Source organism: Pseudonocardia sp. TRM90224, from assembly GCF_021245725.1.
In the GTDB taxonomy this organism is placed as follows: domain Bacteria; phylum Actinomycetota; class Actinomycetes; order Mycobacteriales; family Pseudonocardiaceae; genus Pseudonocardia.
This window is the reverse complement of record NZ_JAJGSX010000004.1, coordinates 55705-169585: the sequence shown is the minus strand read 5'-3', so window position 1 is coordinate 169585 and position 113881 is coordinate 55705. Positions and strand designations below refer to the sequence as shown.

General features: G+C 71.9%; 111 protein-coding genes, 1 other RNA gene and 1 pseudogene (2 of these 113 running past the window's edge). 71 read left to right on the top strand and 42 right to left on the bottom strand.

The features are described 5' to 3' along the window. A protein-coding gene (locus LL648_RS09265; RefSeq protein ID WP_232662045.1) for an ABC transporter substrate-binding protein crosses the window boundary here: on the bottom strand, positions 1–1388 show its 5' portion. Its footprint begins 136 nt before the window's first position; only the first 1388 of its 1524 coding nucleotides appear in the window; it begins with the start codon at positions 1386–1388; its stop codon lies beyond the left edge, outside the window. 92 nt (positions 1389–1480) lie between these two features. Here LL648_RS09265 and LL648_RS09260 point away from each other — a divergent pair, with 92 nt between their 5' ends. Continuing rightward, positions 1481–2239 carry a FadR/GntR family transcriptional regulator gene (locus LL648_RS09260; RefSeq protein WP_232662044.1) on the top strand — a complete coding sequence of 253 codons (759 nt, stop codon included), beginning with the start codon at positions 1481–1483 and terminating at the stop codon, positions 2237–2239. A 7-nt stretch (positions 2240–2246) separates the two neighbouring features. Here the strand turns inward: LL648_RS09260 and LL648_RS09255 are convergent, their stop codons facing one another. Next, a complete protein-coding gene (locus LL648_RS09255; protein ID WP_232662043.1) occupies positions 2247–2492 on the bottom strand; it encodes a hypothetical protein in 246 nt (81 codons plus the stop codon). A gap of 435 nt (positions 2493–2927) precedes the next feature. On the opposite strand from LL648_RS09255, the gene LL648_RS09250 reads away from it, so the two are divergent. The 11 genes from LL648_RS09250 to LL648_RS09200 all read left to right on the top strand — a co-directional run bounded on the left by LL648_RS09250 (position 2928) and on the right by LL648_RS09200 (position 15533). Then, positions 2928–4241, top strand: a complete 1314-nt coding sequence (locus tag LL648_RS09250; RefSeq protein WP_232662042.1) for a MarR family transcriptional regulator — start codon at positions 2928–2930, stop codon at positions 4239–4241. Next, positions 4238–5557, top strand: a complete 1320-nt coding sequence (locus LL648_RS09245; protein WP_232662041.1) for an ABC transporter substrate-binding protein — start codon at positions 4238–4240, stop codon at positions 5555–5557. The genes LL648_RS09250 and LL648_RS09245 overlap by 4 nt, the downstream gene beginning before the upstream one ends. Positions 5558–5559: 2 nt before the next feature. Next, positions 5560–6474, top strand: a complete 915-nt coding sequence (locus LL648_RS09240; protein ID WP_232662040.1) for a carbohydrate ABC transporter permease — start codon at positions 5560–5562, stop codon at positions 6472–6474. Then, positions 6471–7358, top strand: a complete 888-nt coding sequence (locus LL648_RS09235) for a carbohydrate ABC transporter permease (protein WP_232662039.1) — start codon at positions 6471–6473, stop codon at positions 7356–7358. Before LL648_RS09240 ends, LL648_RS09235 begins: the two co-directional genes overlap by 4 nt. 4 nt (positions 7359–7362) lie before the next feature. Continuing rightward, positions 7363–8505 carry an ABC transporter ATP-binding protein gene (locus LL648_RS09230; protein ID WP_232662038.1) on the top strand — a complete coding sequence of 381 codons (1143 nt, stop codon included), beginning with the start codon at positions 7363–7365 and terminating at the stop codon, positions 8503–8505. Then, positions 8502–9431: an acetylxylan esterase gene (locus LL648_RS09225; protein WP_232662037.1), complete on the top strand. Its 930-nt coding sequence runs from the start codon at positions 8502–8504 to the stop codon at positions 9429–9431. The genes LL648_RS09230 and LL648_RS09225 overlap by 4 nt, the downstream gene beginning before the upstream one ends. Next, positions 9428–10189 carry an acetylxylan esterase gene (locus tag LL648_RS09220; protein ID WP_232662036.1) on the top strand — a complete coding sequence of 254 codons (762 nt, stop codon included), beginning with the start codon at positions 9428–9430 and terminating at the stop codon, positions 10187–10189. Before LL648_RS09225 ends, LL648_RS09220 begins: the two co-directional genes overlap by 4 nt. After that, positions 10189–11253, top strand: a complete 1065-nt coding sequence (locus LL648_RS09215) for a hypothetical protein (RefSeq protein WP_232662035.1) — start codon at positions 10189–10191, stop codon at positions 11251–11253. Before LL648_RS09220 ends, LL648_RS09215 begins: the two co-directional genes overlap by 1 nt. Positions 11254–11388: 135 nt before the next feature. Further along, positions 11389–12831: a serine/threonine-protein kinase gene (locus LL648_RS09210; RefSeq protein ID WP_232662034.1), complete on the top strand. Its 1443-nt coding sequence runs from the start codon at positions 11389–11391 to the stop codon at positions 12829–12831. Positions 12832–12852: 21 nt separating this feature from the next. Then, entirely contained in the window at positions 12853–13995 is a 1143-nt protein-coding gene (locus LL648_RS09205) for an NAD(P)/FAD-dependent oxidoreductase (RefSeq protein ID WP_232662033.1), read from the top strand. A gap of 239 nt (positions 13996–14234) precedes the next feature. Next, positions 14235–15533 (top strand): DUF732 domain-containing protein, encoded by a 1299-nt coding sequence (locus tag LL648_RS09200; protein ID WP_232662032.1) that lies wholly within the window; start codon positions 14235–14237, stop codon positions 15531–15533. A 144-nt stretch (positions 15534–15677) separates the two neighbouring features. Here LL648_RS09200 and LL648_RS09195 read toward each other — a convergent pair whose 3' ends face one another. The 9 genes from LL648_RS09195 to LL648_RS09155 all read right to left on the bottom strand — a co-directional run bounded on the left by LL648_RS09195 (position 15678) and on the right by LL648_RS09155 (position 21105). Continuing rightward, positions 15678–17258 carry an alpha/beta hydrolase gene (locus LL648_RS09195; protein ID WP_232662031.1) on the bottom strand — a complete coding sequence of 527 codons (1581 nt, stop codon included), beginning with the start codon at positions 17256–17258 and terminating at the stop codon, positions 15678–15680. Between the two features lie 152 nt (positions 17259–17410). Continuing rightward, positions 17411–18070 carry an alkaline shock response membrane anchor protein AmaP gene (locus LL648_RS09190; RefSeq protein WP_232662030.1) on the bottom strand — a complete coding sequence of 220 codons (660 nt, stop codon included), beginning with the start codon at positions 18068–18070 and terminating at the stop codon, positions 17411–17413. Then, positions 18067–18606, bottom strand: a complete 540-nt coding sequence (locus LL648_RS09185; RefSeq protein ID WP_232662029.1) for a DUF6286 domain-containing protein — start codon at positions 18604–18606, stop codon at positions 18067–18069. The genes LL648_RS09190 and LL648_RS09185 overlap by 4 nt, the downstream gene beginning before the upstream one ends. A 37-nt stretch (positions 18607–18643) precedes the next feature. Next, positions 18644–19036, bottom strand: coding sequence for an Asp23/Gls24 family envelope stress response protein (locus LL648_RS09180; protein WP_232662028.1), 393 nt, complete (start codon positions 19034–19036; stop codon positions 18644–18646). After that, positions 19033–19212 carry a hypothetical protein gene (locus LL648_RS09175; protein WP_232662027.1) on the bottom strand — a complete coding sequence of 60 codons (180 nt, stop codon included), beginning with the start codon at positions 19210–19212 and terminating at the stop codon, positions 19033–19035. Before LL648_RS09175 ends, LL648_RS09180 begins: the two co-directional genes overlap by 4 nt. Before the next feature lie 14 nt (positions 19213–19226). Continuing rightward, positions 19227–19475 carry a hypothetical protein gene (locus LL648_RS09170; protein WP_232662026.1) on the bottom strand — a complete coding sequence of 83 codons (249 nt, stop codon included), beginning with the start codon at positions 19473–19475 and terminating at the stop codon, positions 19227–19229. Then, positions 19472–19789 carry a hypothetical protein gene (locus tag LL648_RS09165; protein WP_232662025.1) on the bottom strand — a complete coding sequence of 106 codons (318 nt, stop codon included), beginning with the start codon at positions 19787–19789 and terminating at the stop codon, positions 19472–19474. Before LL648_RS09165 ends, LL648_RS09170 begins: the two co-directional genes overlap by 4 nt. Continuing rightward, a complete protein-coding gene (locus LL648_RS09160; RefSeq protein ID WP_232662024.1) occupies positions 19786–20292 on the bottom strand; it encodes an Asp23/Gls24 family envelope stress response protein in 507 nt (168 codons plus the stop codon). The genes LL648_RS09165 and LL648_RS09160 overlap by 4 nt, the downstream gene beginning before the upstream one ends. An 81-nt stretch (positions 20293–20373) precedes the next feature. After that, entirely contained in the window at positions 20374–21105 is a 732-nt protein-coding gene (locus LL648_RS09155; protein WP_232662023.1) for a pyrimidine reductase family protein, read from the bottom strand. A 443-nt stretch (positions 21106–21548) separates the two neighbouring features. On the opposite strand from LL648_RS09155, the gene LL648_RS09150 reads away from it, so the two are divergent. The 5 genes from LL648_RS09150 (at position 21549) to LL648_RS09130 (ending at position 26401) form a co-directional block, all read left to right on the top strand. Continuing rightward, positions 21549–22607, top strand: coding sequence for a FecCD family ABC transporter permease (locus LL648_RS09150; RefSeq protein ID WP_374112012.1), 1059 nt, complete (start codon positions 21549–21551; stop codon positions 22605–22607). Beyond that, positions 22607–23710, top strand: a complete 1104-nt coding sequence (locus tag LL648_RS09145) for a FecCD family ABC transporter permease (protein ID WP_232662022.1) — start codon at positions 22607–22609, stop codon at positions 23708–23710. The genes LL648_RS09150 and LL648_RS09145 overlap by 1 nt, the downstream gene beginning before the upstream one ends. Then, the gene (locus tag LL648_RS09140) at positions 23707–24549 is read left to right on the top strand and encodes an ABC transporter ATP-binding protein (RefSeq protein ID WP_232662021.1); all 843 of its coding nucleotides are present in this window, start codon (positions 23707–23709) and stop codon (positions 24547–24549) included. The genes LL648_RS09145 and LL648_RS09140 overlap by 4 nt, the downstream gene beginning before the upstream one ends. An 88-nt stretch (positions 24550–24637) precedes the next feature. Next, positions 24638–25363, top strand: coding sequence for a Uma2 family endonuclease (locus LL648_RS09135; protein ID WP_232662020.1), 726 nt, complete (start codon positions 24638–24640; stop codon positions 25361–25363). A 192-nt stretch (positions 25364–25555) separates the two neighbouring features. After that, a complete protein-coding gene (locus tag LL648_RS09130; protein WP_374112011.1) occupies positions 25556–26401 on the top strand; it encodes a PPK2 family polyphosphate kinase in 846 nt (281 codons plus the stop codon). A gap of 150 nt (positions 26402–26551) precedes the next feature. Here the strand turns inward: LL648_RS09130 and LL648_RS09125 are convergent, their stop codons facing one another. Then, entirely contained in the window at positions 26552–27694 is a 1143-nt protein-coding gene (locus LL648_RS09125; RefSeq protein WP_255684947.1) for an acyl-CoA dehydrogenase family protein, read from the bottom strand. Between the two features lie 116 nt (positions 27695–27810). Here LL648_RS09125 and LL648_RS09120 point away from each other — a divergent pair, with 116 nt between their 5' ends. The 7 genes from LL648_RS09120 (at position 27811) to LL648_RS09090 (ending at position 34987) form a co-directional block, all read left to right on the top strand. Then, a complete protein-coding gene (locus tag LL648_RS09120; RefSeq protein ID WP_232662018.1) occupies positions 27811–28023 on the top strand; it encodes a hypothetical protein in 213 nt (70 codons plus the stop codon). A 21-nt stretch (positions 28024–28044) separates the two neighbouring features. Beyond that, entirely contained in the window at positions 28045–28536 is a 492-nt protein-coding gene (locus LL648_RS09115; RefSeq protein ID WP_232662017.1) for a MarR family winged helix-turn-helix transcriptional regulator, read from the top strand. Positions 28537–28652: 116 nt separating this feature from the next. Then, positions 28653–29705, top strand: a complete 1053-nt coding sequence (locus tag LL648_RS09110; protein WP_232662016.1) for an alpha/beta hydrolase — start codon at positions 28653–28655, stop codon at positions 29703–29705. Between the two features lie 51 nt (positions 29706–29756). Beyond that, positions 29757–30737: an aldo/keto reductase gene (locus LL648_RS09105; protein ID WP_232662015.1), complete on the top strand. Its 981-nt coding sequence runs from the start codon at positions 29757–29759 to the stop codon at positions 30735–30737. 95 nt (positions 30738–30832) lie between these two features. Next, entirely contained in the window at positions 30833–32218 is a 1386-nt protein-coding gene (locus LL648_RS09100) for an FAD-binding oxidoreductase (protein ID WP_232662014.1), read from the top strand. Beyond that, positions 32218–33450, top strand: coding sequence for an SAM-dependent methyltransferase (locus LL648_RS09095; protein ID WP_232662051.1), 1233 nt, complete (start codon positions 32218–32220; stop codon positions 33448–33450). The genes LL648_RS09100 and LL648_RS09095 overlap by 1 nt, the downstream gene beginning before the upstream one ends. A gap of 148 nt (positions 33451–33598) precedes the next feature. Continuing rightward, entirely contained in the window at positions 33599–34987 is a 1389-nt protein-coding gene (locus LL648_RS09090; RefSeq protein ID WP_232662013.1) for a WS/DGAT/MGAT family O-acyltransferase, read from the top strand. Between the two features lie 342 nt (positions 34988–35329). Here LL648_RS09090 and LL648_RS09085 read toward each other — a convergent pair whose 3' ends face one another. Then, positions 35330–35809, bottom strand: a complete 480-nt coding sequence (locus tag LL648_RS09085; RefSeq protein WP_232662012.1) for a low molecular weight protein-tyrosine-phosphatase — start codon at positions 35807–35809, stop codon at positions 35330–35332. 24 nt (positions 35810–35833) lie between these two features. Between LL648_RS09085 and cobC the strand changes: the two genes are divergently transcribed. Continuing rightward, complete coding sequence (gene cobC / locus LL648_RS09080) at positions 35834–36886, top strand: Rv2231c family pyridoxal phosphate-dependent protein CobC (protein WP_232662011.1); 1053 nt, start codon at positions 35834–35836, stop codon at positions 36884–36886. Next, on the top strand, positions 36883–38013 hold the full coding sequence (locus LL648_RS09075; protein WP_232662010.1) for a Nif3-like dinuclear metal center hexameric protein: 1131 nt from the start codon (positions 36883–36885) through the stop codon (positions 38011–38013). The genes cobC and LL648_RS09075 overlap by 4 nt, the downstream gene beginning before the upstream one ends. Before the next feature lie 9 nt (positions 38014–38022). Here the strand turns inward: LL648_RS09075 and LL648_RS09070 are convergent, their stop codons facing one another. After that, entirely contained in the window at positions 38023–38511 is a 489-nt protein-coding gene (locus tag LL648_RS09070; RefSeq protein ID WP_232662009.1) for a MarR family winged helix-turn-helix transcriptional regulator, read from the bottom strand. A 78-nt stretch (positions 38512–38589) separates the two neighbouring features. Here LL648_RS09070 and LL648_RS09065 point away from each other — a divergent pair, with 78 nt between their 5' ends. From LL648_RS09065 to LL648_RS09055, 3 genes are all read left to right on the top strand, one after another. Beyond that, complete coding sequence (locus LL648_RS09065) at positions 38590–39786, top strand: MFS transporter (protein WP_232662008.1); 1197 nt, start codon at positions 38590–38592, stop codon at positions 39784–39786. Positions 39787–39893: 107 nt separating this feature from the next. After that, positions 39894–40631, top strand: coding sequence for a zinc ribbon domain-containing protein (locus LL648_RS09060; RefSeq protein ID WP_232662007.1), 738 nt, complete (start codon positions 39894–39896; stop codon positions 40629–40631). Then, positions 40589–41695 (top strand): bifunctional RNase H/acid phosphatase, encoded by a 1107-nt coding sequence (locus LL648_RS09055; protein ID WP_232662006.1) that lies wholly within the window; start codon positions 40589–40591, stop codon positions 41693–41695. The genes LL648_RS09060 and LL648_RS09055 overlap by 43 nt, the downstream gene beginning before the upstream one ends. On the opposite strand, the gene LL648_RS09050 is transcribed toward LL648_RS09055, so the two are convergent. Then, positions 41688–42449: a sulfite exporter TauE/SafE family protein gene (locus LL648_RS09050; RefSeq protein WP_232662005.1), complete on the bottom strand. Its 762-nt coding sequence runs from the start codon at positions 42447–42449 to the stop codon at positions 41688–41690. The genes LL648_RS09055 and LL648_RS09050 overlap by 8 nt on opposite strands. 29 nt (positions 42450–42478) lie before the next feature. Between LL648_RS09050 and LL648_RS09045 the strand changes: the two genes are divergently transcribed. Together LL648_RS09045 and rnpB are read left to right on the top strand one after the other, a co-directional pair. Continuing rightward, positions 42479–42652: a hypothetical protein gene (locus tag LL648_RS09045; RefSeq protein WP_232662004.1), complete on the top strand. Its 174-nt coding sequence runs from the start codon at positions 42479–42481 to the stop codon at positions 42650–42652. 132 nt (positions 42653–42784) lie between these two features. Beyond that, positions 42785–43187: RNase P RNA component class A (gene rnpB, locus LL648_RS09040), an RNA gene on the top strand. Positions 43188–43217: 30 nt separating this feature from the next. Here the strand turns inward: rnpB and LL648_RS09035 are convergent. Next, positions 43218–43709 (bottom strand): SRPBCC family protein, encoded by a 492-nt coding sequence (locus LL648_RS09035; RefSeq protein WP_232662003.1) that lies wholly within the window; start codon positions 43707–43709, stop codon positions 43218–43220. Between the two features lie 132 nt (positions 43710–43841). On the opposite strand from LL648_RS09035, the gene LL648_RS09030 reads away from it, so the two are divergent. Continuing rightward, positions 43842–44237 carry a PPOX class F420-dependent oxidoreductase gene (locus tag LL648_RS09030; RefSeq protein ID WP_232662002.1) on the top strand — a complete coding sequence of 132 codons (396 nt, stop codon included), beginning with the start codon at positions 43842–43844 and terminating at the stop codon, positions 44235–44237. 129 nt (positions 44238–44366) lie between these two features. Then, entirely contained in the window at positions 44367–45050 is a 684-nt protein-coding gene (locus tag LL648_RS09025) for a hypothetical protein (RefSeq protein WP_232662001.1), read from the top strand. 30 nt (positions 45051–45080) lie between these two features. Here the strand turns inward: LL648_RS09025 and fxlM are convergent, their stop codons facing one another. Both fxlM and LL648_RS09015 read right to left on the bottom strand, forming a co-directional pair. Further along, entirely contained in the window at positions 45081–46226 is a 1146-nt protein-coding gene (gene fxlM / locus LL648_RS09020) for a methyltransferase, FxLD system (protein ID WP_232662000.1), read from the bottom strand. Next, positions 46223–46660: a PaaI family thioesterase gene (locus tag LL648_RS09015; RefSeq protein ID WP_232661999.1), complete on the bottom strand. Its 438-nt coding sequence runs from the start codon at positions 46658–46660 to the stop codon at positions 46223–46225. The genes fxlM and LL648_RS09015 overlap by 4 nt, the downstream gene beginning before the upstream one ends. A gap of 130 nt (positions 46661–46790) precedes the next feature. Here LL648_RS09015 and LL648_RS09010 point away from each other — a divergent pair, with 130 nt between their 5' ends. Beyond that, complete coding sequence (locus LL648_RS09010; RefSeq protein ID WP_232661998.1) at positions 46791–47735, top strand: patatin-like phospholipase family protein; 945 nt, start codon at positions 46791–46793, stop codon at positions 47733–47735. Here the strand turns inward: LL648_RS09010 and LL648_RS09005 are convergent. After that, the gene (locus LL648_RS09005) at positions 47732–50845 is read right to left on the bottom strand and encodes a BTAD domain-containing putative transcriptional regulator (RefSeq protein WP_232661997.1); all 3114 of its coding nucleotides are present in this window, start codon (positions 50843–50845) and stop codon (positions 47732–47734) included. The two genes, LL648_RS09010 and LL648_RS09005, sit on opposite strands and share 4 nt — an antisense overlap. An 83-nt stretch (positions 50846–50928) precedes the next feature. On the opposite strand from LL648_RS09005, the gene LL648_RS09000 reads away from it, so the two are divergent. The 9 genes from LL648_RS09000 to LL648_RS08960 all read left to right on the top strand — a co-directional run bounded on the left by LL648_RS09000 (position 50929) and on the right by LL648_RS08960 (position 62742). Continuing rightward, positions 50929–51288, top strand: a complete 360-nt coding sequence (locus tag LL648_RS09000) for a cupin domain-containing protein (protein ID WP_232661996.1) — start codon at positions 50929–50931, stop codon at positions 51286–51288. Beyond that, on the top strand, positions 51285–51884 hold the full coding sequence (locus tag LL648_RS08995) for a TIGR03086 family metal-binding protein (RefSeq protein WP_232661995.1): 600 nt from the start codon (positions 51285–51287) through the stop codon (positions 51882–51884). Before LL648_RS09000 ends, LL648_RS08995 begins: the two co-directional genes overlap by 4 nt. Then, positions 51881–52231: a nuclear transport factor 2 family protein gene (locus LL648_RS08990; RefSeq protein ID WP_232661994.1), complete on the top strand. Its 351-nt coding sequence runs from the start codon at positions 51881–51883 to the stop codon at positions 52229–52231. Before LL648_RS08995 ends, LL648_RS08990 begins: the two co-directional genes overlap by 4 nt. A gap of 429 nt (positions 52232–52660) precedes the next feature. Further along, positions 52661–53647, top strand: coding sequence for a 2,3-diaminopropionate biosynthesis protein SbnA (sbnA, locus tag LL648_RS08985; RefSeq protein WP_232661993.1), 987 nt, complete (start codon positions 52661–52663; stop codon positions 53645–53647). A 5-nt stretch (positions 53648–53652) separates the two neighbouring features. Continuing rightward, positions 53653–57342, top strand: a complete 3690-nt coding sequence (locus LL648_RS08980) for a Pls/PosA family non-ribosomal peptide synthetase (RefSeq protein WP_232661992.1) — start codon at positions 53653–53655, stop codon at positions 57340–57342. Beyond that, positions 57339–59816 carry a non-ribosomal peptide synthetase gene (locus LL648_RS08975; protein WP_232661991.1) on the top strand — a complete coding sequence of 826 codons (2478 nt, stop codon included), beginning with the start codon at positions 57339–57341 and terminating at the stop codon, positions 59814–59816. The genes LL648_RS08980 and LL648_RS08975 overlap by 4 nt, the downstream gene beginning before the upstream one ends. A gap of 32 nt (positions 59817–59848) precedes the next feature. Continuing rightward, on the top strand, positions 59849–60865 hold the full coding sequence (locus tag LL648_RS08970) for a TauD/TfdA family dioxygenase (protein ID WP_232661990.1): 1017 nt from the start codon (positions 59849–59851) through the stop codon (positions 60863–60865). Beyond that, on the top strand, positions 60862–61917 hold the full coding sequence (gene sbnB / locus LL648_RS08965) for a 2,3-diaminopropionate biosynthesis protein SbnB (protein WP_232661989.1): 1056 nt from the start codon (positions 60862–60864) through the stop codon (positions 61915–61917). The genes LL648_RS08970 and sbnB overlap by 4 nt, the downstream gene beginning before the upstream one ends. A 108-nt stretch (positions 61918–62025) precedes the next feature. Beyond that, on the top strand, positions 62026–62742 hold the full coding sequence (locus LL648_RS08960) for an alpha/beta fold hydrolase (protein WP_232661988.1): 717 nt from the start codon (positions 62026–62028) through the stop codon (positions 62740–62742). 7 nt (positions 62743–62749) lie between these two features. Here the strand turns inward: LL648_RS08960 and LL648_RS08955 are convergent, their stop codons facing one another. Next, on the bottom strand, positions 62750–63607 hold the full coding sequence (locus LL648_RS08955) for a TIGR04222 domain-containing membrane protein (RefSeq protein ID WP_232661987.1): 858 nt from the start codon (positions 63605–63607) through the stop codon (positions 62750–62752). Positions 63608–63690: 83 nt separating this feature from the next. On the opposite strand from LL648_RS08955, the gene LL648_RS43875 reads away from it, so the two are divergent. Further along, positions 63691–64320: a TetR/AcrR family transcriptional regulator gene (locus LL648_RS43875; RefSeq protein ID WP_308190272.1), complete on the top strand. Its 630-nt coding sequence runs from the start codon at positions 63691–63693 to the stop codon at positions 64318–64320. Positions 64321–64478: 158 nt separating this feature from the next. On the opposite strand, the gene LL648_RS08945 is transcribed toward LL648_RS43875, so the two are convergent. Beyond that, the gene (locus LL648_RS08945) at positions 64479–65498 is read right to left on the bottom strand and encodes an NAD-dependent epimerase/dehydratase family protein (protein ID WP_232661986.1); all 1020 of its coding nucleotides are present in this window, start codon (positions 65496–65498) and stop codon (positions 64479–64481) included. Between the two features lie 129 nt (positions 65499–65627). Here LL648_RS08945 and LL648_RS08940 point away from each other — a divergent pair, with 129 nt between their 5' ends. After that, positions 65628–66101, top strand: coding sequence for a GNAT family N-acetyltransferase (locus LL648_RS08940; protein WP_232661985.1), 474 nt, complete (start codon positions 65628–65630; stop codon positions 66099–66101). A gap of 17 nt (positions 66102–66118) precedes the next feature. Here LL648_RS08940 and LL648_RS08935 read toward each other — a convergent pair whose 3' ends face one another. From LL648_RS08935 to LL648_RS08925, 3 genes are all read right to left on the bottom strand, one after another. After that, on the bottom strand, positions 66119–66565 hold the full coding sequence (locus LL648_RS08935; protein WP_232661984.1) for a hypothetical protein: 447 nt from the start codon (positions 66563–66565) through the stop codon (positions 66119–66121). A gap of 82 nt (positions 66566–66647) precedes the next feature. Further along, positions 66648–66893, bottom strand: coding sequence for a hypothetical protein (locus LL648_RS08930; protein WP_232661983.1), 246 nt, complete (start codon positions 66891–66893; stop codon positions 66648–66650). A gap of 13 nt (positions 66894–66906) precedes the next feature. Continuing rightward, complete coding sequence (locus tag LL648_RS08925) at positions 66907–68037, bottom strand: inorganic phosphate transporter (protein WP_232661982.1); 1131 nt, start codon at positions 68035–68037, stop codon at positions 66907–66909. Positions 68038–68305: 268 nt separating this feature from the next. On the opposite strand from LL648_RS08925, the gene LL648_RS08920 reads away from it, so the two are divergent. From LL648_RS08920 to LL648_RS08905, 4 genes are all read left to right on the top strand, one after another. After that, positions 68306–69478, top strand: coding sequence for a cytochrome P450 (locus LL648_RS08920; RefSeq protein WP_232661981.1), 1173 nt, complete (start codon positions 68306–68308; stop codon positions 69476–69478). 246 nt (positions 69479–69724) lie between these two features. After that, complete coding sequence (locus LL648_RS45115; RefSeq protein ID WP_232661980.1) at positions 69725–70828, top strand: sensor histidine kinase; 1104 nt, start codon at positions 69725–69727, stop codon at positions 70826–70828. A 12-nt stretch (positions 70829–70840) separates the two neighbouring features. Further along, a complete protein-coding gene (locus tag LL648_RS08910; protein ID WP_232661979.1) occupies positions 70841–71503 on the top strand; it encodes a response regulator in 663 nt (220 codons plus the stop codon). A gap of 53 nt (positions 71504–71556) precedes the next feature. Next, positions 71557–73170: a carboxylesterase/lipase family protein gene (locus tag LL648_RS08905; protein WP_232661978.1), complete on the top strand. Its 1614-nt coding sequence runs from the start codon at positions 71557–71559 to the stop codon at positions 73168–73170. Positions 73171–73597: 427 nt separating this feature from the next. Here LL648_RS08905 and LL648_RS08900 read toward each other — a convergent pair whose 3' ends face one another. Continuing rightward, positions 73598–74026, bottom strand: a complete 429-nt coding sequence (locus LL648_RS08900) for a S26 family signal peptidase (protein ID WP_255684977.1) — start codon at positions 74024–74026, stop codon at positions 73598–73600. Between the two features lie 150 nt (positions 74027–74176). Between LL648_RS08900 and LL648_RS08895 the strand changes: the two genes are divergently transcribed. From LL648_RS08895 to LL648_RS08865, 7 genes are all read left to right on the top strand, one after another. Further along, complete coding sequence (locus LL648_RS08895; protein ID WP_232661977.1) at positions 74177–74413, top strand: hypothetical protein; 237 nt, start codon at positions 74177–74179, stop codon at positions 74411–74413. A gap of 739 nt (positions 74414–75152) precedes the next feature. Next, positions 75153–75758, top strand: coding sequence for a TetR/AcrR family transcriptional regulator (locus LL648_RS08890; RefSeq protein ID WP_232661976.1), 606 nt, complete (start codon positions 75153–75155; stop codon positions 75756–75758). A gap of 374 nt (positions 75759–76132) precedes the next feature. Then, on the top strand, positions 76133–77257 hold the full coding sequence (locus LL648_RS08885; protein WP_232661975.1) for a DUF5938 domain-containing protein: 1125 nt from the start codon (positions 76133–76135) through the stop codon (positions 77255–77257). Between the two features lie 31 nt (positions 77258–77288). Further along, entirely contained in the window at positions 77289–79307 is a 2019-nt protein-coding gene (locus LL648_RS08880) for an acetoacetate--CoA ligase (RefSeq protein ID WP_232661974.1), read from the top strand. A 1-nt stretch (position 79308) separates the two neighbouring features. After that, positions 79309–81027: an alpha/beta fold hydrolase gene (locus tag LL648_RS08875; protein WP_232661973.1), complete on the top strand. Its 1719-nt coding sequence runs from the start codon at positions 79309–79311 to the stop codon at positions 81025–81027. Continuing rightward, on the top strand, positions 81024–81875 hold the full coding sequence (gene phaZ / locus LL648_RS08870) for a poly(3-hydroxyalkanoate) depolymerase (RefSeq protein ID WP_232661972.1): 852 nt from the start codon (positions 81024–81026) through the stop codon (positions 81873–81875). The genes LL648_RS08875 and phaZ overlap by 4 nt, the downstream gene beginning before the upstream one ends. 21 nt (positions 81876–81896) lie before the next feature. Continuing rightward, positions 81897–82721: an SDR family NAD(P)-dependent oxidoreductase gene (locus LL648_RS08865; RefSeq protein WP_232661971.1), complete on the top strand. Its 825-nt coding sequence runs from the start codon at positions 81897–81899 to the stop codon at positions 82719–82721. Between the two features lie 76 nt (positions 82722–82797). On the opposite strand, the gene LL648_RS08860 is transcribed toward LL648_RS08865, so the two are convergent. Both LL648_RS08860 and LL648_RS08855 read right to left on the bottom strand, forming a co-directional pair. Beyond that, positions 82798–84210, bottom strand: coding sequence for a xylulokinase (locus tag LL648_RS08860; protein ID WP_232661970.1), 1413 nt, complete (start codon positions 84208–84210; stop codon positions 82798–82800). 22 nt (positions 84211–84232) lie between these two features. After that, entirely contained in the window at positions 84233–85078 is an 846-nt protein-coding gene (locus LL648_RS08855) for an NAD(P)H-binding protein (RefSeq protein WP_232661969.1), read from the bottom strand. A gap of 91 nt (positions 85079–85169) precedes the next feature. Between LL648_RS08855 and LL648_RS08850 the strand changes: the two genes are divergently transcribed. After that, the gene (locus LL648_RS08850) at positions 85170–85559 is read left to right on the top strand and encodes a winged helix-turn-helix transcriptional regulator (RefSeq protein ID WP_232662049.1); all 390 of its coding nucleotides are present in this window, start codon (positions 85170–85172) and stop codon (positions 85557–85559) included. Positions 85560–85640: 81 nt separating this feature from the next. Here LL648_RS08850 and LL648_RS08845 read toward each other — a convergent pair whose 3' ends face one another. Next, complete coding sequence (locus LL648_RS08845; protein ID WP_232661968.1) at positions 85641–86354, bottom strand: IclR family transcriptional regulator; 714 nt, start codon at positions 86352–86354, stop codon at positions 85641–85643. Positions 86355–86426: 72 nt separating this feature from the next. Between LL648_RS08845 and LL648_RS08840 the strand changes: the two genes are divergently transcribed. From LL648_RS08840 to LL648_RS08820, 5 genes are all read left to right on the top strand, one after another. Beyond that, positions 86427–87533, top strand: coding sequence for a cupin domain-containing protein (locus LL648_RS08840; protein ID WP_232661967.1), 1107 nt, complete (start codon positions 86427–86429; stop codon positions 87531–87533). Continuing rightward, entirely contained in the window at positions 87530–88735 is a 1206-nt protein-coding gene (locus LL648_RS08835) for an FAD-dependent monooxygenase (protein WP_232661966.1), read from the top strand. Before LL648_RS08840 ends, LL648_RS08835 begins: the two co-directional genes overlap by 4 nt. 142 nt (positions 88736–88877) lie before the next feature. Beyond that, on the top strand, positions 88878–89573 hold the full coding sequence (locus tag LL648_RS08830) for a pentapeptide repeat-containing protein (protein WP_232661965.1): 696 nt from the start codon (positions 88878–88880) through the stop codon (positions 89571–89573). A 64-nt stretch (positions 89574–89637) separates the two neighbouring features. Then, a complete protein-coding gene (locus LL648_RS08825) occupies positions 89638–89817 on the top strand; it encodes a hypothetical protein (protein WP_232661964.1) in 180 nt (59 codons plus the stop codon). Positions 89818–89927: 110 nt separating this feature from the next. Next, complete coding sequence (locus LL648_RS08820; protein ID WP_232661963.1) at positions 89928–90866, top strand: ribose-phosphate diphosphokinase; 939 nt, start codon at positions 89928–89930, stop codon at positions 90864–90866. 130 nt (positions 90867–90996) lie between these two features. On the opposite strand, the gene LL648_RS08815 is transcribed toward LL648_RS08820, so the two are convergent. Genes LL648_RS08815 through LL648_RS08780 form a run of 8 tightly spaced genes read right to left on the bottom strand, consistent with a single transcriptional unit; the run spans position 90997 to position 98097 of the window. Further along, positions 90997–91464, bottom strand: coding sequence for a group II truncated hemoglobin (locus tag LL648_RS08815; protein WP_232661962.1), 468 nt, complete (start codon positions 91462–91464; stop codon positions 90997–90999). Between the two features lie 10 nt (positions 91465–91474). Then, positions 91475–92200 carry an HpcH/HpaI aldolase family protein gene (locus LL648_RS08810; RefSeq protein WP_232661961.1) on the bottom strand — a complete coding sequence of 242 codons (726 nt, stop codon included), beginning with the start codon at positions 92198–92200 and terminating at the stop codon, positions 91475–91477. A 17-nt stretch (positions 92201–92217) separates the two neighbouring features. Beyond that, the gene (locus tag LL648_RS08805; RefSeq protein WP_232661960.1) at positions 92218–93195 is read right to left on the bottom strand and encodes an ABC transporter substrate-binding protein; all 978 of its coding nucleotides are present in this window, start codon (positions 93193–93195) and stop codon (positions 92218–92220) included. A gap of 47 nt (positions 93196–93242) precedes the next feature. Next, positions 93243–94574, bottom strand: coding sequence for an ABC transporter substrate-binding protein (locus tag LL648_RS08800; RefSeq protein WP_232661959.1), 1332 nt, complete (start codon positions 94572–94574; stop codon positions 93243–93245). Then, entirely contained in the window at positions 94571–95680 is a 1110-nt protein-coding gene (locus LL648_RS08795) for a branched-chain amino acid ABC transporter permease (RefSeq protein WP_374112010.1), read from the bottom strand. Before LL648_RS08795 ends, LL648_RS08800 begins: the two co-directional genes overlap by 4 nt. Continuing rightward, the gene (locus tag LL648_RS08790) at positions 95680–96558 is read right to left on the bottom strand and encodes a branched-chain amino acid ABC transporter permease (RefSeq protein WP_232661958.1); all 879 of its coding nucleotides are present in this window, start codon (positions 96556–96558) and stop codon (positions 95680–95682) included. The genes LL648_RS08795 and LL648_RS08790 overlap by 1 nt, the downstream gene beginning before the upstream one ends. Before the next feature lie 43 nt (positions 96559–96601). Further along, entirely contained in the window at positions 96602–97315 is a 714-nt protein-coding gene (locus LL648_RS08785) for an ABC transporter ATP-binding protein (protein ID WP_232661957.1), read from the bottom strand. Continuing rightward, positions 97312–98097 carry an ABC transporter ATP-binding protein gene (locus tag LL648_RS08780; RefSeq protein ID WP_232661956.1) on the bottom strand — a complete coding sequence of 262 codons (786 nt, stop codon included), beginning with the start codon at positions 98095–98097 and terminating at the stop codon, positions 97312–97314. Before LL648_RS08780 ends, LL648_RS08785 begins: the two co-directional genes overlap by 4 nt. 159 nt (positions 98098–98256) lie before the next feature. Between LL648_RS08780 and LL648_RS08775 the strand changes: the two genes are divergently transcribed. From LL648_RS08775 to LL648_RS08755, 5 genes and pseudogenes are all read left to right on the top strand, one after another. Beyond that, positions 98257–99498, top strand: coding sequence for a PucR family transcriptional regulator (locus LL648_RS08775; protein ID WP_232661955.1), 1242 nt, complete (start codon positions 98257–98259; stop codon positions 99496–99498). 187 nt (positions 99499–99685) lie between these two features. Continuing rightward, positions 99686–100990 (top strand): sensor histidine kinase, encoded by a 1305-nt coding sequence (locus LL648_RS08770; protein ID WP_232661954.1) that lies wholly within the window; start codon positions 99686–99688, stop codon positions 100988–100990. A 54-nt stretch (positions 100991–101044) separates the two neighbouring features. Beyond that, on the top strand, positions 101045–101686 hold the full coding sequence (locus tag LL648_RS08765) for a response regulator transcription factor (RefSeq protein ID WP_232661953.1): 642 nt from the start codon (positions 101045–101047) through the stop codon (positions 101684–101686). Positions 101687–102082: 396 nt separating this feature from the next. Next, a pseudogene (locus LL648_RS46000) lies at positions 102083–102460 on the top strand (C40 family peptidase); the annotation flags it as partial. A gap of 330 nt (positions 102461–102790) precedes the next feature. After that, the gene (locus LL648_RS08755) at positions 102791–103339 is read left to right on the top strand and encodes a DUF1707 SHOCT-like domain-containing protein (RefSeq protein ID WP_232661952.1); all 549 of its coding nucleotides are present in this window, start codon (positions 102791–102793) and stop codon (positions 103337–103339) included. A 91-nt stretch (positions 103340–103430) separates the two neighbouring features. Here the strand turns inward: LL648_RS08755 and LL648_RS08750 are convergent, their stop codons facing one another. The 5 genes from LL648_RS08750 to LL648_RS08730 form a co-directional block, all read right to left on the bottom strand. Next, positions 103431–105239 carry an NHL domain-containing thioredoxin family protein gene (locus LL648_RS08750; protein WP_232661951.1) on the bottom strand — a complete coding sequence of 603 codons (1809 nt, stop codon included), beginning with the start codon at positions 105237–105239 and terminating at the stop codon, positions 103431–103433. Between the two features lie 121 nt (positions 105240–105360). Continuing rightward, positions 105361–106134 carry a phosphatase PAP2 family protein gene (locus tag LL648_RS08745; protein ID WP_232661950.1) on the bottom strand — a complete coding sequence of 258 codons (774 nt, stop codon included), beginning with the start codon at positions 106132–106134 and terminating at the stop codon, positions 105361–105363. A 24-nt stretch (positions 106135–106158) separates the two neighbouring features. Continuing rightward, positions 106159–107829 (bottom strand): glucose-6-phosphate isomerase, encoded by a 1671-nt coding sequence (pgi, locus tag LL648_RS08740; RefSeq protein WP_232661949.1) that lies wholly within the window; start codon positions 107827–107829, stop codon positions 106159–106161. 17 nt (positions 107830–107846) lie between these two features. Further along, entirely contained in the window at positions 107847–108623 is a 777-nt protein-coding gene (locus LL648_RS08735) for an ROK family protein (protein WP_232661948.1), read from the bottom strand. 94 nt (positions 108624–108717) lie between these two features. Beyond that, on the bottom strand, positions 108718–109938 hold the full coding sequence (locus LL648_RS08730; RefSeq protein ID WP_232661947.1) for a threonine synthase: 1221 nt from the start codon (positions 109936–109938) through the stop codon (positions 108718–108720). Positions 109939–110231: 293 nt separating this feature from the next. Here LL648_RS08730 and LL648_RS08725 point away from each other — a divergent pair, with 293 nt between their 5' ends. The 4 genes from LL648_RS08725 to LL648_RS08710 all read left to right on the top strand — a co-directional run bounded on the left by LL648_RS08725 (position 110232) and on the right by LL648_RS08710 (position 113295). Then, on the top strand, positions 110232–110762 hold the full coding sequence (locus LL648_RS08725) for a DoxX family protein (RefSeq protein WP_232661946.1): 531 nt from the start codon (positions 110232–110234) through the stop codon (positions 110760–110762). A gap of 159 nt (positions 110763–110921) precedes the next feature. Beyond that, the gene (locus LL648_RS08720; protein WP_232661945.1) at positions 110922–111779 is read left to right on the top strand and encodes a HipA family kinase; all 858 of its coding nucleotides are present in this window, start codon (positions 110922–110924) and stop codon (positions 111777–111779) included. Then, positions 111776–112177, top strand: coding sequence for a DUF3037 domain-containing protein (locus tag LL648_RS08715; RefSeq protein ID WP_232661944.1), 402 nt, complete (start codon positions 111776–111778; stop codon positions 112175–112177). Before LL648_RS08720 ends, LL648_RS08715 begins: the two co-directional genes overlap by 4 nt. Positions 112178–112242: 65 nt before the next feature. Beyond that, positions 112243–113295 (top strand): phosphotransferase family protein, encoded by a 1053-nt coding sequence (locus LL648_RS08710; protein ID WP_232661943.1) that lies wholly within the window; start codon positions 112243–112245, stop codon positions 113293–113295. 216 nt (positions 113296–113511) lie between these two features. On the opposite strand, the gene LL648_RS08705 is transcribed toward LL648_RS08710, so the two are convergent. Continuing rightward, positions 113512–113881, bottom strand: partial view of a hypothetical protein gene (locus LL648_RS08705; RefSeq protein WP_232661942.1) — the 3' portion only. Its footprint extends 11 nt past the window's final position; the window shows 370 of its 381 coding nt (coding positions 12–381); its start codon lies off the right edge, out of view; it ends in the stop codon at positions 113512–113514.

The following is a 113881-nucleotide window of genomic DNA, read 5'->3' as shown; positions in this document are numbered from 1 at the left end:
CGCCCGACCTGCTTCATCGTGGCGTCCTGCTCGGCGGCCGGACCGCTGTCGGCCTTCGTCAGCAGTTCCTGGACCTGCTTGTTGTCGTAGCGCCAGTAGTACGTGGGCGTGCCGAACGTCCTGATGTCACGCGGCTCGACGTGCGCCACGATCGACAGGTCGTAGTCGGCGCCCTTGAACACCTGCTCCAGCCAGCGTGCCGGGAACTCCATCGGCTCGATCTGGGCGTCGATCCCGACCGCCTTGAGCTGCGACTGGACGACCTGCGCCGCGGCGACGGCGTAGGGCAGGTTCGCGATGCGGAAGCGCAGCTTCGGAGCGGGCTGGCCGGCCTCGGCGAGCAGCGCCTTCGCCGCCTCCGGGTTGTACGGGGTGACGTCCGGGAGCGGCTCGAACCACGGGTCGGTCGGCGGCACCATCGTGTCGATCAACGCGCCGCGGCCGGCCCACGCCGTGTCGAGCACGGCCTTGTGGTCGATGGCCATCGCGATCGCCCTGCGCACCCGCACGTCGCTCGTCGGGCCCGCCGCGTTGTTCATGGCGAGCGTGACCTCGCCGTTCGTGGTGCCCTCGATGACCTGGAAGCGCGGGTCGTTGGTGAACTGCGCGAGCGACTCGGGCGACTGCACCGTGCCGATGACGTCGATGCCGCCGGTGAGCAGCGCGTTCGTCGTCGCGGTCGCGTCCTTGAAGTAGCGCAGCGTGGCCTTGCTGATCGCGGGCTTCTGGCCCCAGTAGTTCTGGCGCGCGGTCAGGTCGATGCCGTCGCCCCTGCGGAACGCCGTCACCTCGTAAGGACCGGTGCCCACGGGCTTGTTCGCGAGGTCGGCGACGCCCGACGGGTCGAACATCGCGCCGATGCGCGTGGTCATCCGGAAGAGCCAGTTGTTGCTCGGCTGCGAGAGCACGACCCTGGCTTGCGTCGGCGAGACGACCTCGACCGAGCTGACGACCGACATGCCCTCCTTGAGCGAGATCGTCCAGTCGGCCGACTTCACCCGCTCGATGCTGAACTTGACGTCGTCGGCGGTGAACGGCTCGCCGTTGGAGAACGTCACACCCTGGCGAAGGGTGAAGTCGTAGGTCAGGCCGTCCGGGCTGACCGTCCACTTCTCGGCGAGCGCCGGGACGACCTCGCCGGTGGCCTGGTCGATCTTGACGAGACCCTCGTAGACGTTGACCAGCAACGCCTCGGGGATCGCGGCGCCGTCGGTGCGCGTGAAGTCGAGGTTGGCCGGCTCGGCGGTGAGGCCGATGGTCAGCGTCGCCGCGCCGGGCGCTGCCGGGGCCGCGCCGCCGGGGGCGGTCGACCCGGCCGAGCAGGCGGCGGTGGCGGCGAGGAGCGCGCCGGTGAGCACGGCCCTCAGGGGCCGGAGTCGAAATCGCATCGCCGGACGTCCTCTCGCAGACTGGTCTGACCAGTATCCTCACTGCGGCGTCACACTGACACGGGCCCCTCCACGGGTCAAGAAGGAGCCGCATGGGCGTCCCGCCGCGTTTCGAACCGGTCCGGCCCGTACGGGCGTACGAGCGGATCGTCGAGCAGATCGAGGACCGCGTGTACCGCGGGCTGCTGGCGCCGGGGGAGCGGCTGCCGAGCGAGCGGGAGATGATGGCGCAGTTCGCGGTGAGCCGCTCGACGGTCCGCGAGGCGCTGCGGGTGCTCGAGAGCGGCGGGCTCGTCCAGTCGCGGCCCGGTGACCCGCGCGGCCCCGAGATCATGCCCTTCTCACCCGCGGCGCTGCGCAAGTCGGTGACGCGCATGGTGCAGGTCGACGAGGTGGGGCTCGGCGAGCTCGTGCAGTTCCGGATGCTGCTGGAGAGCTCCGCGAACCTGCTTGCGGCGCGCATGGCCAGCGCCGAGGAGCTCGACGCGATGGACGAGGCGCTGGCGGCGATGACGGCGGCGATCGACCGCGGCTACGAGGAGTTCAGCCGCGCCGACGTCGCCTTCCACGACACCGTCGCGCGCGCCAGCCGCAACACGTTGATCGAGGTCTGCAGCGACGTCGTGCGCGGCGTGGTGCTCGGCCTGATCTCCCACAAGATCGCCCACTCGCCCGACCAGCGCGAGCTGATGGAGCAGTCGATGCGCCACCACGCCGAGGTGCTCGACGCCGTCCGCAGCCGGGACGGCGCACGCGCCTCCCGCCTGGCCCGGGAGACGCTCTACGCCTACTACGCCGGGTACGTGTCGGAGGCGGAACGCCCGATGCTGCGGGCGCTGCTGGAGGAGTAGGCGCGGTTCACAGGAGCACGCCGCGCCGACGCTCGCGCAGCGCGATCACGAACGCCAGCGTGAACACCGGGAGCGTCAGCGCGTCGGCATTCCGGGCGCCCCTGCGTGCCCTCGCCGGGTCGTCGGTGACGAAGTACGGGCGCGCCGGTACGTATCCGGGCGGGGTCGACGGCTGCTCCACGCGGATCGACGACCGCTCGTCGTTGAAGTGACCCGCCCCTGCGCAGAGGAAGCCGGCCACCGCGCTCGCCACGACCAGCAGCTTCGCCGGTTGGGGTGCTGGGGGTGCCGGGGTGATTCGTTGACAACGACGTTTTGGCTGTTTGTTAGCGCTCACATCGACCAAAACGTCGTTGTCGACGAGTTCGCCCGCTCCTCCGACCTCGGGCCCGCCCGTACGCCCGCCTCGGCGACCGCGGGGATGCGCGAACGGCACTTTCGTGCCAACCCATCGGTCGGGGTGCCTGGAAAGCCACTTTCCCGGCCTGTGGTGCTGGGAAAGTGGCTTTCCCGGCAACGTATGCGTCCCGCACGCCTGCTGCCCTCGCGTGCGCAACGCGCTCGCCAGGGCGGCGTGATCCGGCCGGCCGGAAAGAAGCCCTTCCTTTGCCGTTCATGCGCCGTTAGAGTGCGCTCCAATCAGAAACGCACCATTTACGCACCTCGTTCCTAATTCGGGTGGTTGCGCGTGACGTTCGTGATCGGCGTGGTGTCCCACACCCGCAGCCTGCCCATGTTCCGGGAGGCCGCGCGGACGCTGACGGGCGTCGAGCTGGAGTGGGTCAGCTACGAGTACGAGGACGGCATCCGGCCGGCGGTGCAGCAGCTGCTCGCCGGCCGCCAAGTCGACGGGCTGCTGCTCGGCCCGCTCCCGTACACGGTGTGTCGCGACCTGCTCCCGCCGCAGGTGCAGGTGACGATCACCCGTCCGACCCCGACCGACCTCGCGCTGATGTTCTGCCAGGCCTACGCGCGGGGGTGGGCGGCGACGCCGGTCAGCATCGACACGTTCGAGCAGCACTTCATCGACGAGGTCGCGAGCCGGCTCGGGCTGGACCCGGCCGCCATCCGGTGCCTCCCGTACGCCGCCGAGCAGACGGCGACGGAGCTTGTCGACTTCCACCGCGCGTTCCTCGCCGACCACCCCGACGGGCTCGTGATCACCATGCGCACGGCCGTCCGGCAGGCGCTGAGCGGCTCGGTGCGGCTGCTCAACATCGAGAAGGTCACCTCTACGGTGCGCGCCGAGCTGCACGAGCTCGCGCTGCGCATCGAGACCGAACGGGCCAGCGCGCAGCGTTTCGCGGCAGGGGTCTTCTTCGTCTCCAAGCAGGACGGCGGGATCGACCTCGACCGCGCGCGGGTCCGGCTGATGAACCTGCTGGTGGAGACGCCCGAGTTCGCCGACGCCTGGATCGAGAACCGCGGCCGCCGCGGCGTGGTCGTGTTCGCGCACAAGGCGCTCTTCGAGCGGATCACGAACAGCTGGGTCTCGGTGCCGGCGCTGGGGCACGCCGCCACGGCCATCGGCTCGCGGGTCGTCGCCGGGTTCGGCGTCGGGGCGTCAGCGCGCAACTGCGTGCTGCTCGCCGAGCGCGCCGCGGCCCGCGCCGACCAGGAGCACGGCCCGTGCGGCTACCTCGTCGAGGACAGCGGGCTGATCATCGGGCCGATGGGCCCCTCGCACCAGGCGCTGACGTTCGCCTACCGCGAGCACGCCGCCGAGCTCGAGCAGCTCGCCTCGCACGTCGGGCTCTCCGCCAGCACGCTTTCCCGCCTCGCGGCGGTCGAGGAGCGGCTGGTCGGACGCCCGATCGCGCCGAGCGAGCTCGCCGACTCGCTCGGCATCACCGACGCCAGCGGCCGGCGGCTCATCCGCAGCCTGGTCGCAGGGGGCCTCGTCACGCCGGAAGGCACGGCACAGGCCCATCGGAAAGGACGTCCGACCCGCCTTTACCGCCTAGGCATCACCGCCGCGCTCGAACGGAAGGGATCCCCATGACCCCCACCCGCACCCAGATCAGCCGTCGAACACTCCTCGGGGCCGCCGCGGCCCTCCCGCTGCTCGCCGCCTGCGGCAACCGGGGCGGCTCCGGCGGCACCGGCACCGTCCGCTTCGAGGGCTGGGACTACGAACCGCCGCTCGTCGAGGAGAACATCGGCAATTTCTCCAAGCTGCACCCGGAGATCAAGGTGCAGTACACGCCGATCACCAGCGCCCAGTACCGGCAGAAGGTGGTCGCGGAGTTCACCGGCAAGAACGGCCCGGACGCGCTCTACGTCTACGACGACTCGCTCGGCACGTGGGTGCAGTCGGGCTACCTGCAGCCGATCGACGGCCTGCCCGGCGTCGACGAGGTCTACAACGGTATCTACGACGCCAACGCGAAGGCGATGACGTTCCAGGGCAAGCGGTACGGCCTGCCCTACTACACCGACTGCATGGGCCTGATCTACAACGCGGAGATCCTCGAGAAGGCAGGCATCTCGGCGCCGCCGAAGAGCCTCGACGAGCTCGAACAGCAGTCGCTGAAGGTCAAGGACGCCGGCCTGATGCCCTACCCGCTGGCGTTCGCCGCGCAGCTGCAGGACACCTGGCAGAGCTGGATCTGGGCGCTCGTCTACTCCAGCGGCGGGCAGCTGTTCTCCGACGACATGAAACCGGTGATGAACGGCGCCGACCCGGTCGCCGGGCAGGCATTCGAGTGGCTGCACCGCGCCTCCAACCAGTCCAAGATCGTCGACCCGGCGTCGCTGCAGCTCACGCCCGTCCCGCTGGACAACGCCATGAAGGCCGGCCAGTACGCCTTCAACTTCGGCGCCCGCTACGCGCTGCGCGACTACAACGACCCCGCGCGGTCGCAGCAGGCCGGCAAGCTCAAGCTCGCCCCGATCCCGAGCCTCGACGGCACGCTCAAGGGCACGGTCGGCACCACGCGCATGTACTGCCTCGCGGCCGACACGGACGTCAAGGACCAGGCCATGACGCTGCTGAACTACCTCGGCGGCTACACCGACGGCCAGCCGGCCACCGCCCGGTACTGGTTCCTCAAGCGCGGCCTCGGCTTCACCTTCAAGGACCTCGCGCAGGACAAGGAGATCACTGAGGCGCTGGCGAAGTTCGTCGACCCGACGATCTACGCGCAGCTCGCCGAGGTGGCGAAGGCCCGCAACGTCGTGCACGCGCCCTGGTACGCCGAGTTCGAGGCGTCGCTGCAGAAGACCACGCAGCAGGTGCTGACCAACCAGTCGACGGCACCCGCCGCGATGACGGCGTTGGCGGATTCGGCGAACGCGCTCGCTAAGAAGTACTCCTGACCGTGCTGCGCAAAGAGGCCGCCGCACGGCGGCAACCGTGGAGCGACACCGCCCGCGGGTACGCGCTCAACGTGCCGGCGTTGCTCGCGATCCTGCTGCTGGTGGCGTATCCGATCGGATACTCGTTCTGGGTCAGCCTGCACCGCGACAACCTCGCCCAGCCCGCGCTGCGCCGGTTCATCTGGTTCGACAACTACCTCGGCCTGTTCAGCGACCAGGCGTTCCTGCGCTCGCTCTGGGTGTCCGCGCTCTTCGTCGTGCTCGTCGTCACCGTGACGGTGCTGCTAGGGCTGTCGATGGCGCTCGTGCTCAACGAGACGTTCATGGGCCGCGGCGTGCTGCGCAGCCTCGTGCTGCTGCCGTGGGCGATGCCCGGTGTCGTCAACGGGCTGATGTGGCGCACGGTCTTCGACGCGAAGACCGGCGCCCTCAACGGCCTGCTGCTGCAGCTGGGGCTGATCGACAGCTACCAGGCGTGGCTCACGTCCACCACGGGGGCGTTCGTCTTCACCGCGATGGCGCAGGTGTGGAACACGCTGCCGTTCGTCGTGATCGTGCTGCTCGCGGGCCTGTCGACGATCCCCGGCGAGCTGTACGCCGCCGCGACCGTCGACCGTGCCGGGGTGTTCCAGCGCTTCCGCGAGGTCACGTTGCCGTGGTTGATGCACCCGCTGCTGATCGTGCTGATCCTGGAGACGATGAACGCGTTCCGCGCGTTCGACACGATCTACGTGCTCACCGGCGGCGGACCCGGCGACACGACGACCACCGTCGCGCTGCTCACGGTGCAGCGGGTGCTGACCTTCACCGACGTCGGGCTCGGCAGCGCGTACGCCTGGGTGATCACGCTCATCACGCTCGTGATCTCCGTCGGGTACGTCTCGCTGCTCTACCGCAGAGGGAGCTTCGAGGTATGACGACGACGATTCCCCTGAAGTACCGGATCCCCTGGAAGAAGATCGTCGTCTACATCGCGGCGGTGCTGTTCGCGCTGTACCTGGTGCTGCCGTTCTACTGGATCGTCGCGATGAGCTTCATGCACGAAGTGGATGCGATATCGCTGCCACCGCAGTGGATCCCGCAGGACCCGACGGTGGAGAACTACGCCAGCTTCGTCAACCCGGAGGGGCTGCAGGCGCTCGTCGGCTCCCGCGCGGTGGAGGAGACGCCGTACGCGCTGGGCAACAGCATGATCGTCGCGACGCTGACGGCGCTGCTGAACCTGGTGCTCGGGGTGTTCGCCGCCTACTCGTTCTCGCGGATCCGCTTCCGCGGCAGCCAGGCGCTGATGATGCTCTACCTGCTCACGCGGATGGTCCCGGGCATCGCGATCATCATCCCGTTCTACCTGGTCATGCGCGAGCTGGACCTGCTCGACACCTACCTCGCGCTGATCCTGTCCTACACCACGTTCGCGCTCCCCGTGACGATCTGGGTGCTCAAGGACTTCTTCAGGGCGGTGCCGCGGGAGCTGGAGGACGCCGCACGCGTCGACCGGTGCGGCTGGTTCCGCACGATGTGGACGGTCGTGCTGCCGATCTCCGCGCCGGGGCTGGTCGCGGCCGCAGTGTTCTCGTTCATGACGGCGTGGAACGAGTTCATGTTCGCGCTGTTCCTGACGAGCACGACGGCGTCGAAGACGATGCCGGTGATCGCGGCGAACTTCGCGACCGACCTCAATACGCAGTTCACCGTGATGGCGGCCTCCGGCGTGCTCGCCGTGCTCCCGCCGCTCGTACTGGTGCTGATCTTCCAGCGGCTGATCGTGCAGGGCATGGCGGCCGGTTCGGTGAAGGGATAACGCGATGGCTGAAGTTCGGTTGGAGGCCGTCCGCAAGGAGTTCGGCAAGGCGGTGGCCGTCGAGGACCTCTCGCTCACCATCCGCGACCGTGAGTTCCTCACGCTCGTCGGGCCGTCGGGCTGCGGGAAGTCGACGACGCTGCGCATGATCTGCGGGCTGGAGCGGGCGTCAGCGGGCGAGATCTTCTTCGACGACAAGGAGGTCGGCTACCTGCCCGCGAACAAGCGGGACGTCTCGATGGTGTTCCAGAGCTACGCGCTCTACCCGCACCGGACGGTCGGGGAGAACATCGGGTTCGCGCTGCGCATGATGCGCGTGCCGAAGGCGACGATCCAGGAGAAGGTGCTCACCGCGGCGACGACGCTCGGTATCGAGGACCTGCTCGACCGCAAGCCGCGCGAGCTGTCGGGCGGGCAGCGCCAGCGGGTGGCGCTCGGGCGCGCGATCGTGCGCGACGCCGGCGCGTACCTGCTGGACGAGCCGCTCTCCAACCTCGACGCGCAGCTGCGGGTGACCATGCGTGCGGAGATCAAGCGGTTGCACGCCGACCTGCGGCGCACGTTCATCTACGTCACGCACGACCAGGTCGAGGCCATGACGATGTCCGACCGGATCGCCGTGCTCAAGGACGGGCGGCTGCAGCAGTGCGCGGCCCCCGAGGAGATCTACGACCGGCCGGCTACGAGGTTCGTCGCGAAGTTCATGGGCAGCCCGCCGATGAACTTCCTCTCGGGCGAGCTGCGCGACGAGGACGGGGTGCGCCGCTTCCGCTCCGGCGACCTCGCCGTCGACCTGCCGGGCCTGCCCGACCTCGACGAGTCGCAGGTCGAGCTGGGCATCCGACCGGAGCACGTGCGGGTCTCGGCGACGCCGCAGGAGGGCCACCTGCCCGGCAAGGTGTTCGTCACCGAGCTGCTGGGCGCCGACGTGCTGGTCACCGTGAAGGTGGGGGAGGCGCTGGTCAAGGCGCGCGTGCCCACCCCGTTCGAGATCGGGCTCGACTCCGCGGCGTACGTCGGGATCGACCCGCGCAAGGTCCACCTCTTCGCGGTGTCCGACGGACGGGCGCTGCACAACGCCTCTTCTGCGCAAGGTGCTGCCCAGAAGAAGGCCCAGAAGAAGGCCCAGGAGACGGGAGTCGCGTGAGAGACCCGGAATCAGCCACCATCACCGTGCCGCGGCCGGACGACTTCGACGCGTTCTGGTCCGCGACACTCGCCGATCTGCCCCCGACCGACGTCGAGCTCACCCCGGTGCCGCGGCTCTCGACGGAGCTGGTCGAGGTGTTCGACCTGCGCTACACGAGCTACCAGGGCGTCCGCGTCGCCGCGTGGTACTCGGTGCCGCGCAACCGGCCTGCCGGGCCGTTGCCGGGGATCGTGAACATCCCCGGCTACATCTCCGAGCCGCTCCCGCCGAGGGCGTGGTCGGAGCGCGGGTACGCCGCGCTCGCGGTGGCGCCGCGCGGCAAGCTGCGGTCGAACGCGGTGTTCAACCCCGGCTACCCGGGGCTGCTCACGCACAACATCGTCGACCGCTTCACCTACGGCTACCGCGGCTTCTACGTCGACGTCGTGCGGGCCGTCGACGTGCTTGGGCAGCTGCCCGGTGTCGACCCCACGCGGATCGGGCTGCAGGGCTCCAGCCAGGGCGGTGGGCTCGGGATCATCACCGCGGCGCTGCGCCCCGACGCCGTCCGGTGCGTGGCCGCGGGCGCGCCCTACCTGTGCGGGATCCGTGAGTCGGCGCGGCTGACCAGGTCGTACCCGTACGAGGAGATCAACGAGTACCTGCGGGTGCACCCCGAGGACGAGGAGCGCGTCGCCGAGACCGTCGCCTACTACGACGGGCTCAACTTCGCGGCCGACGTGCGCGCGCCGACGTTCGTCTACCTCGGGATGGAGGACGACGTCTGCCCGCCGGAGACGGGTTTCGCGGTGTACCGCGCTATCACCGCGGAGAAGGAGCTGCACACCTACCCGCGCTGCGGGCACTCCGCGGGCCTGCACTGGGTGTTCCCGAAGGTCGAGGCGTTCCTCGACACCCACCTCACCCCGGAGGGAGTGCGATGAGCGGGTTCGAGGAGTACTGGACAGCGGTCGACGCCGAGCTGGCCGCGGCACCGGCACGGCCCGTGCTGACGCCCGTGCCGGCCCGCAGCACGGATGCGTTCACCGCGTACGACGTGCACCTGTCGAGCGTCGGCGGGTACCGGATCTTCGGGTTCCTCTCCGTGCCGCGCGGCGACGGGCCTTTCCCGGGCCTGCTGGACACGCCTCGGTACGGCAGCGTGAACCTCGCGCCGCACTACCGCGACCGGCTGCGGTACGTCGTGTTCGCCGTGATGCACCGCGGGCAGCGGCTGGCCGACTCGCCGTTCCAGGCGGCCTACCCTGGCCTGTTCACGATGGGCATCGACGACCCGGCGACCTACGTCTACCGCGCGATCGTCGCCGACTGCCTGAGGGGCGCCGAGTTCCTGCTCGACCACCCGGCCGTCGACCCGGCTCGCGTCGGCGTGCGTGGCGACGACCTCGCGCTGGTCACGGCCTCGCGACGGCCGCGGTTCAGCGCGGTGTACGTCAACGCGCCGTTCGACGCGCCCGGGGAGCTGGACGACCTGCTGCGCGCCGAGCCGGCGGCCGAGCCGGCCGCCCGCGCGACGCTCTCGCTGTTCGACCCGGGCCTGCACGCCGTCGATGTGCCCGTGCTGCGGGCCGGGCACGGGTTCGAGCTGACCCACGAGGACGCCGCCGACGACACCGCGGCGGACGCGTGGCTCGCGGGCAAACTCGGGGTGGCGCCGATCGCGAAGTTCGCGGTGACCTGATGACGGGACACACGACGGGATACGCGGAGCTGGGCGTCCGACCGGTGATCAACGCGGCGGCGACGCTGACGGCGCTGGGCGGCTCGCTGCTGGCCCCTCCGGTGCTGCCCGCGATGACGGCGGCGGCGGAGAGCTTCGTCGACCTCGTCGAGCTGCAGGTCGCGGTCGGGGCCCGGCTCGCGGAGCTGACCGGCAACGAGGCCGGCCACGTCACGGCGGGGGCGTGGGCGGGCGTGACGCAGTGCGTCGCGGCGTGTCTGGTCGGCGTCGACCCGGTCGGGACGGCCGCGCTGCCGTCGGTCGACGGGCTGGCGCGCACCGAGGTGGTCGTGTACCCCGGCCAGCGGCTCGGCTACGAGGACGCCGTGCGCGTGACCGGGGCGACGATCACCGACACCGTGGGGCCGCGCACGGCGTGCGTGCTGTGGTTCGCGGGGGAGCGGTTCGCCGCGGGCGGCCCGCCCTTGGCGGAGGTCGTCGCCACGGCGGGCGTGCCGGTGATCGTCGACGCCGCCGCGCAGATCCCGCCCGTCTCGTCGCTGTGGCGGTTCACCCGCGAGCTGGGCGCCGACGCGGTTGTCGTCAGCGGCGGGAAGGGGATGCGCGGGCCGCAGTCGACGGGGCTGGTGCTCGGGCGGGCCGCGATCGTCGAGGGCTGCCGGGCCAACGGCGGGCCGCGGCACACCGTCGGGCGCGGGATGAAGGTCGGGAAGGAGGAGCTGCTCGGGCTGCTCGCGGCCGTCGAGTGGACGCTCGCGCAGGACGAGCAGGCCGTCATCGCCGGGTACGAGACGGTGGTGCAGGGCTGGATCGCGGCGCTGCGCGACGTGCCCGGGGTACGGGTGGAGCGCGGGTTCCCCAGCGAGGCCGGGCAGCCGCACGCACGCGCGATCGTCCACGTCGGGGAGCGGCGCGACGCCGTCGTCGCGGCGCTCTGGGCCGGTGACCCGCGGATCGCGGTCGGCACCCAGACCGACGGTGCGATCGCCCTCAACCCGCAGACCCTGCGCCCCGGCGAGGACGTCGTAGTGCGCGACGCGCTGCTCGCCGCGCTGGCCGGCTGAGAGTTCCCCACCGTTTTGCCAACTTGCACACCCTCGGAGGTCTGCAGGTTGGCAAAACGGTGGGGAAGTTCGTCTGATAATCCTCCGGACCGGGCAATCCGCGTTCGGCCGGGACGTCGTAATGTCCCTCTCACCATGGACCGGCTCGAACACAACGACCCCCGGACCCTCGGGCCCTACCGCGTGCTGGGCAGGCTGAGCGAGGGCGGCATGGGCCAGGTGTACGTCGGCATCGACCCCGCAGGGCGGCGCGCAGCGCTCAAGGTCGTGCACAGCGAGCTGGCCGCCGACCCGGGCTTCCGCGAACGGTTCCGGCGCGAGGTCCGGATGGCCGCGACAGCGCCGCCGTGGTTCACCGCACCCGTGCTCGCCGCCGATCCCGACGCCGAGCGCCCGTGGCTCGCGACGGCGTTCGTCGACGGCCCGTCGCTGCAGGCCAGGGTGCAGGACCACGGCCCGCTCCCGCCTCCCCAGCTGGCCGCCGTCGCCGGGCGGCTCGCCGACGGGCTGGCGGCGCTGCACGGCATCGGGCTGGTGCACCGCGACCTGAAGCCGTCGAACATCATGCTCGCCCCCGAGGGCGCCCGGCTGATCGACTTCGGCATCGCGCGAGCGGCCGACTCGACGTCGCTCACCCGCACCGGGCACCTGCTCGGCACCCCGTCGTTCATGTCGCCGGAGCAGGCGACGGGCTCGCGCACGATCGGCCCGCCGAGCGACGTGTTCTCCCTCGGCGTGGTGATGTTCTACGCGGCGACGGGCGAGTCGCCGTTCACCGCGGAGACGCCGGCCGGCACGCTCTACAAGATCGCCAACCACGAGCCGGACCGCTCGGCGGTGCCGCCGCCGCTGCGCGACGTCGTCGGGGCGTGCCTCACGAAGGACGCGTCGACGCGGCCCACCGCCGCGGAGGTCGCCGGCGCGTTGCGGAACGGCACCCGGCTGCGCGCCGCGCCGACCGTCTACGCCCCGCCCACTGCGACCAAGGTCGGGATGCCGCTCCCGCTGCCCCAGAACCAGGGACCGGCCCCGACCCGAACGGAGAACCCGGCCGCACCTGCTGGGGCGCCTCGGCGGCGCGGCCGGTGGATCGCGGCTGCTGCCGCCGTGCTCGTCGTCGCGCTCGGCGCGGTGCTCCTGCTGCGGCCGGAGCTGCTCTCCGGTTCCAGCGCGGGCCCGGCCGACATCGGGTCGGACTCCGCGCCCGTCGACGCGGCCGCCGACCCGCGCTTCGGCAGCCCTGCCCGGTTCAAGACGCCCTCGGGCAACATCGCCTGCCAGATGAGCACGACGGAGGTGCGCTGCGACGTCCTGACGCAGAGCTGGGACGTCCCACCCACCCCGGCGAGCTGCCGCGGCACCTGGGCACAGGGCACCGTCCTCGCCGCCGGCCGGCCGGGCGAGCTGTCGTGCGTCGCCGACTCCCTCGCCGCCCCGGAGCTCGGCGTGCTCGAGTACGGCGAGGCGGTGCAGCTGGCCGGTGTGGTGTGCGTCAGCAGGCAGACCGGCGTCCGCTGCGAGAGCCGGACCACCCTGCACGGGTTCTCGATCTCCAAAGCCGCGTTCGAGCTGTTCTGAGCGGTTCACTAGCGTGTTGTTGTGACGTCCTGCGGGGGAAGTGGTGTGGTCGACGTCGCCGTGGTGGGCGCCGGGCCCGCCGGTGCGGCAGCTGCGTTGCGGGTGCTGCAGCTGCGCCCCGACGCGCAGGTGCTGCTGCTCGACGCGGCCGCGTTCCCGCGCGACAAGACGTGCGGCGACGGCATCTCGGCGCACGTGCTGGAGCTGCTGGCGGCGCTCGGCGTCACCGGCGTGGCCGAACTGGGGCCCGAGGTGGCCGGGATGCGGATGCGCAGCCCGGGCGGCCGGGTCGTGAGCCGCGTGTGCGCGCGTCCCAACCGGGTGATCCCGCGGCAGGTCTTCGACGCGCACCTCGTGGCGGCCGCCGTCGCACGCGGGGCGCAGCTGGTGCGCAAGCGGGTGCGCGCGCTGGACGTCCGCGCCGGCCACGTCGTGCTCGACGGTGAGATCGCGGCGCGGGTCGTGATCGGTGCCGACGGCGCCAACTCGACGGTCAGGCGCCTGCTGGGCGCGCCGCGGACGCCGCCCTCGGCCACCGCGGTGGCGATCCGCGGATACGCCCCGACCACGCTCGCGCCCGACGACCTCGTGATCGAGTTCGCGAAGGGCCGCTTCCCGGCCTACGCGTGGTCGTTCCCGCTGCCGGCCGGCTCGAACGTCGGGTTCGGCGTGTTCGACCGCCGCGGCGGCGCCAACCGCGCCGAGCTGCTCGACCGCCTCGCGGAGCTGCTGCCCGGCCACGATCCCGATCCCGCCACGGTCCGCGGCCACCACCTGCCGCTTTCCACGGGCCCACGGCACCACCCCGACGGCAGGGTGCTGCTGGCCGGCGACGCCGCGGCTCTCGTCAACCCGCTGACCGGCGAAGGCATCTTCGACGCCGTCGCGTCGGGGGTGCTGGCCGGGCGGGCCGCGCTGGAGGGCGACGCCGCCGGGGCGGCGCATCGCGCGGCGATGCACCGCAGCTTCGGCGTGCACCACCAGCACGGCGCGATCCTCGCCCGACTCGTCCCGCATGCCCGGTTCCTCGACGCCGCGGTCGCGGCCGCGGCACGCAGCCAGAAGGTGTTCGACGCCGCCGTGGATCTCGGGTTGGGTCGAGGTACCGCTACTGTGCATGCGCTTGCAAGTGTGGTGGGGCGATATGTGACGCTCAGTGGGTGAACGCCGGCCACCCGTTCCACGTCAGAGTGACGTGCTCGGCGACCCGGCGGTGAAGGACCAGTGACCGACACCACACTTCTGGTGCGTGCGACGAGGGTTACCGCGCCTTCGTCGCAGGTCGGTCGTTGGACGAATGACGGAAAGGCCGAACGACGGCCGACACGACGGGGGAGCCTGCGATGGTCGGTGGAGCCACCAACGGTCGGCGCGCCGGCGACGACTCGGTTCCGGAGAGATTGATGACCGAGGATCGGCCGTTCGAGCCGTACGACGACGCCCACCCGGCGCCGCCGGTGCCACGCGGCATGGGTGTGCCCTTCGACACAGCGATCGAGGAGCTGCGCCGCCGGCGCCTCGAGATGGAGAGAGTGGCGGTGGCCGCCGAGGAGGCGGCTGCCGACGCGGCGAGCATGGCGGCCGCGGCGATCGGCGCTGCCTCGCGGGCCGCCGAGGCCGCGGAAGCGGCGGCCGACCGGGCGGCGCGCGCCGCCGAGGCGGCCGAGGAAGCCGCCGCCGCGGAGCAGGAAGCGATCGCGCAGGCACAGGCGCAGGCCGGTGCGCGCCACGCGCACGGCGCACCACCGCGGCCGCGCCCGTCGAGCGACCGGGGCGGGGATCGTGCTGGTGAGCGCGGCGGAGATCGCGCCGGCGAGCGTCCCCGCGAGCGGCGTGAGCCGCGCCGGGAGACCGCGACCGACGTCCAGACCGACGCCATCGCCGCCGTGCGGCCCGACGCCGCGCCACGCACCGGTGACCGGGAACGCGGTGACCGGGAGCGCGGGGACCGGGAGCGCGGGGAGCTCCAGGGCGAGCACCCGGCCGCCGAGCCGGTACCGTCGCCCCGGCCCGACCCCACGGCCGACGGCCCGGCCACGATCCGGATGCCGATCGCCGCAGCGGCCCCCGGCAGCGCGGCGAGCAGCAGGGCGGCCCGCAGGCGGGCCCAGGAGGCGGCCGCGGCGTCGGCCCGTGAGGCCAACCGCGACCCGGTGACCGAGCGCCTCGCCATCCAGAAGGCCGAGCCGACCGAGCTCATCAAGACGGCCGAGCCGGAGCCCGAGGAGGAGCTGGTCGAGCCGGAGCTCGTCGAGCAGGACGACGACGATGACGACGAGCCGATCAAGCGTCGGATCCCGGTAGCCCTGGTGGCGGCCGGTGTCGTCGCGATGATCACGGTGGCGGCGGTGGCCGCGATCCTCATGGGCCGCGGCGGGAACGAGCAGCCGGTGGAGCCGGAGGCCGGCCCGACGCCGCAGAGCCAGTCGGCGCCCGACGTCGCACCGACCGGCGCCGAGAAGCCCAAGGTCGACCCGAGCAGCCGCAAGGCCGTCGCGTTCCTCGACGCGCTGCGCCAGTCCAGCGTCCCCGTCAGCCGTTCCGGGCTGGTGGAGACCGAGGCGGCAGCCACGATCTGCGACCAGCTCGACCAGGGCACCGCCGAGGCCGACGTCGCCAAGACGCTGCCCGCTGTCCTGCCCTCGGTGAACAAGAAGCAGTCGCCCCAGGTCGTGACGGCGGCCAAGCGCTTCTACTGCTGACCGCGCGCGTCCCCGCCCCTGCAGGGACCTTCCGCGCCGGCCCCCACCGGGCGGGGAGGGCAGGAAAGCCACTTTCAGGCCCTGTGAGGGCAGGAAAGTGGCTTTCCTGCCCTCGCCCGGAGGGCGAGGTCGCCCCGGGCACCCTTACGGCGGGCAGAGGGTCGCGGTCGTCGGCAGCACGCCGTTGACGAGCATCGCGTCGACGACGCGCTGCACGCACGGGGTGCGCGGGTAGGCGCCCGTCCCCGCCCCCTGCCAGGTCAGCAGCTGCGTGGAGGCGAGGCTCTCGGCGGTGCGCCGCGCTCCCTCGGCGGGTCCGCGCGGATCGGCGGCGGTGCCCAGCACGAGGATCGGCGGCGCTCCCGCCGCCGAGTTGCGCACCGGCGCGGGGCCCCCGGTCGGCCAGGGCGCGCACGCGAGCATGTGCATCGCCATCGTCTCGCCGAACAGCGGGTACGTGCCCTTCCACTGCTGGGCGAGCCCGCCGATCTCACCGGGTGCGAGCCGCTTGCGGGTGTCGTTGCAGGACGTCGCGAGCGTCATGTCGAACGTGCCGCGCGGGCCGAGCGCGAGCACCAGCATGCCCAGCAGCGGCTCGGGATCGCCCTCGACGGCCGCGGCCAGCGCGCCGGCGGTCACCGGCCACTGGTCGGGGTCGCGCAGGCCGGTGAGCAGCGCGGCGATCGTGGCCCCGGCGGTGAGGCGGGTGCCGTCGGCCGCGAGGATCGGCCGGGTGCGCAGGCCGTCGAGCAGGGATGTGACGGCCGCCCGCGGCTCGGGCAGCAGCGGGCAGTCGGGACGGGCCTTGCAGGCGACGGCGAACGCGTCGAACGCGGCCTCCGCCGACTTCGCCCGGCCCTCCGAGAGCTCGGGTTCGTCGGCGTCGGGCGCCGGCGGGCTGTCCAGCACGAGCCGGCCGACGTGCATCGGCTGGGCGCGGGCCCAGCCGGTGAGCGCAGCGGCGCCGTCGCCGACCCCGACCGCTGCGAGCCGGTCGACCCCCAGCTCCTGCCGTAGCAGCTCGATGTCGGACGACGTGGTGGCCGTGCGGTAGGCGCCGATCCCGGCGTCGAGGTTGAGCTGGCAGTCCTGCACGACGAGCCGGGCCTGCTCCAGCAGCGCTGTGAGCGCGGCCTCGCCGCTGTTCGTGGCGTCGACGAGCGCGGAGCGGGTCGACGGGCGCGCGCAGTCGAGGAAGTCCTCGCCCGCGCCGCGGCGGTCGATCCCGATGAGGCTGTAGCGGCCCAGCAGCTCCGGCGACACCTTGCCGGCCATGGTGATCGCGGCGCGCGCGGTCGGCTCGCCCGCGGAGTCGCCGACCACGAGCAGCGGGGGCAGGTTCGGCGTGGCGTCGGCGGACCCGACCCGCAGCACCTCGAGCAGCACCGAGCCGGCTTGCGGCGCGTCGGGATCGGCCGGCACGCTCAGGTCGCCGCACTCGATGCGCAGGCCGGGCGCGGGCGGCGGGATGATGACCGGGGTGAGGTCCTCCGTGCAGTCGTAGAACGGGATCGTCGTGGCAAGCTCTTCCGGCTCGGGGAGCTCGTCGATCGAGGGCGGCAGCTGCGGCACGGCGGTCGGCGGGGCGGGCATGTTCTCGCCGCGCACGGCGACGGGGGGCCGGTCCGAGGGCCCCACGGTGCAGCCCGCGAGCAGCACGGCGATGGACAGCAGCACGATGGCGGCAGCACGCCGGGACACCGCTCCACGCGGTGCAGCTCTCACGTGCCCTCCCCAACCGGTCGTGCTGGTCGGGGTCGAGGTTGCCGCATCACCGGTGTGACCCCCGTGAGCGGGGTCCCCACCCGAACTTCCTCACCGTTTTGTGCACTTGCGCGCCGTACGGGCGCGCATCCACCCAAAACGGTGGGGAAGTTTCAGGTGACGCGGGGCGCGCGGGTCGGGGCGTCGAGGTCGAGCAGCACGCCGACGGGCAGCGTCGTGATGCCGAGCGACTCGCGTGCCGTCCCCAGCACCTCGTCGTCGAAGCGGCGCAGCACCTGGGCGACGTCGGCGTCGTCGGCGAGCCACAGCGTCACCCGCAGCGCGGGTGCCGTCGCGGGCCCGACGAGCCGCGCCCGCGCCTTGGCCACCCCCGGCAGCCGGCGGGCTTCGGTCGCGACGGCGTCGGCCGCGGCTCCGGAGCTGACCACGATCGACGTCTCGGCGCCCGCTTCCAGCACCAGGTCGGGCCGCCGTTCGGGTCGCACCGAACCAGCCGCCCACAGCAGGCCGAGCAGCGCGAGCAGGGCGCCGACGACGATGGCGGTGATCCGCGCGGCGAGCGGCTGAGCGCGGAGGGCGTCGACGATCATGGGGTCGAGCAGCGGGCGGCTCGCCCGCGGCACCCCGAACACCCCGTACGAGAGCAGCGCGACGAGCACCCCCGCGGCGAGCAGCACCAGCCCGATCAGCACGACGAGCGATCGGTCGCGAGCGGCGGAGCGGGCCAGCGCCGACCGGGACCTGCGGCGCACCGCAGGGTCGGCCGGGGCACCGGCTTCCTTGGTCAGCACGACGGTGTCCTGCTCGGTCATCGCACACCCTCCCGGTCGCGCACGGTCACGCTCACCCGCGGCCGGCGGTGCAGCGGGAGCTCGTCGAGCAGCGCCTCGACGGTGTCGTGGATGCTGCTGCGCAGGCCGTCGGCCCCGCCGTTCCAGGACTGCGCGGCGACGGAGACCTTGCGCGCCGAGGCCGTGACGGTCGCGGCGGCGACGTCCTCACCCGCTCGCACCCGCGTGCCGACGAGCCGGGCCAGCACCCGCGGCGACGTCCTGACGGCGAGCTCCGGGTTGGGCGCGTCGAGCTGGATGTTGGAGCGCCGCGCCAGCAGCCCGACCAGCACGAGCAGCAGGCCGAGCACGGCGACGGCGATCGCGATGCCGGGCACCGGGTTCTCGTCCCAGCTGAGCTGCTCCAACGTCGTGCGCCACTGCGGCCACGGCACTACGAGGCCGGCCGTCGCCACCGGGCGCACCCACGCCGCGACGACCTCGATCACGAACAGCACGCCCGCCGCGGCGAGCGCGAGCCCGAGCAACGGGGCGAGCACCCTGAGCAGAACACGCATGTCCGTCCCTTCCTCCTGCTCGAACTACTTGCTCGAACTACTGGGGTGTGCGCGTGAGGCGCGCGACCGTCGGCGCTCCGCGCAGCCCCGTGACGGTCACCTGCATCGCGCGCACCCGATGCCCGGCGATGCGGTCCAGCTCGTCGCCGACCTTCGCCCGCACCGCCTCGATCACTTCCCGGACCGGCGCCGGGTACTGCAGGATCAGCTCCAACCGCACGTCGACGGCGTACGGGTCGCCGGAGCCGGTCGTGATCCTGGCGCTCGCCCCGGCCTCCCCGACGTCGATGCCGGCGAGCCTGCGTTCGAGCCGAAGCGTGCCCGGCACCTGGTCGGCGGCGAACTCCACGATCTTGCGGAGCACCGCGGGGTGGATGTCGAGGTTGCCCCGGTCCTCGGCCTCGCGCGGCGCCGGGGCGGTGGCGGTCACCGGTCCTTGCCCCGGCCGAGCACGCCGCTGATGTCCAGCTCCCCGTCGAGCACCCTGCCGATGATCAGCCCGATCAACCCGACGAGCAGCGCGATGAGGAAGGCGGAGAAGCCGCCGATCGCGCCCGCTGCGCCGAGTACTAGACCCGCCAGCAAGCCGGTCTGTGTCGCGTTCATTTCTTCTCTTCTCCTTAGTCGACCCGACGGCTGCGGTGCCAGCGCACGGTCCGGATGAGCGCCACCGCCACCCGGACCGGAACGGGCAGCGGTTTCACGATCTCGATGGGTGCGTCGTAGCGGGCGTCGTCCGGATCGGGCTGGGACGACGGCGAGCGGGTGAACCTGGCCATGCCTTCGACGAACACCTCGGGGTCGCCACCGCGGTCGGGGTGGTTCGCCCTGATGAAGGCGCGGTAGGCGGCCCGCTCGGACTCGTTCACGACATGTCCACCGCGTCAGCCAGCACGATGTCCGCCACCACGATGTCGACGACCGATCCCGGGCACAGCGCGCTCACGTCGCGCCGCACGGACCGGACCACCTGCGGGATCGGGTGGCCGGCATGCACGACGAGCCCCACCTCGACCGGTTCGTCCCCATCGCCGATGCGCACACCGACGAGCTTGCGCCCTGGCAGGTAGGTCGCAACAGCCCCGAACTCACCACCGTGCAACGCGGCGACGGCCGGGTGCGCGGTGACGACCGCCGCGACCCGTTCGGCGAGATCGGCGTAGGGGTCGGCCGGGTGGCTCACTCGACGCGGGCGGACTGCACGACCGGGAGCTCGCCCGTCTCCTCGATCTCGGGGAGGTGGATGTCGTTGACGGCGATGTTGACCTCGATCACCTCGAGGCCCGTCATCCGCTCGACGGCCGTGATCACGTTGCGGCGCACGGCACGGGCGAGCTCGACGATCGAGGCGCCGTACTCGACGACGATGTCGAGGTCGATCGCTGCCTGCTTCTCGCCGACCTCGACCTGCACACCCGCGATGTTGGACGCGCCCGCGCCGCCGCCGGGGATCCGCTCGCGGATCGCGCCGAACGCGCGCGAGACACCGCCGCCCATGGCGTAGACGCCGGAGATCTCGCGTGCCGCGATCCCGGCGATCTTCTGGACGACGGACGCCGCGATCGTGGTCTTGCCCTGTGCGGTGTCGTCGGCGAGCCGGGCAGGGGTGCCGGCTGTCGTTGCGCCGACGGTCGTCGGCGCGGTGGTGGGGGTCGGGGTGGAGACGCTGGGCTTGGCCTCGGTCATGTCTGCTCCCTCTTGCTCATGCTCAGTCTTCGCTGGTGTCGCAGAGTTGGACGCAAGCAGCAGCCCCTTCCTCATGCCAAGTCACCCGATCGGAGTATCTCGCTGGTACCGCAGCAGCAGCGTCCCGTCCTCGTGCAGTGCGCTGACCAGTCGCATCGACCGGGGCAGCGCGCCGTCGGGTCCGGCGGAGATGCGCGGTGCGGTGCCGCCGGTCAGCAGCGGGGCCACGGACAGGCACAGCTCGTCCACCGCGTCGGCGGCGATGAACTGCCCGTGCACGGCGGGCCCGCCCTCGCAGAGCACGCGGTGCAGGCCGCGGGCGGCGAGCTCGGCGAGCAGCGCGTCGGGGGTGAGCCGCTCCAGCACGACGACGTCGGCGCCCGCGGCGGTCAGCCGTGCGAGCCGCTCGGCCGGCGCGGTCGGCAGCGTCAGGATGATGGGCGCGACCTTCGTATCGGTGAACAGCCGCGACCCGGGGTCGAGTTCGGCCGAGCCGGTGATCACCGCGATCGGCGGCGGCGTCGACCCGCCGATCGTCGGGCGGCGTGCGCCGCGGTAGTCCTGGGCCCGGACGGTCCCGGCGCCGACCAGCACCACGTCGGCCAGCCTGCGCAGCAGCACGAACACGCGGTGGTCGGCGGCGTTGCTGAGCCCTTCGGAGCGACCGGCGGCCGCGGCCGCGCCGTCGGCGCTGGCGACGAAACCGACCCGGACCCACGGTGCGGCCAGGTCGTCGGGGTAGGCGTAGACGGCGGCGAGGGCCTCGTCGTCCAGCTCGGCGAGGTCAGCGTGCGCCGGCAGGAGCGAGATCACCGCGACATCTCAGCACGGATCCCCGGCCGCGGGCCGGCGGCCCGCCGAGGGGTGCCCCGATCCGGGCCCTCACCCACCAGCCGTGACTCTCCGCGGTCGGGGGGAGTTCAGGAAAGCCACTTTCCTGTCCCCACAGTTCAGGAAAGTGGCTTTCCTGAACTCCCACGCACGGACGGGTGCTCACGCGTGGTGACTGCCGGCGGACGTGGCCGGCGGGTTCATGGGGGCGCCGGGAAAGTGGCTTTCCCGGCGCCCGGCGCCCGGTGCCGGCAACGTGGCTTTCCCGACAATGTGTGCGCGCACCCCGGGCGGACGGGTGTTGGCGCATGGTGACGGGTGTGGTGGCCGTGAGCGCTTGGTCACCGCGCCCGGCTCTGGGATCGAAGGGCAGCCTCACCTATTGTGAGCACGGCACTCGTCCGGAACCTGGGAGGTCCTCGATCGTGGTGGTGACCACCCACGCCTCGCCGGTGTCGAAACCCGACGGCAAGCAGGCCGTGCGCAAGCTCCGCGCCAAGCGGCTGGGCGGGCTGGCGTTCCTGGTCGCCGTGCTGGTCGCGTGCTGTTTGGCGAGCATCGCGGTGGGCGCGAAGCCGATCCCGATCGGCAACGTCTGGGATGCGCTCTTCTTCCCCACCGGGACCGAGGACGACATCGTGGTGCGCTCGCTGCGCATCCCGCGCACGTGGCTCGGCGTGATGGCGGGTGCCGCGCTGGGTCTTGCGGGCGCGCTGATCCAGGGGCACACGCGCAACCCGCTCGCCGACCCCGGCCTGCTGGGCGTCAACGCCGGCGCCGCGTTCCTGGTCGTCATCGGCATCTACGTCTTCAACGTGACCAGCCTCTTCGGGTACGTCTGGTTCGCGTTCGTCGGCGCGCTCGCTGCCGCCGTCGCGGTGTTCGTGCTCGGCTCGACGGGCCGCGGCGGGCCGAGCCCCGTGACGCTTGCGCTCGCCGGCGCCGCGGTCACGGCGTTGCTGCAGGCGTTCACGTCCGCGGTGATCCTCATCGACGTCCAGACCCTCGACGCCTACCGCTTCTGGGCCGTCGGATCGCTCGCCGGTCGTGATCTCGCCATCGCCGAGCAGGTGATGTGGTTCCTCTACGTCGGTGCGGGGATCGGGCTGGCCAGCGCGCCCGCGCTGAACGCGCTCGCGCTCGGCGACGACGTCGCGAAGTCGCTCGGCCACTCGGTGAAGCGCACGCGGATCATCGGGATCATCGCGATCACGCTGCTCGCCGGCGGCGCCACCGCGGCGTGCGGCCCGATCGCGTTCGTCGGGCTGGTCGTCCCGCACGTCGTGCGGGTGTTCACCGGGCCCGACTTCCGCTGGCTGCTCCCGACGTCCGCGCTGGCGGGCTCGGTGCTGCTGCTCGTCGCCGACATCATCGGGCGGGTCGTCGTGCGGCCGGGAGAGCTGCAGGTCGGCGTGGTGCTCGCGCTCGTCGGCGGTCCGTTCTTCGTGTGGCTGGTCCGGCGGCGGAAGATGGTGCAGGTCTGATGGCCACCCTCGATCTCGGACGGGCGCGCGTCACGAAGGGCCGCGTGCCCGGCCGGCCCGCGATCCGCTCCGGCCCGCTCTCGGTGGTGTGGCGCCCGCGGACGGTGACGGTCCTGATCGCGGCCGCGGCGCTGCTCCTGCTGGGCATGGCGCTCAACATCGGCCGCGGCGAGTTCCCCATCAGCATCGGCGACGTGCTCGCCGTGCTGTTCGGCGGCGGCGAGCGCGGCCAGCGGTTCATCATCCTCGACCTGCGGCTGCCCCGGTCGCTCACCGGCGCGCTCGTCGGCGGCGCCCTGGCCGTCTCGGGCGCCATCACCCAGGCGATCGCCCGCAACCCGCTGGCCAGCCCCGACGTCATCGGCTTCACCGCAGGCGCCAGCGCTGCCGCGGTCTTCGTGATCGTGCTCGGCGGCGGGTTCGGGGCCGTCGGCGGGCTCGCGGCCTCGGCCGGCATCCCGATGGCCGCGCTGGTCGGCGGGCTCATCTCGGCGACCGCGATCTACGGGCTGGCCTGGCGCAAGGGTGTGCAGGGCTTCCGGCTCGTGCTGATCGGCATCGGCATCAACGCGATGCTGCTCGCGATCGTCGAGTGGTTGCTGGTCGTCGCGGAGGTCTTCGAAGCCGCCCGCGCCTACACCTGGCTCAACGGCAGCCTCAACGCCCGCGGCTGGGAGCACGTCGTGCCGGTGGGGCTGGCGCTCGCGCTGCTCGTGCCGGCCGCGCTGATCCTCGCGCACGTGCTCGGCGGGCTGCAGTTCAACGACGACACCGCGCGCGGGCTGGGCATCTCCGTCAACCGGTCGCGCTCCGCGCTGCTGCTGGTCGCGGTGGGGCTCGCCTCGGTCGCGACGGCGTCGGCCGGGCCGATCGTCTTCGTGGCGCTCGTCGCGCCGCAGATCGCCCAACGCCTGGTGGGCGCGGCCCGGCCACCGATCACGGCGTCGCTGCTGATCGGCGCGGCGCTGACGGTGATCGCCGACCTGATCGCGCGCACCGCGTTCGGCGGCACCGAGCTGCCCGTCGGCATCATCACCGCTGTGCTCGGCGCCCCGTACCTGCTGTTCCTGATCGCCCGTCACGGCCGGGAGGCCCGCGCATGACCCAGACCGGCCCCGCAGTCGATTTCGCCAAACGGGTCGCCCCGCCGCAGACCCGGCTGAAGGCCGAGCAGGTGCGGCTCGGCTACGGCGAGCGGGTTGTCGTCGACGCGCTCGACATCGACGTCGTCTCCGGCACGGTCACCGCGGTCATCGGCCCGAACGGCTGCGGCAAGTCGACGCTGCTGCGCGCGCTCGGCCGGTTGCTCAAGCCGAGCGCGGGGCAGGTGCTGCTCGACGGCAAGCGCATCGACAAGCTGCCGACCCGTGAGGTCGCGAAGGTGCTCGGGATCCTCCCGCAGTCACCGTCAGCTCCGGAGGGGCTCACCGTCGCCGACCTCGTCGCCCGCGGCCGGCACCCGCACCAGGCGTGGTACCGGCAGTGGTCGGCCGACGACGAGGAGGCGGTGGCGCAGGCGCTGGAGTGGACGGGCATCGCCGACCTCGCCGAGCGGCCCGTCGACGAGCTCTCCGGCGGCCAGCGTCAGCGCGCGTGGATCTCCATGGCGCTCGCGCAGGGCACCGACCTGCTGCTGCTCGACGAGCCGACGACGTTCCTCGACCTCGCGCACCAGGTGGACGTGCTCGAACTGGTCAGGCGGCTGCACACCGAGGCCGGGCGAACGGTCGTGATGGTGCTGCACGACCTCAACCTCGCCGCCCGCTACGCCGACCGGCTCGTCGCGATGTGCGACGGGCGGATCGTCGCGGCCGGCGATCCGCACGACGTGATCACCGAGGAGATGCTCTTCGAGGTGTTCGGGCTTTCCGCCAAGGTCATCGAGGATCCGGTGGCCGGCACTCCGCTGGTCGTCCCGATCGGGGCCCGACCGGTCGCCTGACCGGCCCATTCGTAACGCTGTGTTGCTCCTGCCGTCACGCTCGTCATCGTGTGTCACCATGGCGCCCTACGACCGAGAGGTGCGCACTGTGGACCACCCCGTGTTCAGCCACATCGGGCCTTGGACCGAGGACGACTTCCTGGGCCTCGGCGAGAAGGACGTGCCGGCGGACGGTCGGGTCGAGCTGATCGAGGGCGCGCTGCTCATCGGCCCGGCCACGGCCGAACACCGCGGTGGTGTGGTGCGGAAGGTCCGTGACGTGCTCGAACGTGCCCTGCCTTCCGGTCTGCGGGTGCTCGGGCCGGTGCCGCTGCGGGTCGGCACCGACTGCGTGCTCGTCCCCGACCTGGTGGTCACCCGCGCTGCGGCCGAGGGCGACGGCACGGAGGCGGCCGACGACACGACGTCGGCGGTGATCGACGCGGCCGACACGCTCATGGTCGTCGAGATCATCGGCCGGGAGCACGGCGCCGCCGACCGGACGTTCAAGCCGCAGCTCTACGCGCGCAGCCGCATCCCGTACTCGGTGCTGATCGACCACGACGGGCCGTTCGGCGTCGCCAACATGATCATCGGTGGCCGGTACCACGAGTACGCCCGCGCCGCGGCGGGGGAGACGCTGCTGCTCGAGGAGCCGTTCCGGCTGGAGGTCGACCTCGACGCCGTCTCCGTGCGTGCCGAGCCCGAGGACGACCCGGGGGAGCCGGTGTACGAGCCCGACCCGGCCGCGACGACCGGGCCCGACATCGGGTCGGAGACCGCCGCCGTGCCCATCGTGCTGCCCGACGACCTGAAGTTCGACGACCTGCGCTGACCCGCTGCCCCGGGTGCCCCAGGCGTCCCGGGGAGGGCAGGAAAGCCACTTTCCTGCCCTGTGAGGGCCGGAAAGTGGCTTTCCTGCCCTCGCGTGCGGAACGCACACATCCCACCCGGACCTGGGCACGCCCGCGGCGCCCACCAGCCGCGTCGGGCTGCGGGCCGTGCCGGAGGCACTACGCTGCGGCGGGTGTCGAAGTCCGTGCGTGGGACGTTCCGTGTGACGAAGGATCTCGACCTGTCGATGGTCGACCCCCGAGGCCGCCCGACCGGGCCGAAGGACAAGGCGAGCGCCGCCGAGGACATGGCGGAGGTCGCGGCGCGGCTCGACACGCTGCAGGAAGCCCTCTACGCGGAGGCGAGCGGCGGCGGCACCCGCGCGGTGCTGCTCGTGCTGCAGGGCATGGACACCTCGGGCAAGGGCGGCGTGATCCGGCACGTCGCCGGCCTGGTCAACCCGCAGGGCCTGCACATCGCGTCGTTCAAGAAGCCGACCGACGAGGAGCGCCAGCACGACTTCCTCTGGCGGATCCGCCGGCAGGTGCCCGAACCCGGGCGGATCGGTGTCTTCGACCGCTCGCACTACGAGGACGTCCTGATCGCCAGGGTCGACTCGCTGGTCCCCGAGGTCGAGTGGCGCGCCCGCTACGCGCAGATCAACGCGTTCGAGGCGGAGATCGCCGCGACCGGCGTGACGATCGTCAAGTGCATGCTGCACATCTCGCCCGACGAGCAGGCCGAGCGGCTGCTCGCGCGGCTCGACGACCCCGCGAAGCGGTGGAAGTACAACCCCGCCGACCTCGACGCCCGCTCGAAGTGGCCGGCCTACCAGGAGGCCTACCGCGACGCGCTGCGCGAGTGCTCCACCGACGCCGCGCCGTGGTACGTCGTCCCGTCCGACCGCAAGTGGTACCGCAACTGGGTGATCGCCTCGCTCCTCGCGGAGACCCTCGCCGAGCTCGACCCGCAGTTCCCCGAGGCGACGATCGACGTCGACGCGGAGCGCGCCCGCGTGAAGGCCAGCCTGGGAGCCTGAGGCCGCTCAGCCGACGAGGGATCGGGCTCGAGGGTGGGCAGGAAAGCCACTTTCCGGCCCTCACAGGGCAGGAAAGTGGCTTTCCTGCCCACGCGTGCGGAACGCACGCATCGCGCCCCAGGCCGCCACGGCCTGGCCGCAGGGCCCCGCTCAGCCGACGAGGGACCGGCCGATGATCTCCTTCATGATCTCGTTGGTCCCTCCGAAGATCGACTGCACGCGGGCGTCGATGAACGCCTTCGCGATCGGGTACTCGAGCATGTAGCCGTACCCGCCGTGCAGCTGCACGCAGCGGTCGACCACACGCTTGAGCACGTCGCTCGCCCACCACTTCGCCTTCGCGGCGTCGGCGACGGAGAGCCGTCCCGCCACGTGCTCGCTGATGCACTTGTCGACGAAGACCTGCGTGATGGTCACCTCGGTGTCCATCTCGGCCAGTTCGAAGCGGGTGTTCTGGAAGTTCGCGACAGGCCGGCCGAACGCCTTGCGCTCCTTCGTGTACTGCAGCGTGAGCGCCAGCGCCGCCGCGGCGCCCCCGATCGACCCGACGGCGATGGAGAGCCGCTCCTGCGCGAGGTTCTGCATCAGGTAGATCAGGCCGCTGCCGACGTCACCCAGCACGTTCGCCGCGGGCACGCGCACGTCCGTGAACGACAGCTCGGCGGTGTCCTGCGCCTTCAGCCCGACCTTCTCGAGGCGGCGGCCGCGCTCGAACCCCGGCATCCCGCGCTCGACGACCAGCAGGCTGAACCCGTGGCTGCCGGCCTCCGGGTCGGTCTTCGCGACGACGATCACGAGGTCGGCCATGATGCCGTTGGTGATGAACGTCTTGGAGCCGTTGAGGATCCAGTCGTCGCCGTCGCGGCGCGCGGAGGTCTGGATGCCCTGCAGGTCGCTGCCGGTGCCCGGTTCGGTCATCGCGATCGCGGTGATGATCTCGCCGGAGCAGAAGCCCGGCAGCCAGCGCCGCTTCTGCTCGTCGTTCGCGAGCCGGAGCAGGTAGGGCGCGACGACGTCGTTCTGCAGCGGGAACCCGAGCCCGCTCGCGCCGGCCGCGGCCAGCTCCTCGGTGAGGATGGCGTTGTACCGGAAGTCGGCGACGCCACCGCCGCCGAACTCCTCCGGCACGTCGGTCCCCAGCAGTCCTGCCTTGCCGGCCGCCAGCCACACCTCCCGGCTGACCTGGCCGTCGCGCTCCCACTGGTCGTGGAAGGGCGCGATCTCCTTGGCGATGAACGTGCGCGCGAGGTCGCGGAAGGCGTCGTGCTCGGCGTCGAAGATGTCCCGCTGCATGGACCCGAGTCTCACATACTGACGGGTAACCCGGGATAGTGCGCTCACTCGGATCGTGGGGGAGCTGCCGATGTCGGAGCTGAAGCCGAACAACGTCGTACGGCCTGGTGGTCGGAGTGGCCGGACTGATCATGGCGGGGGCAGGGCTGCGAGCGGTGACCCTCGTCGCCGGGTTCGTCGCGCTGGGCTGCGGCATCGCGGGTGACGTGCTGACGCGTCGCGGCTATTCCGGTGGGCGGCTGGGGGTCGCCACGATCCTGCTGGGCATGATCTGCATCGCCGCCGCATTGATGGAGCCACTGTCGGCAGCCGGGTCTACCGCTCGGTAACTGGCGCTAGGCTCTCTCACCGTGAGCGACGACTCCGTCGACCGCATGGTGCAGGAGTGGGCCGCGCGCGACGACCAGCTGGACGCGAGCCCGCTGCACGTCGTGGGGCGGCTCTTCCGAGGCGCCGACTACGGGCGCCGGGCCGTCGTCGACGCACTGCGCCCGTTCGGGCTGACCTACGGCGACTTCGACGTGCTCAACACGCTGCGCCGCAGGGGCGACGTCGACGGCACCAACCCCGGCGACCTCGCGCAGGCCGCGCTGATCACGTCCGGCGCGATGACGACCCGGCTCGACCGGTTGGAGCAGGCCGGGTACGTGCACCGCGCCGTCGACCCGGCCGATCGCCGCGGCGTCCGCGTCCGGCTCACCCGGCAGGGCGAGGAGCTGGCGACGGCCGCGCTCGACGCCGTGCTCGTCGCCGACGAGCAGTTCCTGGCGCCGCTCTCGCCCGCTGAGCGCGACCAGATCGCCGGGCTGCTGAAGCGCCTGATGCTCCCGCACGAGCAGTAGCAGCGACCTCCCGCCCGAAGTTCCCCACCGTTTTGTGCACTTGCGCGCCTTTTCGGCGCGCAGGTGCACAAAACGGTGGGGAAGTTGCGGGGCTCCCGGGCGGCTACCGTCTCCGTATGGATCTTCTGGCGGCCGCGGCGAACCTGGTCGGCAAGGCCACCGGCGGGGTCGCCGACCTGCGCCGGATGCCGCGCGAACGGGTTGCGGTGCGGGCGGACGGTTCCGCGGTGCTGCACCGCTACGAGGGGACGGCCACCGCGGGCGAGCCGGTGCTGCTCGTCCCGCCGCTCGGCGCGCCGGACTTCGCCTACGACCTGCGCCGCGGCTGCTCGCTCGTCGAGCACCTCGTGGGCACGGGCCGTCCGGTGTACCTCGTCGACTACGGCCCGATGTCGTTCACCGACCGGCGCCGCGGCATGGAGCACTGGGTGGACGGCATCGTGCCGTGGGCGGTCGAGCAGGTCGCCGCTGACGCGTCGGCGCAGGTCAACGTGCTCGGCTGGTCGCTCGGCGGGATCTTCTGCATGCTCGCCGTCGCCGGCGCGGCCGATGCCGGCAAGCCGTTGCCGGTGCGCACGCTGACGGTGGTCGCGAGCCCCGTCGACATCGCCGCCGTCCCGCTGGTGGCGCCGCTGCGCCCGCTCGCGGCCGTCACCGGCGGCCGCGGCCTCTCCGCGGTCTACCAGCTCATCGGCAGCTTCCCGGCGCCGATCGTGAGCGTGGCGTTCCAGCTGACCGCCGTCGACCGGCTGGTGACGAAGCCGCTCACCGTGCTCTCCCGGCTCGACGACCGCGACTGCCTCGCCCAGATCGAGGCCGTCGACCACTTGATGCGCAACATGCATGCCTACCCCGGCCGCGTCTTCGGGCAGATCTACCACCTGCTGCTGCGCAACAACGACCTTGCCGACGGCACGCTCGCGCTGCGCGGCCGGGAGATCCCGCTCAGCGCCGTCGACGTGCCGGTGCTCGTCGTGGCCGGCCGGCGGGACGTGATCGCGCCGCTGGCCTCCGTCGAGAAGGCCGTGACGCTGCTCACGGGCGCACCGGAGGTGCGGTTCGAGACCGCCCCCGGCGGCCACCTCGGCGTCCTGACCGGGCGCGACGCCCGCACGACGACCTGGCCGGCCCTCGACGCCTTCCTGAAGCACCACACCCCGGCCGCCTGATCCGCTGCCCGATCCGGCCCTGCCGGCCGCGGGAAGCGGGAGGATGGACGCATGCGCTACCTCGACCTTCCGACGTCCAAGCGGTACTCCGTGATCGGGCTGGGCACCTGGCAGTTCGGGTCCCGCGAGTGGGGTTATGACGCCGCTTACAACGAGACCGAGGCGGCCCGGATCGTCGCGCGCGCCCGTGAGCTGGGCGTCACGGTGTTCGACACCGCAGAGCTGTACGGCTTCGGGCGCAGCGAGCGGATCCTCGGCGCGGCGCTGCGCGACTCCGGCGGGTTCGACGACGTCGTGGTCGCCACCAAGATCTTCCCGGTGTGGCCGACGGCGGCGGTCGTGCAGCAGCGCGGAGTCGCCAGCGCGCACCGGCTCGGCGTCCGCAAGATCGACCTCTACCAGGTGCACGTGCCGCACCCGATCGTCGGCGACGCCACCACCATGCGCGGGATGAAGGCGCTGCACCAGGTCGGGCTCGTCGACGCCGTCGGCGTCTCCAACTACTCGCTGCGCCGCTGGCAGCGCGCCGAGGCGGCGCTGGGCGCGCCGGTGTTGTCGAACCAGGTGGAGTTCAGCCTCGTCGCCCGCGCGCCGCTCTCGGAGATGCTGCCGTGGGCGCAGCGCACCGGGCACGTCGTGATCGCGTGGAGCCCGCTCGGGAAGGGTCTGCTCTCGGGGCGCTACACGTCGGACAACCCGCCGTCCGGGAACGTCCGCACGAGCAACGCGATGTTCCTGCCGGAGAACCTCGACGCCGCGACCCCGCTGCTCAACACGCTGCGCGACATCGCCTCGGCACACGGCGCGTCGCCCGCGCAGATCGCGCTGGCGTGGCTGGTGCACCTGCCCAACGTCGTGGCGATCCCGGGTGCGTCGAGCGTCGCGCAGCTGGAGAGCAACGTCGCGGCGGCCGACATCCGGCTCAAGGACGACGAGCACGCCTCGCTGACCGCGGTGGCGGAGGCCTTCCAGCCCGTGACGGGCGCACCGGCGATCCCGGGACTGGTCCGTGCGCGGGCCCGCCGTTGGTAGTTCGCCCGATTCCGTTGCGCGATTCGGGGGTGTGATTAATCGCCCCTGATCGAGAGGCTGGGCAGCTGGGGCATCCGCGGACTAGCGTCGTGGTCATGAGCGTGATCGGAACGTCGAGGAGCGCATTCTCGCTGGTCTCCCCGGCCGCACACGCGGCAGCCGTCGCCGATCTTGTGCGGCGCTACCGCGAGCTACCGCCGGGTACGAGGGTGCGGCTCGGCAAGAAGACCTCCAACCTCTTCCGGTTCGGCGCGGCGCCGGCGCAGCGGCTCGACACGTCCGCGCTCACCGGCGTGATCAGGGTCGACCCGGTCGCGCGCACCGCCGAGGTGCAGGGCATGACGACCTACGAGGACCTCGTCGAGGTCACGCTCGCGCACGGCGTGATGCCGCTGGTCGTCCCGCAGCTCAAGACGATCACGCTGGGCGGCGCGGTGACCGGGCTCGGGATCGAGTCGACGTCCTTCCGCCACGGGCTGCCGCACGAGTCGGTGCTGGAGATGGACATCCTCACCCCCGACGGCGACGTGATCACCGTGACACCCGATGGGGAGCACGCCGAGCTCTTCCGCGGCTTCCCCAACTCCTACGGCACGCTCGGGTACGCCGTGCGGATCCTCATCGAGGTCCAGCCGGTCACCCCGTACGTCCGGCTGGAGCACCGCAAGGTCGGCACGGCGGACCTGCAGTCCACGATCGTCGACGTCTGCGGGCCCGACGGGCCGCAGTTCGTCGACGGCACCGTCTTCGGCCCCGACGACCAGTACCTGACGCTGGGCACGTTCACCGACGACCCCGGGCCGGGGATCAGCGACTACACCGGCCAGAAGATCTTCTACAAGTCGATCGAGCAGCGCGCGGTCGACCACCTGACCACCCGCGACTACATCTGGCGGTGGGACACCGACTGGTTCTGGTGCTCCCGCGCGCTCGGCGCGCAGAACCCGGTGGTCCGCAGGCTGTGGCCGAGCCGGCTGCGCCGCTCCGACGTGTACCGCAGGCTCGTCGCGCTCGACCGGCGCACCGGCTTCTCCGGGCGGGTCAACTCGGTGCTCGGGAAACCGCAGCAGGAGCCGGTGATACAAGACGTCGAGATCCCCGTGGAACGGCTCACGGAGTTCCTGGACGCGTTCCACAAGGACATCGGGATCACCCCGGTGTGGCTGTGCCCGCTGCGCCTGCGCGACGAGCGGACATGGCCGCTGTACCCGATGAAGGCGCACGAGCTGTACGTCAACGTCGGCTTCTGGTCGGCCGTCGACGAGGTCCCCGGCAAGCCCGACGCGCACAACCGTCGGATCGAGGAGCTCGTCGCCGAGCTGGGTGGGCACAAATCGCTGTACTCGACGGTGCATTACGACGAGCGTGAGTTCTGGGAGCACTACAACGGGGTGGCCTACCAGGCGTTGAAGGAACGGTACGACCCGCATGGGCGGCTGCCGGATCTCTTCTCGAAGGTGACCGGGTCAGGGAGGGCATGATGCAGGTCGCGGAGATCATCTCCAGCGTTGTCGGAGCCGACGTGCCGATCCGAGTGATCGCGTACGACGGCAGCAAGGCGGGGCCGGACAGCTCCGAGGTAGCGATGCGGATCACGTCGCCACGCGCGCTCGCGCGGCTGGCGACTGCGCCGGGCACGCTCGGGTTGGCGAGAGCGTACGTCGCGGGCGAGATCGAGGTGGACGGCGACATCCACGACGTCCTCGACGCGATGGCGGACCTCACGCTGAACGACATCACCCGCGCCGACCAGGTGAAACTGGCGCGCAAGTTGTTCCCCATCTGGTTGCGGCATCGGCAGCCACCACCGCCGCTCGAGTACCGCCCGCCGGGGCGGCTGCACTCGAAGGCGCGCGACAAGCAGGCGATCTCGCACCACTACGACGTCTCCAACCGCTTCTACGAGTGGGTGCTGGGGCCGTCGATGGCGTACACGTGCGCGGTGTACCCGAACGACGCGGCGACGCTCGAAGAGGCGCAGGCCACGAAGTTCGAGCTGGTGGCGCAGAAGCTCGCGCTGGAGCCGGGTCAGCGGCTGCTGGACGTCGGCTGCGGCTGGGGCGGCATGGTCATGCACGCCGCGGCGGAGCACGGCGTGAAGGCGCTGGGCGTCACGCTCTCGCGCCTGCAGGCCGAGTGGGCGCAGGCGGAGATCGAGCGCCGCGGCCTCGGTGACCTCGCCGAGGTGCGTCACCTCGACTACCGCGACGCGCCGGAGAGCCAGTTCGACGCGATCAGCTCGATCGGGCTCACCGAGCACATCGGCAAGGCGCAGCTGCCGGGGTACTTCCGCTCGCTGCACGCGCGGCTGAAGGAGGGCGGGCGGCTGCTCAACCACTGCATCACCCAGCCGCGCGACCCCGGCAAGAAGCGGCTCGACCCGTTCATCGCCCGCTACGTCTTCCCCGACGGGCAGCTGGAGCCGATCGGCCTGCTGGTCACGGAGATGAACGAGGCCGGGTTCGAGATCCGCCACGAGGAGAACCTGCGCGAGCACTACGCGCGCACGCTCGCCGCGTGGGGCGCGAACCTGGAGGAGAACTGGGAGGAGGCCGTTGCCGAGGTCGGCATCGGTCGGGCCCGGGTGTGGCGGCTGTACATGGCGGCGTCGCGGCTCGGGTTCGAGCGCGACAACATCCAGCTCCACCAGGTGCTGGGCGTGAAGCTGGACGGTCGCGGCCAGTCGGGCTTCCCGCTGCGGGGCTGGCGGTAGGCCCTCGGGCCGCCGCCGGGCGCGGTGCGGCGAGGGTCAGGAAAGCCACTTTCCTGCAACGTGGTTGCAGGAAAGTGGCTTTCCTGACGTCCCGCGCCTCCGTGCGGCGGCTGCTCACCCGCGCGTGGCGGCACTAGGGTCGAGTGTCGTGCCGGACCGATTGTCGTCGCTCGACGCCTCGTTCCTCTTCGCCGAGCACCGCACCGCGGCGATGCACGTAGGTGGCGTGATGACGTTCGCCCCTCCGGAGGGCGGGCCGTTCGACGTCGACGGGTTCACCGAGCTCATCGGCAGCAGGCTCGGGCTCGTCCCGCGCTACCGGCAGAAGCTGCGTGAGGTGCCGGGGCGGCTGGGGCTGCCGGTCTGGGTGGACGACCCCCAGTTCGACCTCGCGTTCCACGTCCGGCACGCCGCGCTGCCCGCGCCGGGGACCGAAGCGGTGCTGCGGGAGCTGGTGGGGCGGATCCTCGGGCGGCAACTGGACCGTTCACGCCCGCTGTGGGAGGTCTACCTCGTCGAGGGGCTCGGCGACGGCCGCCTCGCGGTGATCACGAAGACCCACCACGCCATGGTCGACGGGCTGGCGTCGATGGACATCGGCACCGTCCTGCTCGACCTCACCCCGGAGCCCCGCGAGACCCCGCCCGACGACTGGCGCCCCGGTCGCGAGCCGAGCGGCCTGCGGCTGCTGCTCGGCGCGGCCGACGTGGCGTTGCGCCGGCCGCGCACGGTGGTGGAGACGGCCGCCCGCGCCGTCACCGACGTCCGCGAGACGGTGTCGTCGGTCGGGCGGACGCTCGGCGGTGTGATCGACGCGGGCCGGCGCGCCGTCGAAGCGAAGCCGGTGCCAGCGCTCAACGCCGCGACGGGCGCGCAGCGGCGCTACGGCATGGCGCGCACGACCCTCGCCGACCACCGGAAGGTGCGCAAGGCGCACGGGGGCACCGTCAACGACGTCGTGCTGACCGTCGTCGCGGGTGGGCTCCGGCGATGGTTGATCACGCGGGGCGAGCCGTTGACGGCCAGCACCGTCGTGCGGGCGATGGTGCCGGTGAGCGTCCGCGCCAGGGCCGGCACGAACGCGGGCAACAACATCTCGGCCTACCTCGTCGACCTCCCCGTCGCCGTCGACGACCCGACGGAGCGGCTCGCGATCGTCCGCGAGGCGATGGCGGAGCACAAGCGCGGCGGGCAGGCGGTCGGCGCGTCGGCGCTGATCGGGCTCGTCGGGCTCGCGCCGCCGATCCTGCACAGCCTCGGCGCCCGGATGGCCAGCCAGTACTCGAGCATGCTCTACAACGTGCTGGTCACGAACGTGCCCGGGCCGCCCCGCCCGCTCTACGCGATGGGCGCGCGAATGCTCGACATGTTCCCGATGGTCCCGCTCGGCGGCGGCCAGTCCGTCGCGATCGGCATCACCTCGTACGACGGCGGGGTGCACTACGGCCTCACCGCCGACCGCGACGCCATGCCCGACGTCGACGTCCTCGCCGATGCCCTCACCGACTCGCTGGCGGAACTCGTCGCCACCCGGTGACCACGAGCCCGAACCTCCCCACCGTTTTGTGCACCTGCGCGCCCTGGGAGCGCGCATCCACCCAAAACGATGGGGAGATCGGGGCCGGCCCGGCAAACTTCCCCACCGTTTTGCCTACTTGCACGGCCTTGGAGGTCTGCAGGTTGGCAAAACGGTGGGGAAGTTCCGGCGCGAGTCGCGTGGCGCCCCCGACTTCCCCACCGTTTTGGGTACTTGCGCGCTCCGCGGGCGCGCATCCACCCAAACGGTGGGGAGATCGGGGCCGGCCCGGCAAACTTCCCCACCGTTTTGCCTACTTGCACGGCCTCGGGGGTCTGCAGGTTGGCAAAACGGTGGGGAGGTTCAGCGGTTCGCCTTCACCCACTCGATGAGGCCGGGGGTCGCGGCCCGCACCATCGCGAGCACCTCGCCGAAGCCCTCGTCCGGCCCGTAGTACGGGTCGGGCACCTCGGCCCCCGGCGGCGCGGACGGGTCGAACGAGCGCAGCAGCCGCACCCTCTCCGGCTCGGGCACCATCGACTGGACGGTGCGGCGGTGGGAGTTGTCCAGCGCGACGATGAGGTCGGCGGCCAGCTGCTCGGCGTCGATCTGGCGTGCGCTGTGCTCGTCGGCGTACCCCTCGGCGCGCAGCAGCCGCACGGCGCGGTCGTCGGCGGGCGAGCCGATGTGCCACCCGCCGGTGCCGGCGCTCGTGACCTGCACGTCGTCGTCGAGACCGGCGTCTTCCAGCTCCTGGGCGAACACCTTCTCGGCGATGGGGGAGCGGCAGATGTTCCCCGTGCAGACGAAGACGACGTGAAGCCTCTTGTGCGTAGCGCTCACCAGCAGAACCGTAGTGTGCACCGCATGGATCACGCCGACCCGGACCTCCGCCACCACGGAGACGTCGACGCCGAGCCGGGGCTGCTGGACTTCGCGGTGAACGTGCAGGGTGACGGGCCGCCGCGCTGGCTGCGCGACCGCCTCGCGGAGACGCTCGACGGCCTGGGGCGCTACCCCGCGGCCGCGCACGCCAGGTCGGCCAGGGAGGCCGTCGCTGGCCGCCACGGCCGCCACCCGGACGACGTTCTGGTGCTCGCGGGGAGCGCGGAGGGGTTCGCGCTGCTCCCGGCCCTGCACCCGCGCCTGGCCGTGGTCGTGCACCCGGGCTTCACCGAGCCGGAGGCGGTGCTGCGTGCCGCCGGTGTGCCGCTCGTCCGCGTCCTCACCAGCGCCGCGGACGGCCACGCGCTGCACCCCGAGGCGGTGCCGGCCGAGGCGGATCTTGTGGTCGTCGGCAACCCGACCAACCCGACCGGGGTGCTGCACCCGGCCGAGACGGTCCGCGCGCTCGCCGCGCCCGGGCGGACGCTGCTGGTCGACGAGGCGTTCGTCGACGCGATCCCTGGCGAGCGCGAGTCGCTGGCCGGGGAGGCGCTGCCGGACGTGATCGTCTTCCGCAGCCTCACCAAGACGTGGGCGCTCGCCGGCCTGCGCGCCGGCTACGCGCTCGGCCCACCCGACCTGCTCGCGCGGCTGGCCGCGCCGCGCCCGCCGTGGCCGGTGTCGACGCTCGCGCTGGAGGCCGTGATCGCGTGCAGCGAGCCGGCTGCCGTCGCGGAGGCGGGCCGCGCCGCCGAGCGCCTCGTGGCGCAACGCGCCGAGCAGGCGGCCGCGCTCGCGGCCGTCCCCGGCGTCGACGTCCTGCCCGGCGAGGCGCCGTACCTGCTCCTCCGCCTCCCCGACGGTCACGGCGAGCGGGTGCGGGCCCGGCTGCGCACCGCGGGTGTCGCCGTCCGGCGCGGCGACACGTTCCCCGGCCTCGGCCCCGATCACATCCGCGTTGCCGTCCGACCGGCGGCGCAGGCGTCCGTGCTCGTCACGGCGCTCGCGGACGCGTTGACGGCGGTGGCGGCATGAAGCCGACCGTCTGCGAGGTGATCGCGGCGCTGGAGGCGGCCTACCCGCCGGCGCTCGCCGCCGACTGGGACGCCATCGGGCTGGTCTGCGGCGACCCCGCGGAGCCGGTCGGCTCGGTGCTGATCGCCGTCGACCCGGTCCCCGCGACCGTCGACGAGGCCATCGGCTCGGCCCAGCTTCTGGTCACTCATCACCCGCTGCTCCTGCGCGGCGTCCACGGCGTCGGTGCCGACACCCCGAAGGGCGCGCTCGTGCACCGGCTGATCCGCGCCGGCACCGCCCTCTACACCGCGCACACGAACGCCGACTCCGCCGATCCCGGGGTGTCCGACGCGCTCGCGGAGGCGATCGGGCTGACCGTCGAGGGCCCGCTGGTGACGACACCGGAACCGGCGCTCGACAAGATCGTCACCTTCATCCCGGTCGGGCCGGCCATCACCGCCGTGCACGACGCGCTCTCGGCCGCCGGCGCCGGCCAGATCGGCGACTACAGCCACTGCTCGTTCGCCACCGCGGGCACCGGTCAGTTCAAGCCGCTGCAGGGGGCGAACCCGACGATCGGCGAGGTCGGTCGGCTGGAACGGGTCGCCGAGACCAAGATCGAGATGGTCATGCCGCGCGGCAAGCGCGCCGCGGTCGTCGCGGCCCTGCGCGCCTCGCACCCCTACGAGGAGCCCGCGTTCGACGTGCTGGAGCTCGCCGACATCCCGTCCGACCGCGGTCTCGGCCGGATCGGCGTCCTCGCCGAGCCGGAGCCGCTCTCCGCGTTCGCCGACCGGGTCGCGGCCGCGCTGCCCGCCACCGCATGGGGTGTGCGGGCCGCTGGCGACCCGGACCGGATGATCCAACGGGTGGCGGTGTGCGGGGGAGCGGGCGACTCCGCACTCGGTGCCGCGATCGCCGCGGGCGTCGACGCCTACGTCACCGCCGACCTGCGCCACCACCCCGCCGCCGAGCACCTGCTCACCGGCCCGACCGCACCCGCGCTCGTCGACGTCGCGCACTGGGCGTCGGAGTGGCCCTGGTGCGAGCAGGCGGCCGGCGTGATCCGCGCGGCGGTGGGCGGCAGCGTCGACGTCCGCGTCTCGCGGCACCGGACCGACCCTTGGACCATCGGGCGACCCTGAGCGGCGCGGCTACCCGCGCTCGACCGCGGTGAGCAGCCGCGCGAGCAACGTGTCGAGCACGACCCGCTCGGCGGCGTCGAGCGGCTCGACGATGCGCCGCTCCGCGTCGTCCCTGATCTGCATGGCCTGCAGCCAGCGCTCGTGCCCGCTCGGGGTCAGCTCCACGTCGACACGGCGACGGTCGTCGTCGCTGCGGACGCGGGTGACGAGGCCGGCGGCGGCAAGGGTGTCGAGCCGTCCCGTCATGCCGGCCGGTGACAGCATCAGCTCGGCGGCCAGCTCGCTCGGCGTCGCGCGCCACGGCTCGCCACGCGCTGCGAGCCGGTGCAGCGTCTCGAACTCGAAGTCCTGCATCCCGACCTGCGCGAGCGCGGCTTCCTTCGTCGCGCGCAGGTGCTTCACGAGGAACTGCATTCGCGACACGATCGCCTCGACCTGCTCGTCGTAGGGGGCCTTGCCCTTCCAGAGGGCGAGGTGGCGGTCGACGGAGTCGGGCATCCGCCGATCCTATCGAAAGATGATTCGCCAGCGAAGTATTCGCTAGCGAAATATTTGCCACCAAACTACGGTCGATGCGTGTCCCCGGTCTACCGCATGCTCCTCGGGCGAACCCTCTCGGCGCTGGGTACGGCTCTCGTTCCGGTCATGCTCACGCTCGCCGTGCTGCGGATCTCCGGCTCCGCGGGCGACGTCGGGCTGGTCCTGGCCTGCGAACTGCTGCCGATGCTGGTGCTGCTGCCGGTCGGGGGCGTTGTGGCCGACCGCGTCCACCCGGCGAAGGTGCTGCTCGGGGCCGATCTGGTCCGGTTCGCGGCGCAGCTCGCGATCGGCATCCAGCTCGTGCTCGGCGGTGCCGGTATCGCATGGCTCGCCGGGCTGTCCGCGCTGACCGGGGTGGCGATCGCGTTCGGCTCGCCGGCCGTTCCGACGCTGGTCGCGGCCGCCGTGGCGGCCCCGGACCGGTTGCGCGTCAACACCCGCATCGGCATGGCGACCGGCCTGTCGGCAGTGGTGGCGCCCGCACTCTGCGGTGCCGTTGTGCTGGTGGCCGGCCCGGGTGCGGTCGCGTTGCTGGCGGCGGCGCTCTTCGCGGCGTCGGCACTCACGCTCGGCGGCGTGCGGACCCCCGCTGCCGCGCGGCCCTCGACCGGTGCGCACCTCGGGTTCCGCACGCAGCTGCAGGAGGGGTGGACGGAGGTCCGCTCCCGGCGGTGGTTCCTGCTCAGCGTGCTCGGACACGCCGTGTGGCATTTCGCCGCGGGGTTCTTCCTCGCGATCGGGCCGGTGATCGCGGTGCGGGAGCTCGGCGGCGAGCCTGCGTGGGTGCTCATCGTGCAAAGCGGCACGGCGGGGATGCTGATCGGCGTGTTCGCCGCGCCGCGGTTGCGGATCACCAGGCCGCTCGCGGTCTGCACGATCGGCGTCGCGCTGCTCGGGCTGCCGCTCACCGCGCTCGCCGTGGGGGCCTCGGTCGTCGTCGTGGCCTGCGCCTACCTGGTGGCGATGCTCGGGCTCGGCCTGCTGATCCCGCTGTGGGAGACGGTGGTCGCCGACCGCGTGCCACAGCACGCGCTGGGGAGGGTCCGCTCGTTCGACTCGCTCCTGTCCTTCGCGGCACGACCGCTCGGGCTCGCGGTGGCCGGGCCGATCGCCGCCGTTGCCGGTCCCGCCGTCCCGCTGTTGGTGTGTGCGGCGCTGGTCACGGTCGTCGGGGTCGGGACGCTCGGGGTGCGTGCCGTGCGCGAACGGCAGCAACCGGCGGTGTCCCGGTGATCGGCTCGTCGTGGGCCGGCGGCGGCGCGGTAGCGTCGATGTCCACGTCTCACGGAGTCGGCTCGACCCGTGGACCATTCAGACCCTGATTCGATAAGGATGGCTGCATGAAGGCCGACCCCGCCGTCCAACGAAGGTTGCTCGACCTCGCCGAGGTCGATGCGGAGCTGTCGCGCCTCGCGCATCGCAGGCGGACGTTGCCCGAGCACGAGGAGCTCACCGCTGCCGAGGCGGCCGTGCGCACCGCCAAGGACAAGCTCATCGAGATCGAGACCGCGGCCGGTGACCTCGACCGCGACATCCGCCGGATCGAGCGCGACGTCGAGGGCGTGCGCAGCCGGACGGAGCGCGACAACCAGCTGCTCGCGGGCGCCGGCATCGGCGCGAAGCAGGCCAACGACCTGCAGCACGAGCTGGAGACGCTCAAGCGCCGCCAGACCGTCCTCGAGGACGAGCAGCTCGAAGTGATGGAGCAGCGCGAGGCCGTCGGGGTGGACCTCGAGCACTCGCGCGGCGTGCTCGCCGCTGCCGAGGAGTCCGTCACCGTGATCGTCGCGCGGCGCGACACCGCGATCGCCGACATCGACGCGTCCGAGGCCGGCCGCACGCGGGCGCGCAAGGAGGTCGTCGTCTCGATCCCCGACGACCTGCTCGGGCTCTACGAGAAGCGCCGCGAGCAGCGGGGGGTGGGCGCCGCGCTGCTCCTGCAGCGCCGCTGCCAGGCGTGCCGCCTCGAGCTGGACCGCACCACGATCTCCGAGCTGCGGACGGCGCCCGCCGACGACATCGTCCGCTGCGAAGAATGCGGCGTGATCCTCGTGCGCACGCCGGAATCGGGTCTGTGAAGCTCGTCGTCGAGGCCGACGGAGGGTCGCGGGGCAACCCGGGGCCAGCCGGCTACGGCGCGGTCGTGCTCGACCCCACCGCCGACGTCGTGCTGGCCGAGCGCGCCGAGAGCATCGGTGTGGCCAGCAACAACGTCGCCGAGTACCGGGGCCTCATCGCCGGGTTGCAGGCTGCGAAGGAGCTCGGCGCGACCGACGTGCACGTGCGGATGGACTCGAAGCTCGTCGTGGAGCAGATGTCGGGCCGCTGGAAGATCAAGCACCCGGCGATGAAGCCGCTCGCGCAGGAAGCGGCCGAGCTCGTACGCGAGATCGGTTCGGTGACGTTCGAGTGGATCCCGCGAGCCCGCAACGCGCGCGCCGACGCGCTCGCCAACAAGGCGATGGACGGGGAGCAGGTCGACGCGGCCGCGCCGGCGTCCGTCGCCTGGACCGGCCAGGTCGGCACCCCCACGAGGCTGTTGTTGCTGCGCCACGGGCAGACCGAGCTGTCGGTGCAGCGGCGCTACTCCGGGCGCGGCAACCCGGAGCTGACCCCGCTCGGGTTGCGGCAGGCCGCCGGCGCGGCCGCCCGGCTGGGCGCGATCGACGGGATCGCCGCCGTGTTGACGTCGCCGTTGCGGAGGGCCGTGCAGACCGCGGAGGCGGTGGCCGCCGCGACCGGCGCGCCGCTCGTCGTCCGGGACGGGTTGATCGAGACCGACTTCGGCGCGTGGGAGGGCCTGACGTTCGCCGAGGCCCGTGAGCGCGACCCCGAGCTGCACGCGGCGTGGCTGGGCTCCGAGGAGGCGGCGCCGCCCGACGGGGAGAGCTTCGCGGCGGTCGGCAGGCGGGTGGACGTCGAGCGGGCTGCCGTCGTCGAGGAGTACCCGGCCGCGACGGTGGTGCTGGTCAGCCACGTCACGCCGATCAAGATGCTGCTGCGGGCCGCGCTGCTCGGCGGGCCGAGCATCCTCTACCGGCTGCACCTCGACCTGGCGTCGCTGTCGATCGTCGACTTCTACGAGGACGGCGGTGCCAGCGTGCGGCTGGTGAACGACACCGGCCACCACCCGGTCACGTGAGGGCCAGGTAGATCCCGACGGCCGTGCCCAGCACGACCACCGACCAGCGCAAGGCGGGCTCCGGGAGCCGGCGCGCCAGCCGGGCCCCGACGAAGCCGCCCAGCAGCGTCGTCGGGGCCAGCAGCGCGACCGCGAACCAGTCGACCGGTGCGCCGCCCGCGAAGATCAGCACGGTGATGACGGCGACAGCGAGCGACAGCGCGCCCTTGAGGGCGTTGAGGCGCACCAGCGAGTCGTGCGTGCACAGCGAGAGCGTCGCCATCAGGATCACGCCCAGCGCACCGCCGAAGTAGCCGCCGTACACGCCCGCGAGGAAGATCGCCGGCAGCAGGGCGACCAGCCGGTCGGGCATGTCGGGCCGCGACGGCCCTGCCCACTTCCGGGCCGCCGGCTGCAGCGCCAGCATCGCGCTGGCCAGCAGGACCAGAGCGGGCACAACGGCGTCGAACACGGCGCCGGGCAGCATCAGGAGCAGCACGCAGCCCACCACGGCGCCCATGATCGCCACGAGCGCCGTCAGCAGGAGTCGCTCACCCTGCCCGCGCAGGTCCTCACGCGTGCCGGCGACGATCCCGACGTACCCGGGTGCCTGCGCCACCGAGTTGGTGACGTTCGCTTCGAGCGGCGGGAACCCGATGGCCAGCAGTGCGGGGAACACCATCAGCGAACCCCCGCCCGCAACGGCGTTCACACCGCCCGCCAGCAGGCCCGTGACAACGAGGAACGCCAGCGAACCGGGGGTGTACTCGACCACCGGCGCACGTTATCCCGCAGGATGGAGGGGTGTCCGACGAACCCGAGGGCGGCGACGCGGTCTGCTGGCTCGACCGCCTGTGCCCCGAATGCGGCGCGATGCCCACCGCGGAGTCGCCCGACCGCTGCTGGCGGTGCGGGGCGGCGCGCGACGGGGGCGACGGGGAACGGCCGCGGCGGCCGTCGGGTGGCCAGGAGGATTGAGAATCCGTGCCGCCCGGCTGGGGCGGGACGTGTGCGTTCCTGCCCTCCCCGGGGCACGCGCCGCAGTCCTGGCGGCCGTGTCCTGCCCGCTCCGGGCGGCCGGCCGGTGACGGCGTAGAGTGATCACGCGGACGAGCTGGCTGGGCGACCGCGTCGGCAGTGCTCCGGTGCTGCCGCCGAGGAAAGTCCGGACTCCGTAGGGCAGGGTGGTTGTCAACGGCAACCCGGGGCGACCCGCGGGACAGTGCCACAGAGAACAGACCGCCCCGCACTTGTGCGGGGTAAGGGTGAAACGGTGGTGTAAGAGACCACCAGCACCCCGGGTGACCGGGGTGGCTCGGTAAACCCCACCCGGAGCAAGACCAAGAGGCGCCGACCCCGGTCGGCGCTGCGCAGGCGTTCGAGGGCGGCCCGCCCGAGCCTGCGGGTAGGTCGCTCGAGCCTGCTGGTGACGGCAGGCCTAGATGGATGGTCGCCGAACGGTGCACCGCGAGGTGCCCGGGAACAGGATCCGGCTTACAGGCCAGCTCGTCCGCACCACACCCCGGGAGCGGCCCCGCGTGGGTCAGCCCTTCGCTTCGCGGACGTCCGCGCCCTGCTCGGCGAACGCCTTGAAGTCCTGCATGTGCTGCAGCGACTGATTGCGGAAGACACTGCGCATGAAGGGCCCCGCCAGTCGCATCGGCAAGCTGCTGAACCGGTATTCGTTCTCGCTCACCCAGAGCGTCGTCTCCGGACCGGCCTCGGTGAACCGTTCGCGGGCGGCGTTCCACATGCCTTCGGCGACGATCTCGCGCTCGTAGTGGACGACGCTGTCCCTCGGGATCCCGTGCAGGCTCGCCGGCTCCCGGCGCGTGATGGTCTCGGTGGCCTCGATCTCCTGCTGTCCCGCCAGGAGCACGACCCGCGACTCGGTGCCGACCTGCCCGTGCTCTCCGCTCAGCGGCTCGTGCAGCACCAACCCGCGCAGCCACTTCGGCAGGTGTGTGGAGTCGGCGAGCAGCTGGACCGTCCGCTCCCGGGGCAGGGCGATCTCGATGGAGACGGTGTACTTCATGGGGGAGCGCTCCAGGTTCGCTGGTGAACGGAGGCCTACTAGCAGGCTCGGCTTATATTAGCACGGTCTTATGCATGTTCGGACTCCGCCGGTGCGGGAATAGCGCCCGCGCCGGCACGGGTTCGCTGTGACATGACGATCGCCCTCTCGCCCGACGTGCGAGCCCTGATCGACGGCCGGAACTTCGCCACCGTGGCGACCCTCGACCGGGATGGTGGGCCGCAGACGTCGATCGTCTGGGTCGGTCTCGACGACGGCGCACTCGTGTTCAGTGCCACCGAGGACCGCCTGAAGGTGCGCAATCTGCGTCGCGATCCGCGAATGAGCGTGTCGGTGGCCGATGCGGCGAACCCGTACCGCCACACCCAGCTGCGCGGCACGGCGACGATCATCCCGGATCCGGACAAGACGCTCTCGAAGCTGCTGAGCCACAAGTACCTCGGCCAGGACCCGCCGCCGGAGGGTTCGGAGGTCGAGCGGGTGATCGTCCGGCTCGACGTTCACAAGGTGGCGGGCAACGTCCGCTGACGGAGCGGCTGCCGGCAGGCGTTGAACGAACGGCATCATGGCGATGTACGAGCAGTACGCGCCACGTCGGTCACGCCGATCTGCTGCGGAAGCGGTGGACGGCCTGACCGGCGAGCAGGGAGTGATCACGTGCATGACGGGCCCCCGCCCTTCACCGTGCCCGAGCTCGGCATGTTGCGCGAGCACGGGATCGCCTTCTTCGCCGGCCGCGTCGTCCACGATGCGCAGCCGCCGATCACCGCGGAGTCGCTGGAGTTCGTCCAAGACTCCATCGCGGGACCGATCCCTCCCGGCCTGCTCGATTTGTGGCGGACGACAGCGGGTGGGCAGCTTGCGTACGACCTGGAGGTCACGATCGGCGGGCAGCCGCGGGCCTTCGGCTGGTCGGAACTGTTCTTCCAGGGCAGCGACGGCTACTACGACCTGCACGGATGGATCGAGCAGGAGCTGGAGGGGAACGCGGCCGGCCGGCTCGACCTGCTGCCCATCGGGGGGTTCGAGTACCTCGACCGCGTCTACGTCGTCGTCGACCCCGAATCCAGTGGCTATGGGCAGGTCGTGGCGTTCATGGGGGCGACCCCGGCGTGGACCGGCGGCCCCACCGAGGACTCGGCCGCGCTGCTCGCCACCGACCTGTCGAGCGCATTCGCGGCGCTGCGGCTGGACGCGCACCCGCTCCCCGACGGCGAGGCCGACGTCGACGCGACCGGCATCGAGCTCGTCGAGTACCTGGACGTGCGCTGCTCCGACGACGGCCTACCGGAGTCGCTGGCACAACGTGTGATCGACTTCTACGCCCTCGCGGCGAGATGAGCGGCAGCGCTGTTCAAACAGTGATGGGGTTCATCTCGGGCGGGGCCAGCGTGTGACGGCTGCGTACGACGTGCCCGCGGCGGTCGGCCGCAGCTCGAACGTCGCCTCCTGTCCGCGCCGCTCGCTGTCCCACTCGCGGACGGCGTCGGCCATCCGGGCGGCGAGGGTGGCGCCGCCCTTCCCGTGTCCGATGACGCCGATCTCGAAGAGGTTCGCGCCGTCGGTTCGTTTGGTGAGGTAGGCCAGCGCTGCGCCGTCGACGGTTGCCATCGAGCCCCACCGGTACAGCCGCTCCACTGCGGCGCCGCCGATGGCGGGCATCCGGCTCAGTCCGTTCGCGAGTGTGGTCGTGAGCCACAGCTCCAGCCATACCAGCAACTCGGCCGATCGGACGATGGTCCCGGTCCACACGACGTGGCGTGGTTCGTCGAGGACGCCGTCGACTCCGGAGGGGTCGACGTCCTGGTCGCTGTGTACGAACAGGGCGACGCCCTCGGCCAGGTGCACGACGCGGCGGGTGTCGTGGGCGATGCCCCGCAGCGGCATGAATCCGGCGAGGACGCTGCTCACGCTCACCCACGTGCCGTGGTGCTGCTCGAAGGCGATGGAGCGGGATTGGCTCCCGCGGATGCGGAGCGGGACGACGAGCCGGCCGCCGGGCCGGAGCTGGTCGAGCCAGGTGCGTGGGACGTGGTGCGTGCCAACCGTGGCGATGACGCGGTCGTAGGGCGCGGCGGGCGGGTGCCCTTCGGCGCCGTCGCCGAGCACGACCTGCGCGGCGCAGCCGGCTGCGGCGAGGTTGGCGCGGGCTGTCGTGACGAGCTCGTCGTCGACGTCGATGGTGGTGACGTGTCCGGTCGGTCCGGCGAGGTGGGCGAGCAGCGCGGCGTTGTAGCCGGTGCCGGCGCCGATCTCCAGCACGCGGTGCCCCGGTTCGCAGCCGAGCTGTTCGAGCATCGCGGCGACGATCGACGGTTGCGACGCGGCGCTGATCGAGCCCCCGTCCTTGTCTGTTTTGGTGGAAACGGGCTGGTCGGCGTAGGCGTGGCCGGGTTCGACGCCGGGCAGGAAGAGGTGGCGCGGCACCGCTCGCATTGCGGCCTCGACCTCCCTGGTGATGATCGTCCCGGCCGACCCGAGCCGGTCGACCATCTCGCTGCGCAGCCGATCGTTCACCTGTCCGCAGGCCGTACGGGCGGCACGCTGAAGACCCCGCTGCAGGACGCGACGGGCCGGGTGTCGTTGGTGATCTCGCACCCGGCGAACGCCAGCCGCGACCCCATGCGTTTGAGGGTCGTCCGGGCCTCGATCCAGTCGCCGACGGCCGCGGATCCGGTGTAGTCGACGGTCAGGCTCGCCGTGAGGAGGCTCAGCGCCTTCCCGTGCGCCGCCAGGGCGCCGTACCCGAGCGCGACGTCGGCGAGGGTGGTGAGCACTCCGCCGTGGACGCCGCCGCGGCTGTTCGTGTGCTTCTCCCCGATCCGCAGGCCGTAGACCGGCGAGCGCGGATCGGCGTCGTCGACGTACAGGGGCCCGATCAGGTCCAGGAAGCCGCTGCGACGTTCCACCGGACGGAAGCCGGCCGGCGGGGGTGTCGCGTGATCGTCCACCGGTCCGAGAGTGCCAGGAAAGCCACTTTCCTGGCACCACAGGACAGGAAAGTGGCTTTCCTGGCACCCCAAAGCTACTGGCGAGTAGCCTCGTGCGGGACAGCATCGTGGACGGAATGGAGATCACCCGGTGACCGACGCAGTCATCCAGCTGTTGCGGGACCGCGCGCAGCAGGGCAGCACACAGGGCAACCGCAGCGACGACGCCCGGCTGGTGCTGCTGATCGAGGGCGGCAGCTCGCGGGGCGCTTACTCGAGCGGCATGACGGTCACCATCGAGCAGCTCGGCCTGCTGCCGGCGTTCGACGCCGTCTACGGCAGCTCCGCGGGAGCGCTGAACGCGGCGTGGCTGCTGTGCGGGCGGGCCGAGAGCAGCATGCACGTGTGGTGGGACCCGGTCGTCATGGGCACGACCATCGACCCGCGGCGCGCGCTGCGCCGGCTGCCGGTCGTGGACACCCGCTACCTCGTCCACACCGTGTACACCGAGATCATGCCGATGGGATTCCAGGAGATCCTCGACAACCCCGTCGAGTTCCACCCGATCGCCACCGACGCCCTCACCGGTCAGGCCGTCGACCTGCACGAACAGGTCCACGACCAGGCCGGCGTGCAGGCTGCGCTCCGCGCGTCGACCGCGCTGCCGCTGCTCGCGGGCGAGCCGGTCGAGATCGGCGGGCGGACGTACGTCGACGCGGGGGTGAGCGAGTCGGTCCCGGTGCGGACGGCGCTCGCCCAGCAAGCCACCCACGTCGTCGCCTTGCGCACCCGGCGGACCGACGAGATCGCGACGGCGCCGTCCCGCGGCGAGCGGTTGGTGATGTCGCGCTGGTTCGCCCGCCGCGCCCCCGGCGCGCTCGCGGCGTGGATGGGCCGCGAGGCCGCGCGGGCCGAGGAGGAGCGCCTGCTGGCGTCGCACCCTGCGACGTTGCAGATCCGCCCGCCGCTCGGGAGCGCCCGGATCGGCCGCACCGAGCGCCGCCCCGGCCCGCTCCGAGCGGCCGTCGACACCGGGCGGCGAGCGGCGATGGACGCGCTGCAGGCCTGCGTCGAGGCTGAGCGGCTGACAAGCTAGAAATCGGCAATGACAGCGAGCCGGTCGGTGCCGGCCACGTAGCCCGCCGCCCGCGCGTGCGCCACCGCGTCGGCGGCGACCCGCGCGGCCGCCGGGTCGCCCCTGGCGACCAGCAGCTCGACCTCGGCGAGGCGGGCCTCGTGATGCCCGAGCGGTGGACCGGTGGCCAAGGCCCGGCGGACCAGCGGCTCGACACCGCCGGTGCGGCCGGCGGCCAGCCGCACCAGCGCCGAGCGGGCGGCAGCCCATGATCCGAAGAGGCCCAGCGACTCGCCGGCGAGGCGGGCGGAGTCGTCGAACGCGGCTGCTGCGCCGTCGAGGTCGCCGCGCCCGGCCAGCGCGATGCCCAACGCCCGGTGCGCCGTCGCGGTCCAGCCGCGGTGGCCCGCCGCCGACGCGAGCGCGAGCGCCTCTCGGGCGTCGGCCTCGGCCTCGTCGACGCGCCCGAGCGCGGCGAGCGCTTCCGACCGGTGCCACAGCGCGTAGGCCTGGCCCTCGGTCGCGTCGAGGTCGCAGGCCAGGCGCAGCGCTGCCGTCGTCTCGTCGAGACCCTCGGCCGGGCGCCCGGCGAAGACGAGACCGTGCCCCATCGTCGAACGCGGCGTGACGACCCGCAGGAGCTCCCCGGAGGCGTCGAACAGGCGCGCGACCCGGCCGAACTCGGCGATCCCCTCGGTGATCCGGCCCTCGAGGAACACGGCCATGGCGCGGCCGTCGAGGATGCGCGCCACCCCGGCAGCGTCGCCGAGGCGCCGGTAGGCGCTCAGCGCGGCCTCGGCGCGTTCGCCGGCGCGCTCGGCGCGGTCGACGTTCATGTCGATCACCGCGGCCGTCTCCAGTGCGAACGCCGTGGCCTGCTCGTCGCCGCCCGCCTCGACGAGCGCCAGCTCGGCCAGCTCCGCCGCCTGCCTCGTGTCGCGGGCGCCGAAGGTCAGCATGGCCAGCCGGGACAGCCGCCGGGCCCGGTCGGCGCCCGGATCGGTGATCCGCAGCGCGGCCGTCAGGTCGGCCGCGGCGTCGGCCTCGCCGTGCGCCGCCCTGGCCTGCGCGCGGATCTCCAGCAGCTCGGCGCGCACCGGCACGGCCGGCTGCAGGTCGAGCCCTGCCGACGCGAGCGCGACGGCTTCGGTTGTGGCGTGGGTCGTGAGCGCGCGGGCGGCCGCGGTGGCGTAGGCGAGGGCGGCGGCGCCCGGATCACCCGCTCCGCGGTGGTGCCGCGCGATCTCCGACGGGTCGGCGTCCTCGGCCGCGAGCGCCCGCGCGAGCATGCCGTGGATCCGGGCCCGGCCGGCCGCGTCCATGCCCTCCGTGACGACCTCGGTGAGCAGGTCGTGCGCCGTCGCCCAGCCCTGCTCGCCGAGCCGGGCGAGCCCGGACGCAGCCAGTCCGGCCAGCGCCTGCAGCGCCACGTCGGCGGCACAACCTGCGGCGACGGCCAGCGTGCCCGCCGAGATCTCGCGGGCGACCAGCGCGAGCAGCTCCAGCATCTGCGCGCGCAGCCCCGTCTCCCGGCGGGCCCTGCGCAGCGCGGTGCGGCGCTGCCCCGCCCGGCCCAGATCCGCGACGAGCGGTAGGTAGGCCCCGCTGCCGGGTCCGGCAACGGCGACGCCGCGCGCGGCGAGCTCCCGCAGCACCTCCGCGACGGCGAACGGCGTGCCGTCGGTCGCGTCGATGATCGCCGCGGCCGTCGCCGGGTTCCCGGTCAGCGCCGCCACCCCGTCGAGCGGCAGGGCCCCGAGGGTGATCTCCACGTCCGGCTCCAGGCCGTCCAGGGCACCTTCGGGGAGCTCGGCCGGCCGGTGGGCGAGCACCGCCGACAGGTTCGGCAGCCGCGCCAGCGCCGAGCAGACCAGCGCGATGCTGCTGGCGTCGGCCCATTGCAGGTCGTCGACGACGAGCAGCGCGCCGTCGCCCACTGCGCCGTTGCCCGCAGCGCCGTCGAGCAGCCGGACTCCGCCGGCGAGCACGAGCGCGCGGAACGTCTCGCCGCCCTGGGCCGGGCCGCCGCCGAGCTCCGGCAGCAGTACCGCGAGCGCGTCGCGGCTGCGCGGCGGGAGCCCGTCGGCGAGTGCGGCGTCGACGGCCAGCGCCTCGCGCAGCAGCGACCGGGCCAGGCTCCACGCCTCCGCCCGCTCCGGCAGGAACGCGCGGGCCGCGACCACCGGCCGGTCCGCCGCGCCGGCCAGCTCGGCGAGCAGCCGCGACTTCCCCGAGCCCGGCGCCCCGGCGACAACGGCCAGCCCACCTGCGGCGACGGCCTCGCGGAGCCGGGCGAGCTGGGCGTCGCGCCTGACGAAGGCCAGCGGGCCGAAGGCGCGCGGCCGGGTCGGTGCGGGCACTCCGACCCGGCGCTGCCCTCCGCCGGCAGCGCGCGGTCCGGCCTCGCCGCGCAGCAGCTCGATCTGCAGCCGTTCGACCTCGGGGGAGGGGTCGATGCCGAGCTCGTCGGCCAGCCGCGCCCGCAGCTCGTGCAGTCGCGTCAGCGCACCGGCGGGATCACCTGCCGCGGTGAGCGACTCGGCCAGCACGATCACGGCGGACTCGTCGGTCGGCTCGTCGTCGACGGCATCGCAGGCGTAGGCGACCGCGGTGCGCGGATCGCCGAGACCCAGCGCGGCCTTCGCGGCCCGCACGCACAGCTCGAGCCGAGCGCGCCGCAGCCGCTCCCGCGGCGCGCCGGCCCAGGCGGAGTAGATGTCCTCCGGCAGCGGCTCACCCCAGATCGCGAGCCCGGCCCGGCAGGCCGTCGCCGCGGCGGCGTGATCGTCGCCCGCCGAACGGGCGGCGTCGAGCGCGGCCAGCAGCTCGGCGAGGTCGGTTGCGCAGTCGCCCAACGCGTATCCCCTGGTACCGGTCACGACGAGGCTGGGATCACCGAGCGCCCGGCGGGCCCGGTTGACCAGCACGCCGAGGTTGGTGGCCGGATCGGCGGGCAGCCGGTCGGGCCACAGTGCTTCGGCGAGCACGTCGTGCGCAACAAGATCCGGACGGCGCACCGCCAGCACCCGCAGCATGGCCCGCACCTTCCGGCCGCCGAACGCGGCCGGCGGGATCTCCGCACCGTCGCGGCGCACCTGGAAGCGCCCCAACAGCTGCAGGTGCACGCCCATCGGGACATCGTCCTCAGTTGCTAACTGCTCGCAAGGTCCCGTTCGTAGCGTTCTGCGCATCCATTCGAACCACGGAGGTTCCGATGTACGAGCAGCTGGACTTCGCCAACCCGACCGAGACGCGCACGTTCCCGCACGGCCGCGTCGACCTGCTGCACATCGGCGGTGCCGACATCGGGCGGCTCACCCTCGAGCCGGGCTGGCGCTGGTCGACCGACGTCCGCCCGCTGGCCGGCACGCAGCTGTGCGAGGCGCCGCACTTCCAGTACCACGTCGCCGGGACGCTGCGCGTGCGCACGGCCGACGGCGAGGAGTTCGACGCGACGTCTGGCCAGGTCACGGCGTTGCCTGCGGGTCACGACGCCTGGGTCGTCGGCGATGAGCCGGTGGTGGTCGTCGACTGGTGGGGCGCCTCGAACTACGCGCGCGACACGTCGTCGTGAGCACGCCCGGTACGGCCACCGCGGTCGACCACGTCATGCTCTACGAGCGGTGCAGCGCGGGTTTCGCCGCACGGGTCGCGGAGATCGGCGACCGCTGGACGGCTCCCACGCCGCTGCCCGGCTGGGACGTCCGGGCGCTCGTGAACCACGTCGTCGCCGAGGAGCTGTGGACGCCCCCGCTGATCGGCGGCTCGACGATCGCCCAGGTCGGGGACGCGTTCGACGGCGACGTGCTCGGGGGCGATGTGTTCGGGGGCGACCCGGCGGCAGCCGCGCGGGCGGCCGAGGCCGGTGCGCTGGCGGCGATCACCGCCGCCGGGGCCTTGGAGGTGACCGTGCACCTGTCCTTCGGCGACGTCCCCGCCGTCGAGTACGTCATGCAGGTCGCCGCCGACCACCTCGTCCACAGCTGGGACCTTGCGCGTGGGCTGGGCTGCGACGAGCAGCTCGACCCGGCGGCGGTGGCCGCGGTGCTCGGCTGGTTCGTCGGCGTCGAGGACGCCTATCGCGCCGCCGGCCTCGTCGGACCCCGCGTCGAGATCACCACCGGCACGCCCCAGGACCATCTGCTCGCACGTTTCGGGAGGGTCACATGAAGGTCACGATCGATGCGGCCGAGGCGGTGGTGCGGTTCCAGGAGGCGTTCGCCGCCCATGACGTCGACGCCGTGATGGCGGCGATGGCCACGGACTGCGCATTCGAGGACACGGCACCGCCCGACGGCTGCCGCCACATCGGACAAACGGCCGTCCGCGCGGCGTGGACAGCGCTATTCGAAGCGTCGCCCGAGGGTGCCTTCGAGACCGAGGAGTGCTTCACCGCCGGTAATCGAGTAGTGGTGAGGTGGCGCTATGTTTTCGCAGGTGGACATGTGCGTGGGGTCGATCTGTTCACTGTCCGCGACGGTTTGGTCACCGAGAAGCTGGCCTATGTGAAGGGCTGACCACAGCCGGCTACGGCCCGCGGCGGGCGTGACCCGATGGGCGGCTCCCCTCTCCCGGGAGTCGCCCATCGGCGTGTCTACCAGCGTAAACGTCTCCTCTGACGGGTGAAATGACTATGTGACACGGGTGAAAGTTTGCAACCGTATTGTCGGTGGTGGAGCGCGGGGGGCGCTGCCGTCTTGTTCGTCTGCCCCTCCGCGAACCGTGTCTCGGATCGGAGGGTTGCCGGGGGGTGACAAAACCCTTCCTTGACGCCACATGGATCTTGCGCGGGAGAGATTTCGATCTTCCAGGGACCCAAGCAAGCTGTACGAGCAAGAGAACGACAGCCAGGGGGGAGCACGACTAATGGCTGCGCACGACGCCGAGTGCAACATCCGGACCGGTTTGCACGACAAGTACTCAGACTCTCAGGAAGGGGGGCGGTGATGGCCGTCATCAAGAGTCCGCTCGAGTTCAACGAAGAGCAGCTGTTCGTCGACCTCGCATCGATGTTCGGCCGCCAGGTCTTCCTGAAGGTCGAGGGGTTCAACTTCGCCGGCTCCGTGAAGCTGAAGGCAGCGCTGGCGATGGTCGGAGCCGCTGAGCGTTCGGGGCAGCTGCGGCCCGGCTCGGTGATCGTCGAGTCGTCCTCCGGCAACCTCGGTGTGGCGCTGAGCATCATCGCCGCGAACCGCGGCTACGAGTTCGTCTGCGTCACCGACCTGCGTTGCAACATGGCGACCCGCCGGATGATGGAGTCGCTGGGCGCCCGCGTGCACACCATCCTCGAGCCCGACCCGGTCGGCGGGTTCCTCGGCGCACGCATCGACTACGTGCAGTCGCTGGTCGCTTCCGACGAGCGGTACGTCTGGCTGAACCAGTACGCGAACCCGAACAACTGGAAGGCGCACTTCGCGACGACCGGTCCCGCGATCGCCCACGAGTTCCCGGAGCTGGACGTCCTGTTCGTCGGCGCGGGCACGACCGGCACGCTGATGGGCTGCGCGCGCTACTTCCGCCAGTGGCACCGGCGCGTGCACGTCGTCGCCATCGACGCCGTCGGCTCGGTGACGTTCGGCGGGCCGTCGGCCCCGCGGCACGTCCCGGGGCTGGGCACGAGCGTCCGCCCGGCGCAGCTCGACGAGACGTACGTCGACGAGGTCGTCTACGTCGAGGAAGCCGACACGGTTCGCGCCTGCCGCCGGATGGCGCGCAACGGGTTCATGTTCGGCGGATCGACCGGCACGGTCGTCAGCGGGGCGATGAGCTGGCTGGAGATGCACGGAACGCGCGGCCTCACCGCCGTCGCGCTCGCTCCCGACATGGGGGAGCGCTACCTCGACACGATCTACCACGACGGATGGGTCGAGGACCTGTACGGCGCCGAAGTACTGGCGGAAACAATCGCAACGACCCGTCGACGGGTGGCCTGATCATCATGAGCTCGGTTCCACGTCCGAAGCGGGACACGGATACGACACGTCCGCGTCCCCTTCGGCTCGCCGACAGCGACACGACCGCGCTGGTGCGGCTGCACAGCACCGACGGCATCGGCGCTGAGAGCAACAACTCCACCGACTACGACGTCACGGACGTCCACGCGAAGCGCGACCCGGACGATGACTCGGACGACAGGGACACGAACGCCGGCGAGGCCACCACGCTGGTGCGCCTGCGCAGCACCGACGGCGAGCGCCGCCGGGACGTCGCCTCGCACGAGCCGACGATCGCCGAGGTGCGCCTCGACGACGTCAAGTCCGGCGTGGAGGAGGAGCTGCGCGCAGCACGCAACGAGCTGAAGCAGCTGCGCTCCGAGGTTGCCGAGCTGGTGGAGCAGCTGCGGGAGGTCAAGCAGGACCCGAACCTGCGCGACCGGCAGGACCCGAACACGACGGTCACCATCCGTCCGGGGCGCTCGGCCGGCTCGGGGCCGACCGCTCCGATTTCGCCGTCGTCCTTGCCCGCCCCGGCCCCGCGGCGGCCGTCGCCGTCGCCGGTGCCTGCCCAGTCCCGCCCGCAGGGTCCCGGCCAGCGTCCTGGTCCTGGCTCTGGTTCTGCACCGTCCCCGACGGCGCGGCACGCAGCGCCGCCGGCTCCGGTGCAGCGCCCGCCGGCCCCGCGGTCCCCGGGCCAGCCGCCGGCCCAGCGCGGGCCGGTCCAGCAGCCGCCGGCGCAGCGCGCACCGGTGCAGCGGCCGCCGGCCCCGCGGCCGCCGGTTCAGCCGCCCGGCCAGTCGCCGGTTCAGTTGCCAGTTCAGTCGCCGGGTCAGCCGCCGGCACAGCGCGGGCCCGTCCAGCAGCCGCCGGCGCAGCAGCGGCCACCGGCTCCCGCTCGCCGGTTCCCGAGCCCGCAGCCCGTCCCGCCGCCGGATCTGCGGCGGCCCGGCCAGACACCGCGGCCGACCCCTGCTCAGCAGCCCGCCACCCCGCGCCCCACGCCCCGGCCGGCAGCGGCGGCGGCGAAGGGTGCGCCTGCCGCGCCCGCGGCACCGGCCAAGCCGGCATCGGTTCCCGCCGGCGCGCCGAACGACCTCGAGGCCGGGTACTCGGCCGTCCTGGCCGAGGTGCTCGGGGTCGCCGAGGTCTCGCCGACCGGCAACTTCTTCGACGACCTGGGCGCCGACTCGCTGCTCATGGCCCGGTTCTGCGCGCGCGTGCGCACCCGGCCGGAGCTGCCCAACGTCGGCATCAAGGACATTTACCGGACCCCGACGATCGCGGAGCTGGCCGCGGCCGGCGCCAAGTCGGCGGGCAACGGCGCGCCCGTGCAGGGCACGACCGGTGTCATCTCACGCACCGCGGTGATGCCGCGCGTGTACTCGCAGCCGTTCCGGCCGAACGCGCAGCCGTTCCGTCCGCGCAACCCGCTGCCGGGCCCGAGCGTGGAGCTGGAAGGCGCCGACGCCCAGACCGTGATGTTGGCGGTGCCCACCCGCGACCAGTTGCCCGCACCGGTGGGGACGTTCAAGTACGTCCTGGTCGCTGTGATGCAGCTGCTCTTCCTGATCGGCTACCCGGCGCTGATCGCGTTCGCCTTCGCCATCGGTGGTGAGTGGGTCTTCGCGGCCGTCACGCCGCTGGAGATCTACGTGCGGTCGGTCGAGGTCGCCGGGGCGATCTTCCTCGGCACCAGCCTCCTGCCGATCCTGGCCAAGTGGGTGCTCATCGGCCGCTGGAAGCCGACCCAGTTCGCCGTCTGGAGCCTGCGCTACTACCGGTTCTGGCTGGTCAAGACGCTGATCCGGACCAGCCCGCTGGTCCGGTTCGTCGGCTCGCCGCTGTACGTGTTCTACCTGCGGATGCTCGGCGCGAAGATCGGCAAGGGCGTCACGATCCTGTCGCCGACCGTTCCGGTCTGCACCGACCTGCTCACCATCGGCTCGGGCACGATCATCCGCAAGTCGTCGTCGTTCGCCTGCTACCGCGCCCACGCGGGCGTGATCCAGGCGGGCCCGGTGACGATCGGCTCGAACGTGCTCGTCGGCGAGGCGACCGTGCTCGACATCGGCAGCTCGCTCGGCGACCAGTCGCAGCTGGGCCACACGTCGTCGCTGCACGCCGGGCAGTCCGTCCCCGCGGGGGAGCGCTGGCACGGCTCCCCGGCGGAGCCGACCACGGTGAACTACCGGGCCGTCCCCACCGTCGCCGGTGGCACGCTCCGGAAGCTGTTCTACTCGCTCAACCAGCTCGTGATCCTCTTCGGCCTGGGCCTGCCGCTCGGCATCAGCGGGCTGGTCCTGCTGGTCCGCGAGTTCCCGGTGGTGCAGGTGCTGGTGATGGACATCGAGACGGCCGCTTCGCACGTGCCGTTCTGGATCGACGTGGTGATCCTCTCGTCCGCGCTGTTCTTCGGCGGACTGCTGCTCGCCCTGATCGTCATGATGACCGTCCCGCGGGTGCTGCGCATCATGGTGCGGCCCGGCAAGACCTACCGCCTGTACGGCAGTGCCTACTGGGCCCTGCGGGCGATCTCCAGGCTGACCAACAGCAAGTTCTTCACGCGGGTCTTCGGCGACAGCTCCTACATCGTCGGTTTCCTGCGCGCGCTCGGCTACCGGTTCATCAAGGTCGAGCAGACCGGCTCCAACTTCGGCACCGCGGTGGCGCACGACACACCGTTCCTCACCGAGATCGGCAGCGGGACCGTCGTCGCCGACGGCTTGACGATCGTGAACACCGACTACTCGAGCACCTCGTTCGAGACGCAGTGGGTCAAGATCGGCGCGCGCAGCTTCCTCGGCAACGGGATCATGGTCCCGGCGCGGTCGCGGGTCGGCGACAACTGCCTGCTCGCGACGAAGGTCATGGTCCCGATCGAGGGCGAGGTCCGGCACAATGTCGGGCTGCTCGGCTCGCCGAGCTTCGAGATCCCTCGCTCGGTCGACCGGGACGCCAGGCTCGCGCTGGGTCCGGAGCAGCGGCGCCGCGCCCTCAAGGCCAAGGACCGGCACAACCTGTCCACGATCTTCCTGCTGCTCCTCAGCCGGTGGGTGCACTTCACGCTGGTCGTCGCGCTCGCCCGGTACTCCTTCGACCTCTACATGCTCCTGGGACCGGCCGGCATCGCGATCTTCGGCGCGGCGAACTTCGTGCTCACCTACGTCTACTTCATCTCGCTCGACCGGACGGTGCGGTGGCTGACCGCGTTGCGGCCGCAGGGCGTGTCGATCTACGACAAGGCGTTCTGGCGGCACGAGCGGTACTGGAAGGTCGGCGCCGACACCTACATCCAGCGGCTCAACGGCACGCCGTTCAAGAACTCGCTGTGGCGGGCGCTGGGCGTGAAGGTCGGGCGCAGGGTCTTCGACGACGGTGCAGCGATGACCGAACGTGTGCTCGTCAGCATCGGCGACCGCTGCACCCTCAACGAGCGCAGCACCATCCAGTGCCACTCGCAGGAGAACGACGCGTTCAAGTCCGACCGGGTCGTGGTCGGCAACGGCGTGACGATCGGGGTCGGCGGGTTCGTCCACTACGGAACGCGCCTCGGCGACGGCTCCGTGCTGGAGGCCGACTCCTTCCTGCTGAAGGGCGAGGAGATCTCGCCCGACACCCGCTGGGGTGGCAACCCGGCAGTCGAGCTTGATTCCACATTCGCGAGCACCGCTTCCAACTGGAGGAAGTCATGAACGTCGCCACCGATGCAGACGCACGTCGGTTCTGGCTCGGTGTGCTGACCGGAGGCGGTCTCACGACCGTTCCGCGGTGGTCCCGTACCCCCAGCCAGGGCATCGCGGAGCACGTCGAGCCCGTCCCGGCCGAGATCGCGGAGGCGCTGACCCGGCAGTTCGGGTCGCTGGGCGGGGCGCCGCTCGTCGCCGCACACGCGGTTGTGCTGGCAGCGCTCTCGGGCGAGCGCGGGGTGACGACCGGGTTCGTCGCGAGCGGCACCGACGGCTCGCCGCTGCCGCTGCGCCTCGACACCGAGCCGCTGACTTGGCGTGCGGTCGTCGAGCACGCCGCCCGTGCGCAGGAGCAGCTGCTGGCGCACCGGGACTTCCCGGTGGCCGCGCTCGCCGCCGAGCTGGGCAGCACCGGGCCGCTGTTCGAGGTCGAGCTCGACCCGGAGGGCATCGGTGCCGGCCCTGCCGCGCACAGCGTCCTGCAGGTGTCGCTGTGCGACGGGGAGGGCCGGACGGAGCTGCGTCTGCGCTACCGCGCCGACGTGCTCGACGCCGACGCCGCCGCCCGCATCGCCGGCTACCACGTCACCGCGCTCACCTTCATGGCCGCCGGGCCCGACGCCGAGCACGCCAGCCCGAGCCTGCTCTCGGCCCAGGAGTACGCCTACCAGATCGACGGGCTCGCCGGGCCCAGCCGCGAGCTGCCCGAGGAGCGCTTCCACGAGCTGTTCGAGCGGCGGGTCGCCGCCCAGCCGGACGCCATCGCGGCCGAGCACGAGGGCCGGCAGTGGACCTACCGCGAGCTGAACTCCCGCGCCAACCAGCTGGCCCGCGCGCTGGTGTCCCGCGGGCTGCGCCGCGAGGGCGTCGTCGCGGTCGTGACCGAGCGCAACCTCGACTGGTTCGCCGCCGTCCTCGCGATCTTCAAGGCGGGCGGTGTCTACCTGCCGATCGAGCCGCACTTCCCCGCCGACCGGATCGCGAAGACCCTCTCGAGGGCCGAGTGCGTGATGGCGCTGACCGAGCCGGGCAGCGACGAGACGCTGCTGCAGGCGCTCGCCGCCGCGCCGGGCCCCGAGATCGTGCGGTTCGGGGACGTGTACGCCGAGGGGTACGGCGACACGAACCTCGGGCTGCCGGTCGCGCCCGACCAGCTCGCGTACATCTACTTCACCTCCGGCTCCACCGGTGAGCCCAAGGGTGCGATGTGCGAGCACGCCGGCATGACCAACCACCTCTACGCCAAGGTCGAGGACCTCGAGATGGCCGAGGGCGCGGTGGTCGCCCAGACCGCCCCGCAGTGCTTCGACATCTCGCTCTGGCAGCTGGTCAGCGCGCTGCTCGTCGGCGGGCGGACGGTCCTCGTGCCGCAGGAGGTGATCCTCGACGTCGAGCGCTTCGTCGAGCTGATCACCGCCAGCCGGGTCGCCGTGATGCAGGTCGTGCCCTCCTACCTGGAGGTCATCGCGACCTACATGGAGCTCAACCGGCGTGAGCTGCCCGACCTGCGGGTCGTCTCGGCCACCGGGGAGGCGCTGAAGTTCGAGCTGATCCAGCGCTGGTTCGCCGTCGCGCCGCGGATCCCGCTGGTCAACGCCTACGGGCTGACCGAGACCTCGGACGACACCAACCACGAGGTCATGTGGAGCCCGCCGGAGTCGCGCACCGTCGCGCTCGGCCGCGCGGTGCGCAACGTGCGGGTCTACGTGGTCGACGAGAACCTCGAGCCGGTCCCGCTCGGCGCCCCCGGGCTGATCTGCTTCTCCGGGGTCTGCGTGGGCCGCGGCTACATCAACGACCCGGAGCGCACCCGGCAGGCCTACATGACCGACCCGCACCGGCGCGACCAGCGCCTGTACAAGGGCGGCGACTACGGCCGCTGGAACTCGGAGGGCAAGCTGGAGTTCCTCGGCCGCCGCGACAACCAGGTCAAGATCCGCGGGTTCCGGATCGAGATCGGAGAGATCGACAACGCGCTGCTGGGCGTGCCGGGCGTCCGCGACGGCGCGGTGGTCGTAACGGACGGGGACCAGGGCAAGCACCTCGTCGCCTTCTACGCCGCCGACCGCACGATCGACCCGGCCGTGCTCGCCTCCCACCTGGGCGAGAAGCTGCCCGAGTACATGGTCCCCTCGGCGTTCCACCATCGGGAGAGCCTGCCGCTCACCGCGAACGGCAAGATCGACACGAAGGGGTTGCGGGTGATCGCCACCGAGCTCGCTGCAGCGACCACCGGGGAGGTCGAGCCGCCCGTCACCGCCACGGAGACGATGCTCGCTGCCGCGTTCGCCAAGGCGCTCGACGTGCCGGTGGAGAAGATCGGACGGCACGACGACTTCTTCGACCGCGGCGGCACCTCGCTCACCGCCGTCAAGCTGGCGATCGCCAGCGGCCGCGCGGTGTCGCTCAAGGACATCGCCGGTCAGCCGGTCCTCTCGGCGCTGGCGGCCCTCATCGACCAGCGATCAGTCGTCGCCTGAAATCGCACAATAAGGAATGTAAGGAAGATCGGATGAGCACGAACAACCCCGGGTTCCCACCAGCTCCGTCCCGCCCGGCTCCGCCGTTCGCAGTGCAGACCGCGCCCGGCCGGCCGCCGCTGGTGCTGGCACCGAACGGGCCCGACCCGGAGGGCTGGGTCGGCTACAACCGCGGTGCGCTGCGCGGCGCGCTCGCCCAGTACGGCGCGCTGCTGGTGCGCGGCCTCGGGCTGCACGACCCGGCGCAGGTCGGCTCGGTGTTCCGCCTGCTCGGCGGCGAGCTGATGGCCGAGCGGGAGGCGTTCGCCCAGCGTGAGAGCTTCCCCGGCGGGGTCTACTCCTCGACGAAGTGGCCGTCGAACCAGCCGATGTGCATGCACCACGAGCTGAGCTACACCGCCGAGGCGCCCGGCCTGATGATGTTCGCCTGCCTGACCGCGCCCACCTCGGGCGGGGCGACCTGCGTCGCCGACTCCGCTGCCGTGCTCAACGCGTTGCCGCGGGGCCTGGTCGAGCGGTTCGAGCACGAGGGCTGGGTGCTCGCCCGCAACTACAACGACGAGATCGGGGCCTCGGTCGTCGAGACGTTCGGCACCGACGACCCCGCCACCGTCGAGGCCTACTGCCGGGCCAACGCGATCGAGTTCCAGTGGCAGCCCGACGGCGGGCTGCGCACCTGGCAGCGCCGCAGCGCGGTTCGCCGCCACCCGGCGACCGGGCAGCTCTGCTGGTTCAACCAGATCGCGTTCCTCAACGAGTGGACCATGGACCAGGACGTCCGGGCGTTCCTCGTCGAGATGTACGGGCCGCAGGGCCTGCCCTTCACCACCCTGTTCGGCAACGGCGAGCCCGTCGGCCCGCAGGTCGTCGAACTGATCAACCAGGCCTACGACGCGCACACGATGCGCGAGGCATGGCGCCCGGGCGACCTGCTGCTGGTCGACAACCTGCGCAGCGCACACAGCCGGGAGGCCTTCGAGGGCGAGCGCCAGATCCTCGTCGGGATGGCCGAGCCGATGCGCCTGACCCCGCACGGGGGAGCGGCATGACCAACGAGGAGTCGAAGACCATGATGCCCCCGCCGTTCTCGGTGATCTCCGGTGCCCAGGTGCAGCGCGCGCTCGAAGGGCGCGAGCGGGAGATCGTCGACCTGATCGAGGCCACCTACCGCTGGCACGGAGCCGGCGACTCGGTGAACCCGCCGTCGTACTTCCTGCGGTTCCCGGACCGGCCGACCTCCCGGATCATCGCGCTGCCCGCCTCGATCGGCGGCGACGTTCGCGTGGACGGCCTGAAGTGGATCTCCAGCTTCCCGGAGAACGTCGCCGCCGGCATCCCGCGCGCGTCGGCGGTGCTGATCCTGAACGACCACGACACCGGCTACCCGTTCGCGTGCCTGGAGAGCTCGATCATCAGCGCCTGCCGGACCGCCGGCTCGGCGGCGCTGGCGGCCGACCGGCTCAGCGCCGGCCGCCCGCGCCCGCGGCGGGTCGGGTTCATCGGGACCGGCCTGATCGCGCGCTACATCCACCGGTTCCTCGCCGGCACCGGCTGGACGTTCGACGAGATCGGCGTGCACGACACCCACGCCGAGAGCGCCGCCGGGTTCAGCGGCTACCTGGGCCAGGTCGAGCAGGAGGGCGGCCCCGCCAAGATCACCGTGCACGACAGCGCCGAGCAGCTCATCCGCTCGAGCGACCTGGTGGTCTTCGCGACCGTCGCGGCCCGCCCGCACATCGAGGAGCCGGCGTGGTTCGACCACCACCCGCTGGTGCTGCACGTGTCGCTGCGGGACCTGTCGCCGCAGATCCTGCTCGACTCGGTCAACATCGTCGACGACGTCGAGCACTGCCTCAAGGCAGACACCTCCCCGCACCTGACCGAGCAGCTCACCGGCAACCGCGACTTCCTCGACGGCACGCTCGACGATGTCCTTTCCGGACGCGTGGAGGTGCCGAAGGACCGGACGATCGTGTTCTCGCCCTTCGGGCTCGGGGTGCTCGACCTCGCGGTCGGCAAGGACGTGCACGACCAGGTCCAGCGGTCGGGCGACCTCCAGGTGATCCCGGACTTCTTCCACGACCTCAAGCGGCACGGCTAGGCCCATCCGGCGCGTGTGACCTCGCTGAAAGCGCTGTGAAACGCGCGGAACGGACAGTTGGCTTCGTCCAGGACGGGGGAGCCGGATGGTGATCGAAAAGTTCGTGAGGTGTTGACGTTCGAGACCGCGGGGTGCGGTTCGCCGATCGTCTTCCTGTACGGGTGTGACGTCGACAGCGACAGCGGGACGTGGCGCCCGATCGTCGAGCGGCTGCCGGACGGTGTGTCCGGCGTTGCGGTCCAGATCGGATCAGGGCAGATCGGGGACGGGGCTGGGCCGGCTGTGTTCGGGACCATCGCTGACGCATTGCGGGTGGATCTCGACGTGCTCCAGGTCGATCGTCCGGTGGTCGTCGGTCGCTCGACGGCCGCCGGCCTCGCCATGAACTACGCCGCTCGCCACCCGGTGAGCGGCGTGGTGATCGTCGACCGGTCGCCGTGGCTGCGGCCGGTCGCCGAGTTCCTGCAGGGCCTCGCGCCCGATGAGCGGCGGGAGCGCCTGCGGCAGGTGTTCCGGCGGGTCTTCGCGCCGACGTCGGGCTCGGGTGTGCTGGAGCGGGACGCGACCCTCGCGCTGTGGGAGGACGCCGTGCGGGCCGCCCCGGACGAGCTCCAGGACAGGGTCAACTCGACGCTCGCCGCCGTCAGCGCTCCCGTGCTCGCGCTGTTCGGCCGCGAGCTCGTGGCCGAGGAGCGCGCCTGTCTCGCCCACCTCCCGGACGTCTCCGTCGAGGAGTGGCCGGGGCGGGGCGACGTCGTCCATCTCGCGGAGCCCGACCGGTTCACCGAGCGGCTGCTGGCATTCGTCGGCAGCTGTGCAGCGTGATCCGGGGTCAACTGCCGCAACCACCGCCACCGCCGCACCCGCCACCCCCACCCCCGCTGCATCCCGACCCGCCGCCGTCGGACCCGCTGCCGTTGGACGGTCGGCTCGCCCCGATCGCCGCGGCGAACTCCGGTGCGGACGCCCACAGCGCCGGCCCGCCGAAGAGCCCGACGGCGAGTGCGGCGTGGTGCGGACCGCAGAGCCGCCAGTCCGGCGCCGAGCTCGGCGACAGCGTGTGGTGCTCGGACTGCAACGTCGAGAGAGCGCGGCTGCCACCCCTGGTGCGCTGGGGGATCATGCACAGCGCCAGGGCGGTGAAGAACGACACGGTGTAGCCGACGGCCCACAGCGTCCGGGCCGGGCCCGGCTCGATGCCGACGAGGTAGCGGAGCACGCCGATGGCGCTCACCCCGAACATCGTCGCGGCGAGCAGGCGCATCCGCCGCCGCGGATCCGGCGCGACCAGCAGGCCGGCGGCGACGAGCCGGGCGCGGGTCGGTGCGATCGCTCCGGTGATCTCGCGATCGAACAGGAGGAGGGCGGCGAACCCGACCCCGGTGGACACCTTCCGGTGGATCGCCCATGGCAGCGGCTCGGCACCGGGCCGGATCCCGCGGGTGGCGACGAGCTGCCCGGTGGGCGTCACGGCGATGCTCCCGCTCACGTACATGGCCGTGAGAGCGGTGTGGATCGCCAGCTTCTTCCCCTCGTTCAGGTAGGCGACGTCGATCGGGTGCGCGCCGAGACCGGCCGCGGAGGCGGTGGTGCGGCGGAGGCGTTGACCGATCGCCAGCAGTGCGACGACGGCGTAGATTGCGGCGTAGGCGGCGGCGAGAACCAGGTCGACGAACATCCCCGGCAGCATCTCTGGAGGGTGTTTCAGCGCGCTTTCACCAGGGTCACAGCGGAAACGGAGATGTCGCCTCCGATATCGGGTAGGGTTGCGCCGTGAGCACGCGCAAGGATTACGTGCGCAACCGCGGCCGGCTGATCGCCGCCGCCCGCGAGGTCTTCGCGGAGCGCGGTCTCGACGCCACGCTCGACGACATCGCCCGGCACGCGGGCGTCGGCACCGGGACGGCCTACCGGCACTTCCCGAACAAGCAGGCCGTCGCGGCGGTGGTCCTGGCCGATGCCACGGCGCAGATCGCGGCCGATGCCCGTACCGCGCTCGACATCGCCGACCCGTGGGCGGCGCTGGTGACGTTCTTCGAGCTCACCGCCGCCCGGCAGGCGGCCGACCGCGGGCTCTACGAGACCCTCACCGGCCACGGCGACGCCGCGGAACAGGCCCGGATCTGGCCGGAGATCATCACCGCGGTGACGGCGCTGTTCGACCGGGCCCGCCGGGCGGGCGTGATCCGCGCCGACGCCGAGCCGCAGGACATCGCGGCGGTGTTCGCGCTGCTCGCGCCCGCGTTCGAGATGAGCCGCCGCATCGCGCCGGACCTGTGGCGGCGCTACCTCGCGCTCGTCCTCGACGGCCTGCGCGCCACCGACCGCCCTCCGCTGCCCGTGCCGCCGCCCCCGCTCGCCGACCTCGACCTCGTCCTGAAGGCGGGGAAGGGGCGGGGCTGACCGTCCGCACCTGTCCGGCGGCCACCACCCCCGCCTGACCCCCAACTTCCCCACCGTTTTGGGTGGATGCGCGCTCCACGAGCGCGCATGTGCCCAAAACGGTGGGGAACTTCAGCTCACCGGGGGGTTGGGGAGGCCACGCGGTTGCTGCGGTGGGCTCACCCCACCACCCGGGGGGCGAGCAGGCTGCGGGCGCAGTCGATCACGGTCTCGGCGGCCGGGCGGGCCTTCCACCCCAACACCTGCTCGGCCTTCGCGGACGTGTGCAGGTGCTTGTGGCCCAGGTACGGCGCGAGGGCGCGGACGCCGGGGTCGAGCCGGGCCGTGAGGCGGACCGTCCAGTCGGGCAGGGTGCGGGTGGGGACCTTGCGGGCCGCCGCGCCGAGCCCGGCCCGCAGCTCGCGGGCGATGTCGGACATCCACAGGAACTCGCCGGCGGCGATGAAGCGTTGCCCGGCGGCTTCCGGGGCCACCATCGCGCGGATGTGGACGTCGGCGAGGTCACGCACGTCCACCACCTCGAACCCGATCCGCGGGGTGCCGGGCATGCCGCCGAGCAGGCGTTCGATCACCTGGACCGAGCCGCGGTTGCCGGGGTTGAGCACCGGCCCGAACACGGCGCCGGGCAGCACGGTGGTGAGCGTCGTCGGGCCCTCGTAGCCGGCCATGAAGTCCCAGACGGCCTGTTCCGAGACCGCCTTGGACTTCCGGTACGCCGTCAGCGAGGGGTCGGTCAGGTCGGTCCAGCGGGTCTCGTCGCTGGTGCTGTCGGGGCCGGCGAGCGGGGGCGACGCGGCGGCGCAGGCCGACGTCATCACGACCCGTCCCACGCCTGCCTCGGTGGCGGCACGCAGCACGCGCAACGCGCCGTCACGGGCGGGCGCGATGAGGGCGTCCGGGTCCTTCGGGGCGTCGGCGCCCAGCGGGGAGGCGACGTGCAGGACGTGGTCGCAGCCGGCAACCGCGTCGGACCAGCCCTCGTCGGAGGTCAGATCGGCCACGGCGAAGCTCAGCCGGTCGCCGGGGTCGACCGTGGTCGACACGGAGGTGCGCACCGCCTCCGCCCGCGCGGCGCTGCGCACCGTCGTGCGCACGGCGTAGCCGCGCTCCAACAGCGCAACGATGCAATGACCGGCGACGAAGCCCGTGCCGCCGGTCACCAGGACGGTCTCGTTCATGGCGCCACTCCTGCGAGCTGATTCGGAGTCTCAATCTCCGTTTCGATGGAGGCTACCACGAATCGGAGCTGTCATCTCCGTTTTGATGGTGCGCAAGGCAGCGACGGTGGTGTCAGGAAGGATGACGGGATGGCGACCGGCGACGAGTTCGAGATCCGCGACGCGCAGCCGCACGACGGGCCGGAGCTGACCGCGCTCGTGCGCGAGTCGGCGGCGTACACCGGCGAGTACCAGGCCATGGTCGCCAGGCAGGTCGTGGACGAGGCGTACATGGCCGCCAACCCGACCAGGGTCTGCGTCGACGGGGAGACCATCGTCGGGTTCGCCAGCCTGCTGGTCCCGGGGCGCGGGGTGGCGGGCGAGGCCGAGCTCGACTTCATGTTCGTCGCCAACGACCAGCAGCGGCGCGGGATCGGCCGGATCCTGATGGACGACGTCGTCGCGCTCGCCCGCAGGACGGGCATCCGGCGGATCCACATCGTGTCGCACCCACCGTCGGAGTCGTTCTACCGGGCGGTCGGCGCCGTCCCGGCGGGGGAGATCCCACCCTCGGGTGGGACGACGTGGGCCCGCCCGCTGCTGCTGCTCGACTTCGAGCCGTAGAGCCGTAGAGCCGGCCGTCAGACCGGGTCGAGCAACGCCGAGACCTTGGTGGCGCGGCCGTCAGCGGCGAACTCGAAGTGCAAGTAGTGACCGTTCACTTCGTACCGGTCGAACCCCGACCCGGCCCGCTCCGGATGTCCCAGCATCGCCGCGACCTCGGCGCGGGTCGCGGTCGGTGAGAGGCCTTCGACGAGTTCCGTCGGCCGCGGATACAGCCCGTAGCCCTCGTCGCCGGGGGCCGTTCGGGTCCGCACGATCGCCGCTACGAGCAGGTCGTTCTCGAACAGCAGATCGGTCCCGGCCGGGCGGAAGCAGTAGTACGTCGACCGCTCGCCATCGAAGTCCAACTCCTCGACCTCCATCTTGGGGCCGACGAGTGCGACGGCATCGAGGATGCGGTCGTCCCCCTTACGCAGCCCGAGCACGCCCAGCAGCACGGCGATCTCGCCCGCGACGGTCGTCATGTTCCGGCTCCGATCCGACCAGGTGCGTCGGGTGCGAGAGGGTCAGCACCCTGCGGCACCGTACCGCCGCGGTGAACGTCCCTCAGGCGACGATGACGTACAACCCGTAAGCGACGATCGCCGCCACCGCCACCAGGCAGATCACGGCGATCGCGGTGCCGGCCGCCGGGCTCATGGCAGGCGGTGCGCCGTCGTTCGGGCCGCCCGCCGGTTCGGCCACCCGTGCGGAGAGCCCGACCAGCGCGAACGCCACGAGTGCCACGACCGCGACGCCGACCGCGAGCGCCACCGCGCACACCACGAGCAGTGATCCCCAGGCAATGCTCATCACGAGTCCCCTTTCACGCTGCGCTGGTGACGGGTGCCGCCGGTGCGGGCACCTCGTTGACGTTCCCTGCCGTCACGGGGCGCCGCCGCGACGCGGCGTAGATGCCTGCCCCCATCGCGATCGCGACCAGAGCGACGACGATCGTCCCGATGGTGCCGGTGGAGGCGAGCAGCGCGGAGGCGGCGCCCACCGCGGCCGCCGCCGGGAGCGTGAGGATCCATGCGATTGCCATCCGACCGGCGACGCCCCACTGCACCGACGCGAGCCTGCGGCCGGCACCGGCGCCGAAGATCGCTCCGGTGGCCACCTGGGTCGTCGAGAGGGCGAAGCCGAGGTGCGACGACGCGAGGATGACCGCGGTCGCACTCGTTTCTGCCGCGAAGCCCTGCGGGGTCTGGATCTCGCTGACCCGCTTGCCGAGCGTCCGGATGATCCGCCACCCGCCGATGTACGTGCCGAGCGCGATCGCCAGCCCCGCGGAGAGGATCACCCAGAACGGCGGCGCCGACCCGCGGGGCAGCGCCCCGGCCGTGATCAAGGTCAGGGTGATGACGCCCATCGTCTTCTGCGCGTCGTTCGTGCCGTGCGCGAGCGCGACCATCGAGGCCGAGACGATCTGGCCGAGCTTGAACCCGCGGCTCACGGTGCCCTTGTCGGCGCGCGCCGTGATCCGGTAGGCGAGGAAGGTCGCGACGAGTGCGACGACGCCGGCGAGGACGGGCGAGATCACAGCGGGGATGACGACGGCCGTCAGCACCTTGCCGAAGTTGACCGCGCCGGCGCCCGCCGCGACCGACGTCGCACCGATGAGCCCGCCGAACAGGGCGTGCGACGAGCTGGACGGGAGCCCCAGCAGCCAGGTCAGCAGGTTCCACAGGATGGCGCCGACCAGCCCGGCGAAGATGACGATCGGGTTGATCTGCGCCTCGTCGACCAGCCCGCTGGAGATCGTCAACGCGACCTGGACGGACAGGAACGCGCCGACGAGATTGAGGATCCCCGCGATCGTCACCGCCGTCCTCGGCGAGAGCGCACCGGTCGCGATCGACGTCGCCATCGCGTTCGCGGTGTCGTGGAAGCCGTTGGTGAAATCGAAGATGAGTGCCGTCGCCACAACCACGACGACGATCAATGTGACATCCATGCGCTCTCGTTCCCCTGTAGTCGGAGCAGAGGGGCTACAGGGTCGCTCGCGCCGTCGACAGGCTCATGAACGGAAACCGAACGGGCGGCCAAACCAGCGGTGGGAAAGCAGCTGCTCGGGCTCGGAATTCGGGCATCGGGGCGGAGAACGCCCGTATCAGCTCGCGACCGGGGATACCAGAAACGTGGGATGGCCGGCCGTCGCGCCCGCTCTTAGCGTCGTGGTACCGGATCACGGCAGTCGAGAGGGCGGTACGGAAATGCAGGCGGTGGCTGAGCTCGATGTGTTGGATCACGAGTTCGATCCGGAGTCGGACGCGGTCGCCGAGGCGCGGGCGGCGGGGTGGTACGCGCGGACGCCCCTCGGGATCGCGGTGCTGCGCCACGGGGAGGCGTTCGAGCTGCTCGCGGACCGGAGGGTGCGCTGGGGCGGGGTCGAGTCGCTCGCCGCGCAAGGGGTGACGTCCGGGCCGATGGTCGACTGGATGGGCGCCATCCTCCCCAGCCTCGAAGGCACCGACCATTCCCGGTTGCGCCGGCTGGTGAGCAAGGCGTTCACCCGGGCCGCGGTGGACCGGTTGCGCCCGATCATGCGGACGGTCGCGGCCGAGCTGGTCGCGCCGATCGCGGAAGCGGGCGAATGCGAGTTCATGGCCGATTTCGCCGACCGCTATCCGGCGCGGATCCTTTGCGAGCTGCTCGGCGTTCCGCGCGAGCAGCACGAGAACTTCCGGCGATGGCCGAACGAGATCGGGCTCATATTCAGCGTTTCGGTGGTCGAGCACCGGCAACGGATAGAGGACGCGCTCGCCGATCTGCACTCCGCCGTCGACGATCTGATCGCGCAGCGGCGGGTGGACCAGGGCACCGACCTGCTCTCGGAGCTCATCGCCGCCGAGGAGGAGGGCGACCGGCTGACCGACGCCGAGCTGCGGACGATGGTGAGCGCGCTGCTGTTCGCGGGCAACGACACCACCCGCCAGCAGCTCGGGCAGGCGATGCGCCTGTTCGTCGCCCATCCCGCGCAGTGGCGCGCGCTCGCCGACGATCCCGCGCTCGCCCCGCGGGCGGTCGAGGAGATCATGCGTGTCGCGCCGGCCGTCAACACCATCTGGCGCACCACCGACGCCGAGATCGTCTTCCGCGACCTGACGATCCCCGCCGGCACGTTCGTCAACGTGCTCATCAACGCGGCGCACACCGATCCGGACGCGTTCGGCGAGGCCCGGTTCGACATCACCGCCACCCGTACGGCGGGCCAGCTGACGTTCGGCGGCGGGATCCACTACTGCCTCGGCGCCCAGCTCGCCCGCGCGGAGATCGCCGAAGCGCTGCCCGTGCTCGCCGGCAGCCTGCGCAACCCGACGCTCGCCGGGCCCGTCACACCCGGGCTGCGCCTCGGACTCACCGGCCCGGCCGCGCTGCCGCTCCGGTTGGCCTAGTGCCCCGTCACGAAAGGTTCACCACGGAACTCGGGCGCCCAGTCGCCCGCTGGCGGCGTTGCCGCCCTTGCAAAGACGCCCGGTCTGAGCTGCGGGCGGCGCCTTGCCAGCGGACGACTGGATCACCCGATTCCCGTGCCAACCTTCCGTGACGGGGCACTAGGACGAGCTCGCGCTCGCTCGTACGAGGGAGGTCGACCCGGCGCCGGACGCCGCATACTGACCTCCCTGCGAACGGGGGAGCACGTGATCCGGTCCATCCGACCTGCGGCGATCGGCCCTGCGGTGGTCGATACGGCGGTCGTGGTCGCCGCGTTCGCCGGCGCGGCGTGGCCGGCGTCGGGCTCGCCGACCTGGTGGTCGATCGGCCTCGCGCTGCCGGCGTCCGTCCCGCTGCTGTGGCGGACCCGCCGCATGATGACTGTCCTCGCGGTCGTCGGCGCTGCGACGATCGCGCTCGCGCTGGCCGGCCTCCCACCGATCGTGCCGTTCGGCGGGCTGGTCGGGGTCTACACGGTGGCGGCGATCGGGACGTCGTGGCAGCGGTGGGCGGCCGGCGCGGCCACCGCCGCCGGGATCGTCGTCTCCGTGGCCGTCCCGCACGAGGACCTGGTGGTCGCCCGCTACCTGGGCATCGCCTACGTCGCCGCGTACGCGCTGGGCACCAGCGTGCGCGCCCGCGACGCCCAGCTCGCCGCCATGCGGGAACGCGCCCGCCGGCTCGACGAGGAGCGTGCGGCGGCCACGATGCGGGAACGCAGCCGGATCGCGCGCGACCTGCACGACATCGTCACCCACTCGGTCGGAATCATGATCGTGCAGGCCGAGGCCGGTCCGGTCACCCTGCCGGCGCACCCCGAGAAGGCGACGGCGACCTTCGACGCCATCGCCAAGACCGGTCGTTCGGCGCTCGTCCAGCTGCGGCGCGCGCTCGGCGCCCTCCGTGCCGACGCGCCGGCCGACCGGCACCCGCAACCGGGCACCGACGCGATCCCGCGGCTGGTCGAGCAGACCCGCGCGGCCGGCGCCACCGTCGAGCTGATCGAGGACGGTCCGCGGCGGCCAGTGCCGGCCGACGTCGACGTCGCCGCGTACCGGATCGTCCAGGAGTCGCTCACCAACGCCGTTCGGCACGGCGGGCCCGGGCCGATACGCGTGCGACTCGGCTGGACGGCCGGCGGTCTCGCGATCGAGGTGACCAGCGAGGGCGGGGACACCGGCTCGCACGACAGCGCCGGCTACGGTCTGGTCGGGATGCGCGAGCGGGCCCGGTCCTGCGGCGGCACGCTGCACGCCGGTGCCCGCGCCGGCGGCGGGTTCGCCGTCGAAGCGGCCCTGCCGGTCGAGTAGAAGGGAACCCTGTTGCTGCGTGTGCTCGTCGTCGACGACCAGGACCTCTTCCGCGCCGGCTTCAGCATGATCCTCGATGCGCAGCCCGACATGACCGTCGTCGGTGAGGCCGCGGACGGCGCGGAGGCCGTCCGCGCAGCGACCCGGCTCCAGCCGGACGTGGTGCTGATGGACGTCCGGATGCCGAACGTCGACGGCGTGGAGGCGACGAGCGCGATCTGCGCGGCGACCGGCGCGAAGGTGCTGGTGCTGACCATGTTCGACCTCGACGAGTACGTCTTCGCCGCGCTGCGGGCCGGGGCGAGCGGGTTCCTCCTCAAGGACATGCGCCGCGACGAGCTGGTCGAGGCCGTGCGGATCGTCGCGGGAGGGGATGCGCTGCTCGCGCCGTCCGTCACCCGCAGGCTCGTCGCGAGCGTGGTGAGCGGCGGCCACCCGGTGCCCCGGCTCGCCGCGCAGCTCGCCGCGCTCACCGAGCGCGAGTCCGAGACGCTGCGGCGGGTGGCCCGCGGCCTCTCGAACGCCGAGATCGCCGCCGACATGATCCTCAGCGAGCACACCGTGAAGACGCACGTCAGCAACGTCCTGAGCAAGCTCGGTCTGCGCGATCGTGTGCAGGCGGTGGCGTTCGCCTACGAGTCCGGCCTCGTGGTCGCCGGCACGACGGACCACTGATTCGCTCCTGCCGGCGATCCGCCGAGCCGGTCGCTTCACCACGATCGGATCCCATGTCGATCGGACCGATGGGACAGAAATCAGGGCTGGCCGTCGTGGTCGCGCTGCTCTTGGGGCTTGCAGGAGCGTGCGCATCGGAGCCGGAGCAGGGGGCGTCCGGCTGCACCGCGGCGACGTCGATCGGGCAGATCGCCGGCCGCCCGGCCGGTGACCTCTGTGCCTACAAGGGCATCCCGTACGCCGCTCCGCCGGTCGGCGACCTGCGCTTCAAGCCGCCACAGCCGGCCGCGCCGTGGCAGGACACGCTGCAGGCGACCGACGGCGACCGGGTCTGCCCGCAACCGGCCATCGACGAGGAGGACTACCCGAACGACCAGAAGGCGTTCCTCGACGAGGACTGCCTCCACCTCAACGTCTGGGCCCCGCAGGGCGGCAGCGCGAACCGACCGGTGATCGTCTTCGTGCACGGCGGCGCGGCGCTCTACGGGACGGCAAACGGTGCGCGCTACGACGGCAGCACGCTCGCCGCGGCCGGCGGGGCCGTCGTCGTCACGCTGAACTACCGGCTCGGCGCACTCGGCTGGGCCGAGCTCGGCAACCTCGACCCCACTCTGCGCGGCTCGGGGAACAACGGCTTGCGCGACCAGATCGCGGCCCTGACCTGGGTGCACGACCACATCGCCGATTTCGGCGGCGACCCCGGGAACGTCACGGCGGTGGGCCAGTCCGAGGGTGCGTTCTCGTTGAGCGCGATCCTCGCGACCGACAACCCGCAGCGGCTGTTCCGGCGGGTGGTCCTGGAGAGCGGCTCCGGCTACATGGTCCGCTCGGCGCAGCTGGAGGCCCGAAACTCCGCAACGTTCCTCGCCGCTACCGGCGCGAAGGACATCGCAGCGGTGCGGGCGATGAGCACCGAGGCGCTCCTCGACGCGACCGGGAAGGCGGTCGAGGCGAGCGGCTCGGCCGTCGGCAGCGCAACGTTCTTCGGGCCGTACGTCGACGGGACGCTCGTCAAGGCGCCGACGCTCCAGCGGCTCGCGGAGGGCAACGCCCGCGGCATCGACATGGTCATCGGCACGAACCGCGACGAGGTGCTGTTCTTCGCCCAGTTCGACCCGCGGATCCGGCAGCTCACCGAGCAGGCCTACAGCGCGATCTTCCCGGCGGCCCTCGACCCGCGGCGGGCGGAGGTGGAAGCGGCCTACCACGCCGACCGCCCGGGCGAGAGCGAGAACGACGTCGTGCTGGCGATGGTGAACGACCAGCTGATGCGCGTGCCGGCGACCCGGATGGCCGAAGCGCAGGCCGCCTGGGGGCGCACGTTCATGTACCGGTTCGACTGGGCCCCGCAGAACGGGTTGGGCGCCGTGCATACCGCGGAGCTGCCGTTCGTGTTCGGGACGTTGCGCTTCACCGGCATCCCCGGCGGCGCCGAGGCCATGGAGACCGACCGCGACCGGCTCTCCGCGCTGTCGGAGCGGATGGTCGCGGCCTGGACGACGTTCGCCCGCACCGGCGACCCGAGCACCCCCGACCTCGCCTGGCCCTCGTACGCCCCACCGAAACGCGCAACGATGATCTGGGACCTCGCGCAGACGGTGGAGAACGCACCCCGGGAGACGGAACGGGCGGCGTGGGACGGCTACGCCTTCCCCGCCCTGCCGTAGCCGTCGACAACGACGTTCTGGCTGTTGTGAGCGTTAACAAACAGCCAGAACGTCGTTGTCGACGGTACTGCGGTCGCGCAGACGTTTCCGGTATTCGGTTGCCGGGCGTCGAGTCGCCGGCAATTTCAGGGATTCGCTTGTTCGTTCGCGGCCGCGCTCGCTACTTTCGGGCCAACCCGAAAATTGTTGCTCGGGTAGGCCTGCGGATCGAGGGGAAACAATGCGAAAGCTCGTCGAGCGAATTGCCGATGCCGCGCTGCAGCGGATGGTGCCCAAGATGGATGCCGGTGCGTGCGTCTACGCCGGGGACGAATGCTGCGGCATCCGAGGGCCTGGGGACAGGTGGCTGTGGAGGGACTGCTACATGTGCGGCGGCATGCGCCGGTGCGACTCGTGCTTCAAGGCCAGGTTCGACTGCTGACGCGCGTCAGCCCAAGCGCCTGAGCACGCCGCCCAGCACCCGCTCCGCGGGGAAGTACCCCGCGATCCGGGAGTCGTAGCTGGTGCTCGCGTTGTCGCCGAGCAGTATCAGCTGGCCAGGGGGTACGACCTCGTCCGGTACCGGGATGTCGCCCGGTACCGGATCCCCGGGGATCGCGCCGACCCGCTTGATCATCCAACTGCGTCCACCGGGCCGTCCGGTGACCGGCTGGGACCATCGCCGTCGCGGGTCGAACGGTGAGGGGTCGGGCTGCTCGACCACGACGACATCGCCGACGCGCGCGGTCACCGGGCGTCGGATCACCACCCGGTCGCCTTCGCGATACGTCGGTTGCATGCTTTCGCCTTGCACGGTGACAACGGCGTATCGTCGGCGCACTGCGAGCACTGCCGCGCCCATCGCCGTTGTGCACATCAACCCGATCGCCACCATCTTCAGCACGCGCTCAGGCTACCGTTGGGGGAGTCGTTTCCACGAATTCCGAAAACCATTGAGTCGGCCCGCAGTCACGAGCACCGTCGACCCCGTTCGGATCCACGAATCGATTGGGGTCACGTGGCGCGGATGAGAAGTCTGCTGATCGCCGGTGCGCTGGTCACGGGTGCGCTCGTGCTGCCGGCGGTGCCGGCCGCCGCGGCGGAAGCCGTGCACGCCGGCACCGACGGCACGAAGGTGAACGGGCCGTACCCGCTGGGCATCTGCCAGCGCAACGTCGCCGACGCGCGTCGGCAGGGGGTCGGGACGGTGACCGACTGCTACGCCGGCTACGGCGGCTGGTACTTCACGTGGTTCATCCCCTGATCCCGATCTGCCCACCGTTTTGCCAAGGTGCACGCCGGTTCGGGTGTGCAGGTTGGCAAAACGGTGGGCGCATTGCTGGACGGGGTGCTCCAACTCTCCTGTCCTGTGGAGCCAGGAAAGTGGCTGTCAGGTGAATCGCCGCAGCCACCGCGGTGGACCGGCACCCCGGGATCCAGGCACGGTCTGATCGGGAGTGTGCTGAGAGCTGTCGCGGCAGCCCTGGGCACACTCAACTCACGATCCCGCCCGCTCGGCGACCGCCGGGATGTGCGCGAACGGCACTTTCAGGCCAACCTATCGTTCGAAAGTGCCGTTCGCGCAGCTCACCGCCCTCGCGTGCGCAACGCACACATCCCGGCCGGCCACCACAGCCCCGCCCCTGGCCGCGCCCTGCGCGCCCTGTTCGGGCACCCACCCCGGTCTGCGGTCGCGTACCCGGAGCCGCACCCCGGCACGAATTCATCCCTCGTGGCGACCCGGAGGGCCATGGCGGACTTTCCTGGCAACGTGTGCGTTGCGCACGCATTCTGTTCGGACACCACGCGCGGTGACCGATCATGTACAGCCAGGTTGTCTCAGAGCGTGAGAATCTGAAAGACCCGCTGACGATGCTCGGGTGGCCTCTGCGGGGGTGTCGGACCGGCTAATCTGGCATCTTCGACGCCGACCGAACAGAGAGTTGCCCGTGACATCGTCTGCAAGAAGTCGTGCCGGTTCGGCCCGTGCCTCGGTCCGGGGAGTGACCGAGAAGCGCGCCGAGCTCGCGATCGCGGCATTGCAGACGCTGGCCGAGCTCGGGTTCGCCCGCGCGACACTGCGCGAGATCGCGCAGAATTCGCCATATTCGCACGGCCTCGTGCACTACTACTTCGCCGACAAGGCGGATCTGATCACCGAGTGCGTCAAGCAGTACAAGGCCATCTGCGTCCGGCGCTACGACGGTCTCGTGACCGACGCCGGCACACCCGCTGAGCTGCGCACCAGCTTCGCGCGCGGCCTCGCGGCCAGCCTCGTCGATGACAGCTCGATGCACCGGCTCTGGTACGACCTGCGGTCGCAGTGCATGTTCGAGCAAGGCTTCCGCGACGAGGTCGCGGCGATCGACAAGAGCCTCGAAAAGATGATCTGGCGGATTGTGCGCCGTTATGCGGAGCTGTGCGGCCAGTCGCCGGCCGTCGGTTCCGCGTTCGCCTACAGCCTGTTCGACGGGCTGTTCCAGCACGCGTTGATCCGCCACCTCGACGGGCAGTCGAACGCCGCCAGCACGCTGCGTCGCCAGACCCGTACCGCACTCGACCAGTTGGTGCCCGTCGCTGCGTCGAACAGCTCAGCCGTCGCCAGCTGATCTTGCGTTTTCGTTCCCGGCATCCGGGACGCATTCAGGTTCACCGCCCGCGCTGACGCACTGATACGTCGGTCCCGGCGTGCTTCCTTCCGTGCTGCCTCCAGTGGCTCCTCCTGCGCGTGCTCGGGTGCTGAAGCCATAGCCGGTCTCTTTGACACTTGTCCAGATTTTCCTTGACGAGTGTCCAAAAGGGTGGCTAGCGTTGCCGAACGAACGCGGACCGTGGCGTGCACCAGCCGATGTCCGCATCGCTTCCCGAGGAGCTCACCGATGAGCGCTGTCGACCCGTCAGGGCGCGGCACTCGCCGCCGAGCGCCTGCGGGGTCCGCGCAGCCGAGCGCTGCGCCCCGTCGACTCGATCGAGAGGCACGCACATGACCGACAAGCCCGTTGTCGTCTACGGCGCCACCGGCTACACCGGCCGGCTGATCTGCGAGTACCTGCGCGAGCTGAACGTGCCGTTCGTGGCGGCCGGGCGGTCGAAGCAGCGGCTCGACGACGTGATGTCGGCCAACGTGCCCGGCATCGAGACGGCCGACTACGAGGTGATCGAGGTCGAGCACACCGTCGAGGCGCTCACCGAGCTGTTCACGGGCGCCAAGGTCGTCTGCAACACCGTCGGACCCTTCATCTCCTTCGGCGGCGAGGTCGTCGAGGCCTGCCTGGCGGCCGGCACGCATTACCAGGACACCACCGGTGAGCAGGACTGGCTGCTGCACGCCGAGGCGACCTGGGGTGAGCAGTTCGCGGAGAAGGGCCTCCTGCTCTCGCCGGGGATCGCGCAGATGTACACCACCGGCGAGATCGCGGCGAACATCGCCCTGGAGGCGAAGCCGGGCCTCGACAGCCTCGACATCCTGGTGCTCTGGAAGGGTTTCCCGACCTACGCCTCCACGCAGACGATCTTCACGATCCTGCGCGCCGACTGGTTCCACCTCGTCGAGAACCAGTACGTGAAGTGGGACCCGACCAGCGCGTACGAGGCCGTCGTGCCCGGCCAGCACGACCTGGCGATCGCGGTGCCGTGGGGTGGGCAGAGCACGCCGGTGTGGTTCAAGAACGACCCGCGGGTCGCGACCTGCCGCGCCATCGGCGGCGTGCTGAACCGGCCGGTCATGGAGGGTGTCGTCGCGACCATCAAGATGGTCGAGGAGCAGATCAAGACGCTTCCGGAGGAGGAGCAGGGGCCTGCGCTGGGTAACATCGCGGCCAGCATGCAGGCCGGGATGCCCCCGCGGGAGAACCCGCGGCTCAACACGTCGGTCGACTCGGTGTGGGCGTCCGGCCCGCTCGGCAGGGCGCACTGCGTGATCTACGGCAACTCGAACTACAAGCAGACCGGCCTGCTGCAGGCGTGGGCGGCGTTGTCGCTGCTCCAGCAGCCGCCGCGGCGCGTCGGGTTCGCGTCGGCGTGCCAGGCGTTCGGCCACACCCAGCTGCTCGGCGTGCTGCGCAACTTCGGTCTGGTCCTCGACCCGGTCGTCGAGGTCTACAGCTGACAGGCGCGATCGAGCGGAAGGGAAGGGCCCAGTGACCGAAGAAGGCGAACTCCTGTGGACGCCGAGCGCCGATTTCGTGCAGCGTTCCAACGTCGCCGCGTTCATCTCGTGGCTCACCGAGAACGACCGCGCCGCGGTGCGGGACTACGACGAGCTCTGGCGCTGGTCGGTCGCCGACACCGAGGGCTTCTGGAGTTCGGTGTGGGACTACTTCCGGGTCCGCTCGACCACCCCGTACGACCGGGTGCTCGACGATCCCGCGATGCCGGGGACAGCGTGGTTCCCCGGCTCGCGGGTGAACTACGCGGAGCACCTGCTCCGCTACGCGCGCCTCGCCGATGAGGACGAGACCGTCTTCCACCACTCGTCGGAGACGCGCCCGCAGGCCCGCATGAGCTGGCGCGAGCTGGAGCGCCAGGTCCGGATCGTGGCGACGAAGCTGCGGGCGCTCGGGGTGCGACCGGGCGACCGGGTCGTCGCCTACATGCCCAACGTCCCGGAGACGGCCGTCGCGATGATGGCGACCGTCGCCATCGGTGGCGTGTGGTCGTCGGCGGCGCCCGAGTTCGGCGTCACGACCGTGACCGACCGGTTCAGCCAGATCGGACCGCGTGTCCTGCTGGTCGCCGACGGCTACCGGTTCGGAGGCAAGGACTTCAGCCGCAGCGAGGAGGCGAGCGCCATCGCGGCGGCGCTGCCGAGCCTGCAGCACGTCGTCTGGCTGCCCTACCTCGATGCGGCTGCGCCGGTGCCCGAGGGCCTCCCCGGCCCGCTGACCTGGGACGAGCTGGCCGGCGGCCCTGTCGTCGCCGACGACGAGTTCACGTACGAGCACGTGGCGCACGACCACCCGATCTGGGTGGTGTTCTCCTCCGGCACCACTGGTCTGCCGAAGGCGATCGTGCACAGCCACGTCGGCGTGCTGCTGGAGCACCTCAAGGTGATGCACTTCCACCTCGACCTGCGGCCCGGCTCGACGATGCTCTTCTACACGACCACCGGCTGGATGATGTGGAACCTGCTGCTCTCCGCGCTGCTCACCGGATCCTCTGTGGTGCTCTACGACGGCAGCCCCGGCCACCCGGAGATCGACAAGCTGTGGGAGCTGGCCGCGCAGACCGGTGCGACGTTCTTCGGCGCCAGCCCCACCTACATCCAGATGATGGAGAAGGCCGGCCTGCGGCCAGGTGCGAAGTACGGGCTGTCACGGTTGGAGGCCATGCTGGTCGCCGGGGCGCCGTCGACGCCGGAGACGTTCGCGTGGTGCTACGAGAACGTCAAGCGCGACCTCTGGGTCACCTCGCAGTCGGGTGGCACCGAGCTGTGCAGCGGGTTCGTCGGGGCGTCCCCGACGCTGCCGGTGTACGCGGGTGAGATCCAGACCCGGATGCTCGGGATGGACGTCCACGCGTGGGACGACAACGGCGAGGAGCTCGTCGACGAGGTCGGGGAGCTGGTGGTCACCAGCCCGTTCCCCTCGATGCCGATCCGGTTCTGGAACGACGTCGACGGCAAGCGCTATCACGAGTCGTACTTCGACACCTTCCCCGGCGTGTGGCGCCACGGCGACTTCCTGAAGATCAACAATCGGGGTGGCTGCTACATCTACGGCCGCTCCGATTCCACGCTCAACCGGTACGGCGTGCGGATCGGCACTGCGGAGATCTACCGCGCGGTGGAACGCGAGCCGGAGGTGGCTGACAGCCTGATCGTCTGCTGCGAGCTGGCCGGCGGCACGTTCTTCATGCCGCTGTTCGTCAGCCTCAAACCGGGCAGCGAGATGACCGACGAGCTGCGCCTGCGGCTGGCCAGGCGGCTGCGCGCCGACTGCAGCCCGCGGCACGTCCCCGACAAGATCTACGAGGTCGGCGCGATCCCGTTCACGCTCACCGGGAAGAAGATGGAGGTGCCGGTCCGCAAGATCCTGATGGGCTGGCCCGCTGAGAAGGCGGCCAGCCGCGACGCGATGAGCAACCCCGAGTCGATCGACTACTTCGTCGCGTTCGCCGCCACTTCCACCGACTACACCCGGCCGGGGCACGTGGGCTGAGATGGCCGCCGACACCGCAGAATCCACCGACCGCGCAGAATCCACCGACCGCACCGTCGACAACGTGCTCGGCCAGCAGGTGATGGGCGACTTCCGGCCGAGCGACCTGATCGGCACGGCCCGGTCGCTCGCCGGCGACGCGTTGCGGCGCCCGACCGTGGTCGCGCGCTCGGTGCTCGGGTTCGTCAGCGAGATCGGCCTCGTCGCGGCGGGGGAACGCCATCGGGAACCGGTGCGCGGCGACCGCCGGTTCACCGATGCGCAATGGCGCGAGAACCCGCTCTACGCGGGGTTGCTGCAGGGGTACCTCGCGCTGCGCGAGTCGATGGACCGCTATGCCGAGCGGGCCGGTGGCACCGACCGGCAGTCGGAGCGGATCAGGTTCCTGATGGCGCAGGTCGGCGACGCGTTGGCGCCCACCAACTTCCTGCTCGGGAACCCGGCGGCGCTGCGCAGGGCCCGCGAGACGCGGGGGATGAGCCTGCTGCGCGGTGCCCGCAACGCCCTGGGCGACGTGCGGAGCGGTCGCCCGATCCCGGCGCAGGTCGACGGCACCGCGTTCGAGGTCGGCCGCAACCTCGCGTGCACGCCGGGCTCGGTCGTGCTGCGCACCGAGATGTTCGAGCTGATCCAGTACGCGCCGCAGAGCACGGAGGTGCACGAGCAGCCGATCCTGATCGTGCCCTCGATCGTCAACAAGTTCTACGTGTTCGACCTCGCCCCGGGGCGCAGCGTGATCGAGCATTACGTGCGGAGCGGCTTCACCGTCTACTGCATCGTCTGGCGCAATCCGCAGGCCCGTCACGACCTGTGGGGCATGCAGGAGTACCGCGACGCGATCGACACCGCGCTCGACGCCGCCTCGCAGATCAGCGCGTCCGAGACCGTCAACATGTGGGCCGTGTGCGGCGCGGGTCCGGTAGCCGTCTCGCTCGCGGCGCACCACGCCGCGACCGGCGCAAAGAAGATCAACTCGTTGCTCCTGGTCGTCTCCCCGCTCGATACGGAGGCGATGGCGGAGGCGCCCAGCATCGGGGCGTTCATGGACAAGGACGACCCGGCGGCGCCGGAGCGGGTGGCCGACGCGTTGCGCAACAAGCGGATGAGCGCCAAGGAGTTCACGCTGCTCTTCGCGATGCTGCGGGCCAACGACCTCATCTGGAACTACTGGGTGAGCAACTACCTGATGGGCGACCGGCCGCCCGCGTTCGACGTCCTCTACTGGAACGAGGACGCCACCGGGATGACGGCCCAGTTCAACAGCGACTTCAGCGAGTTCGTCCACGCCAACCCGTTCGTCACGCCCGGCGCGATGCAGGTGCGTGGCACACCGATCGCGGACGTCGCCGAGCTGGGCTTCGACAGCTACGTGCTCGGCGCGAAGAACGACCACCTCTGCGTCTGGCAGAGCGTCTACCGCAGCGCGCAGGTGCTCGGCCCGCGCAGCACGTTCGTGCTCGGCAACAGCGGGCACATCCAGACGATCGTCTGCCCGCCGGAGAACCCGAAGGCGAGCTTCAGCACCGGCGCCGACCTCACGGGTACCGCGCAGGAGTGGCTCGAACGCTCCGAGCGGCACCAGGGCAGCTGGTGGGACCACGGCGTCGCGTGGACGCGCGAGCGCTCCGGCCGGACCGTCGCGGCCCCGGACGTCGCCGGCAGCAGCGAGTACCCGGTGCTGGGACCGGCACCCGGCCGCTACGTGATGGAGCGGGCGTGACCGTCGTGCCGATCGACGACGACGTGGCGCCGTCCGGCCCGATCTCGCGCCGCGAGGTGCGGATCCGGGAGGTCGAGGTGTGCGGCACGGCCGTCCGCACGGCCGTCTGGCCCGGCTCCGCCGCGCACACCCCGTTGTTGCTGTTCAACGGCATCGGGGCGAGCTTCGAGCTGCTCGCGCCGTTCGCCGACGCCGTCGGCGACATCGAGGTGATCGCGTTCGACGTGCCCGGCGCGGGCGGGTCGCAGCTCCCCAAGCTGCCCTACCGGCTATCGACGCTGGCTGTCCTGGTGTCGAAGATGCTCGACGAGCTCGGGTTCGGCCAGGTCGACGTCCTCGGTGTCTCGTGGGGCGGCGCGGCCGCGCAGCAGTTCGCGCTGCAGAACCCGCGCCGCTGCCGGCGGCTGGTGCTCGCCGCGACCTCCCCCGGAGTACTGATGGTGCCGCCGAAGCCGGCGGTGCTGGCGGCGCTGATGACCCCTCGGCGCTTCAACGATCCCGAGTACCGGCGCCGCATCGCCGGCACGATCTACGGCGGGCGGGCGGCGGAGGGGAGTGCGGCCGTCGACCGGTTCCGCCGCACGAGCCACCGCGGCTACCTCCTGCAGCAGTTCGCGCTGGCCGGTTGGTCCAGCCTGCCGTGGCTCGCGCTGCTGCGGCAGCCGACGTTGATCATCGCCGGCTCCGACGACCCGATCATCCCGCTGGTCAACGCCCGCATCCTGGCGCGGCTCATCCGGCGCAGCCGGCTGCTCGTCGTCGACGACGGGCACCTCTTCCTGATCTCCGCGGCGGCCTGGACGGGCCGCGTCGTGCGCGAGTTCCTCGTCGGCGCGCAGCCGCGCTGACCTCCCCGAGAAAGGCTTGTGGTGGGCACACTCGACGGCAAGGTCGCGCTCGTATCCGGCTCCGGCAGGGGGATCGGGCGGGAGATCGCGCTCAAGCTGGCAGGTGAGGGCGCGCGGCTCGTCGTCAACGACCTCGACGCCGCGGTCGCCGACGACACCGCCGCCGCGGTGCGCGAGCTCGGGTCCGGCGCGGTGGCCTGCGCAGGCAACGTCACCGAGCCCGACTTCGGCGAGCGGTTCGTCCGTGCTGCCCTCGACGAGTTCGGCCGCATCGACATCATCGTCAACAACGCCGGCTACACGTGGGACAGCGTCGTGCAGAAGCTGACCGACGAGCAGTGGTACGCGATGATCGACGTGCACATGACCGCTCCCGTGCGGATCCTGCGCGCAGCGGCGCCGTACATCCGGCAGGCCGCGGCCGAGGAGGCAGCGGAGGGCCGGGAGGTGTTCCGCAAGGTCGTCAACATCTCCTCGCTGGCCGGGGTGGGCGGCAATGCGGGCCAGGTCGCCTACGGGGCGGCGAAGGCGGGCGTCAACGGCATCACCCGCGTGATGGCGAAGGAGTGGGGCCGGTTCAAGGTGAACGTCAACTCGGTGGCGTTCGGGCTGATCCGCACGCGCCTCACCGAGGCCCCGGCGGGCACCGGCTCGATCGAGGTCGAGGGCCGCGCCATCGCCGTCGGGGTGAACCCTGACGTCATGCGCACCCTCGAAGCGAGCATCCCGTTGGGGCGCGGCGGCACCCCGCAGGAGGCCGCGGGCGCGGTCTACCTGATGTGCGTCCCGGAATCGGACTACATCAGCGGGCAGACGATCGTCTGCAGCGGCGGCTTCATGTTCTGAATCTCCCCACCGTTTTGGGTGGATGCGCGCTCTGCAGGCGCGCATCCACCCAAAACGATGGGGAAGTTCGTGCGGGTTAGCGGTGGCGGCCGAAGGCGACCGTCTCGCGGAACCGCACGAGCTTCTCCCGGTAGCGCGCGGTCAGCGCCGGGTCGGGGACGTGCCGCGACTCGATCTTCGCCGCGAACCCGCGCACCTCGCCGGCGCCGTAGTGGCCGAGAGCGACCCCCGCCAGGTAGGACGCGCCCTGCGCGGCGCCGTGCCCCGCGGCGGGGCGCAGCACCGGGAGCCCGGTCGCGTCGGCCTTGATCTGCAGCCAGGCCGGCGAGCGCGCGCCGCCGCCGGTGCAGCGCAGCGACGCCAGCTCGAAGCCGTGGCGGCGCACCTGCTCCAGGTCGTCGGCGAGCGCCAGCGCCGAGCCTTCGAGCGTGGCGAGCATCAGCTCGACGGCGTCGGTGTCGAGGTCGATGCCGTCGACGGTGCCGCGGGCGTGCGGGTCCCAGCCCGGCGTCCGCTCGCCGGCGAGGCTGGGCACGACGGTCAGCCGCGACGGCCGGTCGCGCTCCAGCAGCGGGCCGGATTCGCGCAGGTCGGAGCCGTCGACCAGGCCGTTGAGCCAGTCGACGGCCGCGCCGGACGTCACCTGCGCCGTGATCAGGAGATCAACCGACGGCAGCGCCGAGCGGCAGTGGATGAAGCCGGGGACGTGCGTGCCGGGCGCAACCGGCAGCATCGTGACCGTCGAGAAGCCGGTCATCTCGACGACGGGGTCGCCGACGGCGAGCGAGCCGGCCTCCAGGCAGGCGCCGACGGCGTCGCTGCCGCCAGCAACGACCGGCGTGCCCTCCGGGATGCCCGTCGCGGCCGCGGCGGCCGACGTCACCCCGCCGACCACGGTGGTCGGGGCGACCACCTCGGGGAGCAGCTCGACGCCGTGCCCGGCGAGCCGCTCGTCGAACCGGCCGGCGGCCTCGTCGAAGCCCTGCATGAGCGAGGCCGTCGTGTCGTCGAGGCTGAACCCGCCGGTCAGGCGCAAGACGATGTAGCCGTTGGCGGCGACGACCCGGTGCGTGCGCCCGGCGATGTCCGGACGCTCCCGGCGCAGCCAGGGCAGCTTGCCGGTGCCGAAGTAGGGGTCGGGCCCGTTGCGGCTGGGCGCGATGTCGGCGAGCCGGCGCGCGTCGTCGACGGCGCGGCGGTCCAGCCAGGTCAGCGCCGGACCCGTCGCCGCCGTGTCGGCACCGACCGGGACGAGCGTCGGAGCCTGGCTGGTCACTGCCACCCCGAGCACATCGTGCCCGGCAACGACCTGGGGTGCGAGAGCGGTGACCGTCCGCCACCAGTCGTCCGGGTCCTGCTCGGCACCGCCGCCCGCGGTGGAGAGCGCGTGCGGAGCGGTCGCCTCGGCTATGAGCGCGCCGTCGGTGCCGGTCGCCACGATCTTCACGGAGCTGGTGCCGACGTCGACACCGAGCAGGACGGACGCCATCCGATGATCGTAGGTGCCGGTCTCACCGGAAGGCGGCGATGTGGCGCTGGACCCAGTCGGCGAAGGTGCGGGGCGCGCGGCCGAGGACCCGCGCGACATCAGGGCTGATCCGCTGCTCGGCGGCGTTGGGCTCGCCGATGGCATCAAGGGTGGTCTCCACCACGGGCTCGGGCATGAACCGCGCCATCTGCGCGTGCGCTTCCTCGCGGGTCTGCTCGACGAACCGGATGGGCTCACCGAGCGCGTCGGCGATCACGTCGGCCCGTTGCCGGGGTGTGCTGAGGGCAGGCCCGGTCAACTCGTAGAACTGCCCGCCGTGACCGTCCTCGCGCAAGGCTGCCGCGGCGACCTCGGCGATGTCGGCAGGGTCGACGATCGGCAGGCCGACGTCACCGAACGGTGCGGCGACCGTCCGTCGGGCCCGGACCGACTCGGCCCATGCATACGCGTTGGAGCTGAAGCCACCCGGTCGCAGGATCGTCCAGTCAGTGCCCGACTGCCGAACGGCGTCCTCGAACTCCCGCATCATGCCTCCATGCGACGCCGACTGCGCTCGGGTGACGACTCCTATGGAAGACAGCAACACGATGCGTCCGACTCCGCCGGCTTTCGCGACGTCGAGGATGTCCCGCGGGTTCAACAGATGGGCACTGGCCCCGCCGTCGTGCAGGAACAGCGCGTCGGCGCCGTTGAAGATGGGCCGCAGGCTTTCAGGGGTGGTCAGGTCTGCCTGCCGGCGCCGGACGCCCTCCGGCACGGTCGTGTCCGAGACCCCACGGGACACTGCCGTCACCTGCTCACCGACGGCGGCGAGTGCCTGCACGAGCGGGCGGCCGACGTTGCCGGTCGCTCCCGACACCACGATCATTTTCGAACCCCCGGTTCCCGGATTTCTCTGTGGACCCGGCGAAGCTACTGTCGAGGAGCTAGTAGGTACCTAGAGGAAAGTGACGGTCGAGGTGACTGAGACCACAACCGCGGTCCCTCCGGAGCTGGCGTGCCCGATCGCTCCCGTGGTCGACATCGTTTTCAGCCGGTGGACCACGCCGATCCTGTGGGCGCTCAACGAGTACGGACGGCACCGGTTCGTGGAACTGGAACGCCGCATCACCACGATCACACCCAAGGTGCTGACCCAGCGGCTGCGGCAGCTGGAACGCGACGGGCTCGTAGTGCGCACCTACCACCCCGAGGTGCCACCCCGTGTGGAGTACGAAATCACCGACCTGGGACGTAGCCTGGGACCTCTTTTCGCGACACTCGCGGAATGGTCCGGCAACTTGGACAAGGTCGAACAGGCACGCGTGGACTACGACGCGAAATCACGGCCTCGCAGCCGCCGTCCCTGATCTCCGGCCGGACACTTCCACGGAATCCGGTGCATTCCAGTACCCGGACGAAAGGGCCGCTCGTTTGCTCAGCCGGCCTGCTCAGAGCGTCCCGGCGATGCGCTCCGCCGTCTCCCGCAGCAGCGCCACCCACTCCGGCACCCGGTCGCGCGAGTAGCGGGCCGTCGGCATCGCGAGCGAGACCGCCGCGGTATCGGTGATCGCGCACCCGATCGCGGTGACGCCGGCCTCGGTGGCCTGGTTGTTCACCCCGAACTCCTGCTTGCGGACCTGGCGCAGCGCCCGTTGCAACGCCGGCACGTCGACGGCCGTCCCGGCGTACGCGGCGGCGATCTCGGCGGGCGGGCGCCGGGCGAGCAGCACCTTGCCACCTGACGTGAGGTGCGCCGGCAGCGTGCGACCCTCGCGGTCGCCCACCCGCAGCACGTGCGTGCACTCGACGGTGGCGATGAAGAGGACCTGGTCGCCGAGCAGCACCGTCAGGTTGGCGGTCTCGCCGCTGCGCTCGACGAGCGTCCGCAGGTGGGGCAGCGCGGCCGCACGCAGGTGCTCGTGGCCGGCGTCCGCCGGCAGGGTCCCGCGCAGCGCCGGCCCGGCGATGTAGCGCCGGTCGGAGTCTTGCTCGGCGAAGTCGTGGTAGACGAGCATGGCCAGCAGCCGGTGCGCCGTCGAGCGGGCGACCCCGAGCCGCTCCGCGACGTCGGTGACCCGCTGCGGGCCCTCCCGCTGCAGCAGCACCGCCAGCCGGAGCGCGTGGTCGACCGACTCGATGCCGTACGCCGGCTTGTTCCGCACCCCAGAATTCTCCCTTCGGCACACCAGAACGCGACTATCTTTCCCCAGGATGGTCGAAAGGAGTGTCCCCCCGTGACCCTCTCGCCCGTGAGCCTCAAGGCGCTCGACGCACCGGGACAGCCGACCCCGTCCCCGGAGCTGGACGAGCTGTACCGCGGATTCGAGCGTGAGCTGCTGGTGCCGCTCTGGACCGAGATCGGCGACCTCATGCCGACGAGCCCGCGTCCTGCCGCCGTCGCGCACCGGTGGCGGTGGTCGGAGCTGGTCGAGCTGGCCGAGCGCGCGGGCGAGCTGGTGCCGGTCGGGCGCGGCGGCGAGCGGCGGGCGATCGCCCTCGCCAACCCCGGTCTCGGCGGCGCCCCGTTCGCGACGCCGACGCTGTGGGCCGCGATCCAGTACCTGAACCCGCGCGAGGACGCGCCGGTGCACCGCCACACCCAGCACGCCTTCCGGTTCGTCGTGGAGGGCGAAGGCGTCTGGACGGTCGTCGACGGCGACCCGGTCGCGATGCGCCGCGGCGACTTCCTGCTCACCCCGGGATGGCGGTTCCACGGCCACCACAATCAGAGCGACACACCGATGGCATGGCTGGACGGGCTGGACATCCCGTTCGTCCACGCCACCGGCTCGGCGTTCTTCGAGCTGGGGCCGGACGCCGTCGAGGACCGCTCGACGCCTGTGCGCTCGCGCGCCGAGCGGCTGTGGGCGCATCCGGGCCTGCGGCCGGTCTCGCAGCCTTCGCCGGCGCCGAGCTCGCCCATCGCGGCCTACCGGTGGGAGCACACCGACGCCGCGCTCGCCGACCAGCTGGCGCTGGAGGACGAGGGGCATCCAGGGGTGATCGAGCCGGGGCACGCGGCCGTCCGGTTCACCAACCCGACAACGGGCGGCGACGTGATGCCGACGATCCGCGCGGAGATGCACCGGCTGCGGGCGGGCGTCCGAACGGCGTCGCGGCGCGAGGTCGGTTCGGCGGTCTGGCAGGTCTTCGACGGCGAGGGCGTCGCGCGGGTGGCGGAGCGGGAGTGGCCGGTCGGGCGCGGTGACCTCGTCGTCGTGCCGTCGTGGGTGCCGCTGACGTTCACCGCGGGCGCCGGGCTCGACCTCTTCCGGTTCAGCGACACCCCGATCTTCGAGCGGCTGCACGCCGACCGGGTGGAGGTCGAGCAGGGGCCGTGAGCACGGACGTCGTTGTTGTCGGCGGCGGCATCGGTGGGCTCGCCGCTGCGCTCGCCGTGAGCCGGACGGGCTGCGCGGTGCGGGTGCTGGAGCAGGCGTCGCGGTTCGGCGAGGTGGGCGCCGGCCTGCAGATCGCGCCGAACGCCACGCGGATCCTGCGCGAGTGGGGGCTGCTCGACGAGGTCGTGGCCGCCGGAGTGCTGCCGCGCAGGGCTGTGCTGCGCGACGCCGTCGACGGGCGCGAGCTCACCCACCTGGACCTCGCCGACGTCGAGCGGCGCTACGGGGCGCCGTACGTCGTGATCCACCGCAGCGACCTGCACGCCGTGCTCCTCGACGCGTGCCGGGCCGCCGGTGTGGAGCTGGTGACCGGGGTCGACGTCACCGGCGTCGAGCAGGCTGCCGACAGCGCCGTAGCGGTCAGCGCGGGCAGGCGCGACACCGGGCGGGTCGTGCTCGGCGCCGATGGGCTGGGCTCGGTGCTGCGCCGGCAGCTGAGCGGCGACGAGCCGGTCAGCTCGGCGTACGTCGCGTACCGCGGCACGCTGCCCGTCGCAGACACCCCTGATGCCCCGGACGTGGCGCTGCGCGACGTCGTGATCTACATCGGGCCGCACTGCCACTTCGTGCAGTACCCGCTGCGCGGCGGGGAGTTGCTGAACCAGGTTGCGGTGTTCCGTTCGCCGCGGGCGGTTGCCGGTGAAGCCGATTGGGGCACGCCCGACGAGCTGGACGCCGCGTTCGCCGGGACGTGCGAGCTGGTGCGGTCGGGGCTGCCGCACCTCTGGCGCGACCGGTGGTGGCGGATGTACGACCGCGAGCCGATCACCACGTGGGTGGACCGGCGGCTCGCGCTCGTCGGCGACGCCGCCCACCCGATGCTGCAGTACCTCGCCCAGGGCGCCTGCCAGGCGATGGAGGACGCGCACTGCCTCGCGGCGCAAATAGAGAACGGGTCGGGCTGGGATGCGGCGCTGCGCGACTATGCCGAGATCCGGACGGTCCGCACCGCCCGCGTGCAGCGCACCGCGCGCGACTGGGGCGACCTGTGGCACTGCGACGGCCTCTTCCGCTCGGTCCGCAACGCGATGCTGCGCGACCGCGACCCCCACGACTACCGCTACGTCGACTGGCTCTACGCGCCCGGCGAAGCCGTCGACAACGACGTTATGGCTGTTGTTAGCGCTCACAAACAGCCATGACGTCGTTGTCGACGCTCACCGGCACCCCTTCGCCCCCGTTTTCGCTGGTCTGGCAGGGTGCTGGCGTGAGCGAGCTTGCGAGCTCACCATTCGGCAGAGCAGCGCAGCGAACGCTGCCGACGAGCGACAGCGAGGAGGCGGCGTGAGCGGAGCAACCGTCGTCGAGGACCGTGATGCTTCCGACCCGGAGGTCGACGCCGCGCTGGCCGCCGGCGCCGGCCCGAAGGTGTTCCGGCGCTGCACGTTCGTCGAGGCGGATCTGACGGAGCTCGACCTCTCCGGCATCGGGTTCGAGCAGTGCACGATGACCGGGGCGCGGTTCACCGGCTCCGATCTCGACGGCGTCCAGTTCGTCGGCGGCAGCCTCGCCGGCGCCGACCTCACCCGCACCGACCTGACCGACGCCGCCTTCGAGGGCGTCGACCTCACCGGGGCGCGGTTCACCGCGTCGCTGCTCACCGACACCACGTTCGACGAGTGCCGCCTCATCGGCGCCGACCTGACGTCGCTGCGCGGGGTCGCGATGACCTTCCGCTTCGACCGCAGCACGCTGCAGCTGGCCAACCTGCAGGATGCAGTGCTGAAGGGGTTGCGGTTCGTCGAGGTCGACCTCAGCGAGGCCGACCTGCGCGGCGCCGACCTCCGTGAGACCACGTTCACCCGCTGCCAGCTGCGGGGGACGCTGCTGGACGACACCAAGCTCCTCGACGCCGACCTGCGCGGCGCCGACCTCGGTGAGTTGACCGCCGACTCGCCGCGGCAGCTCGTCGGCGCGATCATCTCGACTGCGCAGGCGGCCGGGATCTGCTCGGCGCTCGGCCTCCAGGTGATCGACTGAGCGGTTGTTCCGAGGTTCGTCGAATTGATGCGCTTCACTCGCGAGCCGACCATACGCTCGCAGAATGATCCAGGTTCTCAAAGACATCAGCGACAAGATGCTCGAGCTCGTCGTTCCGACGGAGTCGGCCGACGCCGCAGCGTGCCAGGAACGCTATGTGTGCGAGTACATCGGCACGCATTCGCGCCTGATCAAGTACACCACGTCCTGCACGTCCTACCTGGTCTGCACGGACTGCTGCTGACACCGGTGCCGAAGTTCCCCACCGTTTTGCCAACCTGCACACCTTGCAGGGTGTGTGGATAGGCAAAATGGTGGGGAAGTTCGGGACGGTGGCGTGCGACGATATCCGTGATGCATGACATCACGATCTTCAGCGGTTCTGCCCATCGCGAGCTCGCCTCGGCGATCTGCCATCACCTCGAGGTGCCGCTCGCCCCGTCCCGGCTCACGCGGTTCGCCAGCGACTGCCTCGAGGTGCAGCTGCTCGCCAACTGCCGCGAACGCGACGTCTTCATCGTCCAGCCGCTCGTGGCGCCGGTGCAGGAGCACCTCGTCGAGCTGCTGCTGATGCTTGATGCCGCGCGCGGTGCGTCCGCGGCGCGGATCACGGTCGTGATGCCGCACTACGCCTACGCGCGTTCGGACAAGAAGAACGCCCCGCGGATCTCGATCGGCGGGCGGCTCGTCGCCGACCTGCTGCAGACCGCGGGCGCCAACCGCGTCCTGACGATGACGCTGCACTCGCCGCAGGTGCACGGGTTCTTCGGCGTCCCGGTCGATCACCTGCACGCGTTGCGCGAGCTGGCGGCCCACTTCGCCACCATGGATCTCACCAACGGTGTCGTCGTCTCGCCCGACCTCGGCAACGCGAAGGAGGCGTCGCGGTTCGCGCGGATCCTCGGCGTCCCGGTCGCCGCGGCGGCCAAGGAGCGGATCTCCGACGACAAGGTCGTGATCAGCTCGATCATCGGTGACGTCCGCGGCCGCGACGTCGTCGTGCTCGACGACGAGATCGCCCGCGGCAGCACGATCGTCGAGCTGCTCGACCGCCTCGCCGAGCAGGACGTCAGGTCGGTCCGGGTCGCCTGCACCCACGGCCTGTTCGCTGATGGTGCCCTGGACCGCATCGGCGGGCGCGACGACGTCACCGAGATCGTCTGCACGAACACCTGCCCGGTACCGGGTGCCGACGCCGCCCCGAAGCTGACGGTGCTCTCCGTCGCGCCCGCGCTGGCCGAGGCGGTGCGGCGGATCCACAACGGCGAGTCCGTCAGCGTCCTGTTCGACTAGGAGCGCCCTGAACGACTGGGACCTACTGCGCGGCCCCAGTCGTTCAGGACCCTCCTAGAACTTCCCCACCGTTTTGGGTGGATGCGCGCGCTGCAGGCGCGCAAGTGCACAAAACGGTGGGGAAGTTCGGTCAGCTTCCGTCGTAGGGCGGCGCTTCGCCCCAGCCCCATCGCGGTGTCGGGGCGTTCGGCGGGGGCGTGGCGCCGGCGGCGGAGTTGCCCTTCGCGATGCGGGTGCCCCACTCGACGTACGCGACGAACGCCGAACGGAACTCCGGGTCGTCCGGCAGTCCGGCCTCGTCGGCGCTGGACGCGATGAGCGCGGCCCAGCGGGCCCGCCGCTCCTCGGTGATCTCGAGCCCGATGTGGTGGCTGAGCATCGCGGGGTAGCCGCCGAGCTGGTCGGTGTAGTCGGTCGGGCCGCCGAAGACCTCGCCGAGCCAGCGCGCGACGTGGTCGCGGTGGTCGGGACTCATGTTGCGGAAGACGGGTTCGAGCAGCGGGTCGGCGAGCACGCGGTCGTAGAAGACCTGCGTCAGGCGGTGCAGCGCCTCGGAACCGCCGCACCATTCGTAGAGGGTGGGAGGAGTGTCTGTCACCCGCACATGATTACACCGTTGCAGCACGGATGTCCGCAGCGGCCGCCCGCAGCAGAGCGGTCTCGGTGAAGCCTGCAGCGAACGTGAAGCCCAGCTCGCGCGAGCGGTGCACCTGCTCGGCCGTTGCGCAGTAGATCCCCACCGGACGCCCCGCCGCCGCGCACCGCTGCGCGATCGAGCCCAGTCGCTCGATGAACGCCGGGTCGTCGTCGCGCGCGGTGATCGGTACCCCCGCGCTGAGCGCGAGGTCGGTGGGTCCGACGAAGATCGCGTCGACGCCGTCGACGTCGAGGATCGACGGCAGCCCGTCGACGGCCGCCATCGTCTCGACCATCACGATGCACAGCGGGTCGGGCGCCGCCGGGTGCCACGCCACCCGGCTCTTGCCCCAGCTGCGCGTGCCGGCCGGCGGGTAGCGGCACGCCGCTGCCGCGCGGGCCGCCTCCTCCGCGGAGTCGACGAGCGGCACGATCACCCCGGCCGCGCCGCGGTCGAGCACCCGGCCGATCGCCGCGTGCTCGTTGACCGTCGCGCGCACCACGCCGGGGGTCCCGGTCGCGCCGAGCGCCTGCAGCATCGGCACCAGCGCGTCGTCGCCGACGAGGCCGTGCTGCTGGTCGATGACGACGAAGTCGAAGCCGACCGAGCCGACGACCTCCGCGGTGACGGAGCTGGGGGCGTGCAGCCAGCCCCCGACGGCGTTGGAGGTGAGGTCGAGCGGTGAGCTGTCGATCACCGCCCGACCGTACCCCGTCAGGTGACCTTGTGCGCTGCTTCCAGGTGCCCGGCCAGCTCGTTCATGTACGCGGCCTGCGCGGTGTAGTCCATGCTGGCGAAGATCCACGGGTGGATCTGCCTGGCCCGCCCGGCCGGGGTGTTGGCCATGGTGGGCTGGGCCGCGATCTGCTCGGCGGTCATCGTGTCGAGCTGCGACTCCAACACGACGTCGGCGGGCACCCTGCCGACGTTCTCCCAGCTCACGACCTCCCAGTAGTAGTCCGTGCCGCCCGGGTCGACGAACCGGACGCCGAGGTCGGCGTAGGAGGTGAGCTCGGGGTCGTCGGGCGCCTTCGCCACGTACAGCCCCTCGGCCGGGTACGCGGCCACCACCAGCACCGAGAGGCCCTTCGCCGCGGCGGTGCGCAACCGTTGCTCGGCGGACGCGTAGCCGGCCCGGGTGGCGTCGATCGCCGACGGTGCGGCGCCGAGCGCCTCCGCGAGCTCGACCGTGCGGTCGATGACCCGCACGGCCGAGCCGTCCATCGCGATCGCGACGATCGGCGCGATCCGGGCGACGGCCTCCTGCTGCGCGAGGTCGCTGAAGCCGTAGAGCGGCTTCGTCGGATCGAGCGTGCCGGCGGCGTCGGTGGGGTAGGCGTGCGTGACGACGATGTCCGGGGCGGCCTGCGCCAGCGCCTCGAGGTTGATCTCCCCGTACGCCTTGCCCAGCTCGGCGACCTGCGACAGTTCGCGCCCCGCGAAGCGGCGGTCCTGAGTGACGCCGGTGTAGCCGAACACCGCGACCGGCGCGATCCCGTAGTTCCACAGCGAGACGGCGACGTCGGAGAGCCCTGCGATCCGCACCGGCCGTTGCGGCAGGTTCACGGTGGCGCCGACGTCGTCGGTGAAGCTCCACGGGCCGGCGCTCGCGGCCGGTGCTGGCCCACCACAAGCGGCGAGGCCCAGCACGACGGCCGCGAGCGCGGCTACGGCTGAAAAGCGTGATCTCATTCGAGCGCTCCGAAGGTTTGGTGAGGCAAACCTTAGATGCTCGATCGTCAGCCGGCTGGGGCCACCTCCGGTATCCCGCTCGCCGGCGGGACGGACGGCGGCTCGGTCGACTCCGTGATCGGCGCCGTGCCGTTGTCGGTGACGAAGACCGGCGTGAGCCGCTCGGTCTTGCCACCCGTGATGCGCGTGACGCCAACCCCGGAGATGCCGGCGTGCCGGTCGGCCGAGTAGCGGAACGGCGCGAGCCAGGGGCCCTTCCACGACTTCCCGGTCTTCTGGATCGCCTCGACGATGCCCTTGCGCGTCGGGTTCGGCCCGGCGGCCTGCAGCGCCGAGACGAACGTGTACGCCTCGGACATGCCGTAGACGCGGAAGTTGCTCAGCTCGCCGTCGGCGCCGCTCGCGTCCCAGACCTTCTGGAACAGCTGGATCCACGGGTTCTGCGGGTCGTCGACGGTCGGCAGGTAGCGCGTGCTGATCATGCCTTCGAGCAGCCCCGCGTCGGTCACCTTGCCCTCGGAGAAGCGCGCGAGCAGCGAGCCGACGAGCGTCGGGTCGGCGCCGATGTTGGAGTACATCCACTGCGGCTTGTAGTTCAGCCGCAGCGACACCAGCTGCGACAACGCTGTGTACGAGGGCACGTTGAAGCCGATCACGAGGTCGGCCCCGGCCGCTTGCAGTGCAGCGATCTGCGGGGCGACGTCGGTGTTGCCGGGCGTGTAGCGCTCAGCGGCGACGATCTGCTTGTCGAGGAACGTGCGCGCGCCCTTCTCGGCGTCCCGGCCCAGGTCGTCGTCCTGGAGGAAGAGCCCGACCTTCGCGTTCGGGAAGTTCTTCGAGACGTACTGGCCGATGATCTTCGCCTCGACCTCGTAGTCGGGCTGCCAGCCGAACGTCTGCGGGTTCTTGGTCGGCTGGTCCCACAGCAGCGAGCCGGAGGAGACGAACAGGTCGGGCACGCCTTCGGCGTTGAGGTAGTCGAGCACGGCGGAGTGCGTCGGGGTGCCGAGCCCGCCCATGATCGCGAAGACCTGCTCCTGCAGCACCAGCTCGTTGACGACCTGGCTGGTCTGGGTCGGGTTGTAGGCGTCGTCCTTGTAGATGAACTCGATCTTGCGCCCGTTCACGCCGCCGGCGGCGTTCACGTAGTCGAAGTACGCCTTCATGCCCGTCGGGATCTCGGAATAGCCGGGGGCGGCGACACCGGTCAGCGGGAAGTGCCCGCCGATCTTCACGGAGGTTGTGGTGATCCCGACGTCGGAGGCGGCGGCATCACCCCCGCCGGTGCCTTCGCTGGGACGCCCGCCGGCGCCGCAGGCGCTGAGCAGCAGCGCCGCGGCGGCGGCCACCGCCACCAGCGGACCCGTTCTCCTGATCATCCTGTCCTCCTCGTCGAGCGGCCGATCCAGAGCTTCTTCAACAGCTTCTTCAACACGCCGACCGCGCCCGACGGCGCGAGCAGCATCACGAGCACGAGCACGGCCCCGTAGACGAACGGGGCGAGCTGCGCGGCCTGCGTGTTGTCCAGGCCGATGTCGGTACCGACGTTCGTCACGAACGGCGGCAGGAACACCAGCAGCGCGCTGCCCAGCAGCGCGCCGACGAGGCTGCCCAGCCCGCCGACCACGACGGCGGTGAGCAGCCCGAGCGAGAGCACGATCGTGAACCCGCTCGGCGCGGCCAGCCGCACGACGATGCCCAGCACGGCGCCCGCGATGCCGGCGCACGCCGCGCTCACCACGAACGCGAGCACCCTGACCTTGCCGAGCGGGATGCCGGCGAGCTCGGCGGCGACCTCGTCGTCGCGCACCGCCCGCCACACCCGGCCCGTGCGCCCGGCCATGAGGTTGGCCAGCAGGAACAGCACGACCAGGAGCGTCACCCAGCCGATGTAGGCGAGGTACTTCGCGCTCGACGCCTCCGTCGCGGAGAGGAAGTAGATGGCGTCGGAGAACCACGCCGGCATCTGCGGCGACGGGATCCGCATGCCCTGCTCGCCGCCGAGCCAGTGGTCGAAGTAGATCGCGAGCCCCGGCAGTCCGACGGCGAGCGCGAGCGTCGCGCCGGCGAGGTAGGGCCCGTGCAGCCGGGCGGCGGCGACACCGACCACCGCGCCGACGGCGGCGGTGACGGCCATCGCGCCGAGCATCGTCACCAGCAGCGGGATCTCGGCGGCCAGCATCAGACCGGTCGTGTACGCCCCGACGGCCATCAGCGCGCCGTGCCCGAGCGAGATCTGCCCGTTGACGCCGGTCAGCACGGTCAGCCCGGCCGCCGCGATGCCGTAGTAGGCCATCGTCGCGAACTGGGAGTTGCGGAACGGGCCGGTCAGCTCCAGCACCAGCACGACCACGACGAACGCCACGAGCAGGGTGAGCGCGTGCTTGCCGAGCGTCGAGCTCGGCATCCGCCGCGTGAACGCCGCGAACCGGCCGGCCGCGGCCGGCGGGACGCCGACCTCGGTGTCCTTCGTCGGTGCCGCCATCAGACCCGCCTCGCCGCGGCCTTGGCGAAGATCCCTTGCGGGCGCACCAGCAGCACCGCGACGAGGATCGCGAGCGCGGCGAGCGCCACCAGCTCGCTGCCGAGGTAGCCGCTGACGTAGGAGAGCAGCAGGCCGATCGACAGCCCGCCGACGACCGCGCCGCCGGGGGAGTCGAGCCCGCCGAGCGTCGCCGCGACGAACCCGAAGACGACCACGCCGTCCATGTAGGCCGGGTAGACGAGGCTGCCGCCCGCGATGAGCAGACCCGCGAGCGAGCCGACGACGGCCGCGAGCGCCCAGCCCAGCGTCAGCATCCGGCCGACCCGCACCCCGAGCAGTCGCGACACCTCCTGGCTGAACGCCGCCGCGCGCATCTTGAGCCCCAGGTCGGTGAACCGGAAGAGCGCGACCAGCGCGACCATCACGACGACGACCGCGAGGATCACGTAGATGCTGTTCGGCGTGAACGCGATGTTGACCTCGCCGACGGTGAACCCGCGCAGGTCGAACGGGGCGGGGAAGGACTTGAACGTCGATCCGAAGAGGATCGCCGCGAGTGCTTGGATCGCCACGAACAGCCCGAGCGTGACGATCACCGCGTTCAGCTCCGGCCCGCCCTCGACCGGCCGGATGACCAGCCGCTCGACGACCGCGCCCATCAGCAGCCCGCCGGCGAGCGCGACGATCAGCCCCACCCAGTACGACTGCCCCGCCTCGATCACGGTGAGCGCGAGGTAGGTGGTGAACATGGCCATCGCGCCCTGCGCGAAGTTGACGATCCGCGTCGAGCGCCAGATCAGCACGAGCGCCAGCGCGAAAGCCGCGTAGATCGCGCCCTGCCCCAGCCCGGTCAGCGTGACGTTGAGGAACTGCTGCACTGCTCTCCTCCCTGCACCTGCTACGAGAGTCGGACCGGTTGCGTCAGAAGCCGAGGTAGGCGTGCCGGAGGCCGTCGTCGGCGGCGAGCACGGCCGCGTCGTCGCGGGCGACGACCTTCCCGAGGTTGAGCACGATCCCGATGTCGGCGATCGAGAGCGCGCTGCGGGCGTTCTGCTCGACGAGCAGCACGGTGACGCCGTCGCGGTCGACGAGGTCGCGCAGCAGCCCGAAGATCTGCGCGACGATGCGCGGCGCCAGCCCGAGCGACGGCTCGTCGAGCAGCAGCACCTCGGGACCGGAGAGCAGTGCGCGGCCGATCACGAGCATCTGCCGCTCGCCGCCGGAAAGCGTATGCGCGTCGCGTTTGCGCCGCTCCGCGAGTGGTGGGAACAGGTCGTAGACCATGTCGAGCGACCCGTCGGTCCGCTTCCGCGCGCTGCCGAGCAGCGCGCCGAGCCGCAGGTTCTCCTCGACGGTCAGCTCGGTGATCACGCCGCGGCCCTCGGGGACGTGCGCGATCCCGGCCAGCGCGATCGTCTCGGCGGGAGCGGCGGTGAGGTCGTTGCCGTCGAGCGAGACGGTGCCCGACGTCGGGCGGACCAGCCCGGAGATCGTGCGCAGCAGCGTCGTCTTCCCGGCCCCGTTGGCCCCGAGCACCGCGGTGATCTGGCCTTTCGCCGCGGTGACGTCCACCCCGTCCAGTGCGGTGACGGGCCCGTACGCGGCCGTCAGACCGCTGATCTGCAAGGTACTCATGCGTGGGTCGCCTCCTCGCCGAGGTAGGCGTCGATCACCGCGGGGTCGTCGCGGACCTCGTCGGGGGTGCCGTCGGCGACGACCTTGCCGAAGTCGAGCACGGTGATCTTGTCGCAGACGCTCATCACGAGGTCCATGTGGTGCTCGACCAGCACGACCGACATGCGTGCCGTCAGCGAGCGGATCAGCGCGCCCAGCTCGGTCATCTCGTCGTGGCCGAGGCCGCTCGCCGGCTCGTCGAGCAGCAGGAGGTCGGGTTCGGACGCCAGCGCGCGGGCGAGCGCGACCCGCTTCTGCACCGGGTAGGGGAGGCTGCCGGGCAGCCGAGCCGCGTAGCCGTCGGCGCCCAGCTCGGCGAGCGCGGCCATCGCCCGCTCGCGCAGCGCCCGCTCGTCGCGGTCGGACCGGGGTAACGCCAGCAGCGTCGAGCCGAAGCCCGCCTTGCGGTGCCGGTCGGCCCCGACCATCACGTTCTCGACGACCGAGAGCCCCCTGAACAGCCCGACACCCTGCAGAGTGCGCGCGATGCCCATGCCGGCCAGCTCGTCGGGGCGGGGGGAGACCGGCCGGCCGTGGCGAAGCACCGTCCCGGCGTCGGGGCGCACGAACCCGCAGCAGACGTTGAACAGCGTGGTCTTCCCGGCGCCGTTGGGCCCGATGACGCCGTGCACCTTGCCGTGCCCGACCGCGAACGAGACGGCGTCGAGCGCGACCAGCCCGCCGAAACGGACGCTCACGTCGGCGACGCCGAAGACGGAAGGTGCTGGCTGGGTGTCTGACACGAGGCGGGCCCCCCGACGTTGGGCGGATCTGCGTGCCCACACCTTGGGCGCCGCGCCCACAGGTCGCTATAGGCGCTGTGCACAATATTGCCAGGGACGTTCTGGGCGGGAAGCCCGTTCGGGTGGACGTGGATGTGCACGCTGTTGCACAGTTCGAGGATGCTGTCCACCGGTGGAGCAGCGCGCCACACAACCGGCGTGCCCGCGGGTCGCGGGCTGCCCCCGGAGTCCGACGAGGCGCTGCGCGTGCTCGGTGCCGCGTTGCTGGAGGAGCTGGACGGCCTCGCCGACCGGCTCGTCGTGCACGTCGTTGCCCGCGAGCCGATCTACTCCGAGCTCGACATGGTCGACGAGCTGCGCAGCGCCGCGTACGGGAACCTGGAACGCGGCGTGCAGGTGCTCGCGATGCAGGTGCCCGGCGGGGTCGACCCGGCCGACACGTCCCGCCACACGGGGCGGCTGCGGGCCCGGCAAGGGGTGCCGCTGGAGTCGGTGATGCGGGCTTACCGTCTGGGCGGCAGGTTCATCTGGGAGGCGCTGCTCGACCTGTCCCGTCGCCGGTTCGACGGCCGTTACGACGACGCTCTGCTCGACGCCGCCAGCTACGTGTGGCGCACCAACGACGGCAGCTCCTCGGTGCTCGTCGACGCGTACCGGCGCGAGGAGCTCCGGCTGCACACGCACGACCTGAGCAGGCGAAACATCCTGCTCGACGGGCTGCTCGAAGGCCGGGGCGGCGATCCGGCGTTCCTGCGCGACGCGGCCGCGGTGCTCGGCCTGCCGACGTCGGGGCCGATGCTGTGCGTTGTCGCGCCGGCCGACGCGGGCGAGGAATCGCTGCGCGGAGCACCGGAGGCACTCGCGGCATGTGGGGTCGTCTCGACCTTCTTCGTGCGCCCGCACGACGAGGTCGGGCTGGTCGCTCTGGTGAACCGGTCGGCGCGGGCGGCCGTCGACGCGCTGCGCCCGTGCGTCGAGGGTCGGGTCGGGGTGTCGCCGGTGATCGACGGGCTCGCCGCCGTCGACACGGGGTACCGGATGGCCGAGACCGCCGCGCGCACGCTCACCGCGCCAGGGCTCGCGGAGCTGGACGACCGGCTCCCCGAGGCGCTGCTCGTCGACAGCCCCACGCTGATGCCGCGGCTGGTGCGGGTCGGGCTGGGCAAGCTGATGGACCTGCCGGCCGCCGACCGGCAGACCCTGCTCGAGACGCTCGCGGAGCTGCTCGCCTGCGGCGGCTCGCCGACGCACGCCGCCGCGGCGCTCTTCTGCCACCGCAACACCGTCATCTACCGGATGCGCCGCATCGAGACCGCCACCGGCCGCTCCATCGCCGACCCGCGCGACCGCCTGCTCCTGACCCTCGGCCTCACGGCGGCTCGCATGCACTCCGACGGGTAGCCGGGGTGACCGGGGTGAGGGCAGGAAAGCCACTTTCCTGCCCTCACAGGGCCTGAAAGTGGCTTTCCTGCCCTCCCCGGCCCGCCTCCGGGGCCTGGGGTCACCGGCTGCCTTCGGGTTGCCCCTACCCTGACCACGGAGGCGCACCGGCTGTGGGCCGAGTGGATCGGGGAGCGAAAGTAGGACCATGACCGATATCGCGCCCGAACGCCCACCGCAGAGCACGCCGTTGCGCGCCGGCACGCGGTTCGGGAGGGGCTTCGCGTTCCTCCTCGGCGGGCTGCCGCTGTGCATCGTCGCGTTCGTGCTGGCGGTCGTGGGCTTCTCGGTCGGTGTGTCGACGTCGGTGATCTGGATCGGTGTCCCGATCCTCGTGTTGGCGCTGCAGGCGGCGCGCGGGTTGGCGACCGTCGAGCGTCGGGGTGCCGAGTGGGCGACCGGGCGGCCGCTGCCGCCGCACCACTACCGCGAGCCGAAGGGCACGGGTCTCGGGCGGTTGTTCAGCCGGCTGCGCGACCCGCAGTCGTGGCGCGACCTGCTGCACGCCGTCGTCGCATTCCCGGTCAGGCTCGCCGCGTTCATCATCTCCGTCGCCTGGTTCGTCGGTGGGCTCGGCGGGGCGCTGTACGTGACGTGGCAGTGGTCGTTGCCGCGTGACGACGACGATGGCGGCGGGCTGTACTGGTTGCTCACCGGCTCGCGGGACCTGTGGGGTGAGATCACGACCAACACCGTGCTCGGGGTGTTCATGCTCGCGACCTCGCCGTTGCTGGTGCGGGGGCTCGTCGCCGTGCGGGCGGGACTCGCTCGCGGGCTGCTCACCAACCAGACCGCGGCGCTGCGCGCCCGCGCCACCCAGCTGGAGAGCAGCAGGCGCGCCGCCGTCCACGCCGAGGCGCAGACACTGCGCCGGATCGAGCGCGACATCCACGACGGCCCGCAGCAGCGGCTGGTGCGGCTCAACATGGACCTGGAAGCCGTCACCCGCCGGCTCGATGACAACCCGGAGAAGGCGCGCACCCTCGTCGAGGAGGCCCTCGAACAGAGCCGCGAGGCGCTCAACGAGCTGCGCGTGGTCTCCCGAGGCATCGCGCCGCCGATCCTCGCCGACCGCGGCCTCGGCGCCGCGCTGGCCGCCGCTGCGGCGCGCTGCCCCATCGAGGTGTCGCTCGACGTCGCTGTCCCGCAGGGGAAGCGGCTGGCCGAGGCCGTGGAGAACACCGCGTACTTCGTGGTCACCGAGTCGCTCACGAACGTCGCCAAGCACTCGCAGGCGTCGCTGTGCACCGTGCAGGTCAGCACCGACGCCCAGCGCCTTCTCGTGCAGGTCCGTGACAACGGCGTCGGCGGCGCCCACCTCGGCAAGGGGCACGGCCTCGCCGGCCTCGCCGACCGGCTCGCCACCGTCGAAGGGGTGCTCGACGTAGTCAGCCCACCCGGCGGTCCGACGGTTCTGACGGCGGAGATCCCGCTGGCCGGAGTCGACAGCTGACCGCTGCACCATCCGCTCTGCCGCTCGCGTGAGACGTGCGGCAGGATCGGCCGGGTGCGCGTCGTGCTGGCTGAGGATTCGTTGCTGCTGAGGGAAGGGCTCGTCCGGCTGCTCGACGAGGCCGGCGCGAGTGTCGTGGCGGCGGTGGGGGATGGGCCGTCGCTGGTCACCGCCGTCGTCGAGCACCGGCCCGACGTCGCCGTCGTCGACGTCCGGATGCCGCCGACGTTCACCGACGAGGGGCTGCGTGCCGCGATGGAGGTGCGCAGCAAGGTCCCCGGGACCGCCGTGCTGGTGCTCTCCCAGTACGTCGAGGAGTCGTACGCCTCGGATCTGCTCAGCGGTGGCGGCGGCGTCGGCTACCTGCTGAAGGACCGGGTCTCGAAGCTCGCCGACCTGTCCGACGCGCTGGAGCGGGTCGTCGCGGGCGGCACGGTGCTCGACCCCGAGGTCGTCTCCGCGCTCTTCGCGCACCGTCGGCGCCGCGACCCGCTCGGCGAGCTCTCGCCGCGCGAGCGCGAGGTGCTCCAGCTGATGGCGGAGGGCCGCACCAACACCGCGATCGGCCGCAAGCTCGTGATCAGCCAGGGCGCGGTGGAGAAGCACATCTCGTCGATCTTCACGAAGCTGGCGCTGCCACCGTCGAGCGACGACCACCGCCGTGTGATCGCCGTGCTCACCTGGTTGGGGGCCTGACCGCCCTCGTCCGTGTGGTGTGGGGCGCGTGTTCTGTGGCGCGCAGTGCCGTGCCGGCATGCTCGGCGCATGGTCGGGGGACGGCACCGTCGCGGCAACGATCGGCTACCGGTCGTCGTCCTCGTCGCCGTTGCCGTCGTCAGCATCGTGGCGGTCGGGTCGCTCGCCGGCTCGTCGGTGTCGCGCCCCGGCGAGGCGCCGCCGGAGGAGCCTGTGCCGAGCTCCGTGCCGCCGGCCGGAGCGTCGCCCTACGGCGAGCCGGTGCTGCCGGGCGAACCGCTGCCGGCCGCCGAGCCGCTGCCTGCCGACGCCGGCTACGTGCCGCTCCCGTCCGGAGGCGGCTGGGCTCCGGCGTGGCCCGACGTCCTGCCCGTCCGTCATCTGACCTCGGCCACGGCGGCGAACGCGGTCGCCGCGGCGATCCGCGCGGCCATGGACCAGATCGGGCTGCCGTACACGTGGGGCGGCGACGGGCCGGCCGCGGGCGAGATCGGCTTCGACTGCTCGGGCCTGACCCGCTTCGCCTACGCCCAGGCCGGGATCGAGCTGCCGCGCACGGCGCACCGCCAGTTCTACGCAGGCCCGCTGGTGCCGCCCGGCACCCCGCTGCAGGCCGGTGACCTGGTCTTCTACGGCACCCTCGACCGCGTCCACCACGTCGGGCTCTACCTCGGCGGCTCCCGGATGGTGAACGCGCCGACGTTCGGCAAGCCAGTGCAGGTCGCCTACTACCGATGGCGCGGCGACGACTACCTGGGTGCGACCCGGCCCGCCGCGCGGTTCGGCGACCCGGGTGTGCTCCCGCCGCTGTCGCCGCGTCCCGACCCACCGCCCGATCGCGGCCCGACCGTCTTCGAGGCGCCACCCGCCCCGATCCCCGACGGCGTGCCCGATGTCGCTGCCCCGCAGCCGCCCGAACCGGAGACGGCGGCTGCGGCGATCTCGGCCGCACCGGCCGTACCAGCCGTATCGGCGGTACCGTCGGCGGGCACCCCCGGGAACATCGGTGGTTCGCGCGCCCCACCCGGCCTCGGATCGGCCGTCCGGGCGGCGTCGCGGATCTGACGTCTTGTTGACGTCACCGCGACGCCATACCATGGCGCCATGGGTGAGCTGGAACTGCGGATCTCCGACACCGACCGGGACCGCGCCGCCGCTGTCCTGCACACCGCCGTCGGTGAGGGGCGGCTGAGCTGGGACGAGCACGGGGAGCGCCTGGAGGGTGTCTACGCCGCGCGCACCCGCGGCGAGCTGCAGCCCTGGCTCGCCGACCTGCCCGTCCGGCTCGCCGGCACGGCGGTCGTGCCCGAGCAGCCGCTGCGGGTGACGTTGAGCAAGGTGCGCAGGCGGCCCGACCCGGCCAGCCGCACCGTCAACGTCGACGTCACGCTCGGCGCGGCGGTGCTCGACCTGTGCGGGCTGCCCGCCGGCACCGAGGTCGACGTCGTCGCCAACTCGCTGCTGGGCAAGGTCGAGGTGCACGTCTCCCGCGGCACCCGGCTGATCGACACCGGCACCGCGAGCCTCGGCAAGCGCTCCGTCGTCGAGCACCAGCCCCGCGGCTGGAGCAGCGTCGTCCTGCCGCCCGATGCCCCGGTGGTGCGGATCGGCGGCCACAGCATGCTCGGGCACGTGCGGGTCACCGTCCGCTGAAGTTCCCCACCCGGCGTCGTAGTTCCCCACCGTTTTGTGCACTTGCGCGCTCTGCGGGCGCGCATCCACCCAAAACGGTGGGGAAGTTTGCTCAGGTGACGGCGCGCAGATCGAGCTCCAGCTCCGCCGGGGCGCCGTCGACCAGCCGGACGGGGATGCCCCAGTCCTGCTGGTAGCGGTGGCACGCCGCGAACGTCCCGCCGCCCTCGTCGCAGGCCGCCGCGGCGACGCTGACCTGCAGCACACCCTCGGTCGGCCCGTCGGCGGCCAGCACGAGCGTCCGCGTGAGCCCCTGCGCCGTGCCCGCGCCGGCAGCCAGCAGTGACGGCGGCTCCGCCGCGACCGTCAGCGACGTGGGATCGCCGAAGCGGGTGTCGAGGTGCTGCCCGGTCGGCGGGGTGAAGGCGATGCGCAGCTCCAGCGGGCCCGGCGCGAGGTCCGTGCGCGGTCTGCGCACCTGGTGCGCGCCCGCCGACACCTGCGTGCTGGCCGGGATCGGGATCCGCAGCAGCCGGTGCGCGGCCGACTCGACGATCACGAGCGTGTTGCCGTCGACCAGGACGTCGCTGGGTTCGCGCAGGTCACGGGCCAGCGTGGAGACCGTGCGACGCTGCGGGTCGTAGCGGCGCACGGCGCCGTTGTAGGTGTCGGCGATCGCGACGGAGCCGTCGGGCAGCGCAGCGACACCCAGCGGGTGCTGCAGCAGCGCATCGGTGCCGTCGACGAACCCGAAGTCGAACAGGCCCGTCCCGACGGCGGTCGTGACGGCGGCCCCGACCGCGGGCGCGGCCTCCAGCGAGCGCAGCGCCGACGTCTCGGAGTCGGCGATCCAGAGCACCTCGTTCGCCCCGTCGCCGCTGGTCGCGAGGCCCGACGGCTGGGCGAAGAACGCATCGGCGACCGGCCCGTCGCGCAACCCCTCGTTGGTCGTGCCGGCGAGCACCGCCACCGCACCGGTCGCCGGGTCGAACGTCCACAGCTGGTGGCTGCCCGCCATCGCGACGACGACCCGCCCGCCCCACCACGCCACGTCCCACGGCGTCGACAACTCGGCGGCAGTGCCGCCCGGCTCCACCCGTTCGCGCAGCTGGGTGCCCGTCCCGGCCAGCGTCGTCACGTGGCCGTCGGCCAGCCGCACACCCCGCAGCGCGTGGTTGACACTGTCGGCGACGACCACGTCGTAGTCCGCCCTGCCGGCCGGCAGCACGAGCAGCCCCTGCGGTTCGGCGAACCGCGCGGCGGCGCCGTCGACGAGCCCACGCTCGCCCGTCCCGATCCGGCGGCGTTCGGTGGCGAGATCCGCCTCCAGCTCGACGAGCTGGTGGTGCGCGGTGTCGGAGACCAGGAACGTCCCGCCGGGCAGCGCCACGACCTTGCCGGGGAACCGCAGCGACGTCGTCGGCTCCGGTGGCGCCACGTACGGGCCGTCGCCTCGGCGCACCGTGTCGCCGTGCTCGGCGAGCAGCTCCTCGACCAGCACCGACAGGCCGTGCGCGTGCCCCTCACCGGACATCTGCGCGACGACGTACCCGCGCGGGTCGATCACCACGAGCGTCGGCCACGCGCGGGCCGCGTAGGCGTCCCACGTCGTCAACTCGGGATCGTCGAGCACCGGGTGGTGCACCGCGTAGCGCTCGACGGCCGCCTCGACCGCCGCCGGGTCGGCCTCGTGCACGAACTTCGGCGAGTGCACACCGACCACCACGAGCACGTCGGCGAATCGCTCCTCCAGCTCACGCAGCTCGTCGAGCACGTGGAGGCAGTTCACGCAGCAGAACGTCCAGAAGTCGAGCAGCACGATCTTGCCGCGCAGCTCCGCGAGCGACAGCTCACGGCCGCCGGTGTTGAGCCACCGCCTGCCCTTCAGCTCGGGCGCGCGGACACGGATGCGGGTCGTCACATGTGGAGTCAACGCCGGGGAGGAGCTGTTGTTCCGCCCCCGCCACCCCCGCAACTTCCCCACCGTTTTGTGCACTTGCGTGCTTGTGGAGCGCGCAGGTGCACAAAATGGTGGGGAAGTTCTACGTCGGGTCGAGGTGGGCGGCCGGCTGCGCGGGCACGACGGCGTCGGCCGGGTGCCGCGCCCGCCACCAGCTCCACAGCGTGACGCACACGGCGAGCCAGGCCGCGCCGACGAGCCAGCCGGCGACGACGTCGCTGAACCAGTGGACGCCTAGGTAGATGCGGGTCGCCCCGACCGCGCCGACCCACGCGGCGGCGCCGGCGACGAGCAGGATCCGCCCGAGCCGGCGGCGGTGCGCCCAGCCCAGCACGACGAGCGTGCCGAGCACGACGGTCGACATGGTGGCGTGTCCCGAGGGCAGCGACTCGTTGGTCTCGACGACGAGCCGGCTGATCTCCGGCGGCCGCGGCCGGCCGATCACGATCTTGAGCAGCCGGAACACGATGCTCGCGCCGACCATCGCGCCGATCGCGAGCACGGCGTCGGCGCGTCGCCCCCGGTACCAGCACCACGCGCCGGCCGAGACCGCCAGCACCGCCATGACCAGCGTGCTCCCCACATCCGTCACGAGGATCGCCGAGGCGGTCAGCTCGCCGGAGCGCGCGTCGACGGATCCGGCCAGCAGCGCCGAGTCGAGCACGGCAGGCCCCACGCCGACCAGCGCCGCCCACAACGCAGCCATCGCGGCGAACGCCAGCAGGACGGCGACGCCGGCACCGAGCCCGGGGCGTGGCGGGGGAGGGACGAACGGCTCACGCAGCCCCGCCGGCAGTTCTGCAGACACTTCCGCGCCGCCGTCGGCGTTGGTCGGGTTGTCCCGGCCGTCCGTCATCACGCCCCTCCCCGCCGCGCTACGTCATGCGCGGCCGCGCCACTCCCGGTACCGGCGCACGAGCGCCACTGTCGAGGCGTCGAGCCCGGTGGTGTCGGGCTCGACGTCCGTCAGCACGGGGCCGAGCTGCTTGGCCAGAACCTTGCCCAGCTCGACGCCCCACTGATCGAACGAGTCGATGCCCCAGATCGTGCCCTCGACGAACGTGACGTGTTCGTAGAACGCGATCAGCTGCCCCAGCACCGACGGCGTGAGCTTCGGCGCGAGGATCGTCGACGACGGCCGGTTGCCCGGCATCACCTTGTGCGGGACGACGTCGGCGGGCGTGCCTTCCGCGGCGATCTCCTCGGCGGTCTTCCCGAACGCCAGGGCGGAGGTCTGCGCGAACAGGTTCGACATGAACAGGTCGTGCATGTCGGTGCGCTCGTCGACCGGACGCTCGTGGTTGGGCTGGGCGAACCCGATGAAGTCGGCCGGGACGAGCCGCGTGCCCTGGTGCAGCAGCTGGTAGAACGCGTGCTGGCCGTTGGTGCCCGGCTCGCCCCAGAAGATCTCCCCGGTGCCGGTGGTGACGGGCGAGCCGTCGCCGCGCACCGACTTGCCGTTGCTCTCCATCGTGAGCTGCTGCAGGTAGGCGGGCAGCCGGTGCAGGTACTGGCTGTAGGGGAGCACGGCGTGGGTCTGCGTGCCGAAGAAGTTGACGTACCAGACGTTCAGGAGACCGGCGATCGCCGGCAGGTTCTCCTCGAGCGGCGCAGTGCGGAAGTGCTCGTCGATGGCGTGCATGCCGGCGAGGAACTCGGCGAACTGCTCCTTGCCGATCGCGACCATCAGCGAGAGCCCGATCGCGGAGTCGAGCGAGTACCGCCCGCCCACCCAGTCCCAGAAGCCGAACATGTTGGCCTCGTCGATGCCGAACGCGCCTGCTTCCTTCGCGTTCGTCGAGACGGCGACGAAGTGCTTCGCCACGGCCTTCTCGTCGCCGCCGAGGCCGGCGAGCAGCCAGTCGCGTGCCGCGCGGGCGTTGGTCAGCGTCTCCAGCGTGGTGAACGTCTTCGACGAGACGACGAACAGCGTCGAGGCCGGGTCCAGATCATTGGTGGCCTCGGCGACATCGGTCGGGTCGATGTTGGAGACGAACCGCAGCGTGATGCCGCGGTCGGCGTAGTCGCGCAGCGCCTCGTACGCCATGACCGGCCCGAGGTCGGAGCCGCCGATGCCGATGTTGACGACGGCGCGGATGCGCTCGCCGGTGTGGCCGGTCCACTCGCCGGACCGCACGGAGTCGCTGAAGCGGCCCATCCGGTCGAGCACGTCGTGCACGTCGGCGACGACGTCCTGCCCGTCGACGACGAGCGAGGCGTCGCGCGGCAGCCGCAGCGCTGTGTGCAGCACCGCGCGGTCCTCGCTGGTGTTGATGTGCTCGCCGGCGAACATCGCGGCGGTCCGCTCGGGCAGCCGCGCCGCGCGCGCGAGCGCGGCGAGCAGCGGCACGGTGTCGCGGGTGATCCGGTTCTTGGAGTAGTCGAGCACGAGGTCGGCCGCGCCGGCCGTCATGGCATCGGCGCGATCGGGGTCGTCGTCGAACAGCTCGCGCAGGTGCACCCCCTCGACGGCGGCGTGGTGCTCGGTCAAGGCGCCCCACTCGGGGGTCGCGGTCACGTCAGCTGTGGTGGTGATGTCGGTGCCGGACACACCGCCATCCTGCACCGTCAACTCTGGACGGGCGACGGAACCCGCTCGACCGCGCCGGTGCGTTCCCACAACGCGATACCCCCGAGCAGCCCGGAGACGTTCGGGACGAGCGTGCGGTTGGGCCCGAGCGTGTCGGGATCGAGCCGTTTCGCGTTGCCGCCACCGATGTAGAGGTGGTCGGGCAGGACCATGTCCTCCAGCGCTTCGAGCGCGTCGAGCACCCGCTCGCGCCACTTCTCCTTGCCGATCTGCTGGCGCTCGTTGTCGCCGCAGGCCACCTCGATGGAGTGGCCGTGGCCGAACCGACCGTGCGAGAGCTCCATGTGCGGCAGCAGCATCCCGTCGAAGAACACCGCACACCCGACGCCGGTGCCGAGGGTGACCACCAGCTCCATGCCGTTGCCGCTGATCACCGCGCAGCCCTGCACATCGGCGTCGTTCGCGACCCGCACCGGCTTGGTGAACCGCTTCTCCAGCGCCGCCTGCAGCTCGAATCCGGTCCACATCGCGACGAGCTCGAGGTCGGGATCCTGTCCCGGACCCTGCCGGGAGAACGCCGGCACCTCGCGCACGCGGCCGCGCCGGATCGCGCCGGGGAAGCCGACCGACACCCTGTCGTACTCGGGCTGGGTCGCGGCGAGCGCCACCAGCTCGTCCAGCAGCACCGGCGGCGTGCACGGGTACGGGGTCTCACTGCGCTCCCGCTCCGAGAGCATCTCGCCTTCCGGCGAGAGCACCGTCGCCTTCAAGCCCGAGCCGCCCACGTCGATCGCCAGCGTCAGGGGTCCTGCCATGCCGTCCTCCGATGTCGTTGCGCGTGCGGAGCGACGGTATCCGGTGACGTGCCGTGATGCGCGGTGGCTGTGGCGATCGCCGCAACGTCCGTCGCTACTCGGGGATGGTGCCGCCGGCCGGGAGCGTGGGTGCGTCGACGGGGATGGTGTCGGGGTAGAGGGTCCCGGCGCCGGTGTTGAGCACCACGACGTCCTCCGATCCGGAGAGCCAACCCGATTCGCGCAGCTGCGCCACCGCGGCGAAGCAGGCGGCGCCTTCCGGGCAGACCCACGTGCCCTCGTCGCGGGCCAGCGCGACCTGCGCCGCGAGCAGCTCGTCGTCGGTGACGGCAACCGCCGTGCCGCCCGTCGAGCGAACGGCGTCGAGCACGAGGAAGTCGCCGAGCGCCTTCGGCACGGTGATGCCGAACGCGACGGTGTGCGGGTCGGCCGGCGCCACGCTCTCCGTGGCACCGGAGTGGAACGCGTCGACGATCGGGGCGCAGCCCGTGGCCTGCACGGCGACCAGCCGTGGCAGCTCGCCGCGCAGCCAGCCCAGATCGCGCAGCTCCTGCAGGGCCTTGTGGATGGCGATGATCCCGACGCCGCCGCCCGTGGGGTAGAGGATGACGTCCGGCGTGCGCCAGCCGAGCTGCTCGGCGATCTCGAAGCCCATCGTCTTCTTGCCCTCGATGCGGTACGGCTCGCGCAGGGTCGAGGTGTCCTGGTAGCCGGTCCGCGTCGCGACGGCCTTCGCGATCATCGCGCCGGCGTCGCCGATGAGCCCGTCGACGAGGTACAGCTCGGCGCCCGCCGCGACGCACTCCTTGCGGGTGATCTCCGGGGCCCCGAGAGGCATGGCGATGAGCGACCGCAGCCCGGCCCTGGCGGCGTAGCAGGCCCATGCCGCGCCGGCGTTGCCGTTCGTCGGCATTGCGATGCCGCTCACGCCCAGCTCCAACGCGCGCGAGACGCCGACCGCCGCGCCGCGGGCCTTGAACGTCCCGGTGGGCACGACACCCTCGTCCTTCATCCGCAGCGCGGCGACGCCGAGCCGGGCGCCGTGCCGCGGGAGGTCGAGCAGCGGCGTCATGCCTTCGCCGAGCGTGACGACGTGCGCGGGATCCCGGACGGGCAGCAGCTCGTGGTAGCGCCAGAGGTCGGCGGGACGCTCTGCGATCCGGCGCGGTGTGACGGTGGCGGCGACCTCGTCGAGGTCGTAGCGCGCCAGCAGGGGAGCCCCGAGCGGCGACGTGCCTTGCACGACGTCCGCGTCGTGCCGCGAACCGTCGCGCGAGCACTCGAGGTGGGTGAGGGAGGAGAACGGGGAGAACACCTCGGAAGGCAATCCTGCGACGTCCAGCGCGTCAACACGACCGGCCGCAGCTCAGGGCGTTGTCATGCTATTTGCAAGATCACGCCGAACGGCTAGTGACGTAAGGCGACTGACCGTGCACGTGCAGTTGCATGACACGCCGCACGCTACTCGCTAGGCCGAAACGCTTGTCGCGCGGAGGCGTTCGGCCGTCGCCCGCTCCTCTGACTGGGTGTGACCGTTCGCCTCCGTCGGGTTAACTGGGTTCACTGAACGAGGCGGATTGATCACACAGCGTCCTGGAGGCTCCCCCGATGAATCGACCCCTTCCCGCACCTGCGCGTGACGTTGCACTGCTGCTCACGCGCATCCTTCTCGGCACCGTGATGTTCGCCCACGGCTACCAGAAGATGGTGATCAACGGGATCGGTCGCACGACAGAGGGTTTCGAGACGCTCAGCATCCCCCTGGCGATCGTCTCGGCGTCGTTCGTGACCGTGGTCGAGTTCGCCGGCAGCGTGATGCTGATCGTCGGCGCGATGACCCCGCTCGTCGCCGGCCTGAACCTGATCATCATGGTCGGCGCCGGCGTGTTCGTGCACATCCCGAAGGGCATCTTCATCGCGAACGGCGGCTGGGAGCTCGTCGGCGTCATCGCCGCCGGCATGCTCGCGCTCGCCGCCACCGGGCCCGGCCGCTACAGCGTCGACCACCTCGTGCGGGCCCGGCAGAAGCAGTACCAGCGTGAGCTGGCGGACGCGTCCGGCCCGGCGCACAGCCCGCACTCCCGGCGCGACTCGCACGACACGTTCGGCGGCGCTCACGCCACACACGCCACCCGCTGAAGCCCCCCGGCGGGATGGTCCGTGGCGGGCCCGGCACTCACAACCGGGCCCGCCACCGGGCAACTTCCCCACCGTTTTGCCAACTTGCGCACCGTTCGGGGTGCGCAGGTTGGCAAAACGGTGGGGATCTTCGTGTGTGCGGGTCCGTAGGGTGGTCGGGTGAGTGTTCCGACCGCCGCGGGGACGTTGCGGCACGTGACCGCGCAGCGGTACGTCACGCCGCTGCGCGAGGGCGGCTCGCTGCCTGGGCTGATGGAGGCCGACGACCTCGGCACGTACGTCGTGAAGTTCCACGGCGCCGGCCAGGGCAGCAAGGTGCTGGTCGCCGAGATCGTGGCCGGTGAGCTGGCCCGGCTGCTGGGGCTGCCCGTGCCGGAACTGGTGACCGTCGAGCTCGACCCGGCGCTGGGCGCGACCGAGCCCGACCAGGAGGTCCAGGAGCTGCTCAAGGCCAGCCCCGGGCTGAACCTCGGCATCGACTTCCTGCCCGGCGCGCTCGACGTCGACCCGGCAGCGCACCTGGTCTCGTCGGAGCTGGCCGGGCGGGTGCTGTGGTTCGACGCGCTGGTCGGCAACGTCGACCGGTCGTGGCGCAACGTCAACATGCTGTTCTGGCACGGTCGGCCCTACCTCATCGACCACGGCGCGACGCTCACGTTCCACCACGCGTGGGCGAGCGCTGCGGCGTGGATCGAGCGGCAGTACAACGCCGCCGACCACGTCCTGCTCGGCGTCGCGACCGACGCCACCCTCGAAGCGGCGGACGCCGCGCTGGCCGCCGCGCTGACCGCCGACGTGCTGCGCGCCGCGGTGGCGGCGGTGCCCGACCGGTGGCTCTCCGACGAGCCGGGCTTCGACGGGCCGGCCGACGTCAGGGACGCGTACGTCCGGCAGCTGCTGGCCAGGTGCGATGCGCGCGGGGCGTGGCTGCCCGGGGTGCGCACCGCGCTCGCCGAGCGGGTCGAGCGGCCCGCGACACGCGGGCGGGGCACGCCGTTCTGGGAGCTGAACGCATGACCCGGCACCTCTTCGAATACGCCGCACTGCGGGTGATCCCGCGCATCGAGCGCGGCGAGTCGATCAACGCCGGGGTCCTGCTGTACTGCCGTGGCCTCGACTTCCTCGGTGCGCGGGTGCAGCTCGACGAGGGCAGGCTCGCCGCGCTCGACCCGACGGCCGACGCTGCCGCGATCACGCGCAGCCTCGAGGCGATGGCCGCGGTGTGCGAATTCGGCGACGCCGAGGCTGCCCGCTACGCGGGGCCGGCGGGGGAGGAGGACCGCGGGCGGCGGTTCCGCAGGCTCACCGCGCCCCGCAGCACGTCCGTGCAGGCGGGTCCGGTGCACACCGGCTTGACCGCGAACCCGGCCGCGCAGCTGGACCACCTGCTGAAGGTGCTGGTGCTCCCTCTCTGACCAGCCAAATCGGTGTCGTGCGCGTCACGCTGGCAGCAACGCCTGCGCGGCACTTGAATGGGCCGATGACCGAGCGATCGACGCAGATCGAAGCCGTACCGGCAGCATCACTGACTGCGTGGCTGCGCGCGGAGGTGCCGGACCTCCCCGTCGACGGACCGGTGGGCGTCGAACGCATATCGGGCGGTCACTCCAACCTCACCTACCGGATCACCGACGCCGAGGGCGGGCTGTGGGCGTTGCGGCGCCCGCCGACCGGGATGGTGCTGGCCACGGCACACGACATGGGCCGCGAGTGGCGGTTCATCACCGCGCTCGCGCCGACACCCGTCCCGGTCGCACCGCCGGTCGCCTTCTGCGCCGACGTGAGCGTGATCGGCGCCGAGTTCTACCTGATGCGGTTCGTCGCGGGTGAGGTGCTCGGCGACCGGCAGTCGGGCTACCTGCTGGCGGAGGGGGAGCCGCGCCGCACGGCCGGCCTGCAGACCGTCGACGTGCTCGCCGACCTGCACGCCGTCGACCCCGAATCGGTCGGGCTCGGCGACCTCGGCCGGTCCGGCAGCTACCTCGAGCGGCAGCTGCGCCGGTGGAACCGGCAGGTGCACGAATCGAGCGTGCCCGACCTCAGCACGATCGACGCCGTGCACGAGCGGCTCGTCGCGCGGGCGGCGACGCTGCCGCCGTCGGACGTCCGGATCGCCCACGGCGACTTCCGGCTCGGCAACCTCGCCGTCGGCCCCGACGGCCGGGTGCGCGCGGTGTTCGACTGGGAGCTCGCAACGCTCGGCGACCCGCTCGCCGACCTGGGCTGGCTCATCGCGTCGTGGGGCCGCCCCGGCGACACCGCACCGCCGACGATCGACGGCCCGAGCCTCGTCGAGGGCTACCCCGACGGCGACGAGCTGGTCGCCCGCTACGCCGAACGGTCGGGCCGCGATGTCGCCGACCTCGACTTCTACGTCGCGTTCGCCCGCTGGCGCTCGTCGTGCATCGGGGCGGGCGTGTACAGCCGCTACGTGGGCGGCGTGATGGGCCGCGACGTCGACGAGGCGGAGTCGAGCCTCCGCCTCGCCTCCCTGCAACGGCAGGCCGAGGCCGCGCTGGAGTCGCTGAGCTGACAGCGAGCCCCCAAGGCACGCGAGTCCCCCGCTGCGGCGCGCGTGTCCCACGTTTCGGCGGGCGAGTCCCACGTTTCGACGGGCGAGTCCCGCGTTTCAGTGGGTGTGTCCCGCGTTTCGGCGACGCGTTCGGCCCGACTCGCGCACGGGACGAGTCCGACTCACGCGTCAGGCGGAGTGCCTCCGACCATCACGAGGTCGACGACAGCCATTCGATCACATGCATCCCGAGGTCTGGCCGGGCTGGGCTGGGACGAAGTCCGAAATGCCACCCTCCCACTTGAACCGGGCCAGATCCGCACGGACCAGGGTGACGGTGCCGGCGATGTGGTCGATCAGCTGGTTGGGGTAGGGCTGCTCGATGTGGGTGATCGCGATCCACTCCCGGCCGTCGAACGTCATGGTGCGGATCCCGCAGTGGGTGAACAGCGTGTGCGGGTAGGAGATGGTGGTCGTGGGAGGTCCGGCAACGACCGGCGGCGGTACGTCGTCCCTGCTGGCGCACCCGGATCCGACCAGCAACGTGATCGCCAGCGTTGTGATGACCTGGAGTCGCACCGGCCAGGGGCTGGAGAGCCCGCGCTCG

Excerpts from the sequence above, each read along its gene's own strand:
- LL648_RS09260 (WP_232662044.1), top strand. The coding sequence starts at position 1,481 with ATGGGCGTCCCGCCGCGTTTCGAACCGGTCCGGCCCGTACGGGCGTAC.
- LL648_RS09245 (WP_232662041.1), top strand. The coding sequence starts at position 4,238 with ATGACCCCCACCCGCACCCAGATCAGCCGTCGAACACTCCTCGGGGCC.
- LL648_RS09235 (WP_232662039.1), top strand. The coding sequence starts at position 6,471 with ATGACGACGACGATTCCCCTGAAGTACCGGATCCCCTGGAAGAAGATC.
- LL648_RS09230 (WP_232662038.1), top strand. The coding sequence starts at position 7,363 with ATGGCTGAAGTTCGGTTGGAGGCCGTCCGCAAGGAGTTCGGCAAGGCG.
- LL648_RS09220 (WP_232662036.1), top strand. The coding sequence starts at position 9,428 with ATGAGCGGGTTCGAGGAGTACTGGACAGCGGTCGACGCCGAGCTGGCC.
- LL648_RS09215 (WP_232662035.1), top strand. The coding sequence starts at position 10,189 with ATGACGGGACACACGACGGGATACGCGGAGCTGGGCGTCCGACCGGTG.
- LL648_RS09210 (WP_232662034.1), top strand. The coding sequence starts at position 11,389 with ATGGACCGGCTCGAACACAACGACCCCCGGACCCTCGGGCCCTACCGC.
- LL648_RS09200 (WP_232662032.1), top strand. The coding sequence starts at position 14,235 with ATGACCGAGGATCGGCCGTTCGAGCCGTACGACGACGCCCACCCGGCG.
- LL648_RS09190 (WP_232662030.1), bottom strand. The coding sequence starts at position 18,070 with ATGACCGAGCAGGACACCGTCGTGCTGACCAAGGAAGCCGGTGCCCCG.
- LL648_RS09185 (WP_232662029.1), bottom strand. The coding sequence starts at position 18,606 with ATGCGTGTTCTGCTCAGGGTGCTCGCCCCGTTGCTCGGGCTCGCGCTC.
- LL648_RS09175 (WP_232662027.1), bottom strand. The coding sequence starts at position 19,212 with ATGAACGCGACACAGACCGGCTTGCTGGCGGGTCTAGTACTCGGCGCA.
- LL648_RS09160 (WP_232662024.1), bottom strand. The coding sequence starts at position 20,292 with ATGACCGAGGCCAAGCCCAGCGTCTCCACCCCGACCCCCACCACCGCG.
- LL648_RS09145 (WP_232662022.1), top strand. The coding sequence starts at position 22,607 with ATGGCCACCCTCGATCTCGGACGGGCGCGCGTCACGAAGGGCCGCGTG.
- LL648_RS09140 (WP_232662021.1), top strand. The coding sequence starts at position 23,707 with ATGACCCAGACCGGCCCCGCAGTCGATTTCGCCAAACGGGTCGCCCCG.
- LL648_RS09125 (WP_255684947.1), bottom strand. The coding sequence starts at position 27,694 with ATGCAGCGGGACATCTTCGACGCCGAGCACGACGCCTTCCGCGACCTC.
- LL648_RS09110 (WP_232662016.1), top strand. The coding sequence starts at position 28,653 with ATGGATCTTCTGGCGGCCGCGGCGAACCTGGTCGGCAAGGCCACCGGC.
- LL648_RS09105 (WP_232662015.1), top strand. The coding sequence starts at position 29,757 with ATGCGCTACCTCGACCTTCCGACGTCCAAGCGGTACTCCGTGATCGGG.
- LL648_RS09100 (WP_232662014.1), top strand. The coding sequence starts at position 30,833 with ATGAGCGTGATCGGAACGTCGAGGAGCGCATTCTCGCTGGTCTCCCCG.
- LL648_RS09095 (WP_232662051.1), top strand. The coding sequence starts at position 32,218 with ATGCAGGTCGCGGAGATCATCTCCAGCGTTGTCGGAGCCGACGTGCCG.
- cobC (WP_232662011.1), top strand. The coding sequence starts at position 35,834 with ATGGATCACGCCGACCCGGACCTCCGCCACCACGGAGACGTCGACGCC.
- LL648_RS09075 (WP_232662010.1), top strand. The coding sequence starts at position 36,883 with ATGAAGCCGACCGTCTGCGAGGTGATCGCGGCGCTGGAGGCGGCCTAC.
- LL648_RS09070 (WP_232662009.1), bottom strand. The coding sequence starts at position 38,511 with ATGCCCGACTCCGTCGACCGCCACCTCGCCCTCTGGAAGGGCAAGGCC.
- LL648_RS09060 (WP_232662007.1), top strand. The coding sequence starts at position 39,894 with ATGAAGGCCGACCCCGCCGTCCAACGAAGGTTGCTCGACCTCGCCGAG.
- LL648_RS09055 (WP_232662006.1), top strand. The coding sequence starts at position 40,589 with ATGCGGCGTGATCCTCGTGCGCACGCCGGAATCGGGTCTGTGAAGCTC.
- LL648_RS09035 (WP_232662003.1), bottom strand. The coding sequence starts at position 43,709 with ATGAAGTACACCGTCTCCATCGAGATCGCCCTGCCCCGGGAGCGGACG.
- LL648_RS09030 (WP_232662002.1), top strand. The coding sequence starts at position 43,842 with ATGACGATCGCCCTCTCGCCCGACGTGCGAGCCCTGATCGACGGCCGG.
- LL648_RS09005 (WP_232661997.1), bottom strand. The coding sequence starts at position 50,845 with ATGGGCGTGCACCTGCAGCTGTTGGGGCGCTTCCAGGTGCGCCGCGAC.
- LL648_RS09000 (WP_232661996.1), top strand. The coding sequence starts at position 50,929 with ATGTACGAGCAGCTGGACTTCGCCAACCCGACCGAGACGCGCACGTTC.
- LL648_RS08990 (WP_232661994.1), top strand. The coding sequence starts at position 51,881 with ATGAAGGTCACGATCGATGCGGCCGAGGCGGTGGTGCGGTTCCAGGAG.
- sbnA (WP_232661993.1), top strand. The coding sequence starts at position 52,661 with ATGGCCGTCATCAAGAGTCCGCTCGAGTTCAACGAAGAGCAGCTGTTC.
- LL648_RS08980 (WP_232661992.1), top strand. The coding sequence starts at position 53,653 with ATGAGCTCGGTTCCACGTCCGAAGCGGGACACGGATACGACACGTCCG.
- LL648_RS08975 (WP_232661991.1), top strand. The coding sequence starts at position 57,339 with ATGAACGTCGCCACCGATGCAGACGCACGTCGGTTCTGGCTCGGTGTG.
- LL648_RS08970 (WP_232661990.1), top strand. The coding sequence starts at position 59,849 with ATGAGCACGAACAACCCCGGGTTCCCACCAGCTCCGTCCCGCCCGGCT.
- sbnB (WP_232661989.1), top strand. The coding sequence starts at position 60,862 with ATGACCAACGAGGAGTCGAAGACCATGATGCCCCCGCCGTTCTCGGTG.
- LL648_RS08955 (WP_232661987.1), bottom strand. The coding sequence starts at position 63,607 with ATGCTGCCGGGGATGTTCGTCGACCTGGTTCTCGCCGCCGCCTACGCC.
- LL648_RS08945 (WP_232661986.1), bottom strand. The coding sequence starts at position 65,498 with ATGAACGAGACCGTCCTGGTGACCGGCGGCACGGGCTTCGTCGCCGGT.
- LL648_RS08940 (WP_232661985.1), top strand. The coding sequence starts at position 65,628 with ATGGCGACCGGCGACGAGTTCGAGATCCGCGACGCGCAGCCGCACGAC.
- LL648_RS08935 (WP_232661984.1), bottom strand. The coding sequence starts at position 66,565 with ATGACGACCGTCGCGGGCGAGATCGCCGTGCTGCTGGGCGTGCTCGGG.
- LL648_RS08930 (WP_232661983.1), bottom strand. The coding sequence starts at position 66,893 with ATGAGCATTGCCTGGGGATCACTGCTCGTGGTGTGCGCGGTGGCGCTC.
- LL648_RS08925 (WP_232661982.1), bottom strand. The coding sequence starts at position 68,037 with ATGGATGTCACATTGATCGTCGTCGTGGTTGTGGCGACGGCACTCATC.
- LL648_RS08905 (WP_232661978.1), top strand. The coding sequence starts at position 71,557 with ATGTCGATCGGACCGATGGGACAGAAATCAGGGCTGGCCGTCGTGGTC.
- LL648_RS08900 (WP_255684977.1), bottom strand. The coding sequence starts at position 74,026 with ATGTGCACAACGGCGATGGGCGCGGCAGTGCTCGCAGTGCGCCGACGA.
- LL648_RS08895 (WP_232661977.1), top strand. The coding sequence starts at position 74,177 with ATGAGAAGTCTGCTGATCGCCGGTGCGCTGGTCACGGGTGCGCTCGTG.
- LL648_RS08885 (WP_232661975.1), top strand. The coding sequence starts at position 76,133 with ATGACCGACAAGCCCGTTGTCGTCTACGGCGCCACCGGCTACACCGGC.
- LL648_RS08875 (WP_232661973.1), top strand. The coding sequence starts at position 79,309 with ATGGCCGCCGACACCGCAGAATCCACCGACCGCGCAGAATCCACCGAC.
- LL648_RS08860 (WP_232661970.1), bottom strand. The coding sequence starts at position 84,210 with ATGGCGTCCGTCCTGCTCGGTGTCGACGTCGGCACCAGCTCCGTGAAG.
- LL648_RS08855 (WP_232661969.1), bottom strand. The coding sequence starts at position 85,078 with ATGATCGTGGTGTCGGGAGCGACCGGCAACGTCGGCCGCCCGCTCGTG.
- LL648_RS08825 (WP_232661964.1), top strand. The coding sequence starts at position 89,638 with ATGATCCAGGTTCTCAAAGACATCAGCGACAAGATGCTCGAGCTCGTC.
- LL648_RS08820 (WP_232661963.1), top strand. The coding sequence starts at position 89,928 with ATGCATGACATCACGATCTTCAGCGGTTCTGCCCATCGCGAGCTCGCC.
- LL648_RS08805 (WP_232661960.1), bottom strand. The coding sequence starts at position 93,195 with ATGAGATCACGCTTTTCAGCCGTAGCCGCGCTCGCGGCCGTCGTGCTG.
- LL648_RS08800 (WP_232661959.1), bottom strand. The coding sequence starts at position 94,574 with ATGATCAGGAGAACGGGTCCGCTGGTGGCGGTGGCCGCCGCCGCGGCG.
- LL648_RS08795 (WP_374112010.1), bottom strand. The coding sequence starts at position 95,680 with ATGGCGGCACCGACGAAGGACACCGAGGTCGGCGTCCCGCCGGCCGCG.
- LL648_RS08785 (WP_232661957.1), bottom strand. The coding sequence starts at position 97,315 with ATGAGTACCTTGCAGATCAGCGGTCTGACGGCCGCGTACGGGCCCGTC.
- LL648_RS08775 (WP_232661955.1), top strand. The coding sequence starts at position 98,257 with ATGCTGTCCACCGGTGGAGCAGCGCGCCACACAACCGGCGTGCCCGCG.
- LL648_RS08770 (WP_232661954.1), top strand. The coding sequence starts at position 99,686 with ATGACCGATATCGCGCCCGAACGCCCACCGCAGAGCACGCCGTTGCGC.
- LL648_RS08755 (WP_232661952.1), top strand. The coding sequence starts at position 102,791 with ATGGGTGAGCTGGAACTGCGGATCTCCGACACCGACCGGGACCGCGCC.
- LL648_RS08745 (WP_232661950.1), bottom strand. The coding sequence starts at position 106,134 with ATGACGGACGGCCGGGACAACCCGACCAACGCCGACGGCGGCGCGGAA.
- LL648_RS08735 (WP_232661948.1), bottom strand. The coding sequence starts at position 108,623 with ATGGCAGGACCCCTGACGCTGGCGATCGACGTGGGCGGCTCGGGCTTG.
- LL648_RS08725 (WP_232661946.1), top strand. The coding sequence starts at position 110,232 with ATGAATCGACCCCTTCCCGCACCTGCGCGTGACGTTGCACTGCTGCTC.
- LL648_RS08715 (WP_232661944.1), top strand. The coding sequence starts at position 111,776 with ATGACCCGGCACCTCTTCGAATACGCCGCACTGCGGGTGATCCCGCGC.
- LL648_RS08710 (WP_232661943.1), top strand. The coding sequence starts at position 112,243 with ATGACCGAGCGATCGACGCAGATCGAAGCCGTACCGGCAGCATCACTG.